Here is a 107,621-nt window from a genome sequence, read left to right as displayed (position 1 = left end):
CTGCGGTTATCGCAGCTCCTGCAGTTGCCTTGATGGACCTCCCCTCAACATACACCAGAACCATCTACTCACACCTCCCCCTCAATTCCGAGCATCTTCCTCAGCTCCGCAACCTTCCGGGCGTCAGCCCTGCCCCACTTTGTTTCAATGAAACCCTCAGAATTGTCGACAGGAGTCTTGACCTTCTCGGCGGTCTTGTGAGAAATGACTCTGTCAGCGAGATCAGCGTAAACGAGCTTGAGTTCGATGACATTCGCCTTCTTCAGCTCCTCCTCATTTACTTCGGCTTTGGTGATGGCCGCAACCCTCTTGATCTTCTCGATGATCGCTACCTTCTCTTTTTCCTCGTACTCTGCGAGTCTCTTCCTGAGTTCCTCGTTCTCTGCCTTGAGTCGCTCGATCTCTGCTGTCAGTTCTTCCACTTTCTTCTCTATCTCTTCACTCATGTTCGCCGCTTTTGAATTCGGACTTTTTAAATGAGGCTGTGGATCTGTCGAGTTCGTCGAGTCTGGAAGGCCGTAATCGGTCTCACCAGTAGCTTCAACCAGCTTTGCCGTGAACTCCTCGAGGAACCTGAACTCCGGAGGTTCGTTGCCGAATTCTTTATAGTGTGCTGCAAGGTGATCGTACACCTTCTTCCTGTCCTCGCTCGGGATGTCAATCCCACCTCTCGCACCCATCAGGGCCGCCATCGCCGCAACAACACCCCTCCAGACAACAGCGTGAGTTTTAGGGTCGTGGTGAGGTAGTTTGAGGTCCGTGAACTTCTCTGGAGGATTCTTCGGAGACCAGGCAAAGTGTCCTGCTATGCTTCTTTTTTCAGAATCGCTAAGCTCGTCCCAGCTCTTGTCCGTGAAGTCGCTCAGAGATGGCTTCTTCCATGAGTTCTGAGAATCTTTGCCGTACTTCCACGGATGCCCAGGAACTACTCCCTTGACGAGAATGTCGTCCTCACAAGGCCTAAACATCTTCTCGTAAACTGTGTCTACAACAGCTTCAGGATTGGCAGGAATGCCAACGAGGCTCACCTCGAGAATCTTCAACCTCTTGATTTTGTTTCCAGCTCTCTCAAGGGCCTTGAAGCCTATCGAGAACGCATCGAGGAAACCGTCCTTGAGGGACCTGTAAACGGTTTCGAACATCGGATGAGCTTTGTTGAGCACGACCTTGATCCAGAGCTTTCTGACTCCGTCGACAGTCTTAACCGCAGCATCTACAATCTTTCCGATCGGGATGTCGTCGTACTTGTGGTTGACGAAGACCTTGTTGTACGGTTCCTGCTTCAGCTCCTCAGCTGCAGTTTTCAGTGCTTCTTCAGTGATGATCTCGTCGTCGAGATCCTTGACCGCTGCTGAAGCGTAGCCCTCAACGTAAACATTCTTCTCGCTGTCGCTGACCTGAAGGCTCTTTACTATCAGTAGTTCCATGTTTCCTCCAAAGAAAAAAGACTTTAAAAAATTGGAATGTTATTTGAGTATGGATCAGTTATTAAATCAATTATCCGGACCAGCTTTAGCTGTTTTCTATATATTTTACAGCGGAAGTGTGCTATACCTCTTGATTAAAATAAAACGATACCAACCACCAACAGAGATCCGATATGGTTTTCATTATGAATACTTCCATGAACAGTCATATTACACACGTGCAGCGATTGCTGTAGCAATAAATACTTCATTTGTGGCTTTAGCCTCTGGTCAGAATTCGTCACCCATTTTAATTCTAACATCCGCATTCATGTGTTGGATCGTAGTGTGGATCTTAGTGGGCCACTCATCGAAACAATCTAAAAACAATCTTTAGGCACTAAATAATCAACAACTCTCCATCCTCTTCTTCTGGAACAGTTATCTCAGGCAGGTTCGACTCGTAATTCCATCTCGGGTCTTCATCTGCAATCCTACCAGCGTGATAGGCATAAGCGTAGAGATCCCTATCAGAGAACGCAGGGATTATAACCGGAACCCCCCTCCTGACTCCTTCGAGGATCTTTTCAAGAGTCTTTTTACCAAACGGTCCCCTGGAAGTTGTGATTATGTCAACTGGCCTGTGAGGATCTTCTCCAATCCCCACGATTTCAACCCTGTCAATCCCGTTCTCGTGCTTCAACACGATTTTCCATTCCATCATTCTATTTCAGCCTCCAACCCATATATCACTTTCCCCTAAGCAGAGACAGAATGAAACCGAAAAGCTCCCTGTCCTTCTCCCACAGCTCTTTCATCAGCTCCTCCCTCGTGAAATATTCCATTCCAACACTCAAAAGCTCGGTGTGAAAGCTGTTTCTTATGTCTGGATCGGTTTCGATGAGTTTGGGGTTATCGATGAGCTTCCTGAGTCTTTTATAATGCTCGTCCACATACGTTCCGAGGTAGACTCTACCAGCATACGGGTCTATGTGGTCGAATCCGTCGAAGTGGAAAATATCGAAACCGAGGTGGCTGTACTGCTCGTGCTTTCTCAGCATTTCGAGCCTGTATCCGTGCTTTTTTACCCTCGCAATAAAGAACTTCCTCGTTTCATCGAGATAGAGCGTGTGATCGAGATGGTGTCCGTACTCGTGCATGAACGTTCTCTCCTTCTCGCCATAATGCTTGCTGATCTGGATCTCTCTTCTGGAGTGGTAATACCGGCCCTTGTATGTCCTCCCTGCGGTTGTTCTTATCTTCACCTTCCCGGCTCTCTCAACAACTTTGCTGTTAACCCTGTACGGCAGAACGTTCTGAATGTAGCTCCTGACCTCTTCCGGACCTCCCTTGCCGAAAAACTTGATGTATTCTTTACCTCTCTTTTCAGCCTCGGAAACGCTGATTGCCCTTCCGTTGATGTACTTGTTTAATGCTCTGCTGAAGCTTCTCTCCTCATTGAGAATTTTTTCGTAGTCGGCAAGCGCTCTCGATATCTTTTCATCAAGCTCGCTGTCGCCAGTTATCTCTCTGATTATCTCGCTCGGTTTTTCCTCAACAGGCTTTTCAAGGACAGGAATGACCGTGCATCTACACCTTGGGTGGAGAGGTGGAGGAGGGTTGGCTCCTATTCTGAAAACCTGGTTATGCAGGGGCGCACATTTGGAGCATAATCTCTCATCCCAGGCAACGATCCACCTGTATTTCTTGATCCCAGCTCTTTCATACCTCCGGATCGCTGCAGTGTTGAACGCTCTGATCGATTCAGTTCTTGCAATCATCTCAGCTCTCGTTTTTGATGCGTCGAAAACAGATCTCACACGGTTTGCGAGCTTTGGAACGGACTCACCCTGAAGCAGACCAGTTCTCAGTTCGTAAGCGAGCCTCTTTTTCGTGTCCTCTCCAAGGCCCTTGATCAGGTCGAGAGTCAGGTTGTTCAGCTCGTTGATTATGTCCTGGTCGACGATCTCGAGGACATCTGGTGTGAGAACGACTTCAATTCCATGTTTCTTAAGCTGTTTCCCTGCGAACTCCCCTCCCTTGCGGTAGAACTTCTGATTATACTTCCTGACAATTGGCTCACTCTTTGAAACAATCTCCTGATCGACTATCGTTTTAGCCTCTTCGATGACATCCCCGTTACCTAAAGCGGAGATAACTTTAAATTTTGCAGACTCTGTGAGATTCTTCAACTTCCTTGCATATTCATCCCTCAATACTCTGGTTTTCGTTGGTTCGACTGGATAATCTGGCATATCTCTTCACTGCTCTTCTTCAAGCGGAGGGTAGCCGATAATGTCTCTTGCCTCGTTGGTGTCGATGATTCCAGCCTCGTAGAGCTTTACAGCAAGCTCACCCCAGATCATCTCGTCCTCGATTACAATCTCCTCGAATTCTATTTCGACATCGAGACCGAGGAGTGGGAACAGCTTCGCCTCAAGCTCTTCCTTGATTGCAGATCTGAGAGACTGCAAGAACAGACTGAACGTTTTAAGCTGATTATATGATGATGCTCTGTTGCTTCCCTCAGGCTCGCCGTAGAATACCCTCGGAACCTTGAGGGCCTTGTCAATCTGCCCCTGCAAGTACTGTATCATCTCAACAAGCCCTCTCAGGTCGAGCTGGCTGCTGATTGCGTTCAGATCGACAGCATCGTCGGTGACAATCTGATTGACTATGGCTATCTGGTCTTCAACGTTCGTCGCATCATAGTTTGTCTGGACCCTGTTCTGCAGGACCTTCTCAACTTCGGGTATCATCGCCGGATTCTTCACCTTGGCGTGGAGGAGTGGGTGTCCCATCTTGTAGGACAGAATTGCGGCCATCAGCTCGAGCTTCTGTTTGAGCTTGAGGAGGTTGTACACCTGGTGGATCAGACTGTAGCCGTAGGGTGAGTTGCCGATTCTACCGTATGCGAAGTGAAGGACTCTCTCGGGCTGCAGATCGTTTTCCTCTCCGGCCACAGAATAGACATAGGCGACAATGTCACCATACTCGTCTATCCTGACCTTAACGTTCTTCGGATTGAGAAACTGCATCTCGATTCCTATCTCGCTGTCAGCAAGGTATTCGTAGGCGTTGCCGTAGATAAGCATCGTTCTGATGTCGTTTATCAGTCTCGTCCGTAGCTTCATTTCCCTTGAGAACGTCTCAGCTTTCTTAACATCCTGCTCGGATCCGGAGAACTGGAACTCCGTTATGGCGAAATGGGCAATGAGGTCAATCGCCGTCGAAACGTCGATGCTCGTGAAGTACGCTTCCTCGTAGTTCTGGTAGTTGCCTATGACACCTGTGCTGAATGCAAGGTTATTGCTGAGGTTTGCAAACGGGAAGAGCTGGATCCTCTCTGACCGATAGTCGGCTGATTTGGTTTTGAAGATTGATGACACTTTGCGTATTGTTTTAAGCATGGTGTTGTCTGGCAGAGCAGACTTTATAAGATAAAACTTCTAAAAATTGTGCTATGGTGAATGAGTTAGTTCTTGCTGGGATTGTTCTTTCATTCGGTATCATTTTGGCAATGGTAATACCAGCATATCACATACCTACCAGTACTTATTTTGTTATTTCATTGGCGTTCTTAGTTATAACAATTGTTTATCTCTTCAAGCAAAGACTGGAAAATATTGTATTGGAGTTTATTTCAAATTATATTGCTGGAGTTGCAGGTGGCTTCTCGATCTTCTTAATCAGTTTATCTCTCCAAAGCGATAATCGAGGAATCACTGATTTTAGTATGTTCACAGGTGCTATGATCTTCTCTTTGTCATTTTTTATCTTCTTGTACGCTTCGATCAAAAAATTCAGTCAAAACCGAGAATAACCAACGCTGATATACCCTCCACTGAACTGCTCGGCCGCCCAGACAGCGAGAGCCAGCGCTATCACACAGTCATCATGGAACCCTTGCCGAGCCTCCATCTTCACACCCTGTCTTGTCAGCTGGTATTCAAAGAACTGCAGCTCTTTGATCAGCTCCTCGATGTATGGGTACTTCACCTCACCGTTCTCGATCACCGCCTGCAACCTCTGGATGAGCTGGACCTTGGACTTGGAAGTGAAGACATAGCCCTCAGCCCCAATGTTCTGCAGGTCCTCAAGCACGGGATCGCCAACTCCCGACGAGTCGATCAGCACCCTGGGTGAGTTGAACCTCCTGTACAGTTCCTTCAGCCTCATGATGGTCTCTGCGTAGGGCCTCCTGTTGAAACGCTGGAAGTGGACGAGCCTGAACGGCTTTTCAGTCACATCCAGCACGACGATGACCGTGTAGTCCTGATACTTCGCAAGATCACAGCCGATGACATACCGCCTCGCAGGGTGTCCTCTGTCAAGCAGTTCGATGCTCGCCACGTTCTTCTGGATGTCCTCCCACCTGAACACCGCATTCTGGTCCTCGACGAATTCAGCAAGGTATTCAGTTCTGAAGATGATGGAGTTCTCTCCGTATTCTTGCTTCTTCTTCTCGATGAACTCGTGGCTTATGTGGGGGTTTGCCGTTGACGGAAAGCGATAGCTCGAGTAATCCGGGAATTCCTCAGACTGACCCTTGAGGTAAGTGTCGTAGAAGTGGTTCTTGCCGAACGGCGTTCCGATCTTGATCCAGGAACCGTTGTAGTCTGCGAGCATCGGCTCGACAACCTGGCTGACGACATCATCCGGAATGTAGGCGGCTTCGTCGAGGATCACACGATGGGCCTTGTGGCCCCTGAGGTATTCCGGTTTTGTTGTTGATCTCGCATGAATCTCGCTGCCGTTTTTGAAGATTATTCGGCTGAACGGAGTCTTGTAAACCCTCTCGACCAGATGGACGAGGATGGATTTTGACAGCAGGCTCGTAGTCTCCCAGAACATTATGTTTGCCTGGTTGTATGAAGGGGCAAGAATGAACTGGATGGACCCTGGGTGGGTCACGGCGTAGTGGATCGCAGAGAATGACATCGCCTTCGTCTTGCCGAAACGTCTGCCGGCGACGATGGTGATGAACTGGCGTTTGTCTCGCAGGATTTGCTCCTGTGCTGGATGGGGCCTGTGGTTGAGAAAGATCTGGGTGAACAGAACTGGGTCCTTGATGGCTTTTTTCAGCTTCTTCCTGTCTCTTGAGAGTTCGGAGATAAGCTCATTCATCCTCCTTCAGTGCCTCCTCGAAGAGTGCGAGAAGTTTAGAGGTTGGATCCTCTATGTTGCCGGCTATCTCGTGCTTGAGCTTTATCGCCCTGAGCATTGTGTTGGCACAAACTTCGAGGCTACGGGGCTTCTTTTCAGGGTCGATCGTGAGAACGTACTCCTGCATTCTCGCTATCGTTGCGTCGAGAGCTTTCAGCTCATCCACGACTCTGTCTGCCCCCTCCTCGAGCTGCTGCTTCAACTTCTCGTATTTCTCCACCCCAGCCCTGACAAAATTGAAGTGATTCTTGTGCCTCGTGAGATTCGTCTTGTTGAGCTTGAGATCCGGGAATTTAGTGATGATTTCAGAGTAAGGGCGACCTTCGATGAGCATCTGGTTGATTTCTTCGAGGTGTTCGGATTTGCATATCTTGCAGCGAGGATCCGTTATGCCGTTACGCATGGTTTCGTTTGTTGCGGATGACTTTAAAACAACAATCTACACTGCTCGAACTGATAATTGATACTTAAAATAATAAAAATAAAAATTAAAGTTTGAACTTATAATATTTAAGTCTACCATTCTCATTGCATGCTCCCCTTATCTCCTTGCTCAACCAATGATCATCATAGAACAATACACACCCATTGGGTTCGAGTGTGACAGTCAGTTCCTTGTACTTTATCGTCTCTCTTCGGTATGGGAGTACTCCACCTCTCATATTATCCAGATTTTCGTGTGTTGCTTTAAATAGTTTGGTATTATACTCTACATTCATTCCCAAACAAAACCCCACACTTATCAAGCGAGATACTTTAATTAGTTTAATTATTCCGTCTCATTTTCCTACTCTTTCTTCAACCACTTCAGATACTCGTCCGCAATCTCAATGACCTTGGCAGCTACAACCGAGGGGTCTTTGAGCGGTGCAGCTGCCCATAAGGCTACGGTTTCTCTTGCCTCCCTGAGGGCGATCTGCCTCGCTATCCTCTCCTGCTTCTCCCTATACATTCTTTCAATTCTCTCGTCTCTGTCCGGAGGCATATCAGATACTATCATAATTTGGAGTATTTAATCGTTGGGCGTGGAGTGAAAGTAAAAAAATAATAGTTTGAGGGATTTAAAAACATGGACGGTGGAATTCGTGCTGCATTAGCGTTTGCGGTTATGGTTGTAGTAGGGGCCTTGCTTCTTCTTGCAGTTCGCCCTCCATTTGAGCCGTTTAGATTCACGATCCTGCTTGCTTTCATTATCGCAATGATTTTATTTGGAGTGAAGTTTGGAGGTGGAGATTGAAAAACCCGAACTGCCAATTTCTGAGAAATCTTTGAAAACAATATAAATAAGAGTGCGGGGTGGGGGACTCGAACCCCCGTGTGCCCTACAGGTGGGCTCCTTCTCACCCCATGGCGAGCCTCCAGATTGTACAAGTGGGGGTGCCGACTTAACACCCCGCCTGTAGGGCACCCCCGAATGTCAATAGACTTACTTTCACTTCGATCTCCATCATTTCTGTCATTTTAATCACCTCATATATTATGATTAACAGTACTACATGGGGGGCCCACCACGGGTCGAGAGTTGACCCCACACTGGCTCGATAATTTTGAAAGCATTCATTATTCATTATACTTGCTTTTGGTCTATTCCTTCTTTCTTAAGCCACTTGGAATCTGAGGATATCTCTTCACGATATCTCCTTGAAGAATTTGTTATTTTTCAGAACCATGTCTTTTTTCAGTTCTACGTACTTTCTTATAGCTGTTAACACTAATGTCATTAGCAGCAGTGCAAACACGGCGTAGTCTGCCACCATAATATTATGTCTTAAATTTTTAGTATAAAAAACTATCTATTTATGTTTTTCTATATTATGCAGCAACCTCACCGGACACCAGACCACTTCACTCTTATACCTGAAAACCCCGATCTTCCCGTTCACGACAGCTATGAGCCTGACCACTGCCCCTCGCCTTACTCTTGCCCATTTTGGTCCCATGTACTTACGAAGTTCATCCTTCCAGACTACTCTGTCCCATAACGGTCGATAATCGTCTATAAATCGCTGAATGAATTTGCAGAGGTCTTTAGCTCTGAAATCGCTGCAATCGTCAGGTTCGTTGCCGAGTGGACATTCACCTCCATCAAGGTACCCGCAGTTCTCACACCTTCTCAGCTCATCGAGGTAAATGTGGTAATGCGAAGGTCCGCAGAATGGTGGAGCGTTAGTTTCCCTACCACACACTCGGCAGCGATCATCTTTTGATTTTATGTAGTCCAGCTCATCTCCCTCGTGACACATATCCTCTTCACTAACATGCCTGCCGAAGTTTGGAGAATCTGGATTCTTGCATCTGAATATCTGGTATTCAGAGTGCAACATTATTCTGGACTGTGGGTTGTGCTTCACCCCCACATACTCCGAATACTTGCACGCTCTGCAGCGAACTGGCTTTCTTGGTTTTGGGCTTGAAAAATCCCAGTTCAGCTTGGACTGAACAGTATCCATACACTTTCCTCCAGAACCTTAACCTCATGTCTCTCTTTCAGCTCCCTAAGTTTCTCCTCCACGGTCTCGTGGATGTCATCCTCGAGAATAAGGTAGAATCTGTCAGCCCAGCACCTCCTGTATTTGGCCATGTGTCCTGTTCTGCTCTTTTTGCTGCAGTCCATGCACGTCCCTTCAGCCCTGACAATTACGAAGTTGCTCTCTGAATTGATGAACAGAATTCTCCTGCCCCTGTGCCAGTCGCAGATCAGGTAGCCGTAGTCCTCGTGAGGTATGCACTGTCCTATGCTGAGTGCGAACGGGCTGAGCTTTCCCTTAACAAAAAGCATTATTTTTCTCTTCCTCGTGATGGCTCTGAAATTCGCATCCAGACTTACCTGCAGCTGCATGCTATTTCCTCCCGATAACCAGAAGAGGCTTCAGAACCTCAAGAGCAGACTTCCTGTCAATCTTCACGTTCTTCAGGATGCTTATCATCTCCTGCTCCAGAACTGCTCTATCTTTCCCATCAATTCCGAGATCGTCAAGCAGCTTTATGACCCCTGAGCTTATGATCTCAAAATCGCTTTTAGGCAGATACTTCTCGAGGAAGTCAGTGGTGGCAGCTACCCCTGGTAGATTATACCTGTCTGCAATTCCCTCAAGAAAGTCATAGCAGAAGAGAAGCAGATCAATAACCTCAGGAAAGCTCTTCCTGCTGTACTTATCTGCTATCAGATTGAGCTTTTCGAGCTGATCTCTTCTTACTCTCTGAAGTTCAGATTTGAATCCTGATTTTGTTAACATTTTGTTAACAGATTTTGTTTTGTTAACAGATTCTGCGAGAGTGTGTGTTAACTGCTGCGAGGATTTTTCTGGATTTTTCTCCTTCTCCACACTAACCATATTTTTATCTCCCTCCTAAATTTTTATTTTCCAAATAGATTAAATTAAATTATAATCTTGTTTAATGGAATTCTGAGATAATTTCCCTGGTTTTTTATCACCTCAGAAGCATAATTAAAATGGGCATCTTCATGGGATATCTTCGGAGATTTTGTTAACAATGTAAACAAGTTGTTAACAAACTCTGTTAACATGTGTGTTAACGTAACATACTTCATATCTCTTCACCCTTGACAGACATGAAGACTTCATAAAGCCCATCGTACTCCTCAGAATTCAGTCCGAAGCTGCAAACTCTCTGCCTGTATTCTCTCCCATGTATAACCCTGAACTTGATGTCTCCGAAGATGTTTGCCCTCGACATCCTGAGCCTTCCCGGATTTCCGCATTTCGGGCAGATTACTTCTATTGATTTTCGCTTGTTCTGGAGTTCTGTTACTCTTATGACCTCAATCATTGTTCTCCCTCTTTGTTCTGAGATATGCTACCAGAATCGCCGAGTAGTTTATCAGGTCCTTCAGTGTGTCCTCTATCGATTCTTCCCTGACATCAGCTTCTTTCTTGAGCAGGTTGGCAATTCTCGACATCTTATCGGTCATCCTAACCAGTATTCCCTCCTCGAGGCTGCAGATTCCGAGAGTCTCACAGAGCATGAAATTGTGGAAGGGTGAGCGATTACCGGCGTAATCTCTGTTCTTCTTCCGTGCAATTTCGAGACATTCTGTAAAGATCTGTCCAAGCTCTGAGATCAGCTTAGTCATCAGGCACCACCATCAAAATTCAGAAATCCTCTCTCTACCAGGTTTTCGACCTCACATACGAGTTCACGCATGCACTTTGGACAAAGCGGATAGTCCCCGTTGATGTGCCAGTTCGTATTAGTACCGCAACCTCTGCAGTTTCCAGGAACTACAAAAGAATCGTAAATGATTGGCATGGCTCAGACCTCCTCGTCACTCATCAATTCATCAATTCTATCAAGAGCTTCATCTACGAACTTGTCGAGTGACTTTAATCCTGTCAAGTGTTCCCATTCTGCGTTAGATGAACCAATGAGACAGCTTTTCGGAGTTGGAGGAACATCCTCTGGATAGACAACAATACAAGGTTTTCCATCACAGTTTTCAGTACAGTAATATGCAGCGTACATTAGGCATCAACCTCCTTGGCACAATTCAAGCAAAGTGGCTCTTTCTTCTCGTTAGCATAGTAGACTTCGTATTTCTTGATTTTAGCACCACATCGAGAGCAAGAAATTCCTGAGAAATTATGCATCAGTAGCTCCATCAGCCCTCGACCTCCTCCACGTCCTCACTGTTCGTAACCCCGATCACGCTCTTCTCAAGCTCGAGCATGCTCCTGAGGTTGTTTGTGTCCTGTGAGCCGACCTTCACGAGCCTGGTTCTGTTTCCTCGTCCTCTCCCTCCGGGGATCAGCTCGGCATCGAAGTCCACGTAACGTGAGAAGAAGTGCATGAGCGCATACGCATCGGATCTCATGATCTTCAGTCCGACTCTGGCTGCGGCATCGAGAAGATCCTCGTAAGTGGACTCCTCCGGAAGAGAATCGTACAGCTTTCTGACCTTCTCGTAGTCATACTGCCTCGTTTTCTTTGCAGTTCGGATCTTCAGGATGTTGTCCTTCACGATGTATTTGAAGAATCCGGCGTTGATGAATCCGGACGAGTCCTCCTCTTTTCTGTCTTCCTCCTCTCTTTCCTCTACCTCCTCGAGGTTCTTATCTCTGTTATCCGATGGCTTAACAATCGATGACGGCTCTCCTTCGTCATCCTCTCTCAGTACTCTCACGAGCTTTCCGAACAGCACGACATCGTTCTCGCTGAGAATTTCGAACTCCAGATCGCCAAGCCTGACGATCATTGTTCATCAGCCCCCTCATTGTTTTGTCTGCCGTATTTCCTGTTCAGTCTCTCAATCTCATCGAGAACAGTTACAACATCTCTGAGCCTGACCTCCCCCATCGCCGCTATGAACTTTCTGAGAGCGTACTCTTCGTTTGCGTTCTTCGCCCTCTCGATTGCGTTGAGAACAGCGTTGATATCTCTCTTTCTCAACTTTGTTTTTCCATAAATTAATGCTTCAAGATCCTCTCTCGATAGGGAGTAACTGATTTTCGACAGCTCGTCACTTATCTTTCGCAGGATTTGAACTGCTTCTTCAAGCATCGCTCCGTACTTCGTTATCTCTTCGTGTGTGATCTCTTTCTGTATCTGCTCATCTTTTAATGGGCAGCTTTCCAAGAAGTCAAGTGGGATTATCTCTCCCGTCGCAAGGCATACCTGCTTATCTCCATTCAGATTTGCTGTAGCATAGTACTTGCAGCTGTTGCATCCAAACTTGTCCTCCTTGTTTTCCTCAATAACCAGCTCACTCAACTTATCCTCCATACTACCCCTCCTTAAAATCCAAAAAATCGTCGAGAGTCTTATCGTCAAGCGAGCCAATTAGCTCAAGCTTAAGCTCAAAAACTGCACCTCTCTTCAGCGTTTTCAGAATTTCCTTGAGGTATTCCTTCTTCTCGGCCTGAATCGTAATGGTGACCTTCGCAGAACCATTGCCCTCGAGTTTGGCCCTGATCTTCCTTCCGTTCAGTGCATCCTCTGCTGAAACCGACTTGAGGGTAACGTAGGTCATCAGTACACCCCCTGCTCGAGCCTCGGGGCGAGAATGTACTCCACCCTGCAGGAGTCGCTGACGAAGCTGAACTTCCCGGGGAAATCTGTCCCGAGGTGGATGTGCAGCTCGTCGTCTTTGTCGGCAACCTTCGAGAACATCTGCAGGTACTCAGCACCGAACATGCTCCTCGCATTGCCACCCTCAAGACTGATCAGATTGCTACCGTCAAACCTGATCTGGATCGATTCGATGTCGCCTTCGGCTGAGATCACGAACTCGCCGTCCTTCACCTCGAGAACCGCATGCTCGGAGATCTTCACAGCCAGCTCAATAGCTCTCTTGAACTCAGCTGGATCGAGAACGACCTCAGCTTTGAAGTCCAGATTTGGCACCTTCGGAGCTTTCCTTACCGCAGCTGGATCTATCAGTGCGACACTGTACTCGAGCTTCCCAAACCCTATTTTGAGCGTGGCCACATCTGCCGTTATGGAGACAGTCTCTCCCCGGGGGATATTCTTCGTGATTTCATTCACTCTGTTGATGTCGACCCCTATCACGACCTCCTCGTCCGATATGCTGTAGATGTCAAAGTTATCTGCCTGAATGGATGTGATGATCATCGCAACGTTCGCAGGGTCAACAGCGACGACCTTCAGGCCATACTCGTTGAAGCGCCACTTTGCCTCGGTCACGAGGAGGCTCAAACCCTTAACGAGCTTTTTCAGATCATCACCATTCAGCTCAACCTCTATCATTTTCTCACCTCGTCCAGAAGTGTTAAAATCAGAATTATTAGCCAGAAAAACACAATAAGCAAAAAATATGCCACGTAATCTTTTCTGTCAGTCAATGCCCATTTCTCCGTGTTGATGAAGTCGAGATAAATCAGGAGACCGACAGTGAGATAGAAGACTGCAAAGCTGATCAGGAGAATCATCCCCAGACCTCCGCATCGGCAAGCTTTTTCATGTCCTTCAGCCTGCTCTGCGGGATTGCGTATGCAGGAGCCTTCATGTTCTTCGTCCAGATGCTAAAGTTCCTGATTTCTGAAGCATGGATCCAGCCGAGAAGGGCGATCTGGGTAACCTCCTTGTTCACTCCTGCAAAAACAACAATGTAATCGTGATCTTCCTGGGCCTTATACTGGTCCCGGTTGTAGAAGAGGACGAGCTTTTCGTCAGGGTTCGTCGGATTCCTTATGGTTGCAGTCTTTATCTCAACCCTGAAGTCGTGGCCCAGGATGCTAATGATGAAGTCGTCATTTCCATTGATTTCCGAATAATCGTTTCTGAATGGGGCGTGCTTGACAGCAATTCCGTTTTCAAGGCAGAATCTGAAGAAAGCAGTCTCACCTATTTTGCCTATCAGGTGTTTTATCAGACCACCGTTCCCAAAGCGGGGCTTCATTGCGTTATCGAAAGAGCATGTTACGGTTTTGAATGCGTAATAGCAGGCATCCGTGATGAACTTCTCATCGATTGGAATTGCAACGGGAGTCATTCCCCACACACCTCTCCGCAGAACAGCTCATACACCATGTCTCTGCACTCCTTGTGCAGCTCGTTCAGCTTCTGGTGTTTCCTGCCGAGCAAACCGTAGAGAATCATGTGGTCTCTGTCCCAGTAAGCCATCTCGTATGCGTGCTTCTTGATATTCCTGTACTTCTCATTGCAGACCGGGCAAACCTCCGTGTGTTCCGAATTTACATGTCTCTTAAGCCCGTAGAGAGTAGAGAACTCTCTGTCCTCACAGTACGGGCATGGAATCATTTCACTCCCCACCTCTCTTGAAAACCATCAACGAACCCTCAAAATGTGAGAAGTGGTAGCCGATGCCTTCAAGGGCGTCGATGATTTCTTTGGCGTCATCCAGCCTCATCCTGTGTTTCTTCACCGTCAAGATCTCCAGGTTGGACCCAGCCTCAAAACAACCAGCACAGTTTACTGAGATCATGATATCGCCTCCACTTCTTCGAGAAGCCTGTCAACATCGGCCATGAAGGCCTCCACGTCATCTTCAAAACAGTAGACAATGAACCCGTCCCTGATCGTTATCGTGAGCATCAGGTTCTCTGTTTCAAGCAGATTCAGAATTTTGCTCCTGTATTTGCTGATTTTTCTCAGGTAATACTCCCCGTCTCTCTCCTCGATGAGTTTGAGCTGCTTCAGTTTCTCAAGGATGTCCTCTCTGGCTTCAACCTTGATGACTGCCAGCCCGTTCTTGAGAACTGGAGCGAATGGCATCACTCTCCCCCTCCGAGAAAAGCCTCTCTCAGCTTCTCGTCAGCCTCTTTAATCTTTGAAAGAACCTCCTCGATGTCCGTGCCGTTGTAGCTGATCTCCCAGCCGTAGTCGCCCCTCGTCCCTCTCTTCAGGGTGACTTTCAGCTCCTGCTCCCTGAAGTTGTAGTGTTCGTGTCTGACAATCTGCTCGTCAGGCATCGCTGTTCACCTCCTCCACTACATTCCCAGGAGTTTCCTTACCCACACCAGCCGAGCGAGGCGTAACGCCATGTGCGTCGACGAAATCCCTGATGAAGTCCCTGAGTGCATCGCTCATGCTGTGGTATCTGCCAGATCTCTTCAGAGCCTCCTTGAAGGCCTCGTATTCTGCTTCAGTGATTACAACCTGCAATCTCCGTCCTGCTCTTGGAAGGTTGTTGCTTTCATTACATCCTTCATTACACAACATGTTACGTAATAGAGTAATAAAAATATTTAAATTTTTTGGTAATAGAATACAGTATGAGAGCCGTAAAGTATGGCGTAATGTATGGTGTATGTGGTATGAGACAGAAGCAAAAATATGAGATCAGGGGAGACAGAGCGCAATTGGTGCTTGATGGCTACACAAGGGCAATTCTCGAAGAACTCATGTCCACAGGCGACTTCAAGTCCATATCCCAGCTTTTGCAGATTGCAGTGATCAACCTCTACAAGGACTACGAAGCGAAGGGCAAATTGAGAAGACCTCCCGATGATGCCCAGGAGAGGACAAGGAACGCTCAGATGGTTGAGGAAAGAGAGGGCGAGGTTGAGTAATTCGGGGGTGTTATATGTGTCTGAAGTCCCACAGGAGGTTTTGGAAGTTATTGATCCGGGGGAGGAGGTTCTGTACTGTGTGAAGAAAAAGCTCAAAACCGAGCTGAAACCGAAGTTTCTGGCAGTTACCAACCGGAGAGTAATTTATCTTGATCAGAAACTCCTCGGTAGATACGATATTCAGGCTGTCCCGTATGAGAAGCTTGAAGTTGCATATTACCGGAAGGGAAAGATTGGTGCCGAGTTCATCCTCAACAGTGAGGAAGGAGATGAGATCAAGCTGAGCTGGATGGATAAAAGCGAGGCTCAGGATGCTATTGTGGCTATAAGGGATGCTCTTAATGCGATCGCTGTTGAGCCAGTTACCATTAAGAAAAAGAAGGGTTTGATTGGTGAAGAGTGGGAAATTAGAAAGCCAAAAGAGCTTGTAACAAAATCTGTGCAGGTGACAACTCCAGTCACCACCTCGGCATCGGTTTCAGAGGATCCTATTGAACAGCTCAAGAAACTTAAGGAGCTTCTCGATGCTGGAATTATCACCGCTGAGGAATACGAGGCGAAGAAGCAGAAGCTCCTTGAGAAGATATAATGTTCCTCCCTATCCCACTCACAAAACCCCGCAAGTGGATGAACATCAGGGTCAGATATGTTGAACGTAGATGGTTCGATGATTTTGGGGAGTTTTACACGTATGTTCTGAAAAACGCAGTGATTGAAGAGATCATCGATGAAGAGGAACTCGTCTCCAGAATTGCAAAGCTTCTCTTTGAATCTGAGATTCACCCAGTCCAGCTTGACGAGGTCAGAGAATACATTGTTGACGTGTTCGGGATTGCTGAAGAATACGTTGATCTGATTCTCGATAAAGTCAAATATGAGCTGATACTGCTTGAAGCTGAGATCAAGAAAGTTGATGAGATTGAACACATTGAGGAAGAGATTGACAAAGAAACACTCAGACAGATAATGATTGACGTGCAGAGAATGTATTTTGAGCTTGATTTTGACAGGAATACGATTTTAAAAGAGATCTCACTTACTTATGGGTTATCTGAAGATAAGGCAAACGAAATTATTGGCTGGGTTGAGAGCTATATATTTAGTTAAGGTGGTTTGATTGCGGAAGTTCGTTCTTATCACAATCCTGCTTGCCCTGCTTTTTGCAGGATGTTCTGGAGAGGTCGAGGAAGTCGGGCCAACACCGACACCCACGCCAACAGTTACCCCGATGCACAGCCCAACGTCCACACCTACTCCAGCAATGACGCCAACTCCAATGATGACCAACACTCCAATGGAGACACCGCAAGCCACACCATCTCCAACCCCAATGCAGCCCACTACAACCCCAACACCGTTTGAATTTGAATATGGTGTGAAATACAAAGTTCTGGTTGTGGATGTTATAGATGGCGATACGATTGATGTCAAACTTCCTGATGGAACGGTTGAGAGAGTGAGAATGCTCGGTGTTGACACCCCTGAGACTACGGCAAGCAAAAACAAGGCTGGAGAATATGGTGACATAACAGATCTTGAATGTCTCGCTCAATGGGGGCAGAATGCAAAACAATTCACCCAGAAGCTTTATGGAAAGTATGTCTGGATTGAGTTCGACTCTCTGGCAGGGATGAGGGGATACTACGGAAGACTTCTTACCTATGTCTATTACCCGGACGAGAATACGGACTTCACAGCCGAACTCGTGAAGCAGGGATATGCGAGAGTGTATGTTGAGGGAACGTTTGAGAAAGAAAGCGAATACGTCAGCTATCAGGATTCTGCGATTAGTAACGGTGTCGGTTTGTGGGGAGCTTGTGCAGTTACCACACCCACTCCAGCCCCGACTGAAACCTCAACTTCTGGAACCTGTGTTTACATTCTCAATGTCAATTACGACGCTCCTGGTAATGACAACGAAAATCCGAACGGAGAGTATGTTGTTCTGAAGAACTCGTGTTCCAGCTCTGTGAATCTTGCAGGGTGGGTTCTTGAGGATGATGCAGGTCACAAATACGTATTCCCACCTTATACCATGAACTCCGGAGAAACGCTCTACATCTACAGCGGCAATGGTGTCGACAGTACAGGAAAACTCTACTGGGGATATGGCAGAGCGATATGGAACAATGGTGGGGATACTGCATATCTCTATGATTCGACTGGAAATCTTGTTGATAGCTACAGCTGGTGATCTACATTTGTTTATATAAATAATTTCGTGGTGTTAAAAAATGAAGAAGAGAACTTCGCTCTATGTTGACGCTGAGCTTATCGAAAAAGCTAAACGAAAATTCAACCTATCTCAGTTACTGGAATGGGCTATAATCAAGGCGCTAAATGGGGAATTGGAAGATTTGAATTCAGCCTTAAGACCCTGTCCCGGAGGGGTCCGCGGGTTCAAATCCCGCCCCCCGCATTAATTTGCGATTTCTTTAAGTTTTTCTATCTTTAGTAGCACCTACTACTGTCACAGTTTCTTCTTTTCTCAATCCAAGCTTTTTCATCAGAAATTGTAATATATTACTGACTCCAGAGATTTTGTGATGAGACAATGTCTGTATTGCAAAAAATGGTTCAAGAACAGACAAGCCTTAAGAGCTCATCAGAAATCCTGCCCACTAAAACCCTCAATGTTCTGGAACTCTGAATTCGAGGTTCAAGGCTACAGGTTTATGGTTACTGTAAGTGAGAAGGCATATCAAGTACTCAGAGAATTTAAAACAAACAACCCACATGTCTTTCTTGGAGCTGTTAAAGCAATGAGATTGTTGGGCTTGGTGAAATCCTACAGGGTGGAAAAGGTAAAATGAAAACAGTTAGTATTTTGAAGTTAAGGTTGTTCGGAATATTGAGTCGTTTATCGCTTCAAATCTACTGCTGGTACTGTCAAAAGAGACTTTCTCAGATTGAGATCTTCAGGCTTGGGCGAGCTGAACTCTACACAGAATGTTTTAAACAGCTTAGATACTTTGAGAATTTTCAGTAGTCTAACTCTCATTGGACCGAAATTGTAATTCTTCGGAATGATTCTGGAAACTTGCTGAACAAATTTGAACACCAATTAAACAACCTACAGAAAGTGCTGAGTGCAAAAATAAAGAAAGTGCCATAAGGTGAAAATGCTGGATGGTTTATTCAGAAAATCCCGACTCACAGCTCTGGAAATAATTTGGACATTCTTTGGAATCCAATTGGAAAATAACTCAGGCAGTTTAGAAAGTTGCTGGACTCAATTTTTGGACATTCACTCGTTCAGCTGATTTATCTCTTCCATTGACACGTACTTCACATAGCCAAGATACTCAAACGCAGCAAGAGCTCCATTCAGTGCCATGTTCTCAATTAGCTCGTAAATCCAGTAATTTTCCCTGAGATGTAATTTGATATCCACTCCATCTTTTTCCAATTCTTTCAAGTGGTCGAGAATCGCCTTTACTGTGGTTGCAGAGACAACATCAAGAGCTTCGGCAATCTCCTTGGAGTGTACTTCCACTGCAGTCTCTTCGTCAATTTGATATATTGCTGGCCCATCTCCAGCCAACTTCTTTCTTACCCAGTAATATGTTGACCTTGAAAGCAAATCCTTATCTCTATCAAGCTGGTCGAGTGCAGCCATCAAACCCTTTTCCCTTTTTACCCTCAAATATCTATCAAGGATTCCTCTTCTTGACATAACAGCCATATTTCAGTCAGAAGAGATATATCAACGTTTTTCTCGGACTTTAGTAGTACCTACTACTTCTCAAGCAGTTTAAGCCAGAGTTTGTTGCTATGAACCACAAACCAGTATTTGGCAAGCATCTTCTCTTTTTCATTGTAATCTGGGCAGAATCTGGAAACCTTCAGCCAGAAGTATCTGTTGTGCTTTCTTTCAATCAGATGGGTTAGCTCGTGTACAACCACGTATTTAACAAGCTCCTCAGGCAGAGCAGCAAGTTTGATGTTGAAGTTCAGGTTTTTCCTTGCAGAGCAGCTACCCCACTTGCTTTTGTGAGCCTTGATAAAGAATCTGTTGAAGCGGACGTTCATGAGAGATGAATATTCGCTGAGATACTCCTCAAGTTTCCTTCTGAGCTCTCCTTTAATCCAGTTTCTTAAGTAAACGTATGGATTTCTTCCATCTGGAATAGAAATTACGATTTTATCATCGAAGCAACTTTGATGTTGAAAGATTAAACGGATTGCTGAGCTACCCATTGAGTATTTTTGATTCCAAGAAGTTGAAGAATGAGACGAAGCTGTTTAAGGGTTTGAAGAAAAGATTGATGAGTTTGCTTAAAAACTGGCAGAGTTTCAAGTCGAAGAGATCAACTATTGAGGATGTGTTCAAGCCGGCCAAATCACTCGGATTGCAGAAATTGCACCGCTACACAATAGGATCAGTCTATAAGTTCGCAGCTTTGAATGTCCTTTTGGTTGGCGTGGTTGTTGCAATGGGTTTTAGAGAAAAGAAGGTGTTGCAGAGGCTGGCTAAGGGTTAGTTTGGTAAGGGCCCTAATGTACTAATCAAAATCCGCTGCAGGGGTCAGTAAAGGTTGTATTTAAGCTAAAAAGGTAATACTCTAGGTGAGGAATCCCAATGACTGGTATTATTGTTTTTTCTCGTCAAAATCTTATGTGAATTGTGAAATTAAAATTTACTGAAAACCTAATTCTCAAGCTTTCACAGCAATGGAAAAGAACTTGCTGGAAATACTTTCTCCTGTAATTATATATCCAAATCTGGTGAGGAAGTTTTTGAAGTATGTGGCAAAGAAGTTGCTATAATTTAAATCAGATATGTGAGTAAATGTCATCTCGTAACCATCGTTCTTTTCATCCACAATAATGTTGCTGAACCATTTCGCTGCTTTTACATAAATATCATCCAAAACTCTAACTAGATCAAAGATCTGGGCCTTTTCAACATCAACATTTAATGTAAAGCGAACCATTGCATCTATGAAGTCTTCCTCGTAGAATTTTTCTGGTTCTTTTCTTATGAAGTTCTCCAAATTGCTTCGAGTTATAACAACACAATCAAAGTTTTCAATCAGACTCTCCCTTGTAATTATTTTTTTGGCATTCAGATTTCTACGGTGAATTTCGTAAAGAAGCTTTAATGCTACATCAATAACTCTCGATTGAGTTCCATATTCTTCAGTTAAGTCGCGGAGCATATTGTATGTTTCTTTAGAAATGTACGTGCCCAACCTCACTTGTTTTTCCATAATTAATAGCCACACTTCTATCATCTTAAACCTTTCCATAACATTACATACAAATGAGAATGATGACGGTAGATTTCACATGTTTATTGATTAAGAATATTAACACCCTAATAAAGAGTATCAATGGACAGACATACAAAAGGAGGTGCGCATATTGGATAAAAGATTTCTGCTGGTATTAGTTTTGGCCCTATTGGCAGTAGTAGTAGCCATGGAATGTACCCAACAAACCACACAAACTCCGCAAAAGCCAACAAAAGAGAGTATAAAAATTGGATTTACTGTATCTCTCTCTGGCCCTGGAGCTGGAGCCGGAACAGAGCAATATCGAGCATATGAAGTATGGAGGGAATGGGTTAACAGCAAAGGTGGAATTTACATTCCCGAGTATGGAAAGAAGTTACCAGTTGAGTTTGTATACTACGACGATGCTTCTGAACCCGCAAGAGCTAAAAGTCTGTATGAAAAGCTCATTCTGGAAGACAAAGTCGATTTGCTATTGGCCCCATGGGGAACGTTCATACACCTCGGCATAGTTCCTGTTATAGAGAAATACAAGATACCTGTTGTAGGAAATACAGCTGGAGTCGATATCAACAAGATAAACGAGCTAGGAACCAAGTATATGTTTTTCACTTGGCCCACGCCTCAAACCTCTGCTTTGGCGTATACTATGTTTGTCGAGCAGTTCAAGGAAGATGTAAACAAAATCGCTATACTGTATGTACAGTCAGACTTTACCGTAGCAAACGCCAAGTGGAACAAGAAGTTTATCGAAGAGCGAGGGATTGGAGAAGTTGTTGTCTTCGAGGGTTATCCGTTTGGAACCAAAGATTTGAAGGGTCTGCTATTAAAGGTAAAGGAAACGAATCCTGATGTCGTGATAGTCCATTCTTATCCAGCGGATGCAATGCTTGTTACTGCTCAGATGAAAGAGCTCAACATCAATCCGAAAATATTTATGCTCGGTGTTGGCGGGCAAATCCTTGCTTTCGAACAAAAATTCGATGACGCAACGAAAGAAGGAATAATTGCCATCAACAACTGGCATCCAGACTTCTATCCGGAAGCTAAGGAGCTTTATGACCTATATGTCCAAAAATACGGGCACAATCCGCCATCTCACGCTCTTGGGCTTGCATGGCTAAGTGCTATAACTCTTCAACAGGCGATCGAGAAAGCAGGCTCTCTTGATCCGGTAAAGATACAGAAAGTTCTTGCCAGCGAAACCTTCTCCACACCATTCGGAGAGGTTAAATTCGAAAACCAAGTAAATACCAAATCACTCATAGTTCTAGAACAGTGGCAAAAGGGAGAATTAAGACCAGTTTACGTATTGAGGGGAATTTATCCAAATCTCGAACCCGCAAACTTGCCTTTAGCAGACCTCGAATATCCAAAACCACAATGGCCTCGGTGATGAATTATGGACTCCTCTACATTTTTTTATATCGTTTTTTCAACCATCCAGCTAGGCTTAGTTTATACGCTCATCTCTTTGGGATTCAATCTGCTCTATAGCTCAACAAGGATTATAAACGTAGCTTATGGAGAACTCATTGCTCTTGGGGGTTACATAGCCTTTTGGTTTTATACTCTCTACTCTATCCCACCCCCCATAACAATGCTTTTCGCTGGTGCGATTCTCGCAGCCATAAGTTATCCCATCTATTTATTATTATTCAAACCCCTGTTAGAGACGAGAAACGTAGAGTATATAGAGGTCTGGGGAGTCATAATAACATTTGGTCTGTCCATAACGCTTCAGGGGTTTATGACACTTTTTTGGTCTGCACAATCTAAAGCTTATACGTATTTCGACAATGTTGTTCCAATCGGTGCGGTAACAGTAACGCTCAACAGGCTTATCGTTATGATCATTGCTGCCCTGCTTGTTACTATATTGTATATTTTGCTTTTCAAAACAGATTTCGGAATCTCGATGCGGAGTGTAATTCAAGATCCAGATCTCGCAGCGGTTCTCGGTCTCAACATCAAATCAATTTTTGCCATGTCATTTATCCTTTCTTCTGCAATTGCGGGTATCTCCGGGGTATTAATAAGCGTGATCGTTGAGATTAGTCCGTTTATGGGTGTTACCTACGTAATTCTCGCTTTTGTTATTACAGTTATTGGAGGTGTTGGTAACCCTCTTGGTAGCCTTGTTGGTGGATTGGTTCTTGGCCTGCTTGATGTATTGATAGGTTATACCATTGGTCCCAGCCTCAACTTATTCATCGTGTACTCTCTCCTTGTCGCCATTCTTGTTCTCCGACCAAAAGGTCTTCTCGGGAGGGGTTAAGATGTTAGAAATCAAAAATATTTCCAAAAACTTCGGAGGAATAAAAGCTCTCAATAACGTATCCCTTTCTATTGAAAAGGACGAAATAGTTGGTCTTATTGGTCCAAACGGTAGTGGAAAAACCACACTCTTCAACATTGTGAGCGGTTTGATCAAGCCAGATAGTGGAGCCGTCATATTCAGCGGGAAACGAATTGAAGGGCTGCAGCCAGAAGTGATATCCCTTTCCGGAATTACCAGAACTTTCCAAGAAGTAAGAGTTATCGATAGTCTCAATGTTCTCGAAAACACAATGATCGCATCCCTACCGCATTTTAAAATGAACTACCACATAGCAAGTGATGCTGCCATTGAAGCACTGGAGATTGTCGGGTTAAAAGACAGAGCACAAACACCCGTTTCCAAATTGAAAGATGGTGAAAAAAGGCTTCTAGAACTTGCCAGAGCTATTGCAGCCAATCCAAAACTAGTATTGCTTGATGAAATTATGGCGGGGCTAATGGAAAAAGAGCAGAGCAGGCTTGCAAATCTCATAAATATGCTCAGAAACGAGTTGGAAATTACAGTATTCTGGATAGAGCACGTTTTGAGGGCGATGTTCAGACTTGTGGAAGTCGACAGAATTGTTGTTTTGAATTGGGGGAACAAGATTGCTGAAGGTGCCCCTGATGAGATCTTGAGGAATAATGAGGTGATAGAGGCATATCTTGGGAAAATTCGTGGCTTGGGGGGTGAGACCATTGCTTAGTGTCACATCTTGCAGTTATACTTCTCATTATCAGTTCATTGCCGAAGATAACACTCTTGTTGCAATAATTGGTCCAAATGGGGGTGGTAAATCTACGTTTTTAAAGATTATCTCGGGGGCCATACGACCAGCAATATGCAGTGTAATTCTCGATGATGAAGACATCTCCCAGCTTAAAGCACCTGAAATAATTAGAAAAGGAGTTGTTCTTGTTCCTGAGGGCAAAGCCAACTTTCCAGAGATGACAGTTGAAGAGAACCTGAAACTCGGGTTTCATATTGCCGGAATTCCGAGAAAAAAAAGGCATGAGATACTCGAGAATATTTTCAAACTATTTCCAGTACTAAAAGACAGGAAAGGGCAAATGGCAGGAACTTTAAGTGGTGGAGAGCAAAGAATGCTTGCGATTGCTAGAGGGCTTGCTACAAATCCCAGAATCTTACTTCTGGATGAGCCCTCGCTGGGCCTAGCTCCAAAGGTTGTGGAAGCTATATATTCTACTCTATTGGAGATAAAAGAGACCGGCAGAACCATCATAATCTCCGAGCAGGGAATTTCTGCTGTTCTGAACTTTAAGGAGCATTTCGACAAAGTGTACTTCGTTTTAAACCATCAGTTCATGTTTAGTGGTGGAGTCGAAGAGCTTGAGAAAATAGAAGAGGTAAGGAGGGTTTATTTTGGCATTTAATAGACTCAACGAATTTATCAGGGGATTAATACCGTATTTAGCCGTACCCGTAATTGTATTCATCATTTCCTTGACTCTTCCCCCATCATATCAGCGGATTACCGTTCATTTCCTAATTTACGCAGTAATGGCGATGGCATGGGTGGTGGTTCTGAAGATGGGGTACGTGTCACTGGGCAGCGCTGCATTCTACGGAGCAGGAGCATACTTTTTCACATACATCATAAAATTCTACGTTGGAATGCCTTATCTGGCCGCCATAGTCATCTCCATACCTATTATAGCCCTGATAGCAGCCATTGTTGGTTATGTGACAATGAGATTGGCTGGCATATTTTTCATATTCGCAACATTTGCTGCTTCTGAAGCATTAAGGCAAATATTCATGTATTCTGAGATAAACTACTCAGGTTTTGTCGGAAAAATTATTCCAAACCCCCTTTCTGCACTTCAGGCAATTGCCATCTTTTCGATTTTACTCGCTTTTGCAGGAATATTATTCTACACAACTACATTTCACAGATACAGAGTTATTATCGATTTCATAAGAGAAGATGAAGAATTGGCAAGGGTTTTCGGTGTTGAAACATTGAAGTACAAGATAGCTTTTTTCACAGCCGCTTCAGTTCTCCAAGGCATTACAGGATCGTTTGCAGCTTGGTATCTGTCGTATATCGACCCAGATCTGGTTTTTAACCCCATGATCTCCATACAGGTTCTGGTCATCGGTTTGCTGGGAGGCACTGGAAATTTCCTTGGGGCAATTCTCGCTGCTGCTCTTATAATTTTCCTTTCAGAGCAACTCATCAGAATTGCCAGCCACGTCTATCTTATAGTTTTAGGCATAAGCATTCTTCTTGTCTCCAAATACATGAAAGAAGGATTTTCAGGTTTTATTTCGAAATTAGGAAGTTATAGGAGGTGAAAAAATGGGAAAAAAGATTTTTGATTTGAGCCACACGCTGTTGGACGACGATCCGGCAGATCCAGAGGGGTTCAGGCCCCACATCGTCTATAGAGCTCACCAGCAGGGGGCAGTAGAGATGAAGAAGTTCTTTGATGTGAACCTTGACGATTTGATTTACAGTAAAGGGCTTGGGTGGGCTGTAGAGGAACTCCACATGATAACACATGCAGGAACCCATGTAGATGCACCTTGGCACTATGCACCGGTTTCAGAGGGTAAGAGAGCAAGGACGATTGACGAAATTCCACTGGAGTACTTCTATGGAGACGGAGTCGTTCTCGACTTTCGCCATAAGAGGCCAGGAGAGGCGATAACGGAGGAGGACGTAAAAGATGCGCTGAGAAAAATAAACTACACGCTAAAGCCAGGAGATATAGTACTAATCATGACCGGCTGGGACAAAAAAGTTGGGAGCCCCGAGTATTTTAATCACCCCGGGCTAACGTATGATGCTGTCAAGTGGATAGTTGAGCAGGGTGTAAAACTTATCGGAATAGATGCTTACAGCCTAGATCGTTCTTTCAAAGCAATGGCTGAAGACTACAAGCGGACTGGGGATGGAAGATATATCTGGCCTGCCCATTTCGTAGGTATTGAAAAGGAGTATCTACACATAGAAAAGCTGGCGAATCTAGACAAACTACCTAAACCGTATGGATTCAAGGTCGCGGCATTCCCTTTCAAGATATATAAAGCGAGTGCTGGGCCGGCGAGGGTTGTGGCGATATTTGAGGAGGAGGTGTGAAGGATGTCGCTTGAAGATAAAATTATCATAACCTGTGCTGTTACAGGGTCGATTCACACACCAACTATGTCTCCTTACCTCCCCACGACCCCTGAGCAGATTGTTGAGGAGGCAGTTAGGGCAGCTGAAGCTGGGGCAGCAGTAGTCCATGTCCACGCCAGAGATCCCAAAACCGGAATGCCTACAGCCAACGTGGAAATTTTCAGAGAAATCCTGTCCGCCATCAAAGATAGAAGTGACGTTGTTATATGCCCAACCACAGGTGGTGGGATAGGAATGAGTGTAGAGGAGCGAATCCGCATTGTACCGGAACTAAAACCAGAAATGGCATCATTCAATATGGGTTCCATGAATTTTTCACTGCATCATATGCTCCGGAAATACAAGGAGTTCAAGTATGACTGGGAGAAAGAGTACTTGGAAATGTCCAAGGATTTTGTTTTCAGAAATACCTTTAAGGATTTAGAAGTGGTGGCTAAAGTATTCTATGAGAATGAAACCAAGCCAGAACTTGAGTGCTACGATGTCGGGCACATATACAATGCTGCCTTCTTAGTTCAAACAGGAGTTATAAAGATGCCAGTCCATATGCAATTTGTCCATGGTATTCTTGGCGGGATAGGAACCCACATTGATGATATGATTCATATGAAGCGGACGGCCGATAGGTTTTTCGGAGATAACTACACTTGGTCAGTTATTGGCGCTGGAAGGAACGAGTTCAGGCTATGTACGGTTGGAGCCATAATGGGCGGACATGTCCGCGTAGGGATGGAGGATAACTTGTACCTCGAAAAGGGAAGACTTGCCAAAAGCAATGCAGAACTGGTTAAGAAAATGGCTAGAATCGCCAGAGAGTTAGGTAGAGAGCCCGCTACTCCGGACGAGGCGAGAAAGATTCTCGGTCTCAAAGGCAAAGATAAGGCAAACTTTTAAGTAAGTATAATAATTTAGCCAAAATTTTATTTTTAAGTTTTTCACCAAATCGCTTTTCAGCTAAACTATAACAACGCTTTCTTTTCTCTGAACTTGTATAGCTTGCTCGGCAGGCTACCAATGAGATTTGCATACTTTCACCCAGAGGGAGCTTATACCTACATAAGTTTATGGTTTTATATTGCTTTGTTTCCTTTGTGGTGGAATTTTAGGATGTCTTTTCTGATATGCAGAGATGACATCATATGGGTTTAAACCATACAAGTGGAATGTGAAGTATCCCTAAATTATTGCACGACCCAACATCCAACTACTTTGAGAAAGCTAACGAAGGGGAAAATCAAGTGGTTAACCTAACAGGTGCGCTCCAATAATTGGAATAACCACATATTGGCATCGGTTCTATTTCGAAAGGCTTGCACGAAACAATTATTAGGATATCTCATTTTCACAATTCTGGGAGAAGGTCGTGGATAATCACTCTTGGCGGGTTTAGTGTATTTACTTCGATATTTTACCGGTAAATTTGTGACAGGGTCTCACCCCCCGCATAGCTTTTCGTTATTTGAGCCGTTTGATGAGTTTGTGAAGAGACTGGAACTGTCGCACATTTCACATTCATACAGCACAACATTTCCAAGCTAGGAGTTTGCACGTCTGCGAAGTGCCATCAGGGATTTGCAAATCAACACTCATTTCTCACCCGAAGCCACAAATATGCTGACTCTGGCATACTCTCCGCAACAGGATTGGGCACAGCAGTCCTCGCCCGCACACTCCACACTCACGTTTCCGAGCCCAGCCTCCCTGAACCACCTCTCGATGTCCTCTCTCCTGAAACCCATCCACCTGTCGTGATGCTCTTCCCTCAGAAACTCGAAGGAGTGTTCGTCCAGGTCCGTAACCACCAGCCTACCCCCCGACTTGAGAATCCGCACCATCTCCTTTATCGCCTTCGGGGGAGATTCCACATGATGGAGGCACATGTTGGCAAAAACATAGTCAACAGCTTCATCCGGGATGGGGAGCTTTTCCGCATCCCCAACACAGTAATCGACCTGGAAACCCCCGAACTTCTTCTTCATCTCAGCCAGCATCACCTCAGACCTGTCAACGGCGATTACCCGCAGGCCTTTGCGAACCAGCCCCTCAGTAATAAAGCCCGTGCCGGCTCCAATGTCGGCTGCAGTCCTGCCTTTCTCCACACCTGCTACCGACAGAGCCTTTTCCCTGACCGTCTCCGAAAAGAAGCTCTTACGCATCTCATCCCACCGACGGGCTACCCGGTCAAAATAATCCCCGTTATCCACACCAATCACCACTCTTTGGCTCGTGGCGTGTGACACGCGGGAAATATGTAAAGTTTGCGGGGTGGTCGCAGTTCTGCCTACTGCAAGCCCTTACAGCCGCATTGCAGAATATAAAGCGTCGCTCCGTTCACCCCCATCTTATCTCTGATAGTAAGCATACACACAGGATTCACGATGGATGAGAAGGCGAATTCCATCACTGATGCCGTAATGGTCCTCCCTCATCCGGCGATGAAGAGAGAGGATAAGCTGAAGAGTTTCCTGACAGGCTCGCAAGAAAAAGTGCTCATGCTCGATATTGGAAAGGGCATTACGATGGCCACGCTTTCAGGATTCCGTGGGTAGAAAGCAACAGAAAACAGGATTGCAGCTTAAAGGCGATGAAAACGTTTTCGGGATTGCAAAAACGGGATTTGAAGGAGCTCGACAGAGGGTGGATCCAACCCGGGATTTCTGTGATAATGCCCCGAAGAGCTGAACTACTCCGGAAGCTTCTTATTTTCCCGGAGCATACAGAATATGTGAACCGGGAAAAACGGGATAAGGCGGAGGGTAAGGACGTCCCGGACGAATTCGATGAGCTTCTCGACAGAATGGCTGAAAACCAGCTCAGGGCAAATTACAGGAAGAGTCTCGGAAGAGAATACGCCAGAAGGAGCTGGGACATAGAAATAGGAAAGATATTCAGGAAGAAGGAATAGTCACCTCTTCACATCTATCTTTCTGCATTTCCCTGCTCTTCTGAGAGCCTCCTCCTTCTCTTCAGAGCTGACAAAGTGTATGTGCAGCGGATGCTGTCTGCTGAGTTCTTTCCTGACGTCTTCCTCGATCCTCCTTCTCTCTTCAGCATCGGGCACCCTGCTCGTTATGACTAGCAGGTCAACATCACAGGCCCTGTGCAGTTCCCCCCTCGCCACACTGCCAACCAGATAGACCTCCGCATCCTCAAATTTCTGGACAATTCTGCTCACAGCCCCGTCTATCCACACTTCCCAGTTTCGTATATTCTCCTCCCACCTCTTGAAGAGGACGTCGACGTAATGTCCCAGCGTCCTGCCGGTCACAGATCTGTAGGCGGCTTCAATCATGAACGAGCCGGCAACCAGCGCTGCAAGGACCTCAAGGTTCTGGGGGGAATAAGCTGCCATCCGGTAAAGCAGAACGGCAAGGGCCACCGAGGTCAGGAAAACTCCGGCAACAGTAATGGCAGGGTGTGCTCCGGTCTCCCTCCTCAGCCTGTATGCCGCGAGGTTAACGGCCAGAAAGATTATCAGGAATCCCCCGCTTCCCGCAATGGATATTGATTCCAGACTTGCAGTGTTCGCAAGAACTGCTGAAAGCAGCCCCACCAGGATCAGCCCCTCAAACGCCTCCCTCCAGACCTTTCTCTCCATCGCCTCCGGTAGCTGCCCGTATTTTGCAACCATGTAACTCGCTCTTGCAGTCCCGTAGAGAGTGGCGTTTATTGCCGAGCCTGTCGAGGCGAGAGCTGCAAACGTGACGAGCCAGAAGCCCAGGTTTCCGAGGGCAGGCTTTGCAACAGCAGACAGCGCATAATCCCTCTCCCTCACTATGGTCTCTAAGGGCAGCGTTCCAACGGTAACAAGTGCTATCATGAAGTAGACGAAAATCACAACCAGAACTGCAGAAAAGAACACCTTCGGCAGTATTTTCGGATTCTCGACGTCCTGTGCCGTGTTGGCTATCAGCTCGAAGCCCTCGTATGCGAGGAAGATTATCATTCCTCCTGCAACGACAGTGATCCCGTCCGGCCACTCAGCAGGAGAGAGCCTCCGCCAGTCCATGAACATCAGTCCGGAGCCTGCAACGATGAGCAGAACTGCGAGCTTGAACCCAACGAGCAGATCTTCAGCTTCACCACTCACAACCGCACCGTAGGCGTTGATCAGCACAAACGCAGCTATTACGGCGGTTATGAAGATGTGCTTCAGAACCGTGCTCTCCGTGAATATGCTGGATGCGTAGCTGCCGAAAGCGTAGGCGTAGAGGGAGATCATGACCACGTAGCTCGAAAGAAGGAGAACGTTCAGTCCACCTGAAAGCACGCCTGTGCCGTAAGCCTTTACCAAGTATTCTATTGTCCCCCCTCTGCTCGGATACCTGACCGAGAGCTTCGCATACGAGTATGCCGTCGTCAGTGCCACGATGCCCGCAAGAAGAAACGCGAGCGGGGCGGCACCCCTCGATAGCTCAACGCTCAAACCAAGAACGGCGAAAATCCCTCCCCCTATCATCCCTCCAACGCCTATGCTGAAGGCCTCCCTGAACCCGATCCTGTCCTTCATCCCACTCTCACCCTCGGCACACAGTCGACCTTAAACTGACTTCATGCAAACCTATATATATGGTTTATAAACCTCTTTAAATATGGTCGATTATAAAATTAAAATCGAGAACGTTGTTGCTTCTACCCAGATTGGAGAGAATATTGACCTTAACAAAATAGCAAGAGAAGTGAAAGATGCCGAATACAAACCAAAGCAGTTTCCGGGGCTGGTTTTGAGGATAAAGGAGCCAAAAGCTGCGGCTCTCGTTTTCAGAAGTGGCAAGGTGGTGTGCACCGGGAGCAAGAGTGTTGAGGATGCGAGAAGAGCGGTAAAACAGGTCGTGAAGATAATAGGAAGCTTCGGAATCCCCGTGTTCGAGGATCCGGATGTGAAAGTGCAGAATATCGTCGCATCGGCAGACCTCGGTGTGGATCTGAACCTCAACGCAATCGCAATCGGTCTGGGGCTTGAGAATATCGAATATGAGCCAGAACAGTTTCCTGGACTTGTTTACAGGCTGAGAGACCCGCGTGTCGTCGTCCTCATCTTCGGTTCGGGAAAAATGGTTGTTACCGGGGGAAAGAACCCCGAGGATGCAAGAAAGGCCGTTGAGAGGATCGCCGAGGAGCTTACCAGCTTAGGACTGATGTAGCTCGAACCAGTAAACGTCATGTCCTGGCCGGATGGTGTACTTCCCATCCCTCACATACCCTTTTTCTTTAAGGAATTCCGTGTAATCCCCGGTTGAGATCACCACCTCATATCCACCATAGTAGCTTGGAGAGAAACCAGCGCTGTAATGTCTCAGATACCATGGCAGTGGCCAGTAGTCATTCCCCGGCACGAAAATCAGGGTCTTCTTACCCTCACTGATTATCCTCTCAGCCAGTTTCTCCACGTCGGGCTGTGCCTGAATATATATCAGGTCGTGCTTCGTATTCACATTGTCAACGTAGGTGAGGTATCCGGACACCGCAACCGTGGCAATCAGGGCCGCGACGAAAACCGCCCTCCCCGTTTTTCTGTTCAGGTAATGGGCATAGATTGCACCGAAAAATGCCATTGGAGCTGTGAGATGGACAAGGAGCCACGGCACCTTGTGGCTCAGGACGTGGTAGATTGTAAATGCAGTTATCAGCCAGTAGAATGCAAACAGCTCTATTTCAGTCGTTTTGCGTTCCCTGAACCTGCGAACAAACACAGGAATTCCAGCGAGGGCCATACCGAGTGGCAGAAACTCATACTCAAAGATGAGCTTTGAGTAGTACCATATTGGCTTCCAGTGGTCGTTTGTCTTGTGCATCTTGAACCAGTGGGCGAACGAATCTATAGTCGCCCTTTTCAGCCCCTCAGGATCGGAAAAACCTGCAGAGTACAGCGCCGAGAAGATGAAGCCTGCAATGACCAGAGAAACGGCAAAGTGCTTTAAGAACCTCCTGCTTACCGAAAAGTCCCTTCTGTAAATTCTGTAAAAAACTATAAAAGACACCAACGTGCCGAGGTACAGATAACCGTTTTCCTTCGCGCACACCATCACTGCAGAGAATATTGTTGCCAGATAGATGTAAACAGGTTTTTGTGAATTCCTGTAGCTGAAGTAGCTGTAAACTGCAATGATGAAGCTCGAAAGCACTATCAGGTCATTTCTCGTGTACCTCGAGTAGTAGAGTATCGACGGAGAGAGGAGAAGGATGAGGGCGAATACATACGAGTTTCTGAAGAAGTTCTCAAACCTGAGCGCCACGAAAACCGCAATTATCGAAAACAGCACCGGAACGAGTCTGGCCGTGAACTTGGAATCACCCAGCAGTCCAAAAATCCCGGCAGTTGTGAAATACAGGAAAGGCCCGTGATATGCCGGATCGTAGCTGTAAGTGTGATCTTTCAGCAGAACATAGCTCAGATATGCGTGAATGCTCTCATCATGATCCATCGGCCTTGCATCAAGAGCGTAGAACCTCGTAGCCACGGCAAGGATCAGCAGGGCAATGACCACTTCTTTCCTCATTGGATGTAAATCTGGCCGAGGAATAATAAATTATTCGGCTTCGTCCTTCTCAACATACCTTCCCCTGAGCTGAATCTCCTCGAACCTTTCGAGAACGAGATCAAACTTTTCGTAATCCCGGTACCCTTCAAGGAAAGCATCCCACAGCTTTTTCCACTCGTCAAATTCAGCCTTCAGAGCCTCGTGAAAGACGTGAATGTCTACGCCCTTCGCCTCAAGCCTTTCATCGTAGAAAGAGAGGCCAAAGTCGATGAAATAAACCCTCTCTCCCTTCAGAATCAGGTTCATCGGAGTCAAATCGCCGTGAATGATCCCCGCAGAGTGGAGCCTGGCCACGCATTTTCCAACCATCCTGCACAGATCCTCGTTCATCGCAAACTTTGCGGGCAGTCCGTCAATTTTCTCCATAACGATTTTGTTGCCCTCAACATCCAGAATTATCGGCGTTGGAACCCCCGCCCTTCTCGCCGAGGAGATTATCCTCGCCTCCGTGATTGTTCTCCTCTTCCTTATGCTCTCATCCAGCTCCCTGACCCTGTACCTCTTGGGAACTCTGACCTTTTCGACGCGGTCATCATAAATGCGAACCTCTGCCTCCCCACCCCTGTAAACCTTCACCACAGAACCTCGACCTCCTCGATTCTGAAGTCAGGATTTATGGTCGTTTCTTCGATCCTGTGCGCTATTCCGCTGGCGAACATGAGAAGACCCGCATAGGCTATCATGGCTCCGTTGTCGCCTGCATATTTTTTGGGGGGTGTGTAAAAGCTCGCTCCCCTGTCCTCGCACATCAAAGATAGCATTTCCCTGAGCCGCTCGTTTGCCGCGACACCACCGACAAGGAGGCACTCATCCTTCTCGAGGTATGCCATCGCCCTCTCAGTAACCTCAACGAGCATGGCAAATGCAGTTTCCTGAAAGCTGTATGCGATGTCCTCCACAGCATGTCCGCTGTCGGCAAGCTTCATCGCCTGGGTAACGAGGCCGCTGAAAGAAAAGTCCATGCCCTTCACCGAATACGGCATCTCTATGTATCTCTTCCCTCTCCGGGCGAGCTTCTCAATCTCCGGCCCTCCGGGGTGCGGAAGGCCGATGTATCTGGCGAATTTGTCTATCGCATTCCCGATGCCTATGTCAAGCGTTTCACCGAACACCCTGTACCTGTTGCCCTTCTTTGCGATGACCTGGCTGTTTCCACCGCTTACATAGAGCGTTACCGGATCCCTGGCTTCTGTCTTCCATCTGCCTATTTCAACATGGGCGAGACAGTGGTTTACTCCAACAATAGGTTTTTCGAGTTTTAACGCCAGGGCTCTCGCGACCGTGGCACCGATTCTTAAACAAGGCCCCATTCCGGGGCCCTGGGAAAAAGAAACAACATCTATCTCGTCAGGCGTGACATTCTCAAACACTTTTCTGAGAACACTTCCAGCTATCTCGGAATGGTGCTGCGCAGCCTCCCTCGGGTGAATTCCGCCCTCCTTGGGGCGGTATGCGTCGCTTTCCAGAGCAATTACGTCGTTTTCATCGACAACTCCAACGCTGAAATTCCAGGCCGTGCTTTCTATCCCGAGGGAGATCATTTCTTGAATTCAGTATATCCACACTTACCGCATGTCCTTCTGTCCTTGTGCTCTGCCAGGAATACGCCCTCTCCGCACCTCGGGCAGAATTTTCTCGTCCTGACAACCTTGTCTCCTTTGACCTCATAGAACTTTGACACCAGGACCTCTCCCTTATTGGATCCACCTTTTGCCATCCTCATTCACCCTCCTCAGGCTCACCAAAATTCCTCTTCAGAATGTAATCCTCCTCAATCGCCTTCATGTCATCTGGCGATTCGTAAATCAGGGCGTAGCCTTCCGCCTCCATCTTCCCGAACTCAGGCTTCATCCATCTCACAATGAGGCTGTCGAGGTTCGCGTTGAGCAAACCTGAGAGTTTCTCCCTTACCTCCTTCCTCGAGGGAGTAACCTTCGTATCCTCATACTTCACCCTGAAATACACTTCCTTTCTCTTAAGCAAAGGATTGTTCCTCTGCTTTTCGATAACGAGCTCCATTCATCTCACCTCCAGCAGCATTTTCTTAACCCTGTCATTTCCAACTTCTTCCATCTCTTCAACCATCTTTGATATTAGAATTTTATCCTCACCGCTCACAACATACGCCGCTATACCCTTAGACGGGACACCGTAGATGATCACACTGTTCTCGGGGAGGAGTACGGACAGCGGCAAAGCAGCCATATCCTCTTCCCCATCAACAATTATGCACGTCCTTCTCCTCTCAACCCCATGTTTCAGAGCCTCGACAAGCTCCTCGCTTATGTGTCCCTGGGGGTTCGTCACCTCCAGAATTTCGTAGCCCTCCTTCCGCATGAAATCAATAATCTCGGTAGTTATAGCATCTTCAAGCTCCTTTCTCTCGGTTTTGAAGTCCACCACTGCCAGATCAGGCAGAAATCCGGCCTGAAATGAGAAAAGAGTTACAAGATCACCTATTGCGGCAAAGAAGTGAGCATCTTTAATTTCCTGGATTTCCCTTACCAGCTCAGGACCCCTGCCGGTGTAGAGCTTTCCTCTTGGAACGGAGAGGATCTTTCTGTGCTCTTCAGTAATTCTCAGCATTTCAGCTCACTATGAGGGCATATTTTCCCGCATACTTTACTCCGAGCTTCTTTGCAATTTCACTCCTCTCCGGATCCACGACAACCACAAAGCCGTGCCAGTCCTTCGAGAAGTCTCTGCTGCCGCAGACCTTGCAGAGGGTCGGGTCTTCGGTTATGTACCTGCACTTCTTGCATGCGTATTCAACCATCACTCACCACTCTCCTGGAGCTTTTTCTTCTCATCGTTAATCCACTTGAGCGCCCCAAGCCATGGCTGCCTCATAGTCAGACCAATCTTGCTCTTTTCAGGCTCCTTTTCCTTAAGCGAGAGAGCCACTATTCTTGCTCTCACCACATCGCCCTCTTCAAGCGTTTTCTTTGACTCCCTCGACACCAGTCTTTTGTTCTTCTCGTCAAAATTCAGGTATTCATCGGTAATCTGGCTCATGTGCAGGAGAGCGTCCATGGGACCCAATGAAATGAATGCTCCGAATTCAACAATCTCGTTAACCACGCCCTCAACAACCTCCTGCATTACTGGTTTGAAGGTGATTGCCGTGAAAACCACATCGAAGTAAACTCCACCGTCTCCCGCAATTATCCTGCCCTCTCCGACCTCTTCGAGATCCTCAATTCCCACGATTATACCGTATTCCTTGTCAAGCCTGCCCTCAAAGTTCTCCCATAGGAGTTCGTTGATTACATCCTCAATGTTCTCTCCGAGCTTTGAAGGGGGAACTCTAACGGTATCCCTAACCTTTATCCTTGCATACATGAGCATCACCAGAATCTGTTTCCCAATTTCAGCTTAAGCATATAAATTTAATCCCCTCGACAATTCTCAACCCACTCGCTGGTGTTTTAAAATATTCCTCAGTGCAGTCCTGACGAAGCTCAGGGCGACACTCGCGTTGCCCTCAAGAACCTTCCTTATCAGGTACGACGGCCTCAGGTAGAACCTGCGGTATGCATAGCTCAGAAGGTTCTTCAGCTCATCCGGAGAGAGGTGAAAATTCTTTAAAACCGGTTTTGCAGCAGTATACCTGTCGAAGTCCTTCGTCAGGATCCATCCGCTCTTTTCCGCCATATCGTAGAGTTCGGTTCCGGGATAGGGCGTGAGGAGGGAGAACTGGGCATAATCCGGATTGAGCTTTATGGCATAGTTTATCGTCCTCATGCAGTCTTCCCGGGTTTCCATGGGCGCTCCCAGAATGAACGACGCCACAACAGCTATCCCTGCCTTTTTCGTCACATCCACCGCCCTCTTTACCTTGGACATGTCGATCTTCTTTCTGTAAAACCTCAGAACGTTCTCGTTAGCAGACTCAACGCCGTAATAGATCAGATCACACCCCGATTTTCGCATTTCCTCAAGAATCTCCCTGTTCACCGTGTCCACTCTGGACGAACAGCTCCAGTTTATGTCCAGTCCACGCTCTCTTATGCCCCTGCAGATTTCCTGAACCCTCTTCCTGTTGAGAGTGAACGTATCATCGCTGATTGCGATGTTCCTCGCTCCAAACTTCTCGCCCAGCCATTCCAGCTCGTCGAGAACATACCGGGCACTTTTATTCCTGAACCTGGTGCCCATAAACGCGGAGGTCGCGCAGTATATGCATCCGAAGGGACACCCTCTCGAGGTTACAACCGGGAAATGCTCAAGCTTCATCCCAACAACAGAATACCTGTCCATCGGAAGCAGGTCATACGCCGGAAACGGGATTTCATCCAGGTTTTCGCTGAACGGTCTCTCCCCCCAGAAAACGATTCTCGATCCCTCCCGGTAATAAAGGCCCCTCACTCCCTCGAGACTTTTGGACTTTTCAATTCTCTCTGCAACCTCAACCATTGTTTTCTCCCCTTCCCCGACGCACACGGCATCAACATTCCCGCTCTTGAGGGCTTTCACCGGCATAAACGAGGCATGAACTCCTCCGAGAATGACGAATGCTTCGGGTATGGCCTTCTTTATAACCTCTGCATACCTAAGTGCAGATTTGAACGTAGGGGTTGTGGAGGTTATCCCCACAATAAGTGAATTCCCGAGTCTCCCGACAAGTTCCTCAAAGCCGAGGTTCTCCACCATGTTGTCGATAATACCCACCCTGAATCCTGCTTCCCTCAAACTCGATGCAAGATAGGCAAGACCGAGAGGTGGTGTTGAGAACCGGATTTTTCTGGTTTCGACGTCAGACGATGGATTTATGAGTGTTATCATAAATTCCACCCGAATGATTACAATATACTGAACAAATTTAACAGCCTTAAAGTTTTCTGTGGAAAGGGATGAAGAAAAATACGGGTTGAAAACAGAGATCAGGCGTTCTCAGGGAAACATATCCCACCGTTCATAATATGGCAACCGCACAGCAGACCGTTGCATAACTGATCGGGAATCATGTGTTTATACTTCCAGCACCAGATGGATCTCATTGTAATGTAAGACCCGAAGAACCAATAAATACTTTGTTATTCACATTCTCGATAAAATATAAAATATTATAAACTCATCTCCATTGATTCAGCCAGATGAGAATCGTAATGAAGTTCGGCGGTGCAAGCGTAAAGGATGGGAAAAACATACTCCATTGTGCTAATCTCGTTAAAAAATTCGCCAGAGGTAACGAGATAGTTGTTGTCACATCTGCAATGTACGGTGTTACAGATTCCCTGCTGCATGCTGCCAAAAAATGCTGTAACGACCCATCACCCGGATTTATAAAGCTCTTCATAGCGGAGATGACGAAAAAGCACTACGATGCCGTAAATGAGGCCGTCAAAAATGAAGAAATCAAATCTAAAGTCCTTTCAAGAATTGACAAACTTCTAGACGAGCTTGAAAAGGTTCTGCTCGGTATAAACTACCTGGGAGAGCTTACTCCGAGAAGTCTTGATTATATCCTGTCTTTCGGGGAGAGGCTCACCGCCCCGATTCTCTCAGCTTCGCTCCTCTCTACAGGCGTGGATTCCCTCTCGCTGGAGGGCGGTGATGCGGGGATAATCACCGACGATAACTACGGAAGAGGGAAGCCCCTGCCAGACACATATGGAACGATAAAGAGCCGTATAGAGCCACTTCTCACGATCAAAAAGACGATACCTGTCGTCACGGGGTTCATAGGTGTAACCAAGCACGGCACAATCACGACCCTCGGAAGGGGTGGGAGTGACCTTTCGGCCACGCTCATAGCCGCTGCGCTGAACGCCGACGAGGTATGGCTGTGGAAGGAAGTTGACGGAGTCATGACCACCGATCCAAAGATAGTGCCGGAGGCGAGGCTCATCCCTGAGATCAGCTATCAGGAGGCAATGGAACTGTCCCACTTCGGAGCAAAAATCCTCCATCCGAGGGCACTTGAGCCGGTGATGAAGAAGAGGATTCCCGTGAGGATAAAGAACACCTTTAATCCAGATGCCGAGGGGACTGTGATCAAGGAGAGAGTATCATCGACGAAGGACATAGTAAAGGCCCTCAGCCTTATCGAGAAGGTTGGGGTCGTGAACATAAGCGGTGCCGGTTTCGATTTTGCCGATGTTATGGCTGACGTCTTCAAAAGGCTGTCGGAAGAGCGAGTTAACGTCATAATGGTGTCCCAGAGTTCTTCAGAGCTGAACCTGTCGATAGTCGTTGATGAAGCGGACATAGACAGGGCGATAAAGGCTCTCGGTGACCTCGTGAACGGCATAAGCAGCGTATCAAAGATAGAAAACATTGCGGTAATAAGTGCCGTGGGGGCGGGAATGGCAGGCACTCCAGGTGTTGCAGGAAGAATTTTCTCGGCTCTCGGGAAAAGCAGGATAAATGTGATCATGATCAGCCAGAGCTGCAGCGAATTCAACGTCAGCTTTGCGGTCACTCAGGAAGACGGGAAGAGGGCGGTAAAGATACTCCATGACGAATTCGGGCTTGCAAGAAAATAACTTTCGCACCACGGAAAACAATTATTTATCTTTTTCAGCTGAGTCAGCATGTGAAATATCCCGCATCATGGGTATTCAGATGTCCCTTCCAGATATACCTGGCGGGAAAGTATCCTGAATACAGCAGGATTGAGGCCGAGGCTATCGAAAGGGGACGAAAAGCTGAAATTGAATTTGAAAGAATGCTGAAGAGCCTCAGAACACCTTACAGAAAGCAAAAACCTCTGAACTACAGGACGAAATACTACACCATATACGGGAGGGCAGATTTCATAACCCACAGCGAGGTTTACGAGGTTAAGAGTGTGAGGGCATTCAGAAAGCCCACAAAAAACTGGATCGGGCAGCTGAACCTCTACCTCGCAATGTCCGGAAGAAAGAAAGGGTTCTTAGTGGAATACAATGGAGAGAAATTCAGGAAATACGAGGTGAATTACAGCGACAGGCTATTTCGTGAAAGCATTGAGTTCTTCAACTACCTGCATTCCGGGAGATACTACAGGGACACATCGTACTGCCAGTGGTGCACATATTCATTTATCTGCGAGGAACTTTAGCAGCTCTTCTGCGTGTCTGTCCGGTATTACTGCAGGCATTTCCTCTGCACCGCTGTAAACTTCCTGACTCACATAAAGCCCGCAGAAACATCTTCCATGCCAGGATATGTCCTGCCCGGCATAAACACAGGGGCAGATTATCTTCCTGTCTATCTCCTCATTCCCAACCACAACCCTGCACGGACAGTAACTCTTCCCGTATCTCCTCCTGTTTTCCAGCAGGCCTTTTACCAGCTCGAGAACAAGCTCTTCGTCGGGGTTCAGTTTCCATCCCTTTCTCTGAACGACCCTTTCGGCCATCTGCACATATTCCTCAGGACTCACTCTTCATCATCTCCACGAGCTTTTCGAGCTTCTCCTCATCAAAGCCCGCAATCACCACATCCCCGTAAACCACGACCGGCACGGCATACATGCCAGCATAGCTGTAGGCCTCTCTCATGGCCATTTCCTTTTTCTCCATGTCAAGAAGGTCGATGAATATCACGTCTGCCTCAATGCCGTTCTCCTCGAGAAACTTCAGAGTCTTTTTGCAGTAGGGACAGGTTGACAGGGCATAAACCCTCAGCATAAAATTAAAGGTTAAAAGATCAAGATAAGTTTTTCCATTCTCGAAACCAGTGATACAGAATTCGTCCGTTTCAGACACGCAGGCACAGAACAGACGATGCTGAAAGATACCAGAATCTATCAAAAATAGCAACTTTTAAAAACAAATTTCAGCCATTATTAATAGTGATAAAAATGAAAGGAATATATCCATCCAAGGAATTCGTCCTGAGTGCCAACGTCAGAGACCCTGCAATCTACTCACGTGCCTCTGAAAACTGGATTGAGTTCTGGGAGGACTTTGCAAGAGAGCTTGAGTGGTTTGAACCATGGTACAGCTTTCTGGACGATTCCAGAGCACCATTCTACAGATTCTTTGTTGGAGGAAAAATAAATGCCTGTTACAACTGCGTCGACAGGCATGCCGAGAAGAAGAACAAGGCCGCAATAATATGGGAAGGAGAGAACGGTGAAAGCAGGATTATCACATATTACCAGCTTTACAGAGAGGTCAATGCCCTTTCATCCGCTCTTAAAGAGCTTGGAGTTAAGCAGGGGTCGAAAGTGGCGTTGTACCTGCCAAATCTTGCGGAAGCGGTCATAGCGATGCTCGCATGTGCAAGAATAGGCGCGACGCACATATACATCTTCGAGGGGTTCAGCGCAAAATCCGCTGCATACAGGCTCAAGGATAGCAGAGCCGAGTTTTTAATAACTGCAGACGGATATTTCAGACGGGGCAGGCTCATTAACCTGAAGGAAAAGGCTGACGAAGCATGTGACGAATACGGAAAGATAAAAAAGGTTATTGTGGTCAGAAGAGCGAAAAATGAGGTCAGCATGGTCGAGGACAGGGACCACTGGTATCACGACCTCCTGAGCAAAAAGAACACATCTCCCGAGGTTCTCGATTCGAATCATCCGCTCTTCATAATGTACACGAGCGGATCAACCGCAGAACCAAAGGGCATAGTCCACTCCACAGGCGGATACCTTGTCCACGTTTACGCAACATCCAAAATGGTTCTTGATCTCAAGCCTGACGACATAATATGGACGACCGCAAGCCTTGGATGGATTACCGGCCACAGTTACGGCGTTTACGGACCCCTGGCTGTTGGGGCCACGACCCTCCTCTATGAGGGTGCCCCGGACCATCCGGATATCTGCCGGATTTTCGACATAATTGAAAAATACGGCGTTACGGTGTTTTACACAGTTCCCACGCTCGCCAGGATGATCAACGGGTGTGATATCAGCGGATACGACCTGAGTTCGCTCAGGTTGATAGGCTCGGTCGGCGAGCCGATAGACCCTGAAACCTGGAGCTGGCTGTACGGCGAACTTGGAAGGAAGAAGATCCCCCTCGTCAACACGTGGTGGCAGACCGAGACAGGAGGACATGTCCTGTCCCAGATACCCGCCCTTACTCCAATGAAACCGGCTTCTGTCGGAAAGGCCCTGCCGGGCATTGAGGTGGACATAATAGACGATGGTGGAAAAAAGGTCAAACCCTTCGAAATCGGGAATCTCGTGATCAAAAAACCATTTCCAGGGATTATGCTCGAAATAAACGGCGACACATCAAGCTACATAAAATTCTACTGGACCAAATACGGAAAGAGGGTTTACTTCACTGGGGATTCCGCATACATGGATGATGAGGGACACATCTGGATTGTCGGTAGGGTTGACGACGTTATCAACATAAGCGGCCACAGAGTTTCGCTGATCGAGCTTGAACATGCAGTCATGGAGATCCCGGATATCAGGGAAGTCGCAGCGGTTGGTCTGCCAGATAGAGTCAAGGGAAGCGCCATAGCGCTTTTCGTCGTTTCCAGCAATCCCGGCAAAGAGGTGGCGGAAAAAATCACGGAAAAAATCGAAAGAGACATTGGAAAGATTGCACACCCCGCACTGATAGTTTTCACCCCAGAACTGCCGAGGGCAGGCGGAAAGATACTCAGGAGGGCAATTTACGAGGCTGTCGTCAACAAGAAGGTTTCCTCCGTGGTCAGCAACCCCGATTCCGTTGAGAAGCTCACGAAGCTGAAGCCAAGTGATAGGGGTGTGATTGTTATTCAGCAGTAAACCTTTAAATACCCTATTTTTCCTCGTCAAGCATGGGCAAAACCATTGCCGAAAAAATCTTCTCAGAGAAAAGCGGTGAAGATGCTTACGCAGGAGACATCGTCATAGCCAGAGTTGATCAGATCGCTCTGCAGGATGGTACCGCTCCTCTCGCAATAAGGCAGATACAGGCTCTGGGAATTGATGAGAAAAACATCAAAGGTGCTGAAATCACCCACTTCTTCGTGGATCACGCTGCACCTTCGCCGAGAAAGGAGCTGAGCAATGACCACAAGTTTATATGTGAATTTGCAGTGAAGGCCGGTGCCGATTTCAGCAAACCCGGAAACGGAATAATCCACCAGATAATGGTCGAGAAATACGTGAACCCGGGTGACCTTGTTGTGGGAGCAGACAGTCACACATGCACCTACGGCGCACTTGGGGCTTTTTCAACAGGTATGGGGTCAACTGACGTTGCGATCGCAGTTGCCCTCGGTAAAAACTGGTTCAGGGTCCCGGAAACTTTCAGAGTTGAAGTGAATGGAAAAATGCCTGAGGGAGTGTATCCGAAGGATCTGATGCTCACGATAATCGGAGAGCTTGGAGTGGATGGCGCAACGTACAAGGCTCTTGAGTTCCACGGAGACACTATCGACAGCATGTACATCGACGGCAGACTGACGATGGCCAACATGGCAATTGAGTGCGGGGCAAAGGCCGGACTGTTCAAGAGCGACGAGGAAACAAAGAGATTCCTGGCTGAAAGGGGCAGAGCAGACAGGTTCAGAGAGATCAAACCCGACAGCGATGCCGAATACGAGAAAGAGCTGTATTTCGATGCCGGAGATCTCGAGCCTGTGGTCTCAAAGCCCCACAACGTGGACAATGTCGCTCCTGTTTCCGAGGTAGAGGGGACTCCAGTCGATCAGGTGTTTGTGGGAACATGCACAAACGGAAGGCTGAGCGACATAGAGATCGTGGCCAGAATGCTCGAGGGGAGGAAGGTCTCCGAAAACGTGAGGCTGATCGTTGGGCCGGCAAGCAGGGAGATATACCTTCAGGCCGACGAGAGAGGATACCTGAAGACGATTGTCGAGGCGGGCGGAATGGTGATTCCTCCGGGATGCGGTCCCTGCGTCGGGATACACATGGGCATTCTTGCCGATGGAGAGGTGTGCGTCTCAACACAGAACAGAAACTTCAAGGGCAGAATGGGTAACCCGGAGGCCGAAATCTACCTCGCATCCCCTGCAACTGCTGCAGCAACGGCCATCGAGGGTAAGATAACAGACCCGAGAAAATACCTCTAATTTCCATTTTCTTAATCTGGTTTCACTTCGGAAATCAGTATCTTTTTATTAAGCAGGTAACCATTCCCATCCAATGGACATTCAGCAGGAAATAAAGAGGCTTGAAGAGGAGATACGGAAAACACCGTACAACAAAGCCACCGAGCATCACATAGGCAGGCTGAAGGCCAAGCTCGCCAGGCTTAAAGAGGAAGCGGAGAAGCAGAGGAAGAAGACTGGCGGGGAACAATACGCAATTAAAAAGGAAGGAGATGCTACGGCCGTTCTTGTGGGTTACCCCTCAGTGGGCAAGTCCACGATACTCAACGCCCTGACGGGGGCGAAAAGTGAGGTTGGGGATTATGATTTCACAACCCTCAAACCCGTTCCGGGAATGCTCGAATACAATGGCGCAAAGATCCAGATTGTCGACGTTCCCGGACTGATTGAAGGAGCGTCCAGGGGGAGAGGCAGAGGTAGAGAGATCCTTGCAGCGGTCAGAAATGCGGACATCATAATAATCGTCGTTGACGTTTTCACCCTCGAAAATATAGACGTTCTGAAAAATGAGCTTTACGAGGGAGGTATACGGCTCGATGAAAAACCTCCTGATGTTGTTATAAAAAAGAGGGCCACGGGTGGGCTGAGCATAAAATCCACCGTAGATCTGTCCATCGACGAGCAGACAATAAGGAGCATTCTCAGGGAATACAAGATACACAATGGCGAGGTCCTGATAAGAGAGGACATAACCATCGACAGGTTGATCGATGCCATTCTCGGAAACAGGGCGTACATACCCTCAATAACGGTGGTTAACAAGATAGACCTGTATCCGGATGCTGAAATCCCGGAAAACGCCATAGCGGTTTCTGCGGAGAAGAAGATAAACCTTGATAAACTTGTAGAAGAAATTTACCGCAAACTGGACTTCATAAGGGTCTACCTCAAACCTCCCGGCGGAAAGGTGGAAGAGGAGCCGATGATCCTCAGAAGGGGTGCGAGGGTCGAGGATGTCTGCAGAAAAATCCACAGAGATCTCCTCGAAAACTTCAAGTACGCCAGAGTGTGGGGCAAGAGCGTAAAATTCGAGGGGCAGAAGGTCGGGCTGGAGCACGAGCTTGAGGACGGAGACGTGATAACAGTATATGCAAGATAAAAATAGGGTTATTCAATCCTGATTATTTTCCTATCTCTCTGGGTCTTTGGAACCTCGATTTCAAGAACACCGTTGTTGTATCTTGCCCTTATCCTGTCCTCCTGAACATCTGCAGGCAGACTTATCCTCCTGTACACCTCGCCAAAACTCCTCTCCCTCCTGAGGAAGTTTCTGTCCTTCTCCTCTTTTTCTTCCTTTCTGACTGCCTTTATGACGAGGTCGCCGTCTTCGATGTATATCTCGATGTCGTTCTTGTCGAAACCGGGAAGGTCTGCCACGATCCTGAACTTGTCTCCCTCATCTATCACGTCCACCGGCATCCCAAGCCTCTCAATCAGTTTCTCAGCTGCCGGGGCTGCAAACCTGTCAAACTCGTCGAGCAACCTCACCATCCTCTCCTGAAGCCGCCTTACCTCGTCAAACGGGTCGAATGTTCTCATTCACATCACCTCCTTAACTTGTATTTCCTAACTTTTAGTTAGTATATCACATATTTAAAATTTTCTCAACATGGATTGGAGACGGGGGGTCCAGCAGGACGAGAGGAGGAAGAAAAGGGCAGCGAGACTGTCAATGGCTTCAAAAATTTTAATCGAGTCTGGTCGATAATTTCATTCTACGCCAAGATACCTGTTCTTTAGCCGTATGTAGTTCCTCCAGCTCCTCTCTATGAATTCAAGCTCTGAATCGGTCAGCTCCCTAACAACCTTTCCGGGAACCCCCAGTATGAGAGAGTGCTCCGGATACCTCTTACCGGTAAGAACAGAACCTGCCCCGACGATCGTGTATTCTCCAACCTCCGCCCCATTCAGAACAATCGCACCCATGCCTATCAAAACGTTGTCGGCTATCCTGCATGCATGAACGACGGCAGAGTGGCCAACCGTAACCCTGCTCCCGATTTCGCACGGCTCGCCCTCATCCACATGAACCACGACATTGTCCTGGATGTTTGTCTCGCTACCTATTGTTATGTAATCAACATCTCCCCTGACAACAGCATTGAACCAGATGCTCGAATCGTCTCCGATCTCCACGTCACCTCTGACGACAGCAGTTTCTGCGATGAATACACCGTTTCCAACTTTCATGGAAATCGGTGCATCATCATCAAATATGATTTTTTCGAAAATAATATGTTCTCACCTCATCAGCTTAAGCTGTGAAGATAATTGACATCGCGATGAAAGCTGAAAAAGCTCTTCTGATAGGCATAGGTGGGGGAGGGGACGTCATAAGCACGATTTACGTGAAGAACTTCCTCGAAAAATTCGGAGTGGAGTGCATCTGCGGCGGAGTCGTGTGGGAGAGATACAGAAGAGACAGAAAAGTCGGTCCAAGGAGTCTGGATGAGATAGAAGGGGTCAAGAGGATATCCAGAACGCTCGGATATGTTTCGGGCAGTGAAAGGCTTGGCAGCATAACGCCCATCGTCTCCCAGGTCGCAGACTTTCTGAAGGAACGGGTGCTTGCAGTCAGCATCACGGAGGGTGTCGTTACCCTGAGGAATGATCTGCAGGAATTTATCAATGCCAGCGGAATCGACATCGTTTTTGGAGTTGATGCGGGAGGAGACTCCCTTGCAAGGGGAAACGAACGAGGCCTTACGAGCCCTCTCGCGGATTCGGTTATGCTTTCAGCCCTTTCCGACCTGAACTCCATCCTCGCCGTTGTGGGATTCGGAAGCGACGGCGAGCTGAGCAAAAGGGAGCTTGAAGCATACCTCTCAGATCTACACAGTGCCGTGTATGGCGTAAGCATTGTGGATGTGAGCAACGAGATTATCGAGTTCCTCAAGAACGTTGAGAGCGAGGCCTCAAAAATTCCGGCAATCGCAAGAAATGGATATTTCGGAAAATACAACTTCTGGGGAGAGCTTGAGCTTGAAATCTCAATCCTCAATTCACTGATATTCTATCTAAACCTGAAGGAGGTTTACATGCGAAGCCCCATGGCCAGAGCAATTTACAGCACAGAGAGCATAGTGGAGGCAAACGAGATACTCAACAGGATGGGCATAAAAACCGAGTACGACCTGGAAAAGGAAATGGAGGAAATGGACAGAGTTACAGCAGCGAAAAATCCCTCAGAATGATCTCGGCCGCTTTTTTGCCCGCAAGAAGGCTGCCATTCATGCTCCTTTCCGGATAGTTCGTATCGGAAGTCATTCCTGCTATGTAAAATCCTTCCGCTGCCCTGTAGGGTGTTATCTTGTTCCTGAAGTTTTTCTCATAAACTGGACCACTGAATCTGGCTCTGAAAACCTTCCACCACTTTATCGAGTTTTCGTCCAGCCCGTACTTTCTGAGAGCAGAGAGGTAAAGTCTGAAAATCTCGCTGTCGGTAAGGGAATGAACCCTATCAGGGGTCGTGTATGATGCAACATACATCAGGTGCTCGCCGTAATCCTCAAGGGGCATGAAGTTCGTGTGCTCTATTGTCGCGCCAAACGGTTCTGCATCATAGTTGATCCAGTAAAGATCGTCCGTGAACGGGGAGTCCATTGAAATCAGGAGACAGATGCTGCTCTGGTACCTGACATCCTGAATGCCCATCCTCCTCCCGAGCTCTCCAAGCTCAGGGAGTGGTGCCGTGAAAACAACAGCATCGTAGTCAACACCGTTGACGTTCCACTGCCCGTTCTTTTTCACTTTCGCCCTCTCGCCAACGATTTCAAGTCCATCAGATAACCTGTCGATCAGTTGGTGAAATCCCCCCTTCAGATACCCCAGCTCCTCCCCGCTTAGCTTTCTGTTACTTCTGAGAGTTACCCGGGCGAGGAGCCATGCGTAGCTGACATCACTGTAGTTATTACCGAACTTGGATTTCAGCAGGGGGAGGAAAAACCTCTCGATGAGCCTGTCCCCCGCATCCTTTTTCAGACCATCGATAACGCCGGTATTGTCAAAAAGCTCGTATTTCTTTTTCTTTGCGGAAACCGTAAATTTTGCGAGCCTGATTTTATCCAGCAGGCTCATTCCGGGATATCTGAGAATCTCGAGAGGTGTGTTGAGGGGGTAAATTTTCCCTCTGAAAGCCTGCCCGACCCTTGAAGTGTTCCACACAATCCTGCTTCTGAGCTTCAGCTCGCCCAGCAGATCGATCAGATAGCTGTCCTGCCTGAAGAAGTGATGATAAAACACCTCTATGCAGTAATCCTCAGTGCAGAACGATCCTGCAAGTCCTCCCTTCGCCGAGCTTTCGTAAACATCAACATCAGCATACTCTGAAAGGATTCTGCCAGCATTCAGCCCGGCAAGCCCAGCTCCGATTACAGCCACTTTCAATCTCTCACCACCTTTCTGAACATTACAGGAAATATGAACGCGGACAGGATTGTCCAGAGAGCGATCCCCGCAGCCTCTCCAGAGGTTATTATTCCAAGTTCCCTGGCTATCTCGGCCCCGGCCAGAGTGAGACCGAGTTTTGAGCTCTGAATCGTTCCGAAAGCCAGCGAAGCTCTGACTCCAATATCCCTGACGAACACAGCGGAGGGCAGAATCTTCACGGCAAACCCCGCCAGCAGCAGCACTAACGGCATGGTCAGGGTTAGCTCGGATATGCTGAAGTACATGTCCGCACCGGTCTTGATGAAGAAGAACGGTATGAAAATCCCGTATCCTATGCCCATCAGACTTTCTTCAAGCTTGCCGGCACCCCTGAATGTCAGCGATACTAAGGAGCCGGCGAGAAACGCCCCGAGTATGGCCTCGCTGCCGAGGATAAACGCAAGGCCGGAAAAGAGGATCATGATCGCAAAGCTCCCTCTGACACCGAGCTCCATCGGGTCGTCAAAAAACCTGGCCATGAAATCCGGAAAGTGCCAGATGAGGTACCTCCCGAGATGGTACGCAAATACGAACAGAGGAACAAGCGCAACGGGCAGTAAAAGCTCCAGGTAGCTCCCGGACACCCTGTAACCTATTGCAAGCCCGGATAGAAGAGATATGGTTATGAGATCGGTTAGAAAGGTCGCAAAAAGAATTTTCTGACCGAAATCGGTAGAGACCAGGTTCATTTCCCTCATGACAGGCATAACAATGCCGAGAGATACGTTGGCGAGGAAAACACCGTAAATTGTCGCCATGTTGAAGACTTTCACAAAAACGAATGACAGGATTAGCGAGAGAAAGACATAGAGCGGAACCTTCCAGTACTGCCTGATTTTCTTGAATAGGAGTGAAAAATCTATTTCCAGCCCGGAAAGGAACATCAGAAATATCAGGCCAATTGAAGAAAAGAAATGGAACCACTCGGATCGAATCAGGTCCGCGAGGAAGTACGCCAGGATGAAGCCAGCCATGATCTCAACGATGACGGCCGGAGCTCCTATCCTCTCAGATATTATCGGCGATGCGAAGGCTATGATTGCCACTGCCGAAATTTGAAAGATGTCGTTCATCTTACCACCAGTACTGAGGACTCAGTGTCGATTATAAACTTCCAGAGGAACTCCGCATCGAGATTGCCCGCAGAGTTCGAGATGGAGAATATTATGAGATCGTAGCCCTTCCTGACCTCCCTGACCACCTCTATCAGAGGGTTGAATTCTGCTGTCCTGACCTCAACTGTCGGGGACTCTATGGCAGATGGGACGGATTTCAGCTGTTCCCTGTCGAGGAAAAGCACGACACACTTTCCGAACCTGTTTGCAAAGGACGTTGCGTATGTCAGCACCTCCTCCGGGGTTTCTGTGTTCACCACGGCCAGAATGCTGTCGTATGATTCCTTACCCTTCGCAAGAAGGACGGGGAACTTGCGGAAAACCTCCATCCTGATCTCGATTTTTTTCGTGGGAGATTCGGTCACAATGAGGTCGACCTTGTCCTCCAGATCGATCAGGAGTTCCATTGCCTCACCTATGCTCATGTACTCCACCTTGGGTGCTGAGAGAGAGCACATGACCTTCCCGTCTTCCTTGTGGAGGATCAGCAAATCTGCCTCGAACCTTTCAGCAATTATTCTCGCCTCCCTCATTACCCCTTCAAACTTCTCCGGATGACGGATTATTGCGAGCACCTCGTCAAACGGATTCTTCGTTTTCTTTATCTCTCTCCCGCACAGAATCCCTATCAGGTCTCCGTTTTCAAGAACCAGATCAGGGTGTGGTCTCAGGATCTTCCCCTCTCTGAAGACGAGTATGGCTGTGCAGTTGTCACCCGTGTCAATGTCCGCAAGCCTTTTTCCTGCAAAGTTATCCGGCCCAACCTGGATCTCAAAATATCTCCTTCTTGACTCGGCAATCTCGCTGAGCAGTTCTGATGCGATCGTTTTTCCACAGCTTATCCCCCTCACACCCAGATTGAGATATTCCTTAGAATACTCCTCAGACTCGATCCGAGCGATGATGTCGCCGGGTTCAAATTCCCTGAGAATTCCTGCAATCCTCAAGTTCACCTCATCATCGTTTGTGGCAAGAATCACGGTCGAACCTTCCACAGGCAGCTTTTCCCACAGGTGTCTGTTCGTCGCATCCTCCAGCACGACATTGAAGCCGAGATTTTCAAGCTCTTCTGCTGTCTTCCTGTCCTTTTCCACGATAATTACGTCCCCCAGCCTCCCGGCAAGCTGTCTTCCCACTCTTCCCCCACCGACGATTATGTGCATTGAAATCACGTTGTGTAGGCAGAATTCAGCTCAACGTAGTCGTGCGTGAGATCACACCCAATCGCAAATCCGTAACCATCCCCTTTATGCAGGTCAAGGACTATTTCGAGCTTTTTGGCCTTCATAACTCTTTCAGCATGCCCAATGTTCCCCTCGGCAACCCTCCCCCTGTCAACAATCACAGCCTCACCATAACTGCTCCTGAGTTTCAGGGTTATAACCTCATCCACCTCAGCCCCGGAATAGCCTGCCGCAGCGATTATCCTTCCAAAGTTTGGATCCTCTCCGTAAATGGCTGTTTTTACAAGCAGAGAGTTTGCCACAGCCCTTGCAACCCTGTCTGCATCCTCGTCACTTTTTGCTCCATAAACATGCACGTGGAAGAGCTTTGTAGCTCCTTCCCCATCCATAACGATCATTTCAGCAAGCTCGAGCATAACGTCCCTCAGCAAACTTTCGAACCTTTCCCGTGGAATCTCAGCCTCCTCAGTCGTTACGAGAAAAACAGTGTCGTTGGTAGATGTATCACCATCAACCGTTATCCTGTTGAATGTCTCGTCAACACATTTTCTAAAAACAGCATCCATTTCCGGGGTTTTTGCGTTTGTGAAGATGAAAGCCAGCATTGTCGCCATGTTCGGGGCAATCATGCCCGCCCCCTTCGCAATCCCGAGCACCCTGACTCCGCCCACCTCCCTGAACGAAATCTTCGGGAATTTGTCAGTGGTCATGATCGCCTTGGCAAATGCTTCAACGCCAGCCTCGGAGCTTTCAAGCCTTTTCAGAACCTCCTCTGCTAGCTGTTCGATTTTCTCCATGTCAGGAAGGACGCCTATCACTCCGGTTGAAGCGATCGCCACCTCCCCAGTGTCACAACCGAGCTTTTCGGCAAGAAACGCCGCCATTCTTTCAGCCAGTTTCATTCCCTCCTCCCCGGTAAATGCATTGGCGTTCCCGGAGTTTACTATAATGCCCTTAACCCTCTCGCCAAGATTATTCTGATTGAAAATGACCGGTGCTGCTTTGATTCTGTTTTTCGTGTAAACCGCATAGATTTTCCCATCGATAACAGCCACACCAACTCCGTATTTTCCTTCCTTTATGCCGTAGCACTTCAGGGGCCTGAAATCCATAAAAATCCTGTAGGAGTTATAGGATAAAAATTTAGTCCTCAACCTTTTCTCATTTCACGAGCTTTTCTATAAAGCTGTGGCTCACAATCGCATGCCTTTCCAGGCCAGTGTCCTCAACATCCATACCCATGGCAATCGCGAGTAGCTGCACATAGTGAATCACGGGGATGCCGTAGTCCTCTCCGCCAAGCTCCCTCAGCTCCTTCTGACCGTTGTCAAACTGATTCATGCACAGAGGACAGATCACAGCGATCGCATCAACTTCAGCCTCAGCAATACCGTCCATTTTTTTCCTGAGGAGGTCGTGGGAAACCTCCGTGGCTCCGGCCCTAACGCCCCCACCACCGCCGCAGCACATGAACTTGTATCTGTAATCCACGCTCTCAGCACCGAAAACCTCCACAAGCTCGTCAAGCATCTTCGGCCTCTCAGGAGACGTGAACCTCTTGTGCTTGCTCGGCCTGAAGAAGTGACATCCGTAGTGGATCGCAAGCTTTAAGGGGAGTCTTTTTTCCACATATTTCTTCAGTTCTTCAGCTCCAATCTCAGCATAGAAGAACTCAGCCACATGCCTCACATCCCCAGCCCCGAATTTTTCAGAGACCTCCAGAAGGGTCGTGAAACAACCGTTGCATGCAGTAATCACCGTCTCCCCATCCGCAAGCTTCAGATTTCTCTGTGCAAGCTCTTCCCACAGCTCGCTGCTAACAGACCGGGTTATGGAGGGGGCCGGGCAGCACGAAGATCCTTCGAGCGGAGATATTTCAATGCCGAGTTTCTCAAAGACATAATAAAGAGCCTTCTCGATTCCGGGATACCGGTTGTGAATCATGCAGCCTGGAAAAAATTTCACCTGACAACCCCTCCCAAGTGTTTCCTGACGATTTCAACCACCTCTTTTCTTGCCCCGTCCACAAACTGGGAGTGATACAGGGGCAATCCAAGCTCTTCTCTGAGCTTTGCATGTTCATCCCTTGCGGGAACGAGGGCAGAGTATTCGGCAAGAAAGCCGAATGCATTTTTAAGCCTTCCGGGAAGACCCTTCTCCCTCACAAGCTCCTTTCTCGCTTCAATGAGAATGTCAGTAAGGGGGATCCCGCGGGGACACCTCTCCTGGCAGGCATAGCAGGTTACACAAAACCAGATGGTATCATCTTCCTTTACGGGTTTTCCCTTGGCAATATACTCCATCAGAATTTTTCGAGTGTTGAGGGCGGTAACCTTTCCTGAAAAACAGCTTCCAATGCAGGTCCCGCACTGAATGCAGGTATTGAGTTTTCTGAGGTACTCTTCATTCATCGCCTCAATTTCGCCCATTAATTATTAAAAGATGTCGGAGTTTCATCTGGATTTTCAAAAACTGTCGATAAAAATTTTATAACCGGCCTTTGATGTCAGCTTATGAACTTTGAGAAAATAACGCCTCCAGAAAACGGAGAAAAAATAACATACAGTGATGGAAAGCTCATAGTCCCGGATAGTCCGGTAATACCCTATTTTGAGGGAGACGGTATAGGAAAGGACGTTGTTCCCGCTGCAAAAATGGTTATCGATGCTGCAGTTGAAAAAATCGGCAAGGAGATTGTCTGGTTCAAAACCTATGCTGGAGAGGATGCTCACAAAATTTACGGAACATACCTGCCCGAAGACACGCTTAACGCTGTAAGAGAGTACAGGGTGGCGTTCAAGGGCCCGCTGACGACACCTGTTGGAGGAGGGTTCAGAAGTCTGAACGTAACAATCAGGCAGGTGCTTGACCTCTACGCAAACGTCAGGCCAGTCTACTACCTGAACGGTTTTCCAAGCCCGTTGAAGAGTCCCGAAGTAGTTGATCTCGTCATTTTCAGAGAAAACACCGAAGACGTTTACGCCGGCATAGAGTGGCCCAGGGGAAGTGAAGAGGCCAACAAGATAATAAAATTCCTTTCAGACGAGCTTGGGGTCAGCATAAGGAGCGACTCCGGAATTGGGATAAAGCCAATCAGCGAATTCGCCACAAAAAGGCTCGTCAGGCTTGCGATCCAGTATGCAATAGATAACGAGAGAAGAAGTGTAACCCTCGTGCACAAGGGGAACATCATGAAGTACACGGAAGGAGCCTTCAGGGACTGGGGATACGAGGTCGCAAAGGACGAATTCGGAGACAGAGTGATAACGGAAGACGAGCTATGGAACAACTACAACGGAGAGCTTCCCAAGGGGAAGATACTCATCAACGACAGAATTGCAGACAACATGTTCCAGCAGCTCCTCACCAGAACGGCCGAGTACGACGTCCTCGCCATGCCCAATCTCAATGGAGACTACATGAGCGACGCAGCAGCAGCCTTGGTCGGAGGGCTGGGAGTTGCTCCGGGAAGCAACATAGGAGACGGCATGGGTGTCTTTGAGCCTGTCCACGGCTCGGCTCCGAAATACGCCGGTCAGAACAAGGTAAACCCGACCGCCCAGATCCTCACAGGGGTTCTCATGCTTGAATACCTCGGATGGAGGAGGGCGGGAGAGATGATAAAGAAGGCAATTGAGCTTACCATCGCAGACAGGATCGTAACCTACGACCTGCACAGACACATGGGTGGCAACCTGGTCGGAACGAGAGAATTTGCCCAGGCAGTCGTTGAAAGGCTTGAAAGCGTCTGAACCTTCACAATTTCATTCCATTTTTGTTTAAGCAGAACAGTGGCAAGCTTTAAATTTAGCGGAGTGTAAAACCAATATGCTCGACCTGAATTTTTCGCCATTGCCTTCAGCGCTCGACGTTTTTAAAGGTCTGTTTCTGAATATTGCTGTAACGGCAATACTGGTGGCGGCAGCATGGTTCAAAGGCGAACTGTTCAGGGTCCTGAACATCCTTTACACATACGGCAGATACATCACAGACAGAAAGCCAGTTGTTCTCGTCTGGGTTGATGACGGTTTTCTGCTTGCAAAATTATCCTCAAACCTGGAGAGGGAGCTGGGTGACGGGTTCAGGGTCATCTCCATTGAATCTCCAGAGGACGTGTTCAGATACCCGCAAAGCAGCAGAATAATTCCCGCAGTGCTTTTCATTGTAACAGATGTTACGAAGCTGTCGGAGGACGAAGACAAAAGAGTGGAAATTCAGGAATGGCTGAAGAAGTACGTAGAAAAAGGTGGGGGATTGATTGGCGGGCATGACATAATATACAGAAGGACAAGAAACGAGATCCTGAAAGAAGTCTTTGGAGGGGAGATGACCGAATTCCACAGGACCGGGGTGGTCAGATATGTTAAAAACGAAGATATGGAAAGCCACATCATTTTCAGAGACCTTCCGGATGAGTTCGAGCTTGAAGATGGTGAAATCGTCTGGGGCAGGTGGGATGAGGATGTTGCAGTCCTGTACAGAACTCCGCCACCGGAATCTCTGCCCCTTGTTGCATGCAGGGACTACGGAAGTGGGAAGGCAATCTGGATAAACAGCTGCGACAGGCGCGAAGGGTTGAAGAACTCGATAGCAGGCAGCAACCCATACCTGATAAAACTCATACGGAACGCAGTATTGTGGGCCTCGCAGAGATCTCAGGGCAGCAGGGATGTGCCATTGGTGCTTGCCCACAGGGGGTATTCGGCAAAATACCCGGAAAACACGATCATTTCATTTGTAGAGGCGATCTATGCCGAAGCGGATGGCGTTGAGCTGGACGTATGGCTTTCCAGAGATGGTGTGGCTTTCGTGTTCCACGATAGCACACTTGAGAGGGTGAACGGAGACCCCAGAGAGGTGAAGGAACTGACATTCGACGAACTGAAGGGCGTGAGCCTCGAAATGGGACAGAGGATCCCATCCCTCCAGGATGTTCTGAGCGCCCTTCCCAAATATGTAATCGTCGACATTGAGGTGAAGGACAGGGATGCGGTTGAGGAAGTCATGAGGGTCATAGGCCAGCACGATGAGGACAGGACCCTGATCACATCTTTCGACGCCGAAACCCTCAGGGGCTGCAGGAGCATCAATGACAGAATAAAGCTCGGATTGCTCAGAGACCTTGAAGGGGCTGCAAGGCTCATCAGGATGGATGCCGAGCTGTCTGAATTGCTCTCCCTGGCTGAAGAACTGAGACTGTGGTGCATAGCCATACCGATTGAAATTGCCGCAAAGACCGAAGATGGCAGATTGGAGGAATTCCTCGATGAGATGAAGGCCTATGGGCTGAAGGTGTTTTTCTGGGCATATCGGGACGAAACATTCTATCAGAAAGGGCTGCTGGACAGACTGGCAGGCAAATATGACGGCGTGATCACCGACGATCCGAAGAGGATGAGAGAATTCTTAATGGTTAATCGAGATGGAATGCACTGCACGCCGTCAGCTCTGAGAGGATAGCGGAAAACTACAAAGATTTTTTATAAACTCCATCGTTCCTGCATACAATGAAGGTTGCGCTCATTGGTGGAACAGGCAACATAGGGGAAGGTCTCGCTTTCAGGCTAAAACTGGCAGGGTATGACATCATAATAGGCTCAAGAAGTGAAGAAAAGGCAAAGTCAAAGGCAGAACATTTTAACAATCTCGTTGAAAGTCTTGGTGGGAAGGGAGACATAGAGGGCAGGCTGAACGATGAGGCCGCAGAACTGGCAGACGTGGCGGTCATTACGATTCCCTGGCAGCATGCCTTTGAGACAGCTGAAAGACTCAAAAACAAGCTGAAGGGGAAGATTGTAATCTCACCCATTGTACCAATGGTCGTGGAAAACGGCATTTTCAGATACACACCACCAGAAGAGGGTTCTGCAGGATTGAAGCTTCAGAGAATTCTTGGCGAGAGCAGCGTTGTCGTTGCGTTCAACAACATCCCTGCAAAAAGGTTCGCCAATCCTGCAGAGAAATTCGAGTGGGACGTTGCAGTATGTTCAGACGATGATGATGCAAAAAAGGTGGTAATGGAAATCGTCTCAAGCATAAAAGGTCTCAGAGCTTTTGACGCCGGCAGTCTCGACAGTTCAAGGACTATTGAGGCACTGACACCCATGCTCATAAATCTGGCAAAGAAAAATAAAACAGTGGAACTGGGAGTGAGGTTCGTCTGATCATTGAAGCAGTTTCTCCTCCCACTCTTTCAGGTAGGCAGAACTTTTGGATACATCAGCAAACAGCTTTTCTGCCCGATCAACGTCCTGTACTTCAATTTTTCCGGAATTTCTGATCTTTGCGATTTCGTTTGACGGGGCGAGAAGCTGTATTGCATACCTGAGACTGTACCTCTCACCAATGTCAGTCAGCCTTTCGAGTGCTTCGTCGTCCACGAGCAGACCCATCTCTGCAGCTCTCGTTTCCACAATCAGCCTTATCTCATCCCTGCTGTACGGTTCAGTCGTTATGATCAAAAGCCTGTCAAGCAGGTCGAGGGGGATGCCGTGAGGGGATACCTCGTCCGTCCCCCTTATCCTCGCAAAACCTCTGTTGGATGCGAGAATTATTATCGGTGCCATTTCGCTCTCCATTGCCCTGTTCATGAAGGCGAACAGTTCGATGTCCATGAGGTGTGTCTCGTCGATGAAAAGAACACCCGGAATCAGTTCCGCAGTTCCCTGCTCTATCCACTCCTTGACCTGCTGGTCAACCGCCTCTCTGATCTCGTTGTCTATCTCCCTCGATTCCGAGCTGAACAGGCTGAATATGCTCCCCCTTCTTGCCCTCGCCTCGTCCAGATCGTGAAGGGTCACCACAAACGTGTATTCCTTGTCCTTCTCTATATGTCCATCAGGCCTTTCCACAAAGTCGTATTCGTCAATATCGTATTTCCTCGACTCCTTGCTCCTGCCAACCCTCGAAATCCTTCCGGTTTCCCTGTCGATTATTATGACATCTCCCTCCGAAATTCCAGAGTACATGAACTGTAGTGCAAGCCTGCTGCCCACACTGAATGTCTTCTTTTCCTTCTTTGTTGCGAGGGTTATCGTTGCCGACTCCGGAACCTTCTGGGTTGGATTGTAGGGGTTGGGAACCATGTTGTAGTTTATCTCAACAACTTCACCCTCAAGCACTCTCCTTGTCTCCCTGATTCTCACTCCAATTGCCTTGCGCATTGTCTGGAGAAGCGCCTCGGTTTTCTTCATCTCACTGCTGTAAAATTCACTCGCAGAAATCTGGACAAACGGGATATCCTTCCCCAACTCCTTGCTTATCGCAACGGCTATCGCTGTTTTACCGGTCCCCGGTGGACCAGCTATGAGAATTCCCCTGCCAGCCATTTTTCCTTCCCTGATCAGCCTCACGATTATGCCTGCAGCCTCTCTTGCTTTCTTCTGCCCGACAAGTCCACCTCCAATGTCCCTTGCGACAAGATTCTCGTCAAGTCCGAGACCTGTGATGTGTGAATGGGCGCTGTATCGCTCAAATTTCTTGGCAATCTCCCTGATCTCCTCCATGAGAATCACCCGGCTTTCAATGGATATGAGTTTCAATATAAATTTTTCTGTATATCCGGTGCAGATTGCTCATGCCCATAAAAGACCCGGCAAAACCAGATAGAAATGTTCAAAAATAGGCGGTATTAAAAAAATTAAAAAGTCAGTACCCCATCCTCACCACGAATTCTGTGGCGTTTCCGGCATCAAGTTCTGCAACAACCTTCACAATCTCCCCCGACTGAACGAGGCTCACGTCACTGTAATACGGAGACTTCTGGAAGTTTGTCTCGATCTCAGGCCCAACCTTCTCGGCGTATGTGGAGCTGTTGAACTTGAAAACTCCAATCAGCTTGAGAGTGCCATCTACATCCTTAACCACGCTGGCACCAATTGCCTCCGCCCCCTCGTAATAGAGTCCTGCTGATGGGACTAGACGCATTATGAAGCCGTCAGGCAGGTCATCGACCACGGTCCTCACAGACTCGCTGTAATCATAAAGAGAGGATTTCGCCCCCTTCATGTTATCGATTATCCCCATGACAACGTCTTTTTCCCCAAAAATCAGCATGTTCTCCATCACTGCAATTGCGCCATTGTCATTTGACTGCGGTGTCCAGAATTCCACGCCCTTGTATTCACCCTGGCTGAATTCGAGATTGTTCAGAGCGTTTCGAACACCCTCGATATCAAAACTTCCGGTAATTGCTCCCCAGCCTATGCCCCGGACATAGGAATCGATGTCCTCAGCATTTACAGAGAATGTCAGATTGAAAACACGGAGTCCTTCAACCAGCATGGCGTATGCATTCTGCATACCCGTATCTTCCCTAATCTGCTTCAGGTTTGTGTACGAGATTACACCATTAGTCAGATTGGCAGGCGCAATTTTTGATATGTCCTTTATACCACCTGCATAATTCTCTTTCATCTGGTCAGATGGGGCTATACCTGCGTTCTGGTCAGAACATCCGCTCAACACGGCGACGACCAAAACTCCGGCAAGCAGCGAGAGCACAAAAACCACATACGATTTGTCCACATCATCACCTCATTTTTCAGAGCCTAAACAGCAACGTCTTTCCCCGGGCTGTTTGAGACCACACATTACAAGCTATTCAGCGCATCATATTTAGTAATTTCCTGAGTGTTTTCAGCAGATATGTGTCGGACATGCACTCGGGCATGCTGCATTTAAACCACACAAATCCAAAGTGGAATTACTCAGGTGAAGGTATCGTGTCAGAAAGCAGAACGGTTCGGGAGTCAAAAAGTTATTAAATCGATATCTTGTTACTTAATAAACATGAAAGTCAAAAATATTCTGTCTTTTTTCCTCATTCTGATTCTGTTAGCCCCATACGCCAATGCACAGTTTGCAAACTATACTGAAAGGCAGATAAAGGCAGTTGCGGTCGTGAGTGGTGAGAACAAGGGTGCAACCATAGACATCTCCGTAATAGTCACCCCCGGAACAGGGAGGGTTTTCGTGTCGGTTTCTCCATTTACCGAAATAGACATGCAGGGCAGCGCACAGCTTGCCGCTCTGACTGCCTGCGATCTGACAGGAAACGATTTTCTGAAGCATGACTTTTTCTACACCATTGAAGCGAAATCCACCATCGTTGGCGGGCCCTCAGCAGGGGCCGTGATGACAATCGCCACAATTGCGGCTCTCGAAAACCTGACCCTCAGAAAAGATGTCTACATGACCGGAATGATCTATCCCGACGGAAGCATAGGCCCGGTTGGAGGGATAAAGTACAAGCTGGAGGCTGCTGCAGAGAACGGAGCCAAGATATTTCTGATCCCCAAGGGTCAGAGATATGAAAAGGTCCTTGAAACAGAGAAAACTCACAAAGGCCCGTTCATAATTGTCAACACAGAGACAAAAACCGTGGACCTTGTAAAATACGGACAGTCACTCGGCGTCAAAGTTGTTGAGATCGAAAATATCACCGAGGCACTGAAATACTACGCCGGGGTTGAGCTGAAGCACGAGGAGGGTAAGCTGGAAACCGAGAAATACGCCGACCTGATGAAAATCCTCGCTGAAAGAATGAAAAAAGACGCAATGGATCTGTACAAGGAATTTGAAAAGATTGCGGATTCTGAAACGAAAAAATCCATTGACGAGAGACTCAAAAAAGGTGAAGAATACTACAGCGAGGGATATTACTACTCGTCGACAAGCACCTATTTCACTGCCAAGATACTCATGAGGGAAGAGATATACAGATCCAAGATAAAGGACGATTCATCGTTCAGCTTGGAGGCGAAGGTCATCAGAGACGAGATAGAATCCACCAAGAGGGTCGCTGAGTCATACGAAATGGGTCTCGCATCATTCCAGATAGTTGGAGCTGCGCAGGAAAGACTTGCAAAAGCTGAGAATTACCTCGAAAAAGCGACCACTGCCAGCAACTGGGACGATGCCATCGCAAATCTCGCACTTGCAAAGGAGAGGGTCGAAAGTGCAAAGGTCTGGATGTCTCTCCTGCCGGAAATTAAAGAGGATACAAGAATGAACCCTGACGAAATAAAGAGGAGGGCAGATTTCTACCTGAGCATGGCAGAGTCCCTGTTCGTTTATGCCGGGGAAATAGGAGGAGTGCAGTCACTCCTTTACGGTGATAGCTCGGCTGACGAGAGCTTGAAGCTCGCTGAAGAACTCTACAACAACGGTTACTATGCCGGAACGGTTTTCTCGGCAATAGACAGCATGGTCAAATCCGCAATATCCATCGAGGTCCTCGCAATAAACAGCGATAAAGACCTCAACGAGAAAATAAACACCTCAAAAAGCTCTGTGGAGAACGCAATAGGCATTGCCGAGAAATACACAATACCTATGCTCCCCTATGCATATTACGAGTTTGGAGAGACATCGGATGGGGTGTGGAAGCTGTACTACTACAAGCTCTCGGAAAGAATAGCGAAAACACTGGTGGCTATAGGTGGCAAGGAGAGCGTTGAGCTTGTTGAAGTCAATTACAGGCACCCTGAAATGAAAATAACGCCGGAAGTCCCAACAATAGTGGAAAGACAGATAGAGAAAATATTCAGCCTGCCCGGATTTGAAAGCACCGTTGCTGTTACAGCACTGTTAGCAGGCACAGCAATCCTGCGGAGAGTGTGGCGAAAAAGTTAACACCTGCATTGTTCAACATACCTTTTTTCTCCAGTGTTGCCCCGAGAACGCTATCCACATGAACCCCGACAAATCCTGCAACCATGGAAACCAAAGCCTCCTGGAGGGTGAGAATTCCAAAAAGTGATGCAGAAAGGGAAATCAGTGCGGCTCCCGTGAGAGCGGCAATTTCGCCCCTGACCGAGATCCCTCCGCTTTCTCCCGCCGTTATTCTTTCGAACGTCGTGATGAGGTACACCCTCTTAGCCATCTTGCCTATCTCACTGGCCATTGTGTCTCCAAGAGCGGTTGCAAGGCTTGCGGTAAATGCGAGGGCAAACACCCGTTCGTCCAGGTAGCCGAAATTCAGGGAGAAAAACAGTGCCGGAAAGCTGTTGGCAAAAACATTCACATATCCTCTCGCCCCACCTGCAGGCTCCCCAACTCCGAGCCGTTCCTTTTCTTTATACCGGTATTTCGTTACAGCAGACCCCACAGCGTAGAAAAGGAGAAGAATGACAAAGAATTTCAGGTTTGCAGATACGATTATGAGCATCCCCGTTATAGTGGCTGCCATGAGTCCTGTTTCATCCGCAACACCGGCCCGGTAGGCAATCATGCTGAGAACGAACGCGAGCAGAAATCCAGTGATCAGCTCGACTTCACTGACATCTATCCTGTAGATTTCGAATGCGATGAGCACAGAGAGGTTCGTGAGTACCAGAGGGATCGAATATGATGTGTTCTCCGCAGCATGCATTATCAGGGTCGTGGCAAGTGAAACTGTCAGAGAGATCAGCAAAATCAGAGTGAAATTCCAGGGGTTGGGAAAATAACTCAGAAAAACCGTAGACATTGCGAAATAAACCGGAATTGAAAGGTAGTAGGGCATTCTAACTCTCAGTGATGACACGAAAATCGCAGGCACGACAGTGTAGGCAGGTATGAGATTGAAATGAGCAGATAAAGTCAGAAATATGAAAAGCAGAATGGCGAAAAAAGAGTCCTCTTCAAAGTTGCCCCTGAGTTCAATTTTACGGATTTTTGAGGCCCGGTAAATCAGAAGTGCGATTGCAAGTCCGGTAACCCCCATCACATCCAGTTTCGGGTACAGGTATGCCAGGAGCGCCAGTGCTATGTCCATCGGGAACATTTTTATTTGCGTTTGAATAAAAAGGTATCCAAATGATCGAACTCATTTACAGGCTCTACATCAGAAAACTCGAAAAAGAGGTCAGAGGAAAAAACGTTCCAGCTCACATTATGGTCATCACCTCATTTAAGGAAATAAACGAGGGGTTTAACGGCGTCCGAAGTTTTATCAGGTGGTGTGACAGCTTCGATGTGAGAGAGATTACGTTCGCCATAAACGGGAATGCAAGTTTTGAAAACCTGAAAAAACTCGCATACAGGATCCCCTACCGGGCATGTATCGTTACAGAAAACACGACTCTTGAAAAAAGCGGTGAGGGCAGGGTAAAGGTTTTTCTGAACGCTCTGAGTGGGAGGAGGGAGCTCGTTCAAATTGCAAAAGAGCTGGCAGAGGAGGTTCTGGAAGGAAAGGTCATGCCGGACGCAATAGATGAAAGAGAGATCGAAAAAAGATTGAGGGTAAAATCCGAACCTGACCTTATACTCCGGGCCAATTTCGAGCTTGACGATTTTCTGATATGGCAGAGCATATACAGCGAGCACATGTTTTATGATGTTGACTGGAAAAACTTAAGATACATTGACTTTTTGAGAATCCTGAGAGAATACCAGAAGAGGGAGAGAAGATATGGAAGATAGATACCTCAAGACCGTTAGGGTTCTGGCGGATTATCAGTTCGGAAGAGGTGCCGGAAAAGCGCTTTTTCCGGAATCATGCCAGTTCATAGTATCCAGAAAAACCGGAAAAATCAGACAGATTATGGATGACGGCAGGAGAATCGCCACAATCAAACCCGAAAGTGGCTGGCTATCCATAAGCATAGAGGGTGCAAGGAGACTGAAGGACCTGCTTCCATATCCCCAGCTGCGAGTTGTGGTTGACAGCAGGGTTGCGGAGTTCATTGCTGAAGGCAAAAACGTCTTTGCAAAGCATGTGGTCGATGTTGACAGCACCATAAGGGCCAACGACGAGGTTATCGTGGTCGATGAGAGCGACAATCTGCTTGCCACCGGGAAAGCCGTTCTTTCTGCCTTTGAAATGCTTGAATTCCAGAGGGGTGTGGCGGTGGACGTGAGACAGGGGGTAAGAAAATGAAGAAATACAGGCTCAGCAGGGACGGAAAAACCCTGATAGTGGGGAAAGACTCGATAGTTGACAAGCACCTCAGATTTGATGGAACCGTTTTTGCGGGAATCCTGTCAAGTTTCTGGGGCAATATAGAGGCCAGTGAGGTAAAGCTTGCCGGAAGGAACTTTGTTGGGGGATCAATACTGTGCGAAAAAGCAATTATCGGGCCAAAAACTGAGTTCAACGAGATTGTTGCCGATGGAAACGTTCTGATTTTTCCAAAGTGCAGGGGCAGATTCGTCAAAGGCGATTCAGTTATAATAAAGGAAGGAAGCGTTATAGGGTTCGTGAAGGCCAACAGAATAGTCATAGAGGGTTACGCAAAGATCGGAAGGCTCGAAGGGGGAAAGATAATAGTGTCTAAGTCATAAACCTTTCCTCAAATGCCTTCAGAACCTCAATCTCTCCCACCACCGCTATCTTAGATCCGGGTTCAATAACCCCGTCATGCCTGACGGCACCGTCTTTCTCAATACCCAGAATTAAAACATCATCAAAATCTTCCACTCTCCTCCCCACCAGTGGGGAGTTCTCAGAAACTGTGTAGGTTCTCACGTGGATGTTTTCATAGAGGAGCCTCTTCTCCGCCTCCTCCCTGAAAATCGTCGAGAGGATCATCTGAGACGTGATCGTGGATATATCCACCACGTAATCTGCCCCGGCAATGCTCATCTTTTCCCTGTAAGAGGGGTTGTTGCACCGGGCAAAGACCAGCAGGTCCTCTTTTTTCTTTTTGATCATCATTATGCAGAGCAGTGCATCAACGTCATTGGGCAGCGCAATAATCGCCGCAGAATATTCATCAAGATCGACAAATTCGTAAAGCTCCTCGGATAGTGCGTCTGTCTTGATGAAGTTCACGCCGTCCATTCTCGTTTCAGATATATCCACTGCAGTAACCTCAATATTCCTGGACAGCAGAATTCTGGCAACAGCCCTTCCAACGTCTCCGAAACCGATCAGGAGAACCTTCATGATGCATCCCTCAGCAGTCTGTAAAGGTCTCTGTCTTCCCCAAACGCAAGGATTATGCTCCCCTCACCAATCCGGTAGTTTCTGACTGGCCTGAATACGAGACGCCCTTCTCTGCAAACAGCTATTATTTTCACGTTGTATCTGTTCTGAATGGTTTCAACGGTTGATCCCGCCAGTCTGGACTTCCTTGGCAGCATTATTTCGGTGATTCCGTGGTTTGCCAGGATTTTTCTTATATTCAGGACACCCCTCTGCTTTTCCGTGAGGATGTTGGCGATGTGAACTCCAGCAACGCTCTTGGGTGTTATGACCTTATCAACCCCTGCATAATGGAGATACTTTGCGTAACGTGGGTCCGAAACCACGGCAAGTTTCTGAACGCTCATGTCCTTTACAGTTATCAGCACATCTATGCTCTTCTCCACCTCCTCCCACATTATGACGATTGCCATTGCCTTCTCCAAGTTTGCGGTTTCGACCACGTTATCCATCTGCGAATACACCACACTGTAACCGCTCTCTATGGCCTGTATGGCTTTCTCCCTCGAATTCTCAACGATGATGTAGTCAATACCCATTTTCTCAAGCTCTTCCACAAGGAACGGTGTGAGTCTGGTAAACCCGAAAACAGCAACATGCCTCTCAAGCTCAGCTTTTTCAGGGAGTTTCAGAAGAAATTTCCTTTCGGCCCATGGAACAACTATGTAGGGAAAAGCTATGCCGAAAAGAAATGCAATGCCGTAAATCTGCACAAAGATCGAAAATATTTTTCCTGTGGGTGTTTTCATCACGATGTCGCCATAACCCACGGTTGTCATCGTGGTTATTGTCCAGTAAATCGCATCAACAAACGAAACCTCATCACCCTCCATCTGCTTGATGTGGTATGCAACTACAGAAATAACTAAAATTGTAAAAATAAATAGAGATACTAATAAAATTGCTCTCCTTCTCATTCAGGTTTTCCCATGAGTTCAAACTTTTTAAGTATTTCTCCCTCTTTTGAGTGTGGTGTTCTGTAAACCGTATCGTTGCTCTTCTCAATCTCTCTTGCCTGGTCGGCAAGCAGCGCCGCAACCCTCATCATCTCGTGGGCAGATGCAACGAGAGGTATGTATTTCTCGGGATCTCTCTCGATGAAGCATCCCTTAACGTCGATGTCCGCGACCTTCTCAGCAATGAAGTATGCCGCCATTGCCTTGGCCTTTGCATACGGATTCTGGAAGTTTCCGGCCTTAACTGCTTTCTGAGCAGAGATCACAATCTTCGGCAGCTCAGGAGTCTCGCCCTTCTTGACCGCCTCAATAACCCTGTCAAGCTCCTCCTGGACGATCCTGAAAGCACCTGTTGCCGCAAGAACCTTTACCACATCGGAGTTGAACAGGGCCATTTCCGTTGGGTCAAGGAACTCTCTCCTCGCACCAATCATCGAGTCAGCGTTGATGAGGATATAACCAAAGCCCTTCTGCTCAAACTCCTCCTTGGCCTTCTTTGCAGGCGCGTCGCTGATGACTATCACGGGCTTTCCTTCGAATGCTTCCCTCGCTGCCTTAGGTCCGGGAAGTGCCGCATTCGGGGATATTACTATAACAACGTCCGGGTCAAATTCCTTGAGTTTTTCAGCAACAACAGCCTCTTCAGGCTGCATTTTTGCACCGCTTGTAACTACCCTAACCTCAATATCTCCTCTATCCGCTCTCTCATCAAGAAGATACTCCACAAGGAGAGCCGTGCCAATTGCACCCATTTTCAGAACTCCAACCTTCACCATAATATCACCGAAATTAATAGATAATAATGCGGTTAAAACATTTTCTTTTTTTAACGGAGTCTGACAGATCAGTCATTCACCCCCAGAAAATTGGCACAGCAGGAATTCAAAGGAATGAACCCGCTATTTTTTTGATCAGAGCGGGTTTCTTTATCATCTTCAGGGCAGAAGGGATCAGCCTGATAAGCGAGGATGGAGAATCCATGTGTATTGTCGAGAAATCCACATCCTTTCCAATTTCAATGAGGAAATCATATTCAGAATCGTTGAGAATCCCGTAAAGCTTCTGAATGCTTTCTCCAGTCCGGTACTCCTTCCCGAGCTCACCCAGATATGCTTTCCTGAATGCCTGCAGATCAGGAAAAACCTCTCCAAGGATCTCAGATGCTCTAAGCAGGTAATACAGCCCTCCACCCGTGTACGGCTTCACCATTCCTGCTGAGTCACCTATCAAAACCGCATTAGCCCTGACAAACTCCGCCAGCCCTGCAGGTATTGCTCCGGCATTGACCTCCAGAATGCCACCCTTTTTTCTACGGGACACATCCGGATGTTTTTCCAAGAGCACCCTGAGATGCTCGTCAGGGTTACCTCTCGAAACCACACCCACCCTCGCCAGATCATCCTCCAGCGGTATCGCATACGCAAAAAACCCATCCGAATAACTTCTGCCAAAGTACAGCTCCACCATCTTCTCATCAAGAACCTCGAACTCCATGAGGTACTGCTTAGCCACAAAGAATTCCGGTCTTCTGAAGCCCAGATCCCTCGCAACCCTGCTTTCAGCCCCGTCAGCGCCAATCACAACATCGAATTCAACGAATTTCTCACCCTCGGGCGTGATTATCCTCGCCTTCCTGTCTCCGACCGCATCAACTTTTGATTTCACAACCACCTCTGAAGATTTTGAGGCTTCTCGCAAAAGGAGCTGATCAAAGATTTTCCTTTCAATAACCACGGCTCCCGAGCTTCCGTAAAGTTCAAGGTATTTTCCAGATGGAGAGAAAAAGAATGCACCTCTAATGCTGTTCAGCAGGGCCTTTTTAACATCAACATATTTCGAATATGCTACGTAACAGTCCTCACTTATCAGCCCGCCACACTTAACAGGAAACCCTGACGCTGATTTGGCCTCAAAAATCGTTACCTCTGCCTTTTCCCCGATATTTATGGCTGATGTGCTTCCCGCTACGCCCCCACCAGAAATCAGCACCCTCAACAGAAAAAATTTGAGGTCAGGATTTTAGATTTATCGCTTTTCTCACGGCATCCTCCTTTGTGCTGAAATCGCTCATGTACTGCAGGAAAATCACCGATGCTGAAACGCTCCCACCACCATGCAACGCTCCAATGTAATGGGAGCTTGTAAGCCAGAACTCAATGAACTTTATCAGCCTGAGCCTATCCTCCGCACTGAAATCCTCTGCCCCTCTGACATATTTTTCCACGTATCTGCCTGTTTCTTCGCTCCTCAAATCGAACTCGGATGGTGCAGTCCCTGGAATTCCTCCCGCTATGTCCGCAAGATGCCTCATGGCCTTCGCAAAACCCTCAACACCTATAACCTTCCCGGCATTCGCCATGATCGCATCCGGCAGCCAGACCCCGTTTTTCTCGACCCCTTTCACCGCAGCGCCTACGGCAATGGCGTAAGCTCCTTCAGAAACAGCCGACATCTCACCAAGTTTTGACCTGAGAGCCTGAACCTTTTCGAGACCATTCGCCCTGATCATGAGGCTTGCTGCACCTGTCATCGAATCCACAAATCCCGCCTTGCACGCTGCACCAACACACCTGTGAGAGTTCGCAAAGGCAGTGAGCAGTTCCCGAACCTTCTTCAGATCCCCGTATATGAAAACCCTTTCCCACGGAACAAAAACCCTGTCGAGGACAACAGTGCAGGTAATCCTGTCTCCGTAAGGATTTCCGCGTTCAAATTCCCCACCATCACGCTGTTTGGCCTGCATTCCTGTGTTCTGAAGGATGTACTTCACACCCCTGTCTTCGGGTTTGAGGGCGAACGCTACCGCAAACTCTTCCTCGCCTTCCCTGAAGGTCTGTCCCGGCAGGAAAAAGTTCACGTCAGCAGCGAAAGCACCACTCTGGTGTATCTTTGCCCCCTCAACAATTATTCCGTCTTCTCGTTCCTCAACAACCCTGACATACATTTCTCTCTGCTCCGAAGGTCTCCTGCTTCTGTCTCCCTTTGGGTCCGTGAGGGCAGAGGTGCATGCGTAATCATTCTCCTGAATCTCTCTCAGCAAGCCAAGAAACCGATCTCTCTCATCCCCTTCAAGAACCGACATAAACGCGTTTATCGCATCCGCCCCCGGACACCTGTAATTGCACGTTGCAAGTCTCATGCTCAGCTCTCTCTGAAAATCGTACCTCTTGATCAGATCATCAGGAGTTCTGCAGCAGGTGTTCAGAATGTTGACCTCTCTGTTGACAAGCTCCGAGTACGTGTGGTATCCCTTCTCCTTTGCCAGATCGTAGGTTATGGAGATTGCCTTTAAAACTGGCTCCACGTTGGGATGGTCAAAACCAACCCTTTCACCCATGACGTACATGTCCCTCGAATAGCATTTTATTCGCCTGATATATTCATCCCCATTTATCATGATGTTAACGTTACGTGAAATTATTTATCAATTTTGATTTTTCACAAAGAACGGATCAGTCATATCACCCATGCGGACGGCGCCATAACCCATAAGTTCAGAGAGAGCAGGGCTGCCACCTGTAAAACCATACCGGTACGGAAACCTTTAAAACAACCCCGTAAAACCATTATCCATGATTTTTACAAGATATGAAAACCTCTGCAGTGTGTGCAATTCTTCCCTCTTCGAGAAAGAAATTGAGGGCAATATCTGCCTGAAAGAGAACAAACCCCTCTGCCTGCATCACACTGATGAAATAACCTCTGAATTCATCCAGTTTTTTGAAAAGGCCATAGGAGAGCCGAGAAGCATTCAGATATTCTGGGCCAGAAGGATATTCCAGAATGAAAGTTTTGCTACCGTTGCCCCTACAGGAATTGGAAAGACGTCCTTTGGCATAGCTATGGCACTCTTCCTCGCCGGGAAGGGAAAAAAATCCTATCTGATTTTCCCAACCACCCTGCTCGTGGATCAGGCCGTTGAAAAAATCTCCCAGATTTCAGAAAAGGTCGGAAAGAGAGTGGGACTTAACGAACAGTCAGATGTGACTGTGTGCTACTACCACGGCAAAATGAAAAAAAGTGAAAAAGAGAGCTTTTTTGAGACTCTCGAAAGCAAAAGCTACCATATCCTGATAACCACCACAGCATTCCTCTCGAAGAATTTTGAAGAGATAAAAAACACATTCGACTTCATTTTCGTGGATGATGTAGATGCAGTTCTGAAAGCTTCAAAAAACGTGGAGAGGATAATTCAGCTTCTCGGATTCGTCAGAACGAAGGACGGCTGGAGGGGCACAGCAAAGGGAGTGCTGATGGTTTCAACCGCCACAGCAAAGAAGGGGCAGAAGGTGAGACTGTTCAGAGAGCTGCTCAATTTCGATGTCGGAACGACAACCCATTCGGTAAGAAACATTGAGGACATAATGATCGAAAGCTCAGATATCGAAACTCTCAGGAAAATCCTCAGGAGGATGGGTAGCGGCGGTGTGATCTACGCCCGCAGCACGGAGGAGGCGGAAAAAATTTACGAGTCGCTGAGAGAGGAATTCAAAATAGGGATTGTAAGTGCGAAAAGCAAAAAGGATTATGAGAGGTTCGAAAGGGGCGAGATCGATCACATCGTCGGAACAGCATACTATTACGGAACGCTCGTCAGAGGTCTGGACCTTCCCGAAAAAATAAGATTCGTGGTCTTCGTAAAGGCGCCAGTTTTCAGGGTGAAGATTGAGGATCTGGACAGTCTGAGCAATAACATGCTAAGAACCCTCGCCCTGATATTCAGAGACGACGAAAGGGTGAAAAAATACATACCATACCTCAGTTCCCTGAAGGAAGGTCAGGCTGATCAGCTCAGATCGGCACTAAGGGAAATTCTGCAAGAGGGTAACAGACGCGGAAAGGACGTTATTATCAGGGAAATGGAAATAATATTCCCGGACATCAGAACCTACATACAGGGATCGGGGAGAGCGTCAAGGCTGTTCGCAGGGGGCATCACAAAGGGTGCCAGTTTTTTGCTCGAGGATGAAGAGGATGTGAGGAACGCGTTTATCGAGAGAGCCAGATACTACGATGTGGAATTCAAAAAAGCCGAAGACGTTGACTTCGATGCACTGGTCAAGGAGATAAACGAATCCAGGCAGAAGTTCATGAAACGGCATGAAATGCAGGACCTGATCAAACCAACCCTGTTCATAGTGGAAAGTCCCACCAAAGCAAAGCAGATAGCCCGGTTTTTCGGTCAGCCCAGCATCAAGGCCTTCAACTACGACAGTGGAGTGTCGATAGTATATGAGGTGCCAACCGCAGAACGTGTGTTGCTGATCACTGCAAGCCTGGGGCATATCACGGACCTGATAACAAACAGAGCATTCCACGGAGTTGAGGTAGAGGGAAACATATTCAGGCCAATATACTCGTCGATAAAAAAGTGTCGCGATTGCGGATATCAGTTCACTGAGGAGAGAGAAGACTGCCCCAGGTGCGGAGGTAAAAATGTCGATGACTCAAAGAGAAGGATAGAGTTTCTGAGAAGGCTTGCAAAGCAGACAGGACATGTTATAATAGGGACGGACCCCGATTCCGAAGGTGAAAAAATCGCATGGGATATTGCAAATCTTCTGAAGGGTTGTGGGGAAATAAAAAGAGCAGAATTTCATGAGGTTACGAGGAGAGCAATTCTGAAAGCGCTGAACGAACTGAGAGACATTGACCAGAACCTCGTCAGGGCCCAGATCGTTAGGAGAATAGAGGACAGATGGATCGGTTTTGTTCTGAGTCAGAAGCTGTGGGAGGTGTTCAAAAACAGAAACCTTTCAGCAGGCAGAGCCCAGACCCCTGTGCTGGGATGGATAATCGAGAGGTTCAACGAGAGTCGGGAGAAGAGAAAAGTTGCATTCATCGAATCACTCGGTCTTTACCTTGAGGATGTTGAAAGCGATACTCTGGAGATTGAGATACAGGTTCTGGAGAGAAGGGTCGAGAGCAGGACACCTTTGCCCCCGTACACAACGGATACCATGTTGAGGGACGCCAGTAACATACTGAAGGTCCCGGCAGGAGAGACCATGAGACTTGCCCAGGAGCTTTTCGAGAGCGGCCTGATAACTTATCACAGAACGGATTCCACCACGGTGAGCGAGGTCGGACTGAGGGTGGCAGAAGAGTACCTTGGAGAGGACTTTGCCGGGAGAAGGTGGGAGGCCGAGGGGGCGCATGAGTGTATCAGACCCACAAGACCTTTAGACAGGTACGATGTGCAGAGACTGATTCAGGAAGGAGTCATTCAGGCGGAGAATATCACCTGGAGACACCTCTCACTCTACGACCTGATTTTCAGAAGATTCATGGCCAGCCAGTGTAAGAATTACGAGGTGGAGATTGTCAGATACAGAATAACAGCAGATTCAAAGGAATTTGACGAGGAGAGGGCTGTAAACGCCAGAGGAAGGGCATTTGAACTTTACAAATCTGTGTGGGTCAGGAAAGAGCTGCCAGAAGGAAAACATAAAGTTAAAGCAAAGCTGCTGAAGGTTCCGAAGGCTCCGCTGTACACTCAGTCCGACGTCATATCGCTCATGAAGGAGAGGGGGATCGGGAGGCCATCCACCTACGCCACAATTATTGAAAAGCTGTTTCTGAGAAAATACGTGATTGAACGTGGCGGAAAACTGATTCCGACAGAGACCGGAAGGAACGTTTTCGACTACCTCGTGAAGAACTACGAAAAGTTCGTATCAGAAAGCAGAACGAGACTGCTGGAAGAGAAAATGGACGAAATTGAGAAGGGAATTGCAGACTACATTGATGTGCTTGAGGACATGTACACGGAGATTTCGGAGATATCATAGCTTTTCCATTACGGATTCTTTTTTCTGCTCTATACTGCCCCCCTTCACCCTGCTGTCTATCTTTACCACCATGTAAACCCTCCCGACACCCATCTCCACCAGTCTGTCATCTATTTCCTGCAGGAGTTCCCCAAGTTCGAGATAGTTATCCAGCTCTACAGAAGTCCCCATCGAAGAGAGTTCATATTTCAGATTCCTGCTGCGGATAACCTTTAAGACCTCAGCAACATACCGGCTGACAGACTCCCCAGCACCCACCGGCACAACAGATATTTCAGCGATCATAAAGAAAAATGGACAAAACCGGAATAAAAATTTTAAAAATTGTTTATGGAAAGATTAAAGAACGTCGATACCACCAAAGTTCTTTGCAACCATTGACGGGACCGGGTGCGGTTCAGAGGTGCTGTGGGATTTAACATATCCGCTGCTCTTCTTCCTACCGTTTCCGGAAAAATGTGCGAATTCCTCCTCCTTGGCTGCAAAAGCTTTTTCAGGGTTCACCCCTGTCATTATCGCAGTAACCCTGACGATACCCTCGAATTCCCTGTCAATCCTCGCACCCCAGATGACCATTGCACTGTCTGAAATCTCGAATGTAAGGTCCCTGACTATCTCCTCTGCCTCCTTTATCGAGAGATCGGGTCCACCGGTTATGTGGATCAGTGCACCCGTCGCACCCCTGTAGTCGACCTCGAGAAGCGGATGAGACAGGCAGTCTCTGACGACTTCCTGAGCCTTGTTCTGGGACTTTGCTTCACCAACAAGCATCACTGCCACACCGCCATGCCCCATGATTGCCCTGACATCAGCATAGTCGATGTTCATCAGGGACGGTTTGGTAATTGTATCAACAATGCCCTTTATCGTCTCAGCAACGATCTGGTCCATAACGCTGAAAGCCTGTTCTATGGGCAGGTTTGGAACATACTCAAGGAGCTTGTTATTATCCAGCACAATGACCGTGTCAGTGTGCTTCTTCAGCTCCTCGAGTCCCTCTCTTGCTTTTTCTATTCTTGCCCTTTCAACGCTGAACGGCATCTGAACCATTCCGATAACTATCGCACCCTGCTTCTTTGCAATCTCTGCAACGACCGGAGCGGAGCCAGTTCCGGTTCCACCGCCAAGGCCTGCACAGACGAAAACGAGATGCGCATCTCTTAGCAGATCCTCAAGCACGCCCCTCGCAAGTTCCGCTGCTTTCCTTCCGATTTCAGGATATCCTCCTGCTCCGAGACCCTTCGTGAGGCTTCTTCCAATCAGGATCTTTTTATCCGCCTTTATCATCTCAAGATGCTGTCTGTCAGTATTGATTGCAATTGTCGTAACTCCATCCACGCCTATATTCTTCAACCTGTTCACGGTGTTGTTTCCACTTCCACCACAGCCCACAACAACTATGTTTGGTGTTCCAAACTCCTCAATCGAGAAGTTCTGTCTCTTGCTTTCCATTTCCCTTCTATAATATTCCTGAGCATCTCTAATAAACGACTTCATACATTCTCCCCTCTCCACCTAATTTCGTCACCAAAAACTTCCTTCATTTCTTTCCGCTTAACATTCATAAAAAGCCTGAGAGCTTCTCTGATAACTTCACTCGTATTAGCGTAATCACCACTTGCAACAAGCTGTTCGATAAATTCGTACTGCTGGTCCGTGACACGGATAGATATTTTTCTCATCACTCTTCGCCCCTTACAGGTGAAATTGGGGAGGACCACAGTCCTCCCGCCGGAGACCGCCGCCACCCAATGGGTGACAAAGATGCAACATTAGTCCCCATTTGTCGGACAATGTACTATTGATGTCCACCTATAAAAATGTTTCTATTATCATAATGAGATAAGACCCAGAATATGCCGGGTCGGGTGGCTGAGAACATCTCAGCCAAAAAAATTGAATGTCAGAATTCAGAGAAATACAAGCGCACATCTTTGATAATGACAAATCATGCGGATGCTGCCATTTTCAGCTTATGTAAAAGCTCTGAAGGACTCTTCACAGGATAATCAATTCTGTCAAGCAGCTCCTCGATCCTGTACTCTCTGCCCTTTTCCTTCACAAGTATCCCTGCAAGCCTTTCGGCAAGCTGCTCCTTCCCAGCAGGGAAATCGAGGCCCTTTATCTTAGAAAGTACCTGAACCGCCCACGCAATCTCCAGAATTTCTGTCATCTCATCGTTCAGCGAAACTTCATCCAGATCCAGTTCTCCAGATTCCTTCAAAGCTCTGTATGCAAGCTTTGCGATGCCTCCCGCCATGTGTTCTTTAGGCCTTTCCTCAAGCCCCCCTCTGATATAGTCCAGAACCTTCACATCATCGGCAGTTGCTATGTTCTTTGCGGTTGCCTCAGTGATCCCGAGCTCCCTCGCAATCTCGGAATAGGTTTTGAGAGCCTCATTCCTGAGAACAATAACGTAAGCCGCCTCGGCCAGTGAAGGCAGCCAGGTAAGATTCCGGTATTCAACGAGCTTTTTCAGCCCTCCGAGAATCTCTATGCTCTTCATGAAGACCTTTTCTGCCATCCTGTCCACATCTCCACCCTTTGGCCTTGCAATAATCTCCATAACCCCACCACCTCCCCCCGACAGTTCTTCACCTTATTTTCGATTCTACGTAATCGCTTAGAGGGGAAATGATGTCCACCAGTCCGGTATCGGTGATTTCAAAAACCCACGTCTTGCTGTCGTGGGCAGTCAATCTGCAACCATCGATCCTCAAAGTTCTCAGAACCTCTCCAAGAGGCAAACCGTAGAGATTGACATCCCATCTCGTCTCGATGAGTTTCTTGTCAAGAACTATCGTGCCATCGACGATGTGCGCAACTGCCAGACCTCCTGCTGCCTCAGCACTTTCACTTGCCTGAGCACTTCTCTTCTGCGAGACCAGAATACCCGTCTGCCTGAACTTTTTGAGGAAGTTGAAAACCTGACGCACAATCTGCCTCGCCATCACCTCTTTATGTTCATACAGGCCGGTAATGCTGTCAATAATAACATTCGACGTTTTTTTCTCCCTGATGGCATACGCCATCGTATCTATGAGGGCTCTTACATTTTCCCGGAGTTCGTCGCTTTCGGCAGCATCAATAACAACAATGTTCTCCTCCACCCTGGAGAAATCAGCACCCATCGCCTCGGCCTTCTGTTTCAGGGCAGTGTAGAGAAAATTGGCCGGACTTTCGACAGTGACAAATAGAACCCTGTAGCCGCTGTTAGCCTGAGTTACTGCAAACTGTTCTGCAAACACACTCTTGCCTGTATCGGGTACACCGGTGATGTTCATAACGGCAAGGTGGGGTATCCCTCCGAGAGGTTTCTTAATGTACCTGTCTCCCTCCCTCTCAATCCTGTAAAACATGTCATCGAGTTTCGTCCCTGTCGGAATCCCGAAGAGCTTTGGAGCCTTTGTCTCCAGTTCCTTCAATTCATAATATCTCGCCACGGTTAATATTATGCAGTATTGAGTATAAAAAATTTTGTATCATACTAAGATGTTAGGGGAAAAGATTAGAATGATAAAAAACAAAGTATATCCGTGAAGTTTGAAGAGTGGACGAAATCGGAAGACCCCGAAAAGGCTGAAGAATTGAGAAGAAGATTCAAAATGGCAATAAACAACCCGATAAGAAGGAAGATTCTGACAGAACTTTATGGCGGGAGCAGACGTGCCCACGAGCTTGCTGATAAACTCGGAGTGGAGGAAAAACTCCTGAAATACCACCTGGACATTCTGACAAAGGGCAGCTGCATAGAATTTCGTGAAGACAGAATTTACCTGACCGAAGAGGGGAGGGTTCTGACCGAACTCATCCTTTCAAGAGGGTGATCATTGATTAATGTTTTATACCCTGACAGCATACATTAATACGGTGGGCTAGGCCGGGGGGTTCGGCGTCCCCTGTAACCCGAAACCGCCGTTACGCGGGGGCCGAAGCCGACGGAAGGCCTGGAAGGCTGGGGGGTAAAGTCGCCCCGCCCTGCAGAGTCTCCGTCCCAGGGGGCCGGCGGTCATGGTTGGGCTTCCCGGAGGGGATGTCCGCCATGTTTGCCGGAGGAACCGGCTCAGGCCCGGAAGGGAGCAGGCTAACTCCGGACGTTCGGCGCTCCTGGGGGTGCGGAGAGGAGGGGAGGGGCGAAAATAACCCTCCAGCCAGAAGGGTCGACCGGAGGCGCGCCCACCTCTCATTCCATTAATATTTATTAATCCACAGCCCATCCAACCGTATGGATTTCAGAAAAGGGCTTGCATTCAGCACACCAATTATCCTCGGCTACTTTCCGGTCTCGGTTACATTCGGTGTTCTTGCCAGAACAGCAGGATTTACAGAACTCGAAACCTTTCTGTGTTCATTACTGATTTTTGCCGGAGCCAGCCAGTTTGCCCTCATTTCTGCAGCCACATTCCCGGAATCAGTTATAGTGCCGGTGTTTCTCAACCTGAGGCACCTCGTTTACAGCACTATCGTGCATAGAACAGTGAAAACAGGAAAACCCTACCTCACTGCTTTCGGGCTAACAGACGAGGTTTTCGCCACCACTGTGTCAACAAAAGCAACGGAGAAGTTCATACACGGTCTGGAAATCGGCGCATACTCGGCATGGGTTTTTGGAACACTGGCTGGCATATACTTCGGCAACCTTCTGATATCCACTCCCCTTTATCCATCACTCGTGTTCTCGATAACCGCACTATTCTTCGTTCTTCTTCTCCCCAGCATCAGAAGACACCGGGTTTCCGTTATGGTGGGCGGGATCATTTCAGCAATTTTCCTTTTTTCAGGACTTTCATCTCTGGCAGTTATAGGGGCAGGAATTCTGACACCGCTGCTGACAGCAAAAGCGGGAGAGGTGTTGAAATGGAGAGGCTGATCGCAATTCTTGCAGTGGCTTTGGGGACATATCTTGCGAGAGTCCTGCCATTCTATCTGTCAGATCGGATCAATATTGAGTCAGCTGAAAAATATCTGTCAAGCTCTTCAGCGGCAATAATCTCTGCACTGTTTGTAACCTCCTTTTTCAGCACAGAGCCGGACGTGGGCAAATACCTGACCAATACCATCGCTCTGATTTTCATAGCGCTTGTGTATTCCAGAACAAAAAACGCTGGCATTTCAATAATGCTGGGAGTCATCATCCATTTCACAATACTCTCGGTAAGCAAATTATTTTAACCCCACTAAATTAGTGAAGACGAATGGTGAAAAGCTTAGAAGAGCTGAAGGGTTACCAGATCGTGGGGAAGCACTCTGCGGTGAAAACTTGCCTGTGGCTCAAAAAATCCCTGAAAGATCAGGGTTACTGTTACAAGCAGAAATTTTACGGAATAGCAAGCCACAGATGTTTGCAGATGTCTCCTGCACTGATATGCAACTTCTCGTGCATCCACTGCTGGAGGCCCCTCAACCTGATGCCTCCATTCGAAAGCTGGGATGAGCCTGAATTTATTTTCGAAGAATCGATTAAAGCCCAGCAAAGGCTTCTGAGCGGTTTTCACGGTACCGAGGGCGTGAATAAAAAAAAGCTCAGAGAGGCTTACGAACCAAACCAGGTTGCAATCAGTCTGATTGGTGAGCCGACTATATACCCGAAAATTGCGGAACTCGTGGAAATTTACAACAAAAACGGGTTCACGACGTTTCTCGTTACAAACGGAACAAACCCGGATGCTGTTGAAGCTGTCAGTCCCTATCAGCTGTATCTGAGCATTACGGCCTGGAACGAGGAGTCCCACAGAAGGTTGCAGAACGCCGGTTTGTGGGACAGAATAGAGAAAACGATGAAGATAATGTCGGAGAAAGACACAAAAACGGTGATCAGGCTGACGCTGATAAAGGGGATAAACATGGAACCTGAAAAGTTTCTGGATGTAATAAACGCCGCCCAGCCTGAATACATAGAGGCAAAGGCATACATGCATCTCGGACATTCAAGGTTGAGACTCAGCAGGGATGCGATGCCGGAACACGATGAGGTAAGGGCTTTTGCCGAACGCCTCGCAAAACTGAGCGGATATGAGATAAAGGACGAAAGCGAGATTAGCAGGGTGATTCTTCTTGAGAGATGAATTTTTCGAAAAAATCAGGCGTGAACTTGAGGAAAAAGAAAAGATGAGGGAAGAAATCATAGTAAAATCAAGAAAAGTCAGACTCAGCAGCTCAAAAGCGATTGCAAACGTACACAGGGAAGATCTAAAAGCTGCTGAGGAATATCTGAACAACGCCCTCTACCTTGCCGAAGATCTGCTGAATTACAGGGAAAAACACCCAGATCAGTTTTACCTTGCCCACGATGCGCTTCAGGAGCTTGTTGAGGCATACACATTCACACACATCGTTCAAGAATTGAAAATTCCCGAAAGGTTTCCGGTCAGCATACCACAGGCGTTGCTTCCAGGAATGGCCGACTGCATCGGAGAGCTGAGAAGGTTTGCGCTGACGATGATGGTGAAGGGAGAGAGTGACGAAAAAATCAGGAAGGTTGTCGAGATCATGGAAGAACTCTATCACATACTCATTGAATTCGATTTCCACGACAGGCTTACTGGAAACCTGAGACCAAAGCTGGATGTGGCCAGAAACTCCATAGAAAGGACCAAATCAGATCTGCTGTCTGCAAAACTTATAAACCTGCTCGATAAATAAAAACGCAGGTTTCAGGCCAGATTCAACCCGGTTTTAAATCCCCTTGATGAATTTTTCAATATCCGGGGGGAGGTCAATCCTGTAGCCCTCTGACTGGAGTTCGAACAGAAATCTGTCGTTTATCGGTCCGTCACTCTCGAGGATAAATTTTCTAACCTCATTTTCATATTCACCATGAAGTGTGAAAACATTGGCAAATAGCCTTGAAATCAGTATTTCATCCCTCCTCTGCTGCGCCCCCTTGATTACCAGAGAGATAACAGTTCCTCTTTTGGCCTCAACCTTGTTGATCAGGTTACTCAGAAACAGATACACCTTTTCAAGCCCATGAATCAGAATCAGTTCTGAAACCAGAGTGAGGCAGATCGCGGGCACATCACTTACAGTCTCCAGATATCTGGAAAGCTGGATATTTATCTCATTGAGGTTTGCGATGTTTATCCTTCTCGAATTGATGACGTCCAGCCGCACCTTCTTCCCGTACGATCTTGCGATATTCTCAGCTACCTTTGGATTCTCTGAAGAGAACCACAGAACCTTATCCGAAATTGTCGAGGAGATGTTATAGGCCAGAGACGGGCCTCCATATCCGGGATCTGCCAAAATTATGGTATGAGACCTCATCAACATGCACCAGCGTGTTTGTCATGATTGGATACCACAGAGGTGTGTGGTCAAATATTCAGTTTTGTTTTCTTAAATATTTTCCCAATAATCACTATCATCATCCACCAGAAATGACCCTCAAAACCTTGACCTCACCAGGCACAATTTCAGAATCGATGGGGACTGGTTCATCGTTTCGTATAACAACGACGGTTTCAGGGTTTATTCCAAGAGAGCTGAGAAGCTCCGAATACCTGACGCCAGGGTCAGCTTCAATTTCCTTTTCTCTAAATTCGAAACCTCCCAAAAAAATGAATTTGGCCTTAATCTTCTTCTGGGAGGACCTCTTTTGCGACTTCATGAATGTCCCTCTCATCACGGGGGTTTTTAATATCATCAACATTTTTCAGGAGAAGTTTCTCATCTTTCATGCTTTCCTTTTTCGTACCTTTTCTTTTGAAAAGTCTCCAGTTAAACCGCCTCATACTCGATCACAGTATAATATATGTTATTTCAACTATATTAATCTTCTCAGCTTCCTTTTGAAGATGTTTCCACCTATATTATTTTAAAACCTTAATCAAATCATGTCTATTGTTTTTTATGAAAATCTGTCTTATAAAATTCTTCACGCCACCAACATCGCCTTTCTTTGCCACAGTTGGAATGATCCGTTCTCTCGAGACTTTCAGCTTTTCCGATATGTATTCGATTGTCTCTTCCGGACTGTCCACCTTATCAAACTTGTTGGCTGAAACCACCACCTCAATCCCCACATCCCGCAGAAAATCGGCCATTTCAACATCAATGGGGATGTAACCTCTCCGGTCCCACCGCTCCACAATTTCCACAAAGGACCCCGAATCAATAACTATTATTCCTGCAGCAATCCTTTCTGCATAATCTTCGATGTATCTCACGATGAAATCCTTCACCCGTTCATTGAATTTTCTGCTGACACCCTTCACATACCCGAAACCAGGCAGGTCCGTGGCGAGAAAGTCCCTGTAATGGTAGAAATTGGGTGCAATTGTTGTTCCAGGCTTTTTACCCTTCCTCACATTCACGCCAAAAAGTTGAGAAAAAAGGGTCGATTTTCCCACATTTGATCGTCCGGTGAAAATTATCTCCAGATTAACCCGGCCAGAGTCCATAGTATGCATTCATTATTATTGCAAGGATACCCACAGCCAGTCCAAAGGCGACAACGGCCCTGGGGCTTACCTTGAACTGAGTCTTCTCTTCCTCAAAATACCTCATGATTCCAGCAGATGACATCAATGGTGGCGCTTTTTCCTTCTTTGCCATGAGGAAGTGTATTATACCGGATGTATTTTAATTTTGCTATGTATAAAGTCCTCGACCTCACGAGCGGTGAAACCGGACTTCTCATTAAAGACAGGTGCTGGAGGTTCGAGGTTTCGGATGTCACTCCAGACCGCATCCTGTTTCCATCATTCTTTAACGCTCACACCCACATAGCAGATTCGGTCGTGGAAGCTCCAAAAATGAGCGTGCATGAGCTTGTGGGTCCAGGTGGCTACAAATTTTCGGTTCTGAGAGAGTCAGGAGAGGAGAGAATTATTGAGGGCATGAGGAAGTCCATAGACCTGATAGAGAAAACCTCTGCAACATCCCTCGAATTCAGGGAGGGTGGCACTGACGGGTACGAACTCTACCTGAAAGCAGATCAGGAAAAAAGACTCATAGCCCTTTCAAGACCGTCAAACGTGGAGGAAGCAGAAGCACTATCCAAAGTATCTCCGGGATTCAATTTCAGCAGCACGAGAGATGCGGATTCAGAGCTTCTGGAATACTGCAGAAAGCTTTCCAGAAGGAGAGGACTGATCTTCGCAATCCATGCTGGAGAGGTCGACAGCAAGGACGTGGAGGACGCAATAACGCTCGAACCGGATTTTCTGATACACATGAACATGGCAGGCCGGAGTCTGCTGAAAAAAGCGTTGGATGAGGGGATAAAAATCGTAACGTGCTTCAGATCCAACGCATTCTTCGACGTGTTCAGTGTTGAAACCTACAGAACGCTTTCAGAATATGAAAACTGGCACATAGGCACGGACAACGTCATGATAGCCACGCCCTCAATGCTCGATGAACTCAAATTCGCAAGCAATTTCATTGAGGCTGATAAACTCTTCAGCGCCGCTACGAGAAATCCATTCTACGAGAGCTACACGGTGGCCAGGTTGGATAGGTTTCCGAATCTGAAAAATCCTGTAATCTCAGTGGTAAAAAGACTCGAAAGCTGCGATATTGAATGCATAATAAGAGAAAAAATTTATTTCAGCTGAGTTCACAGGTTTTCTCCGCTGTAAATTCCAGAATAACCCTCAGTCCTGTTGTCGAGTCTGAAAAACACGAGCTGAACTATTCTGGCGTTTCTCTTCAAATATATCCCGCTTTCATTGTACACAACAAGACCGACCTCGCTCCTCCCAATGTATCCTGCATCCCATACAGCTGTAAGCACATTTGCTCCGGCCCTTATCAGACTCGATCTCGGCCTTGCAAGTGCCATCATGTCCTCAGGAATTCTAACCACTTCGTTGAGATAAACCCTGTAATACCCCTTTTCAAGAAAGACCCAGTCGTTTTCGAATTCAATTTCCTCAACTTCAGGCAAAACCCTCTCAGAGTTGTCAAAATCTATTTTTGCAGTTCCGGAGATTCTCGCAACCTTCCTCATCGTGCAGTCAAAACCGTTTGGCTGAAGCTGAGTATCAAGGTCAATGTAATCAGCAACCAGCTCCTTTTCCAGAATGAGGCTCCTAATTTCCTTTTTTGAAAGGGCAGTCATGATGGGTGAAACATGACCCGATTTAATAAATTTAACCGGCAGCCCCAAAAATTCAGATTTTTATCCTCCGTCCCATATTCGTGAAGTCGATGTAGTATGTATCCACCCTATCGAAATTACCAGTATTTCTGGCAACATGAACGGCTATAATGTGAGCGCATGGTTTAAGACCCTTCAAATTTAGCTGGAAGTCCCTGCATGTGCAGAATTCATCATCCACTATGTATTCCTCATTGCCCACAACAACAAAAAAATCACGATATTTTTTGACCCTCTCTTCCTTAACATAGAAAAATGCCTTATCGCCCCTTTTCCCAAAATTATCGATCAAAAACCTGTAAAGAGAAAAATCAAGTTTATCGAATTTTTTGAGTTCTCTGATCTTATTCCACATCGTCTTCTATCTCGCTCTTATCAATCTCGGAGAGGACATTTATCGTATTTATTGCGTCAACTGCATCCAGCCAGCCCACCACGATGAGGTCCTCATCCGGAATCTCTATATCCTCCGGAAACTCCTCGCCAGCGAGAACTTTTGCCGCAATTTTAACGACACTCTCAAACGCCCCCTCAATATCGCCCTCATGTTCTTTCTTAAACGCCTCATTTAAAAGCTTATCAAAGCTCTTTTTGCTAACTTTCCCCTCAATAACGAGCTTGAGAGCCTCAAGAACTATTTTCATCTGTTCCTTGGTGATTTCAAAAAGCTCTCCCTTCAGCTCATCACCGAAGTCGAACGATTTTTCAAGAACCTTCTCACTTTCGTTAATGAGTGCAATGGCTTCTTTTTTGGTTATTTCTCTCGCCTTAATGCTTCTCATCAGGTTCCGGCAGGCGATAATGTAGTCTTCGAGCATTCTGTCGAATACATCAATTCCCTTACCGGTTTCAATGTCGATTTCCTCTGAGTTTATCCTCTCCAGCCAGTTTGCGAGTCTCTCTTTACTGTAGAACATCAGAAACACCAACACTTCGATTGGTTATAAGTCTTTTGATGGAGATAAAAAATAACGCAGAAATTGGTCAAGCTCAGAGACAGATGTATGTCGCATCCAGTATGCCATCAAGCTTTTCCATTTCTTCGAGAACTTCGTCGGATGGCGGGTCATCCACGAGGAGCAGCATCAGCTGTATTCCGCCCGGCTTGTTCCCATGCCTGCCGACGATCATTCCGGCAATGTTTATGCCGTTCCTCCCAAACAGAGTTCCAACCCTGCCGATGACTCCAGGTTTGTCCTCGTGCAGGGATATAATGTAATGGCCTTCAGGCACAAAATCCACCTTGTACTTGTCGATCCTTATAACCCTGTAATCATCCCTGCCAAAGCTCGTTCCGGCAATGTATATCGAACCATTTCGTCCCAGAACCTCCATCTCAATTATGCTCTCGTAGCTATCTGTTCTCTCTATCTTGCTTTCCTCCACCTCTATGCCCCTTTCCTTGGCGATGGGCGGTGCGGAGACCAGATTGATGTTCGGGCCCAGAATGTATTCCAGAAGACCCTTGAGTACTGCCCTCGACAGGTAAGACGTATCTTTTTCGGCGAGCTTTCCTCGATAGGTTATCTTGACCCTCTCAAAGTTGCCCGAAAGCCTTGCTGCAGCTATCTTGCCCATCTTCTCGGCAAGCTTGAGATATGGCATGAGAAATTCGAAATCTTCCGGGCTAAGGGACGGAAGATTTACCGCATTTTTGACAGGATAGCCATGAAGCATATTCACAATATCCTCTGCAATGATCATTCCCACAATCTCCTGAGCTTCCTTTGTTGATGCACCAATATGGGGCGTGGTTACAACGTTATCGAAGGTGAAAAGCTCACTGTCGAAGTCAGGAGGTTCGGTTTCATAAACATCAAGTGCTGCTGCATAGATTTTGCCACTCTTAAGGGCATTTATGAGTGCCTTTTCGTTAATGATACCTCCCCTCGCACAGTTGATGACTATGACTCCTTCCTTCATTTTTTCGAATTCTTCTTCACCAATCAGGTTTTCAGTCTCCTTGGTCTTGGGAACGTGGACAGTGATGATGTCGGCATTCCTGACAAGCTCGTCCAGATCGACAACCTTAACACCAACCTCTCTCGCTCTCGCCTCGGAGATGTAGGGGTCGTAGGCTATCACATTCATCTCAAAGGCCCTTGCCCTCTTGGCAACCTCGTATCCAATTCTTCCAAGTCCGATTATACCGATCGTTTTGCCTCTCAGCTCCTTACCAACGAATTTCTTCCTCTCCCATCTTCCCTCTTTCACGCTTTTATCCGCCTGTGGAATTTTTCTCGCAGCAGCGAGTATCATGCCGATCGTGAGTTCTGCAGTGGAAACCGTGTTTCCTCCAGGAGCATTAACCACCACAATTCCCTTCTGGGTGGCATAGCTCACATCTATGTTGTCAACACCAACTCCAGCCCTCCCAATTATCTTCAGCTTCTTCGCCTTATCAATTATCCTTGCCGTAACCTTTGGAGAGCTCCTGACAACAAGGGCATCATAATTCTCAATAATCCTTTCAAGCTCTTCCTCATCGAGTCCCGGCATTACATCAACTTCGAGACCTTCCTTTTCCATCCTTTCAATGGCGTGGCTGTCTATGTTGCTTGCTATCAGAACTCTCATCAAAATCAGCAGAATTCGGCTTAATATAAACTTTATTGAACACGGTTTCGAGTAATATTGTCTGAAATAATAATTGAAAAATAAAAGTCCGGCTAACTGTCGGAAGTTATCAGCTCGCCGGTCCTGACCCTGACTGATTTCTCCACCGGGATCACGAATATCCTGCCATCTCCGTACTTGCCAGTTCTTGCATTTTTGCAGATTATTTCAATAACTTTGTCCACGTCCTTATCATCAACCACGATCTCCAGCTTTATCTTCTGCAGGAGGTCTACGTCTATCGTGGTGCCTCTGTACTGAAGCTTTATTCCCTTCTGCTCTCCTCTGCCCTTCACCTCCGTCACAGTCATCCCAATGTAGCCCTTTTCCGCCAGTGCATCCTCCACGGCCTCAAACCTTTCAGGCCTTATGATCGCAACAACCATCTTCATGCATAACCCACCTCACCGTGCTGGGATATGTCCAGGCCCACGTACTCTTCCTCAAGCTCAACCCTAAGTGGCACCACGTAATCAACCGCCTTTGCGATGGCAAAGGTTACCATGAACGCATATACTGCAGTTACAGCAACAGCGAGCAACTGGGTCAGGAGCAGATCAAATCCCCCGTGAAGAAGGCCAGCATATCCTGAAATGGCCGGATTTGCGAATATGCCTACCGCAATGCTTCCCATGGCACCTCCAACACCGTGAACTGCCCAGGCATCGAGGCTCTCGTCAATCCCCTTCTTGATTCTGAATTCCAGTGCCATGAAGCATATAACTCCTGCCAGTATTCCTATCACTATCGCCCCGGGAATGTCAACGAATCCCGCAGCCGGTGTTATTGATGCAAGTCCTGCTATAACACCCGTTATTATCCCAAGGCTTCCCGGTTTTCCATTCATCCAGCTCAGGATCATCCAGGTCAGTCCTGCAAAGCATGAGGCGATGAATGTTACAGTTATGGCATTCACGGCTATTCTGTCAGCAAGCAGGGCGCTGCCTCCATTGAAGCCAAACCACCCAAACCACAGCAACGATCCCCCAATAAGCGTTAACGGGATGCTGTGTGGTTCAATTGGATGTTCCCCGTAGCCGTATCTTTTACCAACTGCAAATGCCAGAGCCAAAGCTCCGAACCCTGAGCTCACGTGGACCACAATACCGCCCGCAAAATCCAGCGCTCCAATGCCTGCAAGCCATCCATTTCCCCACAGCCAGTGGGCAAACGGGATGTAAACGAGAGTGAGCCAGAGAACCCCGAAGAGAACGAATGCTGAAAACCTGATTCTCTCAGCAATGGCTGAAGTTATGATAGCTAGCGTAACTCCCGCAAACATCATCTGAAACATCATGAACAGCATTTCAGGTATTGCATCGCTGCCATCCAGGCTCACATTTGCCAGCAGTATTTTGGATAGATCCCCAATGAACCCGCCGACATCACCCGAAAACGCAAGAGAGTAGCCGTACAGCACCCAGATTACCCCAGCCAGGATTGCAGAGACTATGCTCAGAGAGATCATTGAGACTACATTTTTCTTTCGCACCATTCCGGCATAGAATAACCCCACTCCAGGAATCATCAGCATTACAAGTGCTGTAGATGTCAGTATCCACGCCACATCCCCACTGTTCATGATCCGGGAAACAGGATAGCGTATTTAAAGTTATTTAGTAAATTTTCTTAAAACTTCATAAAACATGAGTGAATAGTCCAAAAAACTAAAAAAATTTTAAATTATCTTCCATTCAAAATTTAAATCTGAACCGGCTATCAAGTTTTATGCAATTCGGCCAGATAAGTAAATAATCTTTAGCGTATTGTCCGTTTAATCAAAAATTTTTTAAGTTCACGGGAAAATGGCAGAATTATGAAGAATCCGCCCAGAATATCCATAGCACTTGATGACGAAACTTACAGCATATTCAACGAGCTTAAAGAGTCATTCAGCAGTGCAAGTGAGTTCTTTAGAGAATTGCTCAAATTTTACCGGGAATTCAGCTTTCTCGAAGATTATGATCCGTTCAAAATCAAAACCTACGTGGAAATGCTCTCCGAAGGGGAGCATGTAATACTCGATATCGACCACTTGGTGGCATTCCTCAGATTCATCAAAAATCACCCGGATAGCGACGAATTCTGGAGAGTGCATGAAAACGTCTCAAAAGCCCATGCAGACGAGTTCAGGGGTAAAGACGTGAACTTCATCCTGAAAAGACTCGAAACCTGTAACTTTTTCAGACTGAACGTTAAAGAGGGGGAGTACACATTAGTTACCGGCAACGAGGAGGTGAAAGAGTTCACGAAAAAATTCCTCGAGGGTGTTTTTGAGGGCATGGGGCTGAAGTTTGAAATAAAAGAGGAATTTGCAAAGCTCAGAATAAAAACAGAAAAAAATTGATGTCAGGACTGTTCCATTTTCTTAACTTCCTGGTCCCTGAGCACCCTTCTAAGGACCTTGCCGACTGCTGATTTCGGAAGTTCGTCGACGAACTCAATTATTCTGGGGACCTTGTAGGCTGCGAGCTTCTGCCTGCAGAACTGCTCGATGTCCTTTTCTGTGACCTTATCTCTGTGTTCGGGTCTCAGGACGATGAACGCCTTTACTGTTTCTCCCCTGTATTTGTCTGGCACTCCTACAACCGCAGCCTCCAGTACGGCAGGGTGTTCGTAGAGGACTTCTTCAACCTCTCTTGGATAGATGTTGTATCCTCCGGCTATGATTACGTCCTTCTTTCTGTCAACTATGTAGAAGTAACCGTCCTCGTCCATCTTCGCCATGTCTCCTGTCAAAAGCCATCCGCTGACCAGGGTTTTTCTCGTCTCTTCCTCCATCTTGTAGTAGCCCTTCATCACCTGTGGGCCGTAGATGGCGAGCTCGCCAATCTCGCCCACAGGAAGGACTTTTCCTTCCTCGTCTATGACGAGGGCGTATGTATCTGGGAACGGAATTCCAATGCTCCCTTCTTTGTTCAAACCATAAAACGGATTTCCGTGTGTTACGGGGCTTGTCTCGCTCAACCCGTAGCCCTCAATGAGTTTGGAACCTGTCTCTTTTTCGAACGATCTCTTCAGCTCAACCGGGAGGGGTGCAGCCCCGCTTATGCAGGCCTTAAGGGAGCTGAGATCGTACTTTTTGAGGTCCGGATAATTCAGAATTGCGTTGAACAGTGTTGGCACCCCACAGAATATTGAAACCCGGTATTTATCGATGGCCTGAATCACCCTCTTGATGTCTCTCGGATCTGGAACCAGAATCATCGGAGCCCCAACAGCCACTGGGGCGTTCATGCTCGTTGTCATGCCAAAAACATGGAAGTATGGAAGCGCACCAAGGAATACGTCCCCCTCTCCCTTGCCGGGAATCCATTCGATCGTCTGATAGACGTTCGCAACGAGGTTGTAATGTGTGAGCATGGCAGCTTTCGGAAAGCCTGTGGTTCCACCGGTGTACTGATGCACTGCGATGTCCTCTTTTGGATTTACCTCAGGCCTTTCTTTAAGCTCTTCACTGGCCAGTGCAGCCTTCCATTCATGAATACCCGTCTCAGCAGGCACCTTGACCTTCTTTTTCTTGAACCGGTACAGAAAGCTCAGCGGAAACGGCAAGTAATCCTCAACCTTCGCAAGAATTATGTGATCCACCAGCCCGTCTCTCTTCAGAGGATAGACATTGTCGAAGATCTGGTCGAGAATTATAGCCACCCTCGCCTCACTGTTGCTGGCGATGTGCTTGAATTCCCGTTCAGTGTAGATTGGATTCGCCTGAACGACGATGCCCCCTGCCTTGAGCACTGCATAGTATGAAACGACATACTGGGGAATGTTTGGCATTGCAAGTATCACACCATCGCCCTTCTTGATTCCAAGGGATTTCAGATAGTTCGCAAGCCTGTTCGAAAGCGCATCAAGTTCCCTGTAGGCGATCTCCTTGCCAAAAAATACAATCGCCGTGTTTTCAGGTTTTGTTCTTGCAGTATCTTCAAGGAGCCTGAAAAGCGGGATTTCTGGATATTCAAGACTCGGCCTCACCCATTCATCATAATGTTTCAGCCATACTCTGTTAATTTCCTCTATTTTAACCTCTCCAAGGTGTTTTCCCTCAACACCAATAATGTTTTCCACATCCATACCACAATTACGTGATTAATAATTTAAAATTTACCATGCAGGTTAATTTTTATAGCCATTCGGGAGCAGATCAGACTGTGAGGATATACATAGAGACTTACGGATGCACAACGAATCAGGCGGACTCGGATCTGATCAGAGGGATCCTGTCAGAAAAATACGAAATCGTGGATACCGATGCCAAAGCAGACATCGTTGTAGTGAACACCTGCGGGGTGATAGGTTACACTGAGAGAAAGATCATCAGAAGAATCACCGAGCTAAAAAGATCGGGAAAAAGAGTGATCTCAACCGGATGTCTTGCCAGAATTTCAAGAAAGAGGATGCTTGAAATTTCGGATGCGATTGTAAGCCCAGACAACATTCACGTGATCGGTAAAGCGGTTGAGGATGTCATATCTGGAAAAAAAGCCGAAATTTTGAAGGTATCCAACACTGACAAATCAGAACTCTGCAAATTTAAGAGAAGGCTAAATGAGAATGCCATCGCCATTGTGTCCATTTCTGAGGGCTGTCTCGGGAGCTGCAGCTACTGCGCAACAAAAATCGCCAGGGGCAGATTGAGGAGCTTTTCCCCCGACAGTATAGTCAGAGAGATCGAAATCGCCCTCAAATCCGGTTTCAGAGAAATACAGCTCACATCCCAGGACACGGGAGCGTATGGTATTGACAAAAACACAAATCTTGCCGGGCTTTTGAAGAAAATTTCCGGCCTTGACGGAGACTTCAGGGTTAGAGTGGGGATGATGAATCCCCAGCACGCAAGAATGATTCTTGACGAGCTTATCAACGCTTATTCATCAGAAAAGATCTACAAGTTCCTGCACATTCCTGTGCAGAGTGGGGACAACAGAGTCCTCGAGGACATGAGGAGGGGACATACTGTCGAGGATTACGAGGAAGTTATTTCGGAGTTCAGGAGGAATTTTGACGATGTTGTTATCTCGACAGACATAATAGTGGGCTTTCCAACAGAAACCGAAGAATCTTTCTGGAAAAGCTATGAGCTGATTAAAAGGACAAAACCGGACATCGTGAACATAACGAGATTTTCACCAAGGAAAGGAACTCCCGCATCAAAGCTCAGAGATATCCCGGATTGGATTAAAAAGGAAAGAAGCAGAAAGCTTACAGAGCTTACGAGAGAGATCGGCCTTGAGAACAACATCAAATTCATCGGAAAAAAGGAAAGAGTCCTTGTAACAAAGGAGGGTAAAAATGGAACACTGCTTTCAAGAACTGATTCGTACCGCCCGGTAATACTGGACAGTGGAAAAATAGGAGAGTTCAAAAATGTGAAAATAGTCGAAGCAAAGTTCAACTACCTCCACGGTCAGCCCCTGTCAGAAAGCTGACGACCACAAAAATCAGTGCCGAGAGGGGCAGAGCTATAACCATTGGATCCAGAACCGTCCACGGAAATCCCGCAAGGGCTTCCCTTCCAAACAGCATTTTTGCTATTCCCAGAGCTGAGGATTCCTTTATGTGGAAGAAAGCGATGTAAATCATTGAAACCACAAATCCAGAAATTATGCTTGCCTCCGCTCCCGTTTTCGTTGCTCTGTTCCAGTAAAGTCCGCCAATGTATGCTGGCATGAACGACGAAGCGCAGAGAGCGAAAAACATGGCTGTCCCCCTCGCTATGACTCCGGGAGGCAGAACGTATGCGAGAAATATGCTGAAAAGTATTCCTGCTGCGATTGCAAATCTTGTTATGAAAACCGTCCTTTCAGCATGCCTTCCTCCAAGAAATCCGGCCTGAAAAACGTCCCTTCCCAAAGCCGAGCCTATGGTGTGGAACTGGCTGCTCAGCGTTGACATCGCTGCAGCGAGCAGAGTTACGAGAAACACCGCCACAAACCAGTCAGGCATGAAGGCATTGATGAATGCGGGAATTACCTTGTCAACGTTTCCGCCCGCGACAGCAATAGACGGCATGCCAGCAGTTTCAATGAAGTAGGCATTGCTGAGAGCCCCCACAATGAATGCCGTGCCTACCGTGAAGAATATGAAAATCGAGCCAACCGGTACTGCCCTGTCAAGGTCCCTGTCGCTTGCAACCGTCATAAACCTGACGGCAAGCTGTGGCTGAGCAAGAACACCAATTCCCACAGCGAGGATCAGAGAGGTCACGAGAGTTATCCACGCCTCACTGCCGAATTTTGGAAACACTGTCCACCCCACATATCCGTCGATCTTACCTGCAAACGTTTTAATCGCAATGTCGTTCAGACCTGTCAGCGTTTCGTGTGCAGGCACAACTCCACCAAACCACGCATAGGCCGAAACCAGAAGCAAAATCATACTTGCAAGCATTATAAGTCCCTGAAATGCATCAGTATAGAGAACCGCGATAATTCCACCATAGACGACGTAAACTGCTATCACAAGAGACATTATGAGCAGTGCAACGTTGTAATCAACGTTTAAAGACACCTCAATGAACCTTGCCGCTCCGATGAGAACCACTCCCGCATAGAGAGGCATGAAGAGAAAAACAACAATTCCGGCGAATACCTGAATGAACCTCGAACCGTACATCCTTCCAAGAAGCTCCGGAAAGGTGAGTGCATTCAGCTCAAGACCCTTTCTCCGCACTCTTTTACCTATAACTGCATACGCTATGACTATTCCGACAAATATATTCATGAATGTCAGCCAGAGAAGAGGAAAGCCAAAAATGCTCGCTATGCCTCCAAACCCAACAATGGCAGAGGTTGAGATAAACGCCGCTCCGTAGGACAATGCCATGACCGCAGGATGTATCTTCCTGCCAGCAACCAGGTAATCTTCCGAGCTTTTTGTTGTTCTGAATCCGTAATACCCGAGATACCCTGTTACGAGTAGATACACCACGACAATAAAAATCAAAAACGCCGTATTCACCAGATCACCTCCTCAAAAGACCGTACAGTATCCCTCCAATCACACTCAGCAGAGTTAGAACGTATCCCGCTGCCGTCCACGCATCTCCAAACCCCAGCATTCCATCACCTTGTCAGTTTGTTACAGTGCGACATAGTATCAAATATATAAAACTTTCTGAATTTCCGGGAAATATTGTGGCATCAACATAAAAAATAGCAAAATTTTTAAATGAAAATTGTTCAATAATTAATAATGAACGAATGCCCCGTTTGCGGTAACGAACTTGAGATGACGACGGAAGAGCAGAATGGGACAAAAAGGACCTCAAAAAAGTGCCATAAATGCGGTTTTGAGTCTGTTGAGTATGATATAAAGGAATCAGAGTGATTCAGGGTCGTTTCCAAGCACAACTGTCCACCACCACCTGGCCATGTCCATCAGATCTCTGCTGAACATTCCCGAAAGCCTGTATTCTCCATTCCTTATTGCTATCATTCCCGCACCGAGCAGTTTATTTCTCATGGAATAAAAGGAAGACCTGTTCATTTCAAGCATTTTCATCGTCTCCTCCCACTCATCAACCCTCAGCGGGTTTCCGGATTTCTGTCTCTCTTCAACAAGAGTTACAAATTTTATTGCCTTTAATGCTACTTCCTCCTTCCTGAAAACCCTCCTCATTAGTTCGAGAAACGGATTTTTTGACTGAGTAATCCTTGCACTTGCAGTACTCCTGACAATAATTGACGTTGCTGTTCTGGGGGCCTCGCTGACTTTCATGTTCTAATTTCTCCATAAAGATTTTAAAAAGCTTTGATGCAGTGGTGTCAGAATGATAATTGCTCTGCCAAATAAAGGGAGGCTCAGGGAACCAGCAGTCGAACTGCTGAAATCTGCCGGGATAAAGGTAGAAGCAGATACAAGGAGACTCGTTGCGAGTACGAACAGAGAGGACATCTCTGTTCTCTTCGTCAGGGCGAAGGATATTCCAGAATACGTGTACAAAAATGCCGCACAGGTGGGCATAACCGGGCTTGATATGGTGGAGGAAACAGGAGTCGATGTTGAGGTGCTACTCAGGCTCGGTTTCGGCCGGGCGAAGATAGTGGTTGCAATCCCTCAAAATTCCGAAATCAGCAGCATACATGATCTTAGCGGAAGATCAATTGCCACTGAATTCAGAAAAATCGCAGAACGCTTTCTGGAAAATCACGGAATTGATGCCGAAATAGTTGAGGTGAGCGGAGCATGCGAAATCGCCCCGGCTATGGGTATTGCAGACGCAATTATCGACCTGACATCAACAGGAGAGACACTCCGGCTGAACAACCTGAGGGTCATTCACGAGATACTTGAAACTGAAGCCGTTTTAATAGCCAACAGAAGTTATGTCGACGACTTCAATGTTCAGGCCCTTAAAACTGCCATTGAGAGTGTTCTGAACGCAAGGGGAATGGTGTACCTCATGATGAACGTTCCCGAAGAGATGCTTGAAGATGTGAAAAGTGTCGCACCGGGATTGAAAGGGCCAACCGTGATGAAGGTCGAATCCAACGGCATGGTTGCAGTTCATGTTGTGATCCATGAGAGCGAACTTTTTGAAGTTGTGCAGAAACTCAAAAAAGCTGGAGCGAGAGACATTCTCGTAATTCCTGTCCAGAGACTTATCTTTTAATCACAAATCGCTGCAGGAGATCACGATACCGCAACCATTTACTGGTACTGGCAAAAAACACATATTCCTGGCTGGAATCGGCCGAACCTTTTTGGAGGGTATTTCCTCTTCCGAGATTTCGAAAACTATTTAACTTGCCGTATTGTGCAACTATGCAATGTTCAGGAAGATTCTGATTGCGAACAGGGGAGAAATAGCAGTAAGGGTTATGAGAGCCTGTAAGGAGCTCGGGATTAAAACCGTTGCTGTTTACTCCAAGGCTGACCTGCATGCATTTCACAGAGTTTATGCTGATGAATGCTACTTCATAGGGGAGCCCGAGCCGTCAAAAAGCTACCTGAACATTGACACAATAATCGATGCGGCAAAAAGGAGCGGGGCGGAGGCGATACACCCCGGATACGGATTCCTTGCAGAAAATCCGGAGTTTGCGAGAAGATGTAATGAAGAAGGTCTCGTTTTCATAGGCCCAAAACCAGAAGTTATCGAAGCGATGGGGTCCAAAATCAACGCCAGGAGGTTGATGAAGGAAGCAGGAGTACCTGTCGTACCTGGAAGTGACGTCCTCAAAAGTGAGGATGATGCTGTTGATTTTGCCGAAAAAATCGGATACCCTGTCGTGATCAAGGCCAGCGGAGGTGGAGGGGGAATAGGCATAACAATAGCCTACAGCAGCGAAGAGGTCAGGCGGGCGTTTGAAAAAAGCAGAAAACTCGGTGAAAAGTACTTCAGGGATTCGACAGTTTACGTTGAAAAATACCTTCCAAAGCCCAGACACATCGAGTTTCAGATTTTATCCGATGGTGATAAGGTCCTTCATCTGGGTGAGAGGGAGTGCAGCATCCAGAGAAGACATCAGAAGCTGATTGAAGAGGCCCCATCACCCATATTCAACGAAGAGATGAGAGAAAAATTTGGAAAAATTGCCGTTAAGGGTGCAAAACACATTGGGTACACGAACGCAGGCACTATGGAGTTTCTGTATCAGGACGGGGAGCTGTATTTCTTAGAAATGAACACGAGGCTGCAGGTAGAACATACAATAACCGAGATGGTTACCGGAATAGACATCGTGAAGGAGCAGATCAGGATAGCGTACGGAACCGGAATAGGTTTTGATCAGGAAGACGTCAGGATCAGAGGACATGCCATAGAGGCGAGAATAAATGCTGAAGACCCCGTAAGCTTTCTGCCCAGAAGCGGCAGGATAACACACTACAGGTCCCCTGGAGGGCCAGGTGTCAGGGTGGATAGCGGGGTTCACATGGGTTATGAGATCTCACCGTATTATGACTCGATGATATCCAAGCTGATAACCTGGGGCAGAACCAGAATTGAAGCCATTGCAAGAATGAGAAGGGCACTCTACGAGTACATAATCGAGGGAGTGGAGACAAACATCCCGTTCCACATGGTCGTTGTGGAGGATGAGGAATTCGCCAAGGGTAACACCCACACAAAGTTTGTTGACGAAAGGCACATCCCCGAGAGAGTGCTTGCTTCGATCAAAAATATCAGACACCTGAAGCACAGGCTGGACGACATTTTCCGTGGAGTGAATGGAGTCAGGAAGGATTACGATCCAGTAGCGATCGCAGTATCGGCGGTCATGGCGTATCTTGAAAACGAAAGAATAGAGGGGCTTGTTGAGGCAAAGGTCAGCCAGTCCTGGAAGATATATCACAGATTGAGAAGCCTGGGGTGGATGTGATGCCCGACGAAAGACTGGCAAGGGCGCTGAGGGCAAGAATACGAAGGAAAATCCTGAAGGAGATCATGAAAGACGAAAAGCTCAGCGTGCATGAAATTGCCGAAAGACTTGGTATTTCAGAATACAATGCTTCAAGACATCTGAAACTGCTATACGACCTCGGAATACTGGACTATGAGGTAAAACATCCGGAAAAATACTATTTTATAAAATTGAGGTCTCTGAAGGACCTTTTCGAGGTGTACGAGAGGGTTGTTGAAGAACTCAGGAGGATGGGATGATGAAGGCCGTAATAATTATGGGTTCAAAAAGTGATATTGACTACGGGAAAAAAATAGCTGAAAAGCTGAAATTTTTTGGGATAGACAGTGTCCTGAGAATTGCATCAGCTCACAAAACTCCCGAAAAAGCTCTGAAAATTCTGAAAGAATACGAAGATGATGATGTCGTTTTCGTAACGATTGCAGGGAGAAGCAATGCCCTGAGCGGGTTTGCAGACGCAAACACGTTCAGGCCTGTAATCGCCTCACCACCTGTCAGCGATAAATTTGCAGGTATGGATCTTCTCTCGAGCATAAACATGCCTTCGGGCGTTGCCCCGATGCTCGTAATTTATGCCGAAAATACGGCCCTTGCGGTAGCAAAGATTTTCGCCCTGAAAAGCAGAAAAGTGGCCGAAAAAGTCAAAGAATACCAGAGAAAGAAGAAAGAGGAAATCGAGAGAGCCGATGAGGAAGCAAAAAGTATTTAATATGCATTTCATAGGAGGTATCCCGGATGGGTAGTGTTAAAGACCTGACAGTTATCAAAAAGCCAGAGGATGACAGAACCGGGATCGGAAGGTTTCTTTTTTCAGACCGGTATTCCGTTTTCGACTATGGAGAGATGCCAGATCTCATAGAGAACAAGGGTAAGGCCCTCTGTCTCATATCGGCCTATTTCTTTGAGATTCTTGAGAAGGACGGCATTTCAACCCACTACATCGGTCTGGTTGAAGAGGAAAAGGCAAAGAGGCTCGACGAGCTTGATGGTGCAGTGAATGAGATGGAAGTAAGACTGGTCAGAGTTGTGGAGCCTGAAAGAACCGGCTCGGGATATGATTACAGCATTTTCAAAAATCTGAATGGTAATTACCTCATACCTCTCGAGGTGATCTACAGAAACTCCCTGCCTGAAGGCAGCAGCGTTTTCAGAAGGCTAAGGAAAGGAGAAATCGGTCCCGAGGATCTCGGGCTGACGGAAATACCAACCCCCGGTTCAAGGCTCGAAAAACCGGTTATCGATTTTTCCACCAAGCTTGAGGACACAGACAGGTATCTCAGAAGAAGAGAGGCATTAGAGATCTCGGGATTGAGCGAAGAGGAGTTTGAAGAACTTGCAGAACTTGCTGAAAAAATTGACAGGATTATAACTGAGGAGGTTGGAAAAGCAGGCATAGAAAACCTGGACGGCAAGGTTGAGTTTGCACTGGACGAGAACAGAAAATTAATGCTGGTTGACGCTGTCGGCACACCGGACGAGTGCAGATTCAGTTTCGATGGCATAGAAATGAGCAAGGAAATCCTGAGGAAATTTTACAGAAAAACGGAGTGGTACAGGCTTGTTGAGAAATTCAAAGGGGAGGAGAACTGGAGAGGCCATGCAGGAAAACCGCCCAAACTGCCTGAAGACCTCAAAAATGCCGTTTCGGAGATGTACATGTCTGCCTGCAATGAAATAACCGGAATGAAGTTTTTCGACACGCCCAGTCTGAAGGATGTGATGAAGAAAATTTCCGAGTTTATGGAGGTGTACGATGGTTAAGGCTTATCTCGCCCTTGAAGATGGGACTGTGGTTGAAGGTAAGGCTTTCGGTGCTGAAAAGGATGCCGAAGGAGAGCTTGTGTTCAATACAGCCATGACAGGTTATGTTGAGGCCCTGACAGACCCGAGCTACAAGGGTCAGATCCTCATGATGACCTATCCGCTCATAGGCAATTACGGGGTTTGCAGAGAGGATTTTGAAAGCGACGGGGTCAAGGTGGAAGGTTTTGTTGTCAAGGAGCTTTGCAGGCATCCGAGCAACTGGAGAAGCGAAATGAGTGTTGATGACCTGCTGAAAGAGTACGACGTCCCCGGAATAGAAAGTGTTGATACAAGAATGCTGACCAAGAAGACGAGAATTTACGGAGCAATGAAAGCAGTTATAGCCGTTGGAGACAGCATCGACAGAGAGAAGCTGGTTGAAAGGGCGAAAAACCAGCCCTCAATAACCGAGCTTGACCTTGTGGATAAGGTCTGCGTAACAGAGCCAAAAAGAATTGAAGCAGAAAATCAGAAGTTTGAAGTCGCTTTAATAGATCACGGAATAAAGAACAGCATTGTAAGACAGCTTCTGCTCAGGAGTGTGAGCGTTACCCTGTTCCCGTACAGCTATCCGGCTGAGAAAATACTTGAACACGATTTTGACGGAATATTCATCTCCAACGGGCCCGGGGACCCTGCCAGAGTCTCGGAAAGTGTTGAAACCATAAAGAAGCTGGCAGGTAAGCTCCCGCTTGCGGGCATCTGCCTGGGACACCAGCTCATTGCGAGGGCTTTCAACGCCAAAACATTCAAGCTCAAATTTGGACACCATGGCGCAAACCAGCCTGTAAAGGATTTTGAAACGGGCAGAGTGTTCATATCGAGCCAGAACCATGGATTTGCCGTTGACGAAAAGACCCTGCCTGATGGATTCGAGGTCACCCAGATCAACCTGAATGACATGACGGTTGAGGGGATGAGGCATAAGGAGATACCGCTTATAAGCGTCCAGTACCATCCGGAGGCAGGACCCGGTCCCCACGATACGTACTTCTTCTTCGACGAGTTTGTGAAAATGCTCAGGAGCTATTAGGGTGATGCGATGCCGAAAAGGGAAGATATCAAGAAAATTCTGGTCATTGGTAGCGGGCCGATAGTGATCGGTCAGGCTGCAGAATTTGATTACTCGGGGAGTCAGGCATGCAAGGCCCTCAGAGAAGAGGGCTACGAGGTTGTGCTTGTCAATTCAAATCCTGCAACGATAATGACGGATCCCGAGATGGCGGACAGAACCTACATTGAGCCGCTCACACCAGATGTGCTTGAAAAGATAATTGAAAGAGAGAGACCCGACGCATTATTACCAACACTTGGCGGTCAAACAGGCCTGAATCTTGCTGTTCAGCTTTACGAGGAGGGGATTCTCGGCCGGTATGGTGTCCAGCTGATAGGTGCAAATATCGACGCAATAAAAAAGGCAGAAGACAGGGACCTCTTCAGAAAGGCTATGGAAAATATAGGGCTCGACGTCCCGAGAAGCAAAATTGCGGAAAGTGTGGATGAAGCTCTTGAAATTGCAGATGAACTTGGGTATCCGGTTGTCGTCAGACCCGCATTCACCCTCGGAGGAACGGGTGGAGGAATCGCCTACAACAGAGATGAGCTTAGAGAGATAGCAGAAAGAGGAATAGAGCTCTCGATGATAAACCAGGTGCTGATAGAGGAGAGCGTGATCGGCTGGAAGGAGTTCGAGCTTGAGGTGATGAGAGATCGGGCAGATAATGTGGTCATCATCTGCTCCATCGAGAATTTCGACCCCATGGGAATACACACCGGAGACAGCATAACGGTCGCTCCTGCCCAGACCCTGACAGATCAGGAATACCAGGCCCTGAGAGATTACGCAATAAAGATAATCAGGGAAATAGGAGTCGAAACAGGAGGAAGCAACATACAGTTCGCAGTACATCCGGAAAACGGAAGAATTCTGGCAATAGAAATGAATCCAAGAGTTAGCAGAAGCTCCGCCCTCGCTTCGAAGGCAACTGGGTTCCCGATAGCAAAGATTGCTGCAAAACTTGCGATAGGATACACGCTTGACGAGATCCCCAACGACATAACGAAAGAGACTCCTGCAAGCTTCGAGCCTACGATAGATTATGTTGTTGTGAAAATCCCCAGATTTGCGTTTGACAAATTCCCTACAGCAGACAAAACCCTCGGGACCCAGATGAAAAGTGTTGGCGAGGTTATGGCAATAGGAAGGACATTTGAGGAGGCTCTTCAGAAAGCCATCAGAAGCCTCGAAATAGGAAGATTCGGCCTCGGAGCCGATGGTAAGGACAAAAAGCCATCAAGAGATAAAATAATTCAAAAACTCATCACTCCCAACCACCAGAGAGTATTTTACATAAAATACGCTCTCGAAAACGGTTTTTCCGTTGAAGAAATTGCAGAGATTACCAGAATAGATCCCTGGTTTATCAAGAAAATCGAAAACATAATTGAAGTCGAAAAAGAGCTGAAAGAGCTTGCAAAAAGGTATTCCATAGACGAGCTTTCCCCTGAGGTTCTTAAGAAGGCCAAACAGTACGGTTTCAGTGATGTTCAGCTTGCACGCATTTTCAACACAACTGAAAAGGAAGTCAGAAAAGCCAGGAAGAAAAAAGGCCTGGTTTCCACATTTAAAATGGTGGACACCTGTGCTGCAGAATTCGAGGCAAAGACTCCGTATTACTACTCCACCTACGAGTCCGAAAACGATGCTCCTCCAACGGAGAGAAAGAAGGTCATGATTCTGGGCAGTGGTCCAAACAGGATTGGTCAGGGTATTGAATTCGACTACTGCTGTGTTCACGCGGTGTTGAGTGCAAAGGAGGAGGGTTTTGAGACAATCATGGTCAACAACAATCCGGAAACCGTCTCAACAGACTACGACACCTCTGACAGGCTTTACTTTGAACCCATAACACATGAAGATGTTATGGACATATACGAGAACGAAAGGCCAGAAGGTGTGTTCGTCCAGTTTGGTGGCCAGACACCGCTCAACATAGCGAGGCAGCTTGAAGAGAGCGGTGCAAGGATTCTTGGCACGTCGGTGGACTCCATAGACCTTGCAGAAGACAGAGAAAAGTTCGCAGAGATATGCACAAGGCTCGGAATACCCCAGCCAGAAAACGGTATAGCGTACAGCATCGAGGAGGCAAAGAGTATAGCTGGACAGATCGGATATCCTGTGCTTGTGAGGCCCAGCTACGTGCTTGGAGGAAGGGCGATGGAAATAATCTACGATGAAGAAACACTCGAAAGATACATTGAAGAGGCCATTGAGGTCAGCCCCGAGAAACCAATCCTCATCGACAAGTTCTTAGAAGATGCGATCGAGATAGAGGTTGATGCCCTCTGCGATGGCGAGGACGTTTTCATTGGAGGAGTGATGGAGCATATTGAGGAGGCTGGAGTCCACAGCGGAGATTCTGCCTGTGTGCTGCCACCTCAGAGTGTTCCGAAACACATAATCGACACGGTGATAGAATACACGAGAAACCTCGCCCTCGAACTGGGAGTTGTTGGACTGCTGAACATTCAGTATGCTGTCAAGGATGAGAAGGTCTACATCCTCGAAGCAAACCCGAGAGCGAGCAGAACTGTTCCATTTGTGAGCAAGGTTACCGGAATCCCGCTCGCCAAAATAGCGGCAAAACTCATGCTCGGGAAAAAGCTCAGAGACTTCAATCTGAAGGAGAGAATATTTCCAAAGCATGTGGCGGTTAAAGAGGTGGTCTTCCCGTTCATCAAACTTCCGGGCGTTGATCCCGTCCTCGGACCTGAAATGAAAAGCACCGGAGAGGTCATGGGTGTGGATTATGACTTCGGCGTTGCATACTACAAGGCCCAGCTTGCCGCAGGAATGAGGCTGCCGCTTGAAGGCACGGTCTTCGTAAGCCTCAGAAAGGAGGACAGGCCGAAAATCATTCAGGCGATCAAAAAATTATACGAAATGGGATTCAGGATACTCGCCACGGATGGTACTGCAGAGTTTCTGAGAAAGAATGGAATTCAGGCAGAGATAGTTCTCAAGGTAAGCCAGGGAAGGCCAAACATCATTGACAAGATAATCAACAGGGAAATCGACTTCATCATAAACACCCCAAGCGGAAAGAGGGGCAAAACGGAGGGATTCATGATAAGAAGAACTGCAGTCGATCACGGCGTGCCGTACATAACAACAGTAAGCGGAGCTATTGCTGCCGTAAAGGGCATGGAGGCAATGAGAAGAGCGCAAATGACCATAAAGAGCATTCAGGAATACCACGGTGAGTTTGAATGAAAGAGGAGGAGTTTCAGGAACTCCTGAAAAAGCTGGACGGGAAAAAAATATCCAGAATATTTCTTTCGAAATTATCCGAGAACATAAACATCGACCATCTGAGGCACCTGAGAGCAGGTAAGCCGGAGGCCGTTCTCGCAGAGTTCAAGACAAAGGAGGAGGTCGTTGAAATCGCGAAAAACGCCATCGAAGAGAATAGACCAATTCTCTTCACCAGGTTGAATGAAGAGCAGATGGTTGAACTGGATAAGCTCAGCCTGAATATCAACAGGAAAGCAAGAACCGCAAGGTATCTGAAGCTTCACGAAAATACAGGAAAAGTGGCCATTTTTTCTGCCGGAAGTTCGGATGCATGTGTTGCTGAGGAAGCAAAAGAAACTGCGGAATTCCTCGGCCTTCAGGTGCTGAAGTTCTACGATGTTGGCGTTGCAGGAATACACAGGCTGATCGAGCCTCTCGAAATTCTGTCTGAAGAGGATGTCGATTCGATCATCGTTGTTGCCGGAATGGAGGGGGCTCTACCGTCGGTGATTGCCGGAGTGGTTGATTTGCCGGTCATAGCCGTACCGACGTCTGTCGGCTACGGTACAAATCTGGGAGGGATTACAACACTATTCTCCATGCTGCAGAGCTGTTCCTCAGGTGTTACTGTTGTAAACATTGACAACGGATTTGGAGCGGCAGTTTTTGCCTATCTCATTTCAAGAAGAATCAGAAAAAAGCCCTGAAAATCTCCGCAGCAACTCTTGCAGACTCTTCGTCATAGATAACCAGAGCTATCTCTCTGAGGTTTGTGGCTTCAGCTGAAAAAGCCTTTGCAGTCTCAAGGAATGTTTCAACAACCCTGTTCAGGGGGCAGCCGTAAATACCTGCACTCACCGCAGGGAAGGCGATGCTCGAGAGCCCCATTTCCTCAGCCTTTCTCAACGGTCCTTCAAACGCCAGGTATAGTTTTTTCTTCAGACTCTCGTCCCACCTCCCGCTGCATATTGGTCCAACAGTGTGAATGACGTATTTTATCCCCCTCTCCTCAAGCCTCATTGCCGGAGTTACCACAACCTCGCCGTGGTCTATGTAGTCTCTGCCAGTCTGCTCCCTCATCGCCTTTTTGCTAATCTCAGTGTACTCAGCAGCGTTTCCTGCACACGCCTTCGCAATGGCATAAGCAACCCCACCACCATGCTCCAGATACTTGTTTGCTGCATTCACAATGGCCTCGGCAGGATATGCTGTTATGTCTCCCTGAACGAGCATTACATCCATACCGTTGAGGTTCAGGACGATTTCGGGCTCCATGCTCTAAATACTGCAGTTATTCTATAAATCATTTCCAGCACATTACGTTTCCGTTATTCTGGAAAGCTTTATAAATAGTCCAGGTATGTTCCCAGATAATGAGAAAAAGCCTGTATAAAATGATTAAGCTCAGAAAACAGGAGCAATTTAATGCGGTGATAGCCGAGATTAAAGTGCATTCTCCAAAGCACGGGGATTTGCTCAGGGGCAGGAGTGTTCTCGACATCCTGAGAACGTACGAGAAATGCGATGTCGCGGGGATATCGTACATCACCGAAAAAAAGCACTTCAGGGGAAGCTTTGAGACATTCAGGGAAATCTGCAGAAATACAGATCTGCCTGTTCTGAGGAAAGACTTCGTAACAAGCGTTGACGAAGTGGAGAGGACGGCTGAGACTGAAGGTTCCGCACTGTTGCTGATAGCCAGAATTCTCGGTGACAGGACTGCAGAACTCGTTGATTCATGCCACGACCACGGTGTTGAGGCTCTCGTTGAAGTGCACTCTCCGTATGATGCAGACATTGCCCTCGAAACCAGTGCCAGGCTGATTGGGATAAACAACAGGGACATCTCGAGGCTCGAGCTTGACGACGGGGGCGTGGAGGTTACCGAGAGAATTGCCCCCCTGCTGAAAACACCTGCTTTAAAGGTCAGCGAGAGCGGGATATCCACTCTAGACCACCTGACTCGCGCTCTGAGGCATGCGGATGCGGTTCTTGTAGGTACGGCATTCATGCTGGCTGACGATATGGAAAGGAGGGTCAGAGAGTTTGTGGGGGGTGGTGGCCATGCTTGAGCATGTACTTTCATCCAGGAGAATGTCGTTCGATGAGGCATACGATGTGTTCTCATCCCTTTTTGAAGAAAATCCATACAGAATTGCCGGTTTTCTCTCAGCTCTCGAGGTGAGGGGGTATGAGGCGGAAGAGCTGGCAGGGTTCGCAAAGGCGATGGTTGACCACGCAGTCCAGCTGAACCTCGGTGAGGTGACGGACGTTGTAGGCACGGGTGGTGATGGAATGTCCACGATAAACGTGAGCACCGCAACGGCCATCATCCTCTCACTGTTCACAAGGGTGGCGAAGCATGGAAACAGATCCGTGACCTCGAAAAGCGGTTCAGCAGACTTTCTCGAAAAAGTCGGAGTCAAAATTGCGCTCGATCCGGGTGAGGCGAGGCTGATGCTCGAGGAGACGAACTTCACGTTCCTCTTCGCACCACTCTACCACCCCGCCCTGTCGAGGATAATGCCTGTCCGAAAGAATCTGGGAATAAGGACGGTGTTCAACATTCTCGGCCCTCTTGCGAATCCTGCGAGACCGGAGAGGATTCTGCTGGGCGTGAGTGATGAGAGCTTGGCGGAGAAGATCGCCAGCGCCCTTCTCATGCTTGGCACTGAGAGGGCAGCAGTCGTGCACGGCTATCCGATCGACGAGGTCAACCCGTCAGGCAAAACTCTCGTGTGGGAGGTTGAAGGTGACAGAATGGAGAGCTACACGATAACCCCCGAGTACTTTGGCATTAAGAGGTGCAGACTCGTCCCGTGCCTTTCTGCCGATGAGAGCGTGGAGAGAGTCAGGGCAGTCTTCTCGGGTAAGGGTCTGGAGGAGGACAGGAGGTTCATTCTGCTGAATGCATCTCTCGCACTCTACCTGTGCGGCTTTGACGACTTCGTTGAGGCAAGGGAGGTCGCAGAGAGCGTTCTCGATGGCAATGCTATGAAAAAACTGGAGGAAATTGCATGCGTGTCAAGCACCTCGAGCCCGTAGAGCCAGTTAAGCTTTACAGCGTTTTGAGAGAGGAAAACTACCCGTTCATCCTCGAATCCGCAGACAGGCACAGCAGAAGGGCCCGATATTCCTACGTCTCTGCAAATCCAGATTTTGTGGTTGAGGTAGGCGAGAGGGGAACGATGGTGGACGGAAAGCTTGTTTCAAGGGAGAGAGACCCCTTCAGGGCCCTCAAGAGCTTCAGCCTTAGCGTGTCAGGAGAGCGCTTTTCCGGAGGGTTCGTTGGTTACATCTCATACGACAGCGTCCTTCAGCATATTGGTGAAAAGGTGGAGAAAAGCTCTGTTTTCGGGCACTACGGCTCGTTTTTTGCCTTCGATCACCTCGAAAACAGGCTGTACTTCTTCACCGACAGCGACGAGAAGGCCAGGTGGGCGGAGGGTGTCGTGAGAAGGGCAAAGAGAGTCGTGCCCGAACTTGGAGATGAGAAGTCCGAAATTACCGGACAGGATTCGGGGATGGAGGAGTTTGTCGAGGACGTTCTGAGGGCGAAGGAGCATGTCTTTGCTGGAGACGTCTTTCAGGTTGTCATTTCGAGGGAGTATCTTGTGGACACTGACCTGTCTCCCTTTCAGGCCTACCTGAACATGAGGGAGGTGAACCCCAGCCCCTACATGTTCTGCCTGGAATTTGACGTTGCGCTTGCAGGCTCTTCTCCGGAAACACTCGCGAGCGTGGAAAATGGCTACCTGAAAGTCAACCCGATAGCGGGAACCGCAAGGAGAGGTAGAGACGAGAAAGAGGATGCAAAAATTGTGATGAGGCTTCTGGAGGACGAGAAGGAGAGTGCCGAGCATGTGATGCTTGTGGATCTGGCAAGAAACGACGTCAGGAAGGTGTGCAGGGCGGGAAGTGTGGAGGTCGTCAGGTTCATGGAGGTGCTGAAGTACAGCCACGTGATGCACATCGAGAGCGAGGTTAGGGGGAGACTGAAGGAGGGCTGCGACGTGTTCGATGCAATCTCTGCATGCTTTCCGGCCGGAACGCTCACGGGAGCGCCGAAGCTCAGGGCGATCGAGATCATAAACGAGATCGAGCGATCCAAGAGAGGAGTTTACGGCGGGGCGGTGGGCTACTTCTCAAAGGAGGCAGACTTTGCAATAGCGATCAGGATGGCGGAATTTGGAAAAAAGGTCAGGGTCAGGGCTGGTGCAGGAATAGTGGCAGATTCCGTTCCTGAAAAGGAGTTCTTCGAGACTGAAAGAAAAATGGACGCGGTTTTAAGAGCTTTGAGGGTGGAAAGATGATTCTCATCGTTGACAACCGCGATTCTTTCGTGTGGAACCTCGTAGAATACGTTTCTCTGTTTGACAGGGTGAGGGTTGTGGAAAACACGGTTTCAGCAGGAGAGGTGAGAAGACTCAGTCCAGATGGCATAATCATATCCCCTGGCCCCGGACATCCTGAAAGCAGGAGGGACGTTGGCAACAGCCCGGAAATAATCCTGAAGGCTGACGTTCCCGTCCTCGGGGTGTGTCTCGGACACCAGCTCATCGCTCAGGTGTTTGGAGGCAGGGTTGAGAGGGTTAGCCCCGTTCACGGGAAGGCGAGCCTGATTGAGCATGATGGCAAAGGTGTCTTTCGCGGGGTTCCAAGCCCGCTGAGAGCCGGGAGGTATCACTCCCTCGCGGTAACCAGGGTGCCGGACGGGTTCAGGGTTACCGCCATTTCCGAGGGGGTGGTTATGGGCATCAGGAGCAGGGACGGGATGCTGGAAGGTGTGCAGTTCCACCCCGAGAGTGTGCTCACCCCGAGGACGGAGGGGTTCAGGATGATAAAGAACTTCGTGGAGGCGTGCAGATGATCGTGAAGATATGCGGGATAAAGACAGCTGAGGAGCTCGAGTTTGTCGAAAAGTATGCGGATTTTACGGGAGTCGTTATGGACAGCAGCTCGAAGAGATTTGCCGATCGAGAGAAGGCAAGAGAGATAATTGAGGTGGCATCAATCCCGGTATTTGCGGTTCTCACCTGTGGAAGTTTTGAAGATGCATACAGAACCGCAACCGACCTCAATGCAGAAAACCTGCAGATACACTCGGAGAGTTTTCCAGTTGAGGATTTCCTGAAACTCAGAGAACACGGATTCAGGTTGATCAAGGCGTTCAGGGTTCCAAAAAGCTCCACAGATTTCAGGAAGGATTCTGAGAAGATAATCAGGAGGATAGACCAGTACAGGCCGGATTTTTCTCTCCTCGACACAGGGAAGGGTACCGGAGAGACCCACGACCTCAGAGTGAGCAGGGAGGTGGCAAAAGTGGAAAGGGTGATCCTTGCCGGTGGCCTCAATCCTGAGAACGTTAGAGCTGCTGCTGAGTTCGTGAAACCTCTGGGCGTTGACGTTTCAGGTGGAGTTGAGAGGAACAGTATGAAGGACGAATCCCTTGTCAGGGCGTTTGTGAGAAGCGCCAAGGCAGGAGTGTCAGAAAAGGTGATCTGATGAGATTTGGAGAGTTTGGAGGAAGGTTTGTTCCCGAGATGCTCATACCTCCGCTCGAGGAGCTGGAGGAGAAGTACGAGGAGCTGAAGGAGAGTGATGAGTTCAGGAAGGAGCTGGATGAGCTGCTGAGGAGCTATGCCGGAAGGCCCACCCCGCTTTACTACGCCGAAAATCTGAGCGAGAAGATTGGAGGGGCGAGGATATACCTGAAAAGAGAGGATCTGCTCCACAGCGGAGCGCACAAGATAAACAACACTCTCGGGCAGGCTCTTCTCGCAAAGCACATGGGAAAGAGCAGGCTCATAGCCGAGACGGGAGCAGGACAGCATGGCGTTGCCACTGCGATGGCAGGGGCAAAGCTCGGGCTGAAGGTGGACGTGTACATGGGGGCGGAGGATGTTGAGAGGCAGAGACAGAACGTTTTCAGGATGAAACTGCTTGGGGCGAACGTGATTCCCGTTGAGAGCGGAAGCAGAACCCTCAAGGATGCGATAAATGAGGCGCTGAGGGACTGGAGCAGGACCTTCGAAAGCTCCCACTACCTGATTGGCTCAGTGGTTGGCCCCCACCCATACCCGACAATCGTCAGGGACTTCCAGTCGGTCATTGGCAGGGAGATCAAAGCCCAGATCCTCGAAACTGAGGGTTGTCTGCCGAGGGCGATAATTGCGTGCGTTGGTGGAGGCAGTAACGCCATCG

At 47.5% G+C, this 107,621-nt stretch carries 134 protein-coding genes, 1 tRNA gene and 1 other RNA gene (2 of these 136 cut by a window edge); 56 read left to right on the top strand and 80 right to left on the bottom strand.

Going from position 1 to position 107,621, the window contains the following annotated elements; translation table 11 throughout:
- From LPQ35_RS09690 to LPQ35_RS09655, 8 genes are all read right to left on the bottom strand, one after another.
- A protein-coding gene (locus LPQ35_RS09690) for a structural cement protein Gp24 (protein WP_193807393.1) crosses the window boundary here: on the bottom strand, positions 1–64 show its beginning. The gene continues 305 nt to the left of window position 1, outside the view; only the first 64 of its 369 coding nucleotides appear in the window; it begins with the start codon at positions 62–64; its stop codon lies off the left edge, out of view.
- Positions 65–68: 4 nt separating this feature from the next.
- Positions 69–1,427: an HK97 family phage prohead protease gene (locus tag LPQ35_RS09685; protein ID WP_193807395.1), complete on the bottom strand. Its 1,359-nt coding sequence runs from the start codon at positions 1,425–1,427 to the stop codon at positions 69–71.
- 379 nt (positions 1,428–1,806) lie between these two features.
- The gene (locus tag LPQ35_RS09680) at positions 1,807–2,127 is read right to left on the bottom strand and encodes a hypothetical protein (RefSeq protein ID WP_193807397.1); all 321 of its coding nucleotides are present in this window, start codon (positions 2,125–2,127) and stop codon (positions 1,807–1,809) included.
- 28 nt (positions 2,128–2,155) lie between these two features.
- On the bottom strand, positions 2,156–3,661 hold the full coding sequence (locus LPQ35_RS09675; protein ID WP_193807399.1) for a minor capsid protein: 1,506 nt from the start codon (positions 3,659–3,661) through the stop codon (positions 2,156–2,158).
- Positions 3,662–3,667: 6 nt separating this feature from the next.
- Positions 3,668–4,816 carry a phage portal protein gene (locus LPQ35_RS09670; RefSeq protein ID WP_193807401.1) on the bottom strand — a complete coding sequence of 383 codons (1,149 nt, stop codon included), beginning with the start codon at positions 4,814–4,816 and terminating at the stop codon, positions 3,668–3,670.
- 397 nt (positions 4,817–5,213) lie between these two features.
- The gene (locus tag LPQ35_RS09665) at positions 5,214–6,533 is read right to left on the bottom strand and encodes a terminase large subunit domain-containing protein (protein ID WP_193807403.1); all 1,320 of its coding nucleotides are present in this window, start codon (positions 6,531–6,533) and stop codon (positions 5,214–5,216) included.
- Positions 6,526–6,975, bottom strand: a complete 450-nt coding sequence (locus LPQ35_RS09660) for a hypothetical protein (RefSeq protein WP_193807405.1) — start codon at positions 6,973–6,975, stop codon at positions 6,526–6,528. The genes LPQ35_RS09665 and LPQ35_RS09660 overlap by 8 nt, the downstream gene beginning before the upstream one ends.
- Before the next feature lie 384 nt (positions 6,976–7,359).
- Positions 7,360–7,557, bottom strand: a complete 198-nt coding sequence (locus LPQ35_RS09655) for a hypothetical protein (RefSeq protein ID WP_193807406.1) — start codon at positions 7,555–7,557, stop codon at positions 7,360–7,362.
- Between the two features lie 84 nt (positions 7,558–7,641).
- Here LPQ35_RS09655 and LPQ35_RS09650 point away from each other — a divergent pair, with 84 nt between their 5' ends.
- Positions 7,642–7,809, top strand: a complete 168-nt coding sequence (locus LPQ35_RS09650) for a hypothetical protein (protein ID WP_193807407.1) — start codon at positions 7,642–7,644, stop codon at positions 7,807–7,809.
- 53 nt (positions 7,810–7,862) lie between these two features.
- On the opposite strand, the gene LPQ35_RS09645 is transcribed toward LPQ35_RS09650, so the two are convergent.
- From LPQ35_RS09645 to LPQ35_RS09550, 20 genes are all read right to left on the bottom strand, one after another.
- Positions 7,863–7,969, bottom strand: a tRNA-OTHER gene (locus LPQ35_RS09645).
- 231 nt (positions 7,970–8,200) lie between these two features.
- On the bottom strand, positions 8,201–8,329 hold the full coding sequence (locus LPQ35_RS09640) for a hypothetical protein (RefSeq protein ID WP_346297636.1): 129 nt from the start codon (positions 8,327–8,329) through the stop codon (positions 8,201–8,203).
- A gap of 36 nt (positions 8,330–8,365) precedes the next feature.
- On the bottom strand, positions 8,366–9,022 hold the full coding sequence (locus LPQ35_RS09635) for a hypothetical protein (RefSeq protein WP_193807408.1): 657 nt from the start codon (positions 9,020–9,022) through the stop codon (positions 8,366–8,368).
- Positions 8,998–9,411: a hypothetical protein gene (locus tag LPQ35_RS09630; RefSeq protein ID WP_193807409.1), complete on the bottom strand. Its 414-nt coding sequence runs from the start codon at positions 9,409–9,411 to the stop codon at positions 8,998–9,000. Before LPQ35_RS09630 ends, LPQ35_RS09635 begins: the two co-directional genes overlap by 25 nt.
- Position 9,412: 1 nt before the next feature.
- Positions 9,413–9,907: a hypothetical protein gene (locus LPQ35_RS09625; RefSeq protein WP_346297635.1), complete on the bottom strand. Its 495-nt coding sequence runs from the start codon at positions 9,905–9,907 to the stop codon at positions 9,413–9,415.
- Positions 9,908–10,121: 214 nt separating this feature from the next.
- Complete coding sequence (locus LPQ35_RS09620) at positions 10,122–10,364, bottom strand: hypothetical protein (RefSeq protein ID WP_193807411.1); 243 nt, start codon at positions 10,362–10,364, stop codon at positions 10,122–10,124.
- Positions 10,357–10,668 (bottom strand): nucleotide modification associated domain-containing protein, encoded by a 312-nt coding sequence (locus LPQ35_RS09615; RefSeq protein ID WP_193807412.1) that lies wholly within the window; start codon positions 10,666–10,668, stop codon positions 10,357–10,359. Before LPQ35_RS09615 ends, LPQ35_RS09620 begins: the two co-directional genes overlap by 8 nt.
- Positions 10,668–10,844: a hypothetical protein gene (locus LPQ35_RS09610; protein ID WP_346297634.1), complete on the bottom strand. Its 177-nt coding sequence runs from the start codon at positions 10,842–10,844 to the stop codon at positions 10,668–10,670. The genes LPQ35_RS09615 and LPQ35_RS09610 overlap by 1 nt, the downstream gene beginning before the upstream one ends.
- A 3-nt stretch (positions 10,845–10,847) precedes the next feature.
- The gene (locus LPQ35_RS09605; protein ID WP_193807414.1) at positions 10,848–11,057 is read right to left on the bottom strand and encodes a hypothetical protein; all 210 of its coding nucleotides are present in this window, start codon (positions 11,055–11,057) and stop codon (positions 10,848–10,850) included.
- A gap of 136 nt (positions 11,058–11,193) precedes the next feature.
- The gene (locus LPQ35_RS09600) at positions 11,194–11,787 is read right to left on the bottom strand and encodes a hypothetical protein (RefSeq protein WP_193807416.1); all 594 of its coding nucleotides are present in this window, start codon (positions 11,785–11,787) and stop codon (positions 11,194–11,196) included.
- Positions 11,784–12,314: a hypothetical protein gene (locus LPQ35_RS09595; RefSeq protein WP_193807419.1), complete on the bottom strand. Its 531-nt coding sequence runs from the start codon at positions 12,312–12,314 to the stop codon at positions 11,784–11,786. Before LPQ35_RS09595 ends, LPQ35_RS09600 begins: the two co-directional genes overlap by 4 nt.
- Position 12,315: 1 nt before the next feature.
- Positions 12,316–12,561, bottom strand: coding sequence for a hypothetical protein (locus LPQ35_RS09590; RefSeq protein WP_193807421.1), 246 nt, complete (start codon positions 12,559–12,561; stop codon positions 12,316–12,318).
- Positions 12,561–13,298, bottom strand: a complete 738-nt coding sequence (locus LPQ35_RS09585; protein ID WP_193807422.1) for a DNA polymerase sliding clamp — start codon at positions 13,296–13,298, stop codon at positions 12,561–12,563. Before LPQ35_RS09585 ends, LPQ35_RS09590 begins: the two co-directional genes overlap by 1 nt.
- Positions 13,295–13,480 (bottom strand): hypothetical protein, encoded by a 186-nt coding sequence (locus LPQ35_RS09580; protein ID WP_193807423.1) that lies wholly within the window; start codon positions 13,478–13,480, stop codon positions 13,295–13,297. Before LPQ35_RS09580 ends, LPQ35_RS09585 begins: the two co-directional genes overlap by 4 nt.
- Entirely contained in the window at positions 13,477–14,043 is a 567-nt protein-coding gene (locus LPQ35_RS09575; protein WP_193807424.1) for a hypothetical protein, read from the bottom strand. Before LPQ35_RS09575 ends, LPQ35_RS09580 begins: the two co-directional genes overlap by 4 nt.
- Complete coding sequence (locus LPQ35_RS09570) at positions 14,040–14,312, bottom strand: hypothetical protein (RefSeq protein WP_193807425.1); 273 nt, start codon at positions 14,310–14,312, stop codon at positions 14,040–14,042. The genes LPQ35_RS09575 and LPQ35_RS09570 overlap by 4 nt, the downstream gene beginning before the upstream one ends.
- A gap of 1 nt (position 14,313) precedes the next feature.
- Positions 14,314–14,496 (bottom strand): hypothetical protein, encoded by a 183-nt coding sequence (locus LPQ35_RS09565; protein ID WP_193807426.1) that lies wholly within the window; start codon positions 14,494–14,496, stop codon positions 14,314–14,316.
- Positions 14,493–14,786 carry a hypothetical protein gene (locus LPQ35_RS09560; RefSeq protein ID WP_193807427.1) on the bottom strand — a complete coding sequence of 98 codons (294 nt, stop codon included), beginning with the start codon at positions 14,784–14,786 and terminating at the stop codon, positions 14,493–14,495. Before LPQ35_RS09560 ends, LPQ35_RS09565 begins: the two co-directional genes overlap by 4 nt.
- A complete protein-coding gene (locus LPQ35_RS09555; RefSeq protein ID WP_193807428.1) occupies positions 14,786–14,983 on the bottom strand; it encodes a hypothetical protein in 198 nt (65 codons plus the stop codon). Before LPQ35_RS09555 ends, LPQ35_RS09560 begins: the two co-directional genes overlap by 1 nt.
- Positions 14,976–15,233, bottom strand: coding sequence for a hypothetical protein (locus tag LPQ35_RS09550; RefSeq protein ID WP_193807429.1), 258 nt, complete (start codon positions 15,231–15,233; stop codon positions 14,976–14,978). Before LPQ35_RS09550 ends, LPQ35_RS09555 begins: the two co-directional genes overlap by 8 nt.
- 53 nt (positions 15,234–15,286) lie before the next feature.
- Here LPQ35_RS09550 and LPQ35_RS09545 point away from each other — a divergent pair, with 53 nt between their 5' ends.
- From LPQ35_RS09545 to LPQ35_RS09520, 6 genes are all read left to right on the top strand, one after another.
- The gene (locus LPQ35_RS09545) at positions 15,287–15,583 is read left to right on the top strand and encodes a hypothetical protein (RefSeq protein WP_193807431.1); all 297 of its coding nucleotides are present in this window, start codon (positions 15,287–15,289) and stop codon (positions 15,581–15,583) included.
- A 16-nt stretch (positions 15,584–15,599) separates the two neighbouring features.
- On the top strand, positions 15,600–16,172 hold the full coding sequence (locus LPQ35_RS09540) for a PH domain-containing protein (protein WP_346297633.1): 573 nt from the start codon (positions 15,600–15,602) through the stop codon (positions 16,170–16,172).
- The gene (locus LPQ35_RS09535) at positions 16,172–16,690 is read left to right on the top strand and encodes a hypothetical protein (RefSeq protein WP_193807432.1); all 519 of its coding nucleotides are present in this window, start codon (positions 16,172–16,174) and stop codon (positions 16,688–16,690) included. Before LPQ35_RS09540 ends, LPQ35_RS09535 begins: the two co-directional genes overlap by 1 nt.
- Before the next feature lie 10 nt (positions 16,691–16,700).
- On the top strand, positions 16,701–17,777 hold the full coding sequence (locus LPQ35_RS09530; RefSeq protein ID WP_193807433.1) for a lamin tail domain-containing protein: 1,077 nt from the start codon (positions 16,701–16,703) through the stop codon (positions 17,775–17,777).
- Between the two features lie 40 nt (positions 17,778–17,817).
- Positions 17,818–18,006, top strand: coding sequence for a type II toxin-antitoxin system CcdA family antitoxin (locus tag LPQ35_RS09525; protein WP_193807434.1), 189 nt, complete (start codon positions 17,818–17,820; stop codon positions 18,004–18,006).
- 123 nt (positions 18,007–18,129) lie between these two features.
- Positions 18,130–18,396 carry a C2H2-type zinc finger protein gene (locus LPQ35_RS09520; protein ID WP_193807435.1) on the top strand — a complete coding sequence of 89 codons (267 nt, stop codon included), beginning with the start codon at positions 18,130–18,132 and terminating at the stop codon, positions 18,394–18,396.
- A gap of 434 nt (positions 18,397–18,830) precedes the next feature.
- Here the strand turns inward: LPQ35_RS09520 and LPQ35_RS09515 are convergent, their stop codons facing one another.
- On the bottom strand, positions 18,831–19,259 hold the full coding sequence (locus LPQ35_RS09515) for a hypothetical protein (protein WP_193807436.1): 429 nt from the start codon (positions 19,257–19,259) through the stop codon (positions 18,831–18,833).
- 62 nt (positions 19,260–19,321) lie between these two features.
- Complete coding sequence (locus LPQ35_RS09510; protein ID WP_193807437.1) at positions 19,322–19,783, bottom strand: YgjP-like metallopeptidase domain-containing protein; 462 nt, start codon at positions 19,781–19,783, stop codon at positions 19,322–19,324.
- Between LPQ35_RS09510 and LPQ35_RS09505 the strand changes: the two genes are divergently transcribed.
- On the top strand, positions 19,783–20,067 hold the full coding sequence (locus LPQ35_RS09505) for a hypothetical protein (protein WP_193807438.1): 285 nt from the start codon (positions 19,783–19,785) through the stop codon (positions 20,065–20,067). The two genes, LPQ35_RS09510 and LPQ35_RS09505, sit on opposite strands and share 1 nt — an antisense overlap.
- 174 nt (positions 20,068–20,241) lie before the next feature.
- Here the strand turns inward: LPQ35_RS09505 and LPQ35_RS09500 are convergent, their stop codons facing one another.
- The gene (locus tag LPQ35_RS09500; protein ID WP_193807439.1) at positions 20,242–20,796 is read right to left on the bottom strand and encodes a hypothetical protein; all 555 of its coding nucleotides are present in this window, start codon (positions 20,794–20,796) and stop codon (positions 20,242–20,244) included.
- Positions 20,797–20,950: 154 nt separating this feature from the next.
- Between LPQ35_RS09500 and LPQ35_RS09495 the strand changes: the two genes are divergently transcribed.
- From LPQ35_RS09495 to LPQ35_RS09465, 7 genes are read left to right on the top strand one after another with little or no spacing between them, the layout of a single operon-like run.
- Positions 20,951–22,216 (top strand): ABC transporter substrate-binding protein, encoded by a 1,266-nt coding sequence (locus LPQ35_RS09495; protein ID WP_203218965.1) that lies wholly within the window; start codon positions 20,951–20,953, stop codon positions 22,214–22,216.
- Between the two features lie 6 nt (positions 22,217–22,222).
- Positions 22,223–23,098, top strand: coding sequence for an ABC transporter permease subunit (locus LPQ35_RS09490; RefSeq protein ID WP_193807441.1), 876 nt, complete (start codon positions 22,223–22,225; stop codon positions 23,096–23,098).
- Position 23,099: 1 nt separating this feature from the next.
- Positions 23,100–23,846, top strand: a complete 747-nt coding sequence (locus LPQ35_RS09485) for an ATP-binding cassette domain-containing protein (protein WP_193807443.1) — start codon at positions 23,100–23,102, stop codon at positions 23,844–23,846.
- Complete coding sequence (locus LPQ35_RS09480; RefSeq protein ID WP_193807445.1) at positions 23,839–24,534, top strand: ATP-binding cassette domain-containing protein; 696 nt, start codon at positions 23,839–23,841, stop codon at positions 24,532–24,534. The genes LPQ35_RS09485 and LPQ35_RS09480 overlap by 8 nt, the downstream gene beginning before the upstream one ends.
- Entirely contained in the window at positions 24,524–25,459 is a 936-nt protein-coding gene (locus LPQ35_RS09475) for an ABC transporter permease subunit (protein ID WP_203218966.1), read from the top strand. The genes LPQ35_RS09480 and LPQ35_RS09475 overlap by 11 nt, the downstream gene beginning before the upstream one ends.
- A 4-nt stretch (positions 25,460–25,463) precedes the next feature.
- The gene (locus LPQ35_RS09470; RefSeq protein ID WP_193807447.1) at positions 25,464–26,246 is read left to right on the top strand and encodes a cyclase family protein; all 783 of its coding nucleotides are present in this window, start codon (positions 25,464–25,466) and stop codon (positions 26,244–26,246) included.
- 3 nt (positions 26,247–26,249) lie between these two features.
- On the top strand, positions 26,250–27,182 hold the full coding sequence (locus tag LPQ35_RS09465) for a 3-keto-5-aminohexanoate cleavage protein (RefSeq protein ID WP_193807449.1): 933 nt from the start codon (positions 26,250–26,252) through the stop codon (positions 27,180–27,182).
- Between the two features lie 692 nt (positions 27,183–27,874).
- Here LPQ35_RS09465 and LPQ35_RS09460 read toward each other — a convergent pair.
- Positions 27,875–28,444 (bottom strand): methyltransferase domain-containing protein, encoded by a 570-nt coding sequence (locus LPQ35_RS09460; protein ID WP_203218967.1) that lies wholly within the window; start codon positions 28,442–28,444, stop codon positions 27,875–27,877.
- Between the two features lie 222 nt (positions 28,445–28,666).
- On the opposite strand from LPQ35_RS09460, the gene LPQ35_RS09455 reads away from it, so the two are divergent.
- Positions 28,667–28,837: a hypothetical protein gene (locus tag LPQ35_RS09455; RefSeq protein ID WP_193807453.1), complete on the top strand. Its 171-nt coding sequence runs from the start codon at positions 28,667–28,669 to the stop codon at positions 28,835–28,837.
- A gap of 176 nt (positions 28,838–29,013) precedes the next feature.
- Positions 29,014–29,193, top strand: coding sequence for a hypothetical protein (locus tag LPQ35_RS09450; RefSeq protein ID WP_148305925.1), 180 nt, complete (start codon positions 29,014–29,016; stop codon positions 29,191–29,193).
- Here LPQ35_RS09450 and LPQ35_RS09445 read toward each other — a convergent pair whose 3' ends face one another.
- Positions 29,194–30,798, bottom strand: a complete 1,605-nt coding sequence (locus LPQ35_RS09445; RefSeq protein ID WP_193807456.1) for an amino acid permease — start codon at positions 30,796–30,798, stop codon at positions 29,194–29,196. It lies immediately after the preceding gene.
- 82 nt (positions 30,799–30,880) lie between these two features.
- Between LPQ35_RS09445 and LPQ35_RS09440 the strand changes: the two genes are divergently transcribed.
- Positions 30,881–31,432, top strand: coding sequence for a TATA-box-binding protein (locus LPQ35_RS09440; RefSeq protein ID WP_048091533.1), 552 nt, complete (start codon positions 30,881–30,883; stop codon positions 31,430–31,432).
- On the opposite strand, the gene LPQ35_RS09435 is transcribed toward LPQ35_RS09440, so the two are convergent.
- The 9 genes from LPQ35_RS09435 to LPQ35_RS09395 all read right to left on the bottom strand — a co-directional run bounded on the left by LPQ35_RS09435 (position 31,418) and on the right by LPQ35_RS09395 (position 37,615).
- Positions 31,418–32,788 carry a flippase activity-associated protein Agl23 gene (locus LPQ35_RS09435; RefSeq protein ID WP_193807458.1) on the bottom strand — a complete coding sequence of 457 codons (1,371 nt, stop codon included), beginning with the start codon at positions 32,786–32,788 and terminating at the stop codon, positions 31,418–31,420. The two genes, LPQ35_RS09440 and LPQ35_RS09435, sit on opposite strands and share 15 nt — an antisense overlap.
- 30 nt (positions 32,789–32,818) lie before the next feature.
- Entirely contained in the window at positions 32,819–33,406 is a 588-nt protein-coding gene (locus LPQ35_RS09430; protein WP_193807461.1) for a Kae1-associated kinase Bud32, read from the bottom strand.
- The gene (locus tag LPQ35_RS09425; RefSeq protein ID WP_193807463.1) at positions 33,403–34,371 is read right to left on the bottom strand and encodes a bifunctional N(6)-L-threonylcarbamoyladenine synthase/serine/threonine protein kinase; all 969 of its coding nucleotides are present in this window, start codon (positions 34,369–34,371) and stop codon (positions 33,403–33,405) included. The genes LPQ35_RS09430 and LPQ35_RS09425 overlap by 4 nt, the downstream gene beginning before the upstream one ends.
- Positions 34,368–34,547: a 30S ribosomal protein S27ae gene (locus LPQ35_RS09420; protein WP_048093648.1), complete on the bottom strand. Its 180-nt coding sequence runs from the start codon at positions 34,545–34,547 to the stop codon at positions 34,368–34,370. Before LPQ35_RS09420 ends, LPQ35_RS09425 begins: the two co-directional genes overlap by 4 nt.
- Positions 34,548–34,549: 2 nt before the next feature.
- Positions 34,550–34,849, bottom strand: a complete 300-nt coding sequence (locus LPQ35_RS09415; protein ID WP_048091538.1) for a 30S ribosomal protein S24e — start codon at positions 34,847–34,849, stop codon at positions 34,550–34,552.
- Positions 34,850–35,416 (bottom strand): DUF359 domain-containing protein, encoded by a 567-nt coding sequence (locus LPQ35_RS09410; protein WP_193807465.1) that lies wholly within the window; start codon positions 35,414–35,416, stop codon positions 34,850–34,852. It abuts the gene before it with no gap.
- A gap of 1 nt (position 35,417) precedes the next feature.
- On the bottom strand, positions 35,418–35,606 hold the full coding sequence (gene spt4 / locus LPQ35_RS09405) for a transcription elongation factor subunit Spt4 (protein WP_193807559.1): 189 nt from the start codon (positions 35,604–35,606) through the stop codon (positions 35,418–35,420).
- Positions 35,606–36,172 (bottom strand): DNA-directed RNA polymerase, encoded by a 567-nt coding sequence (rpoE, locus tag LPQ35_RS09400; RefSeq protein WP_193807467.1) that lies wholly within the window; start codon positions 36,170–36,172, stop codon positions 35,606–35,608. The genes spt4 and rpoE overlap by 1 nt, the downstream gene beginning before the upstream one ends.
- Positions 36,173–36,238: 66 nt before the next feature.
- The gene (locus LPQ35_RS09395) at positions 36,239–37,615 is read right to left on the bottom strand and encodes a B12-binding domain-containing radical SAM protein (RefSeq protein ID WP_193807469.1); all 1,377 of its coding nucleotides are present in this window, start codon (positions 37,613–37,615) and stop codon (positions 36,239–36,241) included.
- A gap of 311 nt (positions 37,616–37,926) precedes the next feature.
- On the opposite strand from LPQ35_RS09395, the gene LPQ35_RS09390 reads away from it, so the two are divergent.
- On the top strand, positions 37,927–39,318 hold the full coding sequence (locus LPQ35_RS09390) for an aspartate kinase (protein ID WP_193807471.1): 1,392 nt from the start codon (positions 37,927–37,929) through the stop codon (positions 39,316–39,318).
- Between the two features lie 50 nt (positions 39,319–39,368).
- Positions 39,369–39,875: a hypothetical protein gene (locus tag LPQ35_RS09385; RefSeq protein WP_193807473.1), complete on the top strand. Its 507-nt coding sequence runs from the start codon at positions 39,369–39,371 to the stop codon at positions 39,873–39,875.
- On the opposite strand, the gene LPQ35_RS09380 is transcribed toward LPQ35_RS09385, so the two are convergent.
- Together LPQ35_RS09380 and LPQ35_RS09375 are read right to left on the bottom strand one after the other, a co-directional pair.
- The gene (locus tag LPQ35_RS09380) at positions 39,852–40,199 is read right to left on the bottom strand and encodes a ferredoxin-thioredoxin reductase catalytic domain-containing protein (protein ID WP_346297632.1); all 348 of its coding nucleotides are present in this window, start codon (positions 40,197–40,199) and stop codon (positions 39,852–39,854) included. The two genes, LPQ35_RS09385 and LPQ35_RS09380, sit on opposite strands and share 24 nt — an antisense overlap.
- Complete coding sequence (locus LPQ35_RS09375) at positions 40,189–40,446, bottom strand: glutaredoxin domain-containing protein (RefSeq protein ID WP_193807475.1); 258 nt, start codon at positions 40,444–40,446, stop codon at positions 40,189–40,191. Before LPQ35_RS09375 ends, LPQ35_RS09380 begins: the two co-directional genes overlap by 11 nt.
- Positions 40,447–40,619: 173 nt before the next feature.
- On the opposite strand from LPQ35_RS09375, the gene acs reads away from it, so the two are divergent.
- The 3 genes from acs (at position 40,620) to LPQ35_RS09360 (ending at position 44,945) form a co-directional block, all read left to right on the top strand.
- Positions 40,620–42,515, top strand: a complete 1,896-nt coding sequence (gene acs / locus LPQ35_RS09370) for an acetate--CoA ligase (protein ID WP_193807561.1) — start codon at positions 40,620–40,622, stop codon at positions 42,513–42,515.
- A 32-nt stretch (positions 42,516–42,547) separates the two neighbouring features.
- A complete protein-coding gene (locus tag LPQ35_RS09365; RefSeq protein WP_193807476.1) occupies positions 42,548–43,807 on the top strand; it encodes a homoaconitate hydratase family protein in 1,260 nt (419 codons plus the stop codon).
- Between the two features lie 73 nt (positions 43,808–43,880).
- A complete protein-coding gene (locus LPQ35_RS09360) occupies positions 43,881–44,945 on the top strand; it encodes a GTPase (protein ID WP_193807477.1) in 1,065 nt (354 codons plus the stop codon).
- An 8-nt stretch (positions 44,946–44,953) separates the two neighbouring features.
- On the opposite strand, the gene LPQ35_RS09355 is transcribed toward LPQ35_RS09360, so the two are convergent.
- Together LPQ35_RS09355 and LPQ35_RS09350 are read right to left on the bottom strand one after the other, a co-directional pair.
- Complete coding sequence (locus LPQ35_RS09355) at positions 44,954–45,385, bottom strand: Hsp20 family protein (protein WP_193807478.1); 432 nt, start codon at positions 45,383–45,385, stop codon at positions 44,954–44,956.
- Positions 45,386–45,556: 171 nt separating this feature from the next.
- A complete protein-coding gene (locus LPQ35_RS09350) occupies positions 45,557–46,036 on the bottom strand; it encodes a gamma carbonic anhydrase family protein (protein ID WP_193807479.1) in 480 nt (159 codons plus the stop codon).
- A gap of 71 nt (positions 46,037–46,107) precedes the next feature.
- Here LPQ35_RS09350 and LPQ35_RS09345 point away from each other — a divergent pair, with 71 nt between their 5' ends.
- Complete coding sequence (locus tag LPQ35_RS09345) at positions 46,108–47,040, top strand: DUF1152 domain-containing protein (protein WP_346297631.1); 933 nt, start codon at positions 46,108–46,110, stop codon at positions 47,038–47,040.
- Here LPQ35_RS09345 and LPQ35_RS09340 read toward each other — a convergent pair.
- Genes LPQ35_RS09340 through LPQ35_RS09315 form a run of 6 tightly spaced genes read right to left on the bottom strand, consistent with a single transcriptional unit; the run spans position 47,012 to position 52,984 of the window.
- Positions 47,012–48,226: an NAD(P)/FAD-dependent oxidoreductase gene (locus LPQ35_RS09340; protein WP_346297728.1), complete on the bottom strand. Its 1,215-nt coding sequence runs from the start codon at positions 48,224–48,226 to the stop codon at positions 47,012–47,014. The two genes, LPQ35_RS09345 and LPQ35_RS09340, sit on opposite strands and share 29 nt — an antisense overlap.
- Before the next feature lie 2 nt (positions 48,227–48,228).
- On the bottom strand, positions 48,229–49,347 hold the full coding sequence (locus LPQ35_RS09335; RefSeq protein ID WP_193807481.1) for a cation:proton antiporter: 1,119 nt from the start codon (positions 49,345–49,347) through the stop codon (positions 48,229–48,231).
- Complete coding sequence (locus LPQ35_RS09330; protein WP_193807483.1) at positions 49,344–50,552, bottom strand: NAD-binding protein; 1,209 nt, start codon at positions 50,550–50,552, stop codon at positions 49,344–49,346. Before LPQ35_RS09330 ends, LPQ35_RS09335 begins: the two co-directional genes overlap by 4 nt.
- A 5-nt stretch (positions 50,553–50,557) precedes the next feature.
- Positions 50,558–51,685 carry a bifunctional ornithine acetyltransferase/N-acetylglutamate synthase gene (gene argJ, locus LPQ35_RS09325; RefSeq protein WP_193807485.1) on the bottom strand — a complete coding sequence of 376 codons (1,128 nt, stop codon included), beginning with the start codon at positions 51,683–51,685 and terminating at the stop codon, positions 50,558–50,560.
- 49 nt (positions 51,686–51,734) lie between these two features.
- Entirely contained in the window at positions 51,735–52,538 is an 804-nt protein-coding gene (locus LPQ35_RS09320) for a heterodisulfide reductase-related iron-sulfur binding cluster (RefSeq protein ID WP_193807487.1), read from the bottom strand.
- A complete protein-coding gene (locus LPQ35_RS09315) occupies positions 52,535–52,984 on the bottom strand; it encodes a 4Fe-4S dicluster domain-containing protein (protein ID WP_193807490.1) in 450 nt (149 codons plus the stop codon). Before LPQ35_RS09315 ends, LPQ35_RS09320 begins: the two co-directional genes overlap by 4 nt.
- A gap of 102 nt (positions 52,985–53,086) precedes the next feature.
- Between LPQ35_RS09315 and icd the strand changes: the two genes are divergently transcribed.
- The 3 genes from icd (at position 53,087) to npdG (ending at position 56,737) form a co-directional block, all read left to right on the top strand.
- Positions 53,087–54,325, top strand: a complete 1,239-nt coding sequence (gene icd / locus LPQ35_RS09310; RefSeq protein WP_193807492.1) for an isocitrate dehydrogenase (NADP(+)) — start codon at positions 53,087–53,089, stop codon at positions 54,323–54,325.
- 76 nt (positions 54,326–54,401) lie between these two features.
- Positions 54,402–56,033, top strand: a complete 1,632-nt coding sequence (locus tag LPQ35_RS09305) for a glycerophosphodiester phosphodiesterase family protein (RefSeq protein ID WP_193807494.1) — start codon at positions 54,402–54,404, stop codon at positions 56,031–56,033.
- 47 nt (positions 56,034–56,080) lie between these two features.
- Entirely contained in the window at positions 56,081–56,737 is a 657-nt protein-coding gene (npdG, locus tag LPQ35_RS09300; RefSeq protein WP_193807496.1) for an NADPH-dependent F420 reductase, read from the top strand.
- Here the strand turns inward: npdG and LPQ35_RS09295 are convergent, their stop codons facing one another.
- A complete protein-coding gene (locus LPQ35_RS09295) occupies positions 56,738–58,078 on the bottom strand; it encodes a RuvB-like domain-containing protein (RefSeq protein ID WP_193807563.1) in 1,341 nt (446 codons plus the stop codon).
- 142 nt (positions 58,079–58,220) lie between these two features.
- The gene (locus LPQ35_RS09290) at positions 58,221–59,099 is read right to left on the bottom strand and encodes a hypothetical protein (protein WP_193807498.1); all 879 of its coding nucleotides are present in this window, start codon (positions 59,097–59,099) and stop codon (positions 58,221–58,223) included.
- 264 nt (positions 59,100–59,363) lie between these two features.
- Between LPQ35_RS09290 and LPQ35_RS09285 the strand changes: the two genes are divergently transcribed.
- On the top strand, positions 59,364–61,208 hold the full coding sequence (locus tag LPQ35_RS09285; RefSeq protein WP_193807500.1) for a S16 family serine protease: 1,845 nt from the start codon (positions 59,364–59,366) through the stop codon (positions 61,206–61,208).
- Here the strand turns inward: LPQ35_RS09285 and LPQ35_RS09280 are convergent.
- Positions 61,153–62,331 carry a TIGR00297 family protein gene (locus tag LPQ35_RS09280; RefSeq protein WP_193807502.1) on the bottom strand — a complete coding sequence of 393 codons (1,179 nt, stop codon included), beginning with the start codon at positions 62,329–62,331 and terminating at the stop codon, positions 61,153–61,155. The two genes, LPQ35_RS09285 and LPQ35_RS09280, sit on opposite strands and share 56 nt — an antisense overlap.
- Positions 62,332–62,372: 41 nt before the next feature.
- Between LPQ35_RS09280 and LPQ35_RS09275 the strand changes: the two genes are divergently transcribed.
- Genes LPQ35_RS09275 through LPQ35_RS09265 form a run of 3 tightly spaced genes read left to right on the top strand, consistent with a single transcriptional unit; the run spans position 62,373 to position 63,839 of the window.
- Positions 62,373–62,978, top strand: a complete 606-nt coding sequence (locus LPQ35_RS09275; protein ID WP_193807504.1) for an undecaprenyl diphosphate synthase family protein — start codon at positions 62,373–62,375, stop codon at positions 62,976–62,978.
- Positions 62,968–63,435 (top strand): PUA domain-containing protein, encoded by a 468-nt coding sequence (locus LPQ35_RS09270; protein ID WP_193807506.1) that lies wholly within the window; start codon positions 62,968–62,970, stop codon positions 63,433–63,435. The genes LPQ35_RS09275 and LPQ35_RS09270 overlap by 11 nt, the downstream gene beginning before the upstream one ends.
- Positions 63,432–63,839, top strand: coding sequence for a hypothetical protein (locus tag LPQ35_RS09265; RefSeq protein WP_193807508.1), 408 nt, complete (start codon positions 63,432–63,434; stop codon positions 63,837–63,839). The genes LPQ35_RS09270 and LPQ35_RS09265 overlap by 4 nt, the downstream gene beginning before the upstream one ends.
- On the opposite strand, the gene LPQ35_RS09260 is transcribed toward LPQ35_RS09265, so the two are convergent.
- The 5 genes from LPQ35_RS09260 to LPQ35_RS09240 form a co-directional block, all read right to left on the bottom strand.
- Positions 63,829–64,443, bottom strand: coding sequence for an NAD-binding protein (locus LPQ35_RS09260; protein WP_193807510.1), 615 nt, complete (start codon positions 64,441–64,443; stop codon positions 63,829–63,831). The two genes, LPQ35_RS09265 and LPQ35_RS09260, sit on opposite strands and share 11 nt — an antisense overlap.
- Positions 64,440–65,399, bottom strand: coding sequence for an ion channel (locus tag LPQ35_RS09255; protein ID WP_193807512.1), 960 nt, complete (start codon positions 65,397–65,399; stop codon positions 64,440–64,442). Before LPQ35_RS09255 ends, LPQ35_RS09260 begins: the two co-directional genes overlap by 4 nt.
- On the bottom strand, positions 65,396–66,217 hold the full coding sequence (locus LPQ35_RS09250; RefSeq protein ID WP_193807564.1) for a F420-dependent methylenetetrahydromethanopterin dehydrogenase: 822 nt from the start codon (positions 66,215–66,217) through the stop codon (positions 65,396–65,398). The genes LPQ35_RS09255 and LPQ35_RS09250 overlap by 4 nt, the downstream gene beginning before the upstream one ends.
- Before the next feature lie 103 nt (positions 66,218–66,320).
- Positions 66,321–67,427, bottom strand: a complete 1,107-nt coding sequence (locus LPQ35_RS09245) for an NAD(P)/FAD-dependent oxidoreductase (protein WP_346297727.1) — start codon at positions 67,425–67,427, stop codon at positions 66,321–66,323.
- Between the two features lie 22 nt (positions 67,428–67,449).
- Positions 67,450–68,835 carry a 4-hydroxyphenylacetate 3-hydroxylase N-terminal domain-containing protein gene (locus LPQ35_RS09240; protein WP_203218969.1) on the bottom strand — a complete coding sequence of 462 codons (1,386 nt, stop codon included), beginning with the start codon at positions 68,833–68,835 and terminating at the stop codon, positions 67,450–67,452.
- 175 nt (positions 68,836–69,010) lie between these two features.
- On the opposite strand from LPQ35_RS09240, the gene rgy reads away from it, so the two are divergent.
- A complete protein-coding gene (gene rgy, locus LPQ35_RS09235) occupies positions 69,011–72,229 on the top strand; it encodes a reverse gyrase (protein WP_193807517.1) in 3,219 nt (1,072 codons plus the stop codon).
- Here rgy and LPQ35_RS09230 read toward each other — a convergent pair.
- The 5 genes from LPQ35_RS09230 to LPQ35_RS09210 form a co-directional block, all read right to left on the bottom strand.
- On the bottom strand, positions 72,224–72,514 hold the full coding sequence (locus tag LPQ35_RS09230; protein ID WP_193807519.1) for an MTH1187 family thiamine-binding protein: 291 nt from the start codon (positions 72,512–72,514) through the stop codon (positions 72,224–72,226). The genes rgy and LPQ35_RS09230 overlap by 6 nt on opposite strands.
- Before the next feature lie 54 nt (positions 72,515–72,568).
- Positions 72,569–73,726 (bottom strand): cell division protein FtsZ, encoded by a 1,158-nt coding sequence (gene ftsZ / locus LPQ35_RS09225; RefSeq protein WP_193807521.1) that lies wholly within the window; start codon positions 73,724–73,726, stop codon positions 72,569–72,571.
- Positions 73,723–73,911: a type II toxin-antitoxin system ParD family antitoxin gene (locus LPQ35_RS09220; protein ID WP_193807522.1), complete on the bottom strand. Its 189-nt coding sequence runs from the start codon at positions 73,909–73,911 to the stop codon at positions 73,723–73,725. The genes ftsZ and LPQ35_RS09220 overlap by 4 nt, the downstream gene beginning before the upstream one ends.
- Before the next feature lie 266 nt (positions 73,912–74,177).
- The gene (locus tag LPQ35_RS09215; RefSeq protein ID WP_193807523.1) at positions 74,178–74,795 is read right to left on the bottom strand and encodes a KaiC associated regulatory domain-containing protein; all 618 of its coding nucleotides are present in this window, start codon (positions 74,793–74,795) and stop codon (positions 74,178–74,180) included.
- Between the two features lie 28 nt (positions 74,796–74,823).
- Positions 74,824–75,672, bottom strand: a complete 849-nt coding sequence (locus tag LPQ35_RS09210; protein WP_193807524.1) for a KaiC domain-containing protein — start codon at positions 75,670–75,672, stop codon at positions 74,824–74,826.
- A 93-nt stretch (positions 75,673–75,765) separates the two neighbouring features.
- Here LPQ35_RS09210 and LPQ35_RS09205 point away from each other — a divergent pair, with 93 nt between their 5' ends.
- From LPQ35_RS09205 to LPQ35_RS09180, 6 genes are all read left to right on the top strand, one after another.
- Positions 75,766–76,056, top strand: a complete 291-nt coding sequence (locus LPQ35_RS09205; protein WP_193807525.1) for an ArsR family transcriptional regulator — start codon at positions 75,766–75,768, stop codon at positions 76,054–76,056.
- A 41-nt stretch (positions 76,057–76,097) separates the two neighbouring features.
- Positions 76,098–76,411, top strand: an RNA gene (gene ffs / locus LPQ35_RS09200) — signal recognition particle sRNA.
- A gap of 43 nt (positions 76,412–76,454) precedes the next feature.
- Positions 76,455–77,099 carry an AzlC family ABC transporter permease gene (locus tag LPQ35_RS09195; RefSeq protein WP_193807526.1) on the top strand — a complete coding sequence of 215 codons (645 nt, stop codon included), beginning with the start codon at positions 76,455–76,457 and terminating at the stop codon, positions 77,097–77,099.
- On the top strand, positions 77,087–77,401 hold the full coding sequence (locus LPQ35_RS09190; protein WP_193807527.1) for an AzlD domain-containing protein: 315 nt from the start codon (positions 77,087–77,089) through the stop codon (positions 77,399–77,401). Before LPQ35_RS09195 ends, LPQ35_RS09190 begins: the two co-directional genes overlap by 13 nt.
- Before the next feature lie 23 nt (positions 77,402–77,424).
- Positions 77,425–78,294 carry a 4-demethylwyosine synthase TYW1 gene (gene twy1, locus LPQ35_RS09185; protein ID WP_193807528.1) on the top strand — a complete coding sequence of 290 codons (870 nt, stop codon included), beginning with the start codon at positions 77,425–77,427 and terminating at the stop codon, positions 78,292–78,294.
- The gene (locus LPQ35_RS09180) at positions 78,284–78,871 is read left to right on the top strand and encodes a translin (protein WP_346297630.1); all 588 of its coding nucleotides are present in this window, start codon (positions 78,284–78,286) and stop codon (positions 78,869–78,871) included. Before twy1 ends, LPQ35_RS09180 begins: the two co-directional genes overlap by 11 nt.
- Positions 78,872–78,904: 33 nt before the next feature.
- Here LPQ35_RS09180 and LPQ35_RS09175 read toward each other — a convergent pair whose 3' ends face one another.
- The 4 genes from LPQ35_RS09175 to LPQ35_RS09160 all read right to left on the bottom strand — a co-directional run bounded on the left by LPQ35_RS09175 (position 78,905) and on the right by LPQ35_RS09160 (position 80,785).
- Positions 78,905–79,495 (bottom strand): hypothetical protein, encoded by a 591-nt coding sequence (locus tag LPQ35_RS09175; protein WP_193807530.1) that lies wholly within the window; start codon positions 79,493–79,495, stop codon positions 78,905–78,907.
- A 100-nt stretch (positions 79,496–79,595) separates the two neighbouring features.
- Positions 79,596–79,838, bottom strand: coding sequence for a MoaD/ThiS family protein (locus tag LPQ35_RS09170; RefSeq protein ID WP_193807531.1), 243 nt, complete (start codon positions 79,836–79,838; stop codon positions 79,596–79,598).
- 202 nt (positions 79,839–80,040) lie between these two features.
- Positions 80,041–80,631, bottom strand: coding sequence for a GTP-binding protein EngB (engB, locus tag LPQ35_RS09165; RefSeq protein WP_193807532.1), 591 nt, complete (start codon positions 80,629–80,631; stop codon positions 80,041–80,043).
- Positions 80,612–80,785, bottom strand: a complete 174-nt coding sequence (locus tag LPQ35_RS09160; protein WP_193807533.1) for a preprotein translocase subunit Sec61beta — start codon at positions 80,783–80,785, stop codon at positions 80,612–80,614. The genes engB and LPQ35_RS09160 overlap by 20 nt, the downstream gene beginning before the upstream one ends.
- Positions 80,786–80,823: 38 nt before the next feature.
- On the opposite strand from LPQ35_RS09160, the gene LPQ35_RS09155 reads away from it, so the two are divergent.
- Positions 80,824–81,789 (top strand): amidohydrolase family protein, encoded by a 966-nt coding sequence (locus tag LPQ35_RS09155; protein ID WP_193807535.1) that lies wholly within the window; start codon positions 80,824–80,826, stop codon positions 81,787–81,789.
- Positions 81,790–81,791: 2 nt separating this feature from the next.
- On the opposite strand, the gene LPQ35_RS09150 is transcribed toward LPQ35_RS09155, so the two are convergent.
- From LPQ35_RS09150 to LPQ35_RS09125, 6 genes are all read right to left on the bottom strand, one after another.
- The gene (locus tag LPQ35_RS09150; RefSeq protein WP_193807536.1) at positions 81,792–82,295 is read right to left on the bottom strand and encodes a deoxyuridine 5'-triphosphate nucleotidohydrolase; all 504 of its coding nucleotides are present in this window, start codon (positions 82,293–82,295) and stop codon (positions 81,792–81,794) included.
- A 52-nt stretch (positions 82,296–82,347) separates the two neighbouring features.
- The gene (locus tag LPQ35_RS09145; protein ID WP_193807537.1) at positions 82,348–82,689 is read right to left on the bottom strand and encodes an SWIM zinc finger family protein; all 342 of its coding nucleotides are present in this window, start codon (positions 82,687–82,689) and stop codon (positions 82,348–82,350) included.
- Complete coding sequence (locus LPQ35_RS09140; RefSeq protein ID WP_346297629.1) at positions 82,679–83,251, bottom strand: DUF2150 family protein; 573 nt, start codon at positions 83,249–83,251, stop codon at positions 82,679–82,681. Before LPQ35_RS09140 ends, LPQ35_RS09145 begins: the two co-directional genes overlap by 11 nt.
- Positions 83,252–83,324: 73 nt before the next feature.
- A complete protein-coding gene (gene serA / locus LPQ35_RS09135; protein WP_193807538.1) occupies positions 83,325–84,911 on the bottom strand; it encodes a phosphoglycerate dehydrogenase in 1,587 nt (528 codons plus the stop codon).
- Positions 84,912–85,003: 92 nt separating this feature from the next.
- A complete protein-coding gene (locus tag LPQ35_RS09130) occupies positions 85,004–85,342 on the bottom strand; it encodes a P-II family nitrogen regulator (RefSeq protein ID WP_193807539.1) in 339 nt (112 codons plus the stop codon).
- Positions 85,339–86,532: an ammonium transporter gene (locus LPQ35_RS09125; RefSeq protein WP_193807541.1), complete on the bottom strand. Its 1,194-nt coding sequence runs from the start codon at positions 86,530–86,532 to the stop codon at positions 85,339–85,341. The genes LPQ35_RS09130 and LPQ35_RS09125 overlap by 4 nt, the downstream gene beginning before the upstream one ends.
- Positions 86,533–86,766: 234 nt before the next feature.
- Here LPQ35_RS09125 and LPQ35_RS09120 point away from each other — a divergent pair, with 234 nt between their 5' ends.
- The gene (locus LPQ35_RS09120; protein ID WP_193807542.1) at positions 86,767–87,297 is read left to right on the top strand and encodes a CopG family transcriptional regulator; all 531 of its coding nucleotides are present in this window, start codon (positions 86,767–86,769) and stop codon (positions 87,295–87,297) included.
- Between the two features lie 2 nt (positions 87,298–87,299).
- Here the strand turns inward: LPQ35_RS09120 and LPQ35_RS09115 are convergent, their stop codons facing one another.
- A complete protein-coding gene (locus tag LPQ35_RS09115; protein ID WP_346297628.1) occupies positions 87,300–89,027 on the bottom strand; it encodes a long-chain fatty acid--CoA ligase in 1,728 nt (575 codons plus the stop codon).
- A gap of 77 nt (positions 89,028–89,104) precedes the next feature.
- Between LPQ35_RS09115 and LPQ35_RS09110 the strand changes: the two genes are divergently transcribed.
- The gene (locus LPQ35_RS09110; protein WP_193808601.1) at positions 89,105–90,382 is read left to right on the top strand and encodes a tRNA (N(6)-L-threonylcarbamoyladenosine(37)-C(2))-methylthiotransferase; all 1,278 of its coding nucleotides are present in this window, start codon (positions 89,105–89,107) and stop codon (positions 90,380–90,382) included.
- Here the strand turns inward: LPQ35_RS09110 and LPQ35_RS09105 are convergent.
- Both LPQ35_RS09105 and LPQ35_RS09100 read right to left on the bottom strand, forming a co-directional pair.
- Entirely contained in the window at positions 90,345–91,913 is a 1,569-nt protein-coding gene (locus tag LPQ35_RS09105; RefSeq protein WP_346297627.1) for a sodium:solute symporter family protein, read from the bottom strand. The two genes, LPQ35_RS09110 and LPQ35_RS09105, sit on opposite strands and share 38 nt — an antisense overlap.
- A 4-nt stretch (positions 91,914–91,917) precedes the next feature.
- A complete protein-coding gene (locus tag LPQ35_RS09100; protein ID WP_346297626.1) occupies positions 91,918–92,013 on the bottom strand; it encodes a symporter small accessory protein in 96 nt (31 codons plus the stop codon).
- Between the two features lie 134 nt (positions 92,014–92,147).
- On the opposite strand from LPQ35_RS09100, the gene LPQ35_RS09095 reads away from it, so the two are divergent.
- Positions 92,148–92,282, top strand: coding sequence for a hypothetical protein (locus tag LPQ35_RS09095; RefSeq protein ID WP_346297625.1), 135 nt, complete (start codon positions 92,148–92,150; stop codon positions 92,280–92,282).
- Here LPQ35_RS09095 and LPQ35_RS09090 read toward each other — a convergent pair.
- Positions 92,274–92,672 (bottom strand): hypothetical protein, encoded by a 399-nt coding sequence (locus tag LPQ35_RS09090; RefSeq protein WP_193808602.1) that lies wholly within the window; start codon positions 92,670–92,672, stop codon positions 92,274–92,276. The genes LPQ35_RS09095 and LPQ35_RS09090 overlap by 9 nt on opposite strands.
- A 52-nt stretch (positions 92,673–92,724) precedes the next feature.
- Between LPQ35_RS09090 and hisG the strand changes: the two genes are divergently transcribed.
- The 8 genes from hisG (at position 92,725) to larB (ending at position 102,124) form a co-directional block, all read left to right on the top strand.
- Positions 92,725–93,567 (top strand): ATP phosphoribosyltransferase, encoded by an 843-nt coding sequence (hisG, locus tag LPQ35_RS09085; protein ID WP_193808603.1) that lies wholly within the window; start codon positions 92,725–92,727, stop codon positions 93,565–93,567.
- Between the two features lie 157 nt (positions 93,568–93,724).
- Positions 93,725–95,278, top strand: coding sequence for an acetyl-CoA carboxylase biotin carboxylase subunit (locus LPQ35_RS09080; RefSeq protein ID WP_193808604.1), 1,554 nt, complete (start codon positions 93,725–93,727; stop codon positions 95,276–95,278).
- Positions 95,278–95,559, top strand: a complete 282-nt coding sequence (locus LPQ35_RS09075; RefSeq protein ID WP_193808605.1) for a helix-turn-helix domain-containing protein — start codon at positions 95,278–95,280, stop codon at positions 95,557–95,559. The genes LPQ35_RS09080 and LPQ35_RS09075 overlap by 1 nt, the downstream gene beginning before the upstream one ends.
- Complete coding sequence (locus LPQ35_RS09070; protein ID WP_193808606.1) at positions 95,559–96,029, top strand: AIR carboxylase family protein; 471 nt, start codon at positions 95,559–95,561, stop codon at positions 96,027–96,029. The genes LPQ35_RS09075 and LPQ35_RS09070 overlap by 1 nt, the downstream gene beginning before the upstream one ends.
- A 26-nt stretch (positions 96,030–96,055) precedes the next feature.
- On the top strand, positions 96,056–97,081 hold the full coding sequence (gene purC, locus LPQ35_RS09065; protein WP_193808607.1) for a phosphoribosylaminoimidazolesuccinocarboxamide synthase: 1,026 nt from the start codon (positions 96,056–96,058) through the stop codon (positions 97,079–97,081).
- Complete coding sequence (carA, locus tag LPQ35_RS09060; protein WP_193808608.1) at positions 97,074–98,156, top strand: glutamine-hydrolyzing carbamoyl-phosphate synthase small subunit; 1,083 nt, start codon at positions 97,074–97,076, stop codon at positions 98,154–98,156. Before purC ends, carA begins: the two co-directional genes overlap by 8 nt.
- Before the next feature lie 9 nt (positions 98,157–98,165).
- Positions 98,166–101,396: a carbamoyl-phosphate synthase large subunit gene (gene carB, locus LPQ35_RS09055; protein ID WP_193808609.1), complete on the top strand. Its 3,231-nt coding sequence runs from the start codon at positions 98,166–98,168 to the stop codon at positions 101,394–101,396.
- Positions 101,393–102,124, top strand: coding sequence for a nickel pincer cofactor biosynthesis protein LarB (gene larB / locus LPQ35_RS09050; protein WP_193808610.1), 732 nt, complete (start codon positions 101,393–101,395; stop codon positions 102,122–102,124). Before carB ends, larB begins: the two co-directional genes overlap by 4 nt.
- On the opposite strand, the gene LPQ35_RS09045 is transcribed toward larB, so the two are convergent.
- Complete coding sequence (locus tag LPQ35_RS09045; RefSeq protein ID WP_193808611.1) at positions 102,108–102,692, bottom strand: [protein ADP-ribosylglutamate] hydrolase; 585 nt, start codon at positions 102,690–102,692, stop codon at positions 102,108–102,110. The genes larB and LPQ35_RS09045 overlap by 17 nt on opposite strands.
- Positions 102,693–102,790: 98 nt before the next feature.
- On the opposite strand from LPQ35_RS09045, the gene trpC reads away from it, so the two are divergent.
- The 6 genes in view from trpC to trpB are tightly spaced (each overlapping or abutting the next) and all read left to right on the top strand, a layout consistent with a single transcriptional unit that may run on beyond the window.
- Positions 102,791–103,489 carry an indole-3-glycerol phosphate synthase TrpC gene (gene trpC / locus LPQ35_RS09040; protein ID WP_193808612.1) on the top strand — a complete coding sequence of 233 codons (699 nt, stop codon included), beginning with the start codon at positions 102,791–102,793 and terminating at the stop codon, positions 103,487–103,489.
- Entirely contained in the window at positions 103,482–104,462 is a 981-nt protein-coding gene (trpD, locus tag LPQ35_RS09035) for an anthranilate phosphoribosyltransferase (RefSeq protein WP_193808613.1), read from the top strand. Before trpC ends, trpD begins: the two co-directional genes overlap by 8 nt.
- Positions 104,435–105,730, top strand: a complete 1,296-nt coding sequence (locus tag LPQ35_RS09030) for an anthranilate synthase component I (RefSeq protein ID WP_193808614.1) — start codon at positions 104,435–104,437, stop codon at positions 105,728–105,730. Before trpD ends, LPQ35_RS09030 begins: the two co-directional genes overlap by 28 nt.
- On the top strand, positions 105,727–106,287 hold the full coding sequence (locus tag LPQ35_RS09025; RefSeq protein WP_193808615.1) for a glutamine amidotransferase-related protein: 561 nt from the start codon (positions 105,727–105,729) through the stop codon (positions 106,285–106,287). The genes LPQ35_RS09030 and LPQ35_RS09025 overlap by 4 nt, the downstream gene beginning before the upstream one ends.
- Positions 106,284–106,922, top strand: coding sequence for a phosphoribosylanthranilate isomerase (locus tag LPQ35_RS09020; RefSeq protein WP_193808616.1), 639 nt, complete (start codon positions 106,284–106,286; stop codon positions 106,920–106,922). Before LPQ35_RS09025 ends, LPQ35_RS09020 begins: the two co-directional genes overlap by 4 nt.
- Positions 106,922–107,621, top strand: partial view of a tryptophan synthase subunit beta gene (trpB, locus tag LPQ35_RS09015; RefSeq protein WP_193808617.1) — the 5' portion only. It continues 467 nt past the right edge of the window; 700 of the gene's 1,167 nt are visible here — the first part of the coding sequence; its start codon is at positions 106,922–106,924; the stop codon falls past the right edge of the window. Before LPQ35_RS09020 ends, trpB begins: the two co-directional genes overlap by 1 nt.

The sequence above is a fragment of the Geoglobus acetivorans genome (assembly GCF_039641995.1).
Classification (GTDB): Archaea; Halobacteriota; Archaeoglobi; order Archaeoglobales; family Archaeoglobaceae; genus Geoglobus; species Geoglobus acetivorans.
Note: the sequence above shows the minus strand (reverse complement) of the source record. Positions and strands in the feature narration are given on the sequence as shown.

Coding starts and splice junctions, on each gene's coding strand:
- LPQ35_RS09635 (WP_193807408.1), bottom strand. CDS start 9,022: ATGGATACTGTTCAGTCCAAGCTGAACTGGGATTTTTCAAGCCCAAAA.
- LPQ35_RS09640 (WP_346297636.1), bottom strand. CDS start 8,329: ATGGTGGCAGACTACGCCGTGTTTGCACTGCTGCTAATGACATTAGTG.
- LPQ35_RS09605 (WP_193807414.1), bottom strand. CDS start 11,057: ATGTACGCTGCATATTACTGTACTGAAAACTGTGATGGAAAACCTTGT.
- icd (WP_193807492.1), top strand. CDS start 53,087: ATGAACTTTGAGAAAATAACGCCTCCAGAAAACGGAGAAAAAATAACA.
- LPQ35_RS09585 (WP_193807422.1), bottom strand. CDS start 13,298: ATGATAGAGGTTGAGCTGAATGGTGATGATCTGAAAAAGCTCGTTAAG.
- LPQ35_RS09230 (WP_193807519.1), bottom strand. CDS start 72,514: ATGATCGCTGAAATATCTGTTGTGCCGGTGGGTGCTGGGGAGTCTGTC.
- LPQ35_RS09660 (WP_193807405.1), bottom strand. CDS start 6,975: ATGCGTAACGGCATAACGGATCCTCGCTGCAAGATATGCAAATCCGAA.
- hisG (WP_193808603.1), top strand. CDS start 92,725: ATGATAATTGCTCTGCCAAATAAAGGGAGGCTCAGGGAACCAGCAGTC.
- LPQ35_RS09610 (WP_346297634.1), bottom strand. CDS start 10,844: ATGCCAATCATTTACGATTCTTTTGTAGTTCCTGGAAACTGCAGAGGT.
- spt4 (WP_193807559.1), bottom strand. CDS start 35,606: ATGGTTGAATACGCATGCAAGAAGTGCAGGTACATAACCGAAGACCCG.
- LPQ35_RS09075 (WP_193808605.1), top strand. CDS start 95,278: ATGCCCGACGAAAGACTGGCAAGGGCGCTGAGGGCAAGAATACGAAGG.
- LPQ35_RS09650 (WP_193807407.1), top strand. CDS start 7,642: ATGGACGGTGGAATTCGTGCTGCATTAGCGTTTGCGGTTATGGTTGTA.
- LPQ35_RS09615 (WP_193807412.1), bottom strand. CDS start 10,668: ATGACTAAGCTGATCTCAGAGCTTGGACAGATCTTTACAGAATGTCTC.
- LPQ35_RS09465 (WP_193807449.1), top strand. CDS start 26,250: ATGTCGCTTGAAGATAAAATTATCATAACCTGTGCTGTTACAGGGTCG.
- LPQ35_RS09265 (WP_193807508.1), top strand. CDS start 63,432: ATGAAGAAATACAGGCTCAGCAGGGACGGAAAAACCCTGATAGTGGGG.
- LPQ35_RS09335 (WP_193807481.1), bottom strand. CDS start 49,347: ATGAACGACATCTTTCAAATTTCGGCAGTGGCAATCATAGCCTTCGCA.
- LPQ35_RS09625 (WP_346297635.1), bottom strand. CDS start 9,907: ATGGTTAGTGTGGAGAAGGAGAAAAATCCAGAAAAATCCTCGCAGCAG.
- LPQ35_RS09440 (WP_048091533.1), top strand. CDS start 30,881: ATGGTCGATTATAAAATTAAAATCGAGAACGTTGTTGCTTCTACCCAG.
- LPQ35_RS09535 (WP_193807432.1), top strand. CDS start 16,172: ATGTTCCTCCCTATCCCACTCACAAAACCCCGCAAGTGGATGAACATC.
- npdG (WP_193807496.1), top strand. CDS start 56,081: ATGAAGGTTGCGCTCATTGGTGGAACAGGCAACATAGGGGAAGGTCTC.
- LPQ35_RS09030 (WP_193808614.1), top strand. CDS start 104,435: ATGCGTGTCAAGCACCTCGAGCCCGTAGAGCCAGTTAAGCTTTACAGC.
- LPQ35_RS09275 (WP_193807504.1), top strand. CDS start 62,373: ATGATCGAACTCATTTACAGGCTCTACATCAGAAAACTCGAAAAAGAG.
- LPQ35_RS09415 (WP_048091538.1), bottom strand. CDS start 34,849: ATGGAGCTCGTTATCGAAAAGCAGAGGAACAATCCTTTGCTTAAGAGA.
- LPQ35_RS09510 (WP_193807437.1), bottom strand. CDS start 19,783: ATGGGTAGCTCAGCAATCCGTTTAATCTTTCAACATCAAAGTTGCTTC.
- LPQ35_RS09190 (WP_193807527.1), top strand. CDS start 77,087: ATGGAGAGGCTGATCGCAATTCTTGCAGTGGCTTTGGGGACATATCTT.
- LPQ35_RS09560 (WP_193807427.1), bottom strand. CDS start 14,786: ATGCCATTCGCTCCAGTTCTCAAGAACGGGCTGGCAGTCATCAAGGTT.
- LPQ35_RS09565 (WP_193807426.1), bottom strand. CDS start 14,496: ATGATCTCAGTAAACTGTGCTGGTTGTTTTGAGGCTGGGTCCAACCTG.
- LPQ35_RS09355 (WP_193807478.1), bottom strand. CDS start 45,385: ATGAGAACATTCGACCCGTTTGACGAGGTAAGGCGGCTTCAGGAGAGG.
- LPQ35_RS09620 (WP_193807411.1), bottom strand. CDS start 10,364: ATGATTGAGGTCATAAGAGTAACAGAACTCCAGAACAAGCGAAAATCA.
- LPQ35_RS09120 (WP_193807542.1), top strand. CDS start 86,767: ATGAAGAATCCGCCCAGAATATCCATAGCACTTGATGACGAAACTTAC.
- LPQ35_RS09115 (WP_346297628.1), bottom strand. CDS start 89,027: ATGGATGTGGAAAACATTATTGGTGTTGAGGGAAAACACCTTGGAGAG.
- LPQ35_RS09665 (WP_193807403.1), bottom strand. CDS start 6,533: ATGAATGAGCTTATCTCCGAACTCTCAAGAGACAGGAAGAAGCTGAAA.
- LPQ35_RS09305 (WP_193807494.1), top strand. CDS start 54,402: ATGCTCGACCTGAATTTTTCGCCATTGCCTTCAGCGCTCGACGTTTTT.
- LPQ35_RS09175 (WP_193807530.1), bottom strand. CDS start 79,495: ATGAGGTCTCATACCATAATTTTGGCAGATCCCGGATATGGAGGCCCG.
- LPQ35_RS09685 (WP_193807395.1), bottom strand. CDS start 1,427: ATGGAACTACTGATAGTAAAGAGCCTTCAGGTCAGCGACAGCGAGAAG.
- LPQ35_RS09260 (WP_193807510.1), bottom strand. CDS start 64,443: ATGAAGGTTCTCCTGATCGGTTTCGGAGACGTTGGAAGGGCTGTTGCC.
- LPQ35_RS09555 (WP_193807428.1), bottom strand. CDS start 14,983: ATGCCTGACGAGCAGATTGTCAGACACGAACACTACAACTTCAGGGAG.
- LPQ35_RS09100 (WP_346297626.1), bottom strand. CDS start 92,013: ATGCTGGGGTTTGGAGATGCGTGGACGGCAGCGGGATACGTTCTAACT.
- LPQ35_RS09170 (WP_193807531.1), bottom strand. CDS start 79,838: ATGAAGTCGCAAAAGAGGTCCTCCCAGAAGAAGATTAAGGCCAAATTC.
- LPQ35_RS09220 (WP_193807522.1), bottom strand. CDS start 73,911: ATGAGAAAAATATCTATCCGTGTCACGGACCAGCAGTACGAATTTATC.
- LPQ35_RS09520 (WP_193807435.1), top strand. CDS start 18,130: ATGAGACAATGTCTGTATTGCAAAAAATGGTTCAAGAACAGACAAGCC.
- LPQ35_RS09145 (WP_193807537.1), bottom strand. CDS start 82,689: ATGTGGAATAAGATCAGAGAACTCAAAAAATTCGATAAACTTGATTTT.
- engB (WP_193807532.1), bottom strand. CDS start 80,631: ATGGACTCTGGCCGGGTTAATCTGGAGATAATTTTCACCGGACGATCA.
- larB (WP_193808610.1), top strand. CDS start 101,393: ATGAAAGAGGAGGAGTTTCAGGAACTCCTGAAAAAGCTGGACGGGAAA.
- LPQ35_RS09395 (WP_193807469.1), bottom strand. CDS start 37,615: ATGATAACACTCATAAATCCATCGTCTGACGTCGAAACCAGAAAAATC.
- LPQ35_RS09425 (WP_193807463.1), bottom strand. CDS start 34,371: ATGATCTCCCTCGGGATAGAAAGCACGGCCTGGAATTTCAGCGTTGGA.
- LPQ35_RS09020 (WP_193808616.1), top strand. CDS start 106,284: ATGATCGTGAAGATATGCGGGATAAAGACAGCTGAGGAGCTCGAGTTT.
- LPQ35_RS09090 (WP_193808602.1), bottom strand. CDS start 92,672: ATGAAAGTCAGCGAGGCCCCCAGAACAGCAACGTCAATTATTGTCAGG.
- LPQ35_RS09280 (WP_193807502.1), bottom strand. CDS start 62,331: ATGGACATAGCACTGGCGCTCCTGGCATACCTGTACCCGAAACTGGAT.
- LPQ35_RS09025 (WP_193808615.1), top strand. CDS start 105,727: ATGATTCTCATCGTTGACAACCGCGATTCTTTCGTGTGGAACCTCGTA.
- LPQ35_RS09095 (WP_346297625.1), top strand. CDS start 92,148: ATGAACGAATGCCCCGTTTGCGGTAACGAACTTGAGATGACGACGGAA.
- purC (WP_193808607.1), top strand. CDS start 96,056: ATGGGTAGTGTTAAAGACCTGACAGTTATCAAAAAGCCAGAGGATGAC.
- LPQ35_RS09240 (WP_203218969.1), bottom strand. CDS start 68,835: ATGATAAATGGGGATGAATATATCAGGCGAATAAAATGCTATTCGAGG.
- LPQ35_RS09410 (WP_193807465.1), bottom strand. CDS start 35,416: ATGCTGAGAATTACTGAAGAGCACAGAAAGATCCTCTCCGTTCCAAGA.
- LPQ35_RS09285 (WP_193807500.1), top strand. CDS start 59,364: ATGAAAGTCAAAAATATTCTGTCTTTTTTCCTCATTCTGATTCTGTTA.
- LPQ35_RS09375 (WP_193807475.1), bottom strand. CDS start 40,446: ATGCTGAGGGTTTATGCCCTGTCAACCTGTCCCTACTGCAAAAAGACT.
- LPQ35_RS09670 (WP_193807401.1), bottom strand. CDS start 4,816: ATGCTTAAAACAATACGCAAAGTGTCATCAATCTTCAAAACCAAATCA.
- LPQ35_RS09545 (WP_193807431.1), top strand. CDS start 15,287: ATGAGAGCCGTAAAGTATGGCGTAATGTATGGTGTATGTGGTATGAGA.
- trpC (WP_193808612.1), top strand. CDS start 102,791: ATGAGAAAAAGCCTGTATAAAATGATTAAGCTCAGAAAACAGGAGCAA.
- LPQ35_RS09655 (WP_193807406.1), bottom strand. CDS start 7,557: ATGCCTCCGGACAGAGACGAGAGAATTGAAAGAATGTATAGGGAGAAG.
- trpD (WP_193808613.1), top strand. CDS start 103,482: ATGCTTGAGCATGTACTTTCATCCAGGAGAATGTCGTTCGATGAGGCA.
- LPQ35_RS09080 (WP_193808604.1), top strand. CDS start 93,725: ATGTTCAGGAAGATTCTGATTGCGAACAGGGGAGAAATAGCAGTAAGG.
- LPQ35_RS09500 (WP_193807439.1), bottom strand. CDS start 20,796: ATGGAAAAACAAGTGAGGTTGGGCACGTACATTTCTAAAGAAACATAC.
- LPQ35_RS09215 (WP_193807523.1), bottom strand. CDS start 74,795: ATGGAGATTATTGCAAGGCCAAAGGGTGGAGATGTGGACAGGATGGCA.
- LPQ35_RS09590 (WP_193807421.1), bottom strand. CDS start 12,561: ATGACCTACGTTACCCTCAAGTCGGTTTCAGCAGAGGATGCACTGAAC.
- LPQ35_RS09130 (WP_193807539.1), bottom strand. CDS start 85,342: ATGAAGATGGTTGTTGCGATCATAAGGCCTGAAAGGTTTGAGGCCGTG.
- LPQ35_RS09580 (WP_193807423.1), bottom strand. CDS start 13,480: ATGATTCTCCTGATCAGCTTTGCAGTCTTCTATCTCACTGTCGGTCTC.
- LPQ35_RS09595 (WP_193807419.1), bottom strand. CDS start 12,314: ATGGAGGATAAGTTGAGTGAGCTGGTTATTGAGGAAAACAAGGAGGAC.
- LPQ35_RS09125 (WP_193807541.1), bottom strand. CDS start 86,532: ATGAACAGTGGGGATGTGGCGTGGATACTGACATCTACAGCACTTGTA.
- LPQ35_RS09360 (WP_193807477.1), top strand. CDS start 43,881: ATGGACATTCAGCAGGAAATAAAGAGGCTTGAAGAGGAGATACGGAAA.
- LPQ35_RS09350 (WP_193807479.1), bottom strand. CDS start 46,036: ATGAAAGTTGGAAACGGTGTATTCATCGCAGAAACTGCTGTCGTCAGA.
- LPQ35_RS09445 (WP_193807456.1), bottom strand. CDS start 30,798: ATGAAGGACAGGATCGGGTTCAGGGAGGCCTTCAGCATAGGCGTTGGA.
- LPQ35_RS09515 (WP_193807436.1), bottom strand. CDS start 19,259: ATGTCAAGAAGAGGAATCCTTGATAGATATTTGAGGGTAAAAAGGGAA.
- LPQ35_RS09295 (WP_193807563.1), bottom strand. CDS start 58,078: ATGGAGGAGATCAGGGAGATTGCCAAGAAATTTGAGCGATACAGCGCC.
- argJ (WP_193807485.1), bottom strand. CDS start 51,685: ATGGATTTCAGGCCCCTGAAGTGCTACGGCATAAAGGAAGGAAAATAC.
- LPQ35_RS09525 (WP_193807434.1), top strand. CDS start 17,818: ATGAAGAAGAGAACTTCGCTCTATGTTGACGCTGAGCTTATCGAAAAA.
- LPQ35_RS09600 (WP_193807416.1), bottom strand. CDS start 11,787: ATGATCGTCAGGCTTGGCGATCTGGAGTTCGAAATTCTCAGCGAGAAC.
- LPQ35_RS09330 (WP_193807483.1), bottom strand. CDS start 50,552: ATGCACATAATCGTCGGTGGGGGAAGAGTGGGAAGACAGCTTGCCGGG.
- LPQ35_RS09680 (WP_193807397.1), bottom strand. CDS start 2,127: ATGGAATGGAAAATCGTGTTGAAGCACGAGAACGGGATTGACAGGGTT.
- acs (WP_193807561.1), top strand. CDS start 40,620: ATGAAAGGAATATATCCATCCAAGGAATTCGTCCTGAGTGCCAACGTC.
- LPQ35_RS09155 (WP_193807535.1), top strand. CDS start 80,824: ATGTATAAAGTCCTCGACCTCACGAGCGGTGAAACCGGACTTCTCATT.
- LPQ35_RS09150 (WP_193807536.1), bottom strand. CDS start 82,295: ATGACTGCCCTTTCAAAAAAGGAAATTAGGAGCCTCATTCTGGAAAAG.
- rgy (WP_193807517.1), top strand. CDS start 69,011: ATGATTTTTACAAGATATGAAAACCTCTGCAGTGTGTGCAATTCTTCC.
- carA (WP_193808608.1), top strand. CDS start 97,074: ATGGTTAAGGCTTATCTCGCCCTTGAAGATGGGACTGTGGTTGAAGGT.
- LPQ35_RS09270 (WP_193807506.1), top strand. CDS start 62,968: ATGGAAGATAGATACCTCAAGACCGTTAGGGTTCTGGCGGATTATCAG.
- LPQ35_RS09160 (WP_193807533.1), bottom strand. CDS start 80,785: ATGGCAAAGAAGGAAAAAGCGCCACCATTGATGTCATCTGCTGGAATC.
- LPQ35_RS09420 (WP_048093648.1), bottom strand. CDS start 34,547: ATGGCAAAAGGTGGATCCAATAAGGGAGAGGTCCTGGTGTCAAAGTTC.
- twy1 (WP_193807528.1), top strand. CDS start 77,425: ATGGTGAAAAGCTTAGAAGAGCTGAAGGGTTACCAGATCGTGGGGAAG.
- rpoE (WP_193807467.1), bottom strand. CDS start 36,172: ATGTATGCAAGGATAAAGGTTAGGGATACCGTTAGAGTTCCCCCTTCA.
- LPQ35_RS09140 (WP_346297629.1), bottom strand. CDS start 83,251: ATGTTCTACAGTAAAGAGAGACTCGCAAACTGGCTGGAGAGGATAAAC.
- LPQ35_RS09675 (WP_193807399.1), bottom strand. CDS start 3,661: ATGCCAGATTATCCAGTCGAACCAACGAAAACCAGAGTATTGAGGGAT.
- serA (WP_193807538.1), bottom strand. CDS start 84,911: ATGAGAGTTCTGATAGCAAGCAACATAGACAGCCACGCCATTGAAAGG.
- LPQ35_RS09550 (WP_193807429.1), bottom strand. CDS start 15,233: ATGTTGTGTAATGAAGGATGTAATGAAAGCAACAACCTTCCAAGAGCA.
- LPQ35_RS09070 (WP_193808606.1), top strand. CDS start 95,559: ATGAAGGCCGTAATAATTATGGGTTCAAAAAGTGATATTGACTACGGG.
- LPQ35_RS09365 (WP_193807476.1), top strand. CDS start 42,548: ATGGGCAAAACCATTGCCGAAAAAATCTTCTCAGAGAAAAGCGGTGAA.
- carB (WP_193808609.1), top strand. CDS start 98,166: ATGCCGAAAAGGGAAGATATCAAGAAAATTCTGGTCATTGGTAGCGGG.
- LPQ35_RS09630 (WP_193807409.1), bottom strand. CDS start 9,411: ATGCAGCTGCAGGTAAGTCTGGATGCGAATTTCAGAGCCATCACGAGG.
- LPQ35_RS09255 (WP_193807512.1), bottom strand. CDS start 65,399: ATGAGAAGGAGAGCAATTTTATTAGTATCTCTATTTATTTTTACAATT.
- LPQ35_RS09490 (WP_193807441.1), top strand. CDS start 22,223: ATGGACTCCTCTACATTTTTTTATATCGTTTTTTCAACCATCCAGCTA.
- ftsZ (WP_193807521.1), bottom strand. CDS start 73,726: ATGAAGTCGTTTATTAGAGATGCTCAGGAATATTATAGAAGGGAAATG.
- LPQ35_RS09575 (WP_193807424.1), bottom strand. CDS start 14,043: ATGACTCCCGTTGCAATTCCAATCGATGAGAAGTTCATCACGGATGCC.
- LPQ35_RS09460 (WP_203218967.1), bottom strand. CDS start 28,444: ATGCGTAAGAGCTTCTTTTCGGAGACGGTCAGGGAAAAGGCTCTGTCG.
- LPQ35_RS09470 (WP_193807447.1), top strand. CDS start 25,464: ATGGGAAAAAAGATTTTTGATTTGAGCCACACGCTGTTGGACGACGAT.
- LPQ35_RS09045 (WP_193808611.1), bottom strand. CDS start 102,692: ATGGAGCCCGAAATCGTCCTGAACCTCAACGGTATGGATGTAATGCTC.
- LPQ35_RS09390 (WP_193807471.1), top strand. CDS start 37,927: ATGAGAATCGTAATGAAGTTCGGCGGTGCAAGCGTAAAGGATGGGAAA.
- LPQ35_RS09195 (WP_193807526.1), top strand. CDS start 76,455: ATGGATTTCAGAAAAGGGCTTGCATTCAGCACACCAATTATCCTCGGC.
- LPQ35_RS09570 (WP_193807425.1), bottom strand. CDS start 14,312: ATGATTCCATGCCCGTACTGTGAGGACAGAGAGTTCTCTACTCTCTAC.
- LPQ35_RS09455 (WP_193807453.1), top strand. CDS start 28,667: ATGGATGAGAAGGCGAATTCCATCACTGATGCCGTAATGGTCCTCCCT.
- LPQ35_RS09315 (WP_193807490.1), bottom strand. CDS start 52,984: ATGAATGAAGAGTACCTCAGAAAACTCAATACCTGCATTCAGTGCGGG.
- LPQ35_RS09435 (WP_193807458.1), bottom strand. CDS start 32,788: ATGAGGAAAGAAGTGGTCATTGCCCTGCTGATCCTTGCCGTGGCTACG.
- LPQ35_RS09485 (WP_193807443.1), top strand. CDS start 23,100: ATGTTAGAAATCAAAAATATTTCCAAAAACTTCGGAGGAATAAAAGCT.